Origin of the sequence: Stenotrophomonas sp. GD03680 (assembly GCF_029844625.1) — a bacterium.
Lineage (GTDB): Bacteria > Pseudomonadota > Gammaproteobacteria > Xanthomonadales > Xanthomonadaceae > Stenotrophomonas > Stenotrophomonas maltophilia_P.
In genome coordinates this window covers 342,322-444,182 of sequence record NZ_JAOCKC010000002.1, presented here as the reverse complement: position 1 = coordinate 444,182, position 101,861 = coordinate 342,322, and the positions used below count along the sequence as shown (strand labels likewise).

The window sequence follows — 101,861 nt, the reverse complement described above, 5'->3', positions numbered from 1 at the left end:
CGCCGCGCTGGTGGAGGAAGCCACCGCCGCTGCGCGGGCGATGGAGGAACAGGCCGCGCAGCTGGCCGATGCCGTGGCGATCTTCCGCCTCGACAACCAAGTGGCCGCCGCAGTGAAGGCGGTGGCCGCACGGGTGGAACCAACGGTGACCGCCAACACGGCACGCGCGCATGCGCCGGCCGCGCCGGTCCGCCGCGCCCACACTCCCCCCGTCGTCGCCAGCGACTGGCAGGAATTCTGAGAACCCGCGGTGGCTGCGGCCACCGCCCACGCCGATGGACACGTCCCCCGTGCATAGTCCCAGCCCCATCGTCACCGGTCCGCGCGAGTTCGAGTTCGCCGACCGCGATTTCCGCCGTGTCTGCGACCTGATCTACCAGCGGGTGGGCATCGCCCTCGCGCCCGCCAAGCGCGACATGGTCTATGGCCGCCTGTCGCGTCGCCTGCGCACACTCGGCATGCGCAGCTTCCAGCAGTACCTGGACCATCTGGAACAGGAGGGCGGTGACGAATGGCAGGCGTTCACCAACGCCCTGACCACCAACCTCACCTCCTTTTTCCGTGAGCCCCACCATTTCGACAAGCTGCGCGAGGAACTGCGGCAGCGCTCCGGCCACGCCCCGCTGCTGCTGTGGTCCTGCGCCGCGTCCACCGGCGAGGAACCCTACTCCATGGCGATCACCGCGTGCGAGGCGTTCGGCAGCCTGAAGCCGCCGGTCCGCATCATCGCCACCGATGTCGACACACAGGTCCTGGCCACCGCAGGCCGTGGCGTGTACGCCATCGACCGCGTCGCCAGCCTCGATCCGGAGCTCCGCCGACGGTATTTCCAGCGTGGCAGTGGCCCCAACGAGAGCCAGTGCCGGGTGCTGCCCGCACTGCGCGAACTGATCGAGTTCCGCCCGCTGAATCTTCTTGCCCCGCGCTACGACGTTGGCGGCCCGTTCGATGCGCTGTTCTGCCGCAACGTGATGATCTATTTCGACAAGCCGACCCAACGCGCCATCCTTGGCCGGCTGGTGCAGCATCTCACCGATGACGGGCTGCTCTACACCGGCCACTCGGAGAACTACCTGCACGCGGCCGATCTGATTCAGCCCTGTGGCCGCACCCTGTACCGCCGCGCGCAGGGGGCCGGGGCATGAACGCCTCGCTGCGCACCGACGAGGTGATGCGCTACCAGGACGCGCGCTTCCAGACCCTCGCCGCCAAGCTGTTGCCGACCCAGTACCTGGTGGTCGACGACACCACTGCGCTGACCACCACGCTGGGCTCCTGCGTGGCTGCCTGCCTGCGCGATCCGGTGCTGAAGATAGGCGGCATGAACCATTTCCTGCTGCCGGAAGGCAATGCCGGTGACGGCGCGCCTGCACGCTACGGCAGCTATGCGATGGAGCTTCTCATCAACGACATGCTCAAGCGCGGCGCGCACCGCAAGCGCCTGGAAGCCAAGGTGTTCGGCGGCGCCAACGTGCTCAAGGGTTTCACCAGCAATCCAGTAGGAACCCGCAACGCCGAGTTCGTGCGCCAGTACCTGCAGGCCGAGCACATTCCGATCATCGCCGAAGATCTGTGCGGCATCCATCCACGCAAGATCTGGTTCTTTGCCGATACCGGGCGCGTGGTCGTGCAGCGCCTGCCACATGCCCACGAAGCGGAAGTGGCCGCCACCGAATCGGCAGTGCGTGCCCGTCTGTCCAGGGCCCCGGTCACCGGTGGCGTGGAGCTGTTCGAATGACCCTGACCGGCAACGCCCCCTGCCGGGTCCTGATCGTGGACGACTCCGCCGTCGTGCGGCAGATGCTGACCGAAATCCTCTCCAGCGATCCGGCCATCGACGTGGTCGGCACCGCCGCCGATCCGCTGCTGGCACGCGAGAAGATCAAGCGCCTCGCCCCGGACGTGATCACCCTGGACGTAGAAATGCCGCGCATGGACGGGCTGGCCTTCCTGGAAAACCTGATGCGCCTGCATCCCTTGCCGGTGGTGATGATCTCTTCGCTGACCGAGCGCGGGGCCGACACGACCCTGCAGGCGCTGGCACTGGGTGCCGTGGATTTCGTTTCCAAGCCGAAGCTCGATGTGGCGCGCGGACTGCAGGGCTATGCCGAAGAAATCATCGGCAAGGTGAAGATGGCCGCACGCTCGCGGGTGCGGCCGCTGCTGCGGGCTGCGGCACCGAAACTCACCCTGGATGCGGCACCGGCATCGCGCCCGGTGGCACCACAGTTCCGCACCACCGACCGCCTGATTGCGATCGGTTCGTCAGCCGGTGGCACCGAAGCCCTGCGCGTGGTGCTGGAAGGCCTGCCCGCCGATGCACCAGCGGTGGTGATGACCCAGCACCTGCCGGCCAGCTTCAGCAGCGCCTTCGCCGAACGCCTGGACCGGCATTCGGCGATGGCCGTGCGCGAGGCCAGCGACGGCGAAGCCGTGCTGCCCGGCCATGCCTATCTGCCGCCGGGCGGCAGGCACCTGCGGATCATCCGCGATGGTGCGCGCTGGCGTTGCCGCGTCGATGACGGCCCAGCCGTGAACCGGCACAAGCCTGCGGTCGATGTGCTGTTCCGTTCGGTGGCCCAGAGTGCCGGGGGCAATGCCATCGGCGCCATTCTCACCGGCATGGGCGATGACGGCGCGCGCGGCCTGCTGGAAATGCGCCAGGCAGGCGCTCCGACGCTGGTGCAGGATGAAGCCACCAGTGTGGTCTGGGGCATGCCCGGCGCCGCGTTCAAGCTCGGCGCGGCCGAGGAACAGGTGCCGCTGGAACGGATCGCCGAGCGCCTGCTCGCCCTCGCCCGCGGGCAATAGCGACGAACGCACGCTCCGCACTGCATGAAAAAACCCCCGGCTTTCGCCGGGGGTTTTCGTTTCAACGCATCAGGCGGCGACCGTATTGGCCACGTCCTGGTACTCCTCGATCTGGTCGAAGTTCATGTAGCGGTAGATCTCGCTGCCGCTGGCGGCGATCACGCCGACGTCGGCCATGTACTCTTCCTTGGTCGGGATGCGGCCCAGACGCGAGCAGATCGCGGCCAGCTCGGCCGAACCCAGGTACACGTTGGTGTTGCGGCCCAGACGGTTCGGGAAGTTGCGGGTCGAGGTCGACATCGCGGTGGAGCCTTCGCGGATCTGGGCCTGGTTGCCCATGCACAGCGAGCAGCCCGGCATTTCCATGCGCGCGCCGGTCGCACCGAAGGTGCCGTAAACGCCTTCCTTGGTCAGCTCGGAGGCGTCCATCTTGGTCGGCGGGGCCACCCACAGACGGGTCGGCAGGTCGCGCTTGCCTTCCAGCAGCTTCGCGGCCGCACGGAAGTGGCCGATGTTGGTCATGCACGAACCGATGAACACTTCGTCGATCTTGGCGCCGGCCACTTCGGACAGGGTCTTCACGTCGTCCGGATCGTTCGGGCAGGCCACGATCGGCTCGTGGATGTCGGCCAGGTCGATCTCGATGACAGCAGCGTACTCGGCGTCCGCGTCCGGCTCCAGCAGCTGCGGGTTGGCCAGCCAGGCTTCCATCTTCTCGATGCGACGCTGCAGCGAACGCGGATCCTGGTAACCCTCGGCAATCATCCACTTCAGCAGGGTGATGTTGCTGGTCAGGTACTCGATGATCGGTTCCTTGTTCAGGCGCACCGAGCAACCGGCGGCCGAACGCTCGGCCGAGGCGTCGGAGAGCTCGAATGCCTGCTCGACCTTCAGCTCCGGCAGGCCTTCGATTTCCAGGATGCGGCCGGAGAAGATGTTCTTCTTGCCAGCCTTGGCAACCGTCAGCAGGCCCGACTTGATCGCGTACAGCGGAATCGCGTTGACCAGGTCACGCAGGGTCACGCCCGGCTGCATCTGGCCCTTGAAGCGCACCAGCACCGATTCCGGCATGTCCAGCGGCATCACGCCGGTGGCGGCGGCGAAGGCCACCAGGCCCGAGCCGGCCGGGAACGAAATGCCCACCGGGAAACGGGTGTGCGAGTCGCCGCCGGTGCCGACGGTGTCGGGCAGCAGCATGCGGTTGAGCCAGCTGTGGATCACGCCGTCGCCCGGACGCAGCGAGATGCCACCGCGGGTGGAGATGAACTCCGGCAGCGTGTGGTGGGTCTTCACGTCCACCGGCTTCGGGTACGCGGCGGTGTGGCAGAACGACTGCATGACCAGGTCGGCCGAGAAGCCCAGGCAGGCCAGATCCTTCAGCTCGTCACGGGTCATCGGACCGGTGGTGTCCTGCGAGCCCACCGAGGTCATCTTCGGTTCGCAGTAGGTACCCGGGCGCATGCCCTGGCCTTCCGGCAGACCGCAGGCGCGGCCGACCATCTTCTGTGCCAGCGAGAAGCCCTTGCCGGTGTCGGCCGGCTGCACCGGCAGGCGGAACAGGGTGGTCGGGGCCAGGCCCAGCGCTTCGCGCGCCTTGCCGGTCAGGCCACGGCCGACGATCAGCGGAATCCGGCCGCCGGCACGCACTTCGTCGAACAGCACTTCGGACTTCACTTCGAACTCGGCGATCACTTCGCCGTTCTTCAGTGCCTTGCCGTCATACGGACGCAGCTCGACAACGTCGCCGTGCTCCATCTTCGAGACATCCAGCTCGATCGGCAGCGCGCCGGCATCTTCCATGGTGTTGTAGAAGATCGGGGCAATCTTGCCGCCCAGGCACACGCCACCGGCGCGCTTGTTGGGGATGTAGGGGATGTCGTCGCCGGTCCACCACAGCACGCTGTTGGTCGCCGACTTGCGCGAAGAGCCGGTGCCGACCACGTCGCCGACGTAGGCCACCAGGTGACCCTTTTCCTTCAGCGACAGGATCTGCTGGATCGGACCGCGCTTGCCGTCTTCTTCCGGAGTGAACGGCGCGTCATCGCGCTTGTTCTTCAGCATCGCCAGGGCGTGCATCGGAATGTCAGGACGGGTGGTGGCGTCCGGCGCCGGCGACAGGTCGTCGGTGTTGGTTTCGCCCGGCACCTTGAACACGGTGATGGTCAGGCTCTCCGGCACCTCCGGCTTGCTGGTGAACCACTCGGCGTCGGCCCAGCTCTGCAGCACGGCCTGGGCATTGGCATTGCCGGCCTTGGCCTTGTCCTGCACGTCGTGGAACGCATCGAACACCAGCAGGGTGTTCTTCAGGCCGTCGGCGGCGATGGTGCCGACGCTGGCGTCGTCCAGCAGCTGCACCAGCGGGGCCACGTTGTAACCGCCCAGCATGGTGCCCAGCAGCTCGGTGGCGCGCTCGCGGCTGATCAGCGGATTCTGCTCGCTGCCCAGCGCGATCGCGGTCAGGTACGAGGCCTTGACCTTGGCGGCGTCGTCCACGCCGGCCGGCACACGGTGGGTCAGCAGGTCGAGCAGGAACTCGGCCTCGCCCGCCGGCGGGTTCTTCAACAGTTCAATGACGTCTGCCGTCTGCTGGGCGGTCAGCGGCAGCGGCGGGATGCCAAGCGCGGCGCGCTCGGCTACGTGGTGGCGATAGGCTTCCAACATGACAACTCCCGGGTAATGCGGTTATGGAACAGTGAAAGGAATGCAACGGGCTCAGGCGTGCGGCACGATCAGCTTCAGGCCCTTGAAGTAGTCGCGGTAAAACGTGTCGTTCCAGGTGATGAGCCCGTCGCACTGCAGCAGTGCATGGGCCCCCACCATGAAGTCGTCCAGGCTGCGGCGCTGGGTACCACGCTGGCGGTGGCGGCGATGCATCTCGCCGGCGCGCAATGCCGATTTGGCTTCCAGCGCGTTGAAGTGGACGCCCATCTCTTCCAGCGCTTCCAGCACCTCGGCCCCGCCGCGCAGGCTGGCGCAGACTTCGGCCAGGGTCGCCCCGCACACCACCACCTTGCCGCCGACCAGGCTCTGCCGCAGGCAGGCCTCGACGGCGTCGGCCTGCGGGCCATTGCTCAGCAGTTCGACCAGCACAGGGGAATCGACGGCGATCATCACGGCTTAGTCCTCGTCGCGCACCGCGCGTACGGCGGCGTCGGCGGAATCAAAGCCGTCCAGCGCGAACTTGCCGCGCGCCCGTGAAATCGCGTCGTCAACACTCTTGCGCAGAATGATGCGGCTGCCGTCCAGTTCGACCTTGAGCTGGGTGCCCTTGGTCAGGCCCAGGGCGTCACGCACAGCCTTGGGCAGGGTGATCTGACCGCGTTCGGCGACAGTGGCTTCCATGGGTAGGCCCTCTTCGGTATGTACGAATTATACATACTCAAGGCGTCATACCGCCAGCCGCCCCCCCCCCCTTACGGCAATGCCGGCACGTGGCCGGCATTGTCCGTTCAGCTTGATGCCTTCACTCAGAACGCAACCTGCAGCCGGGTATTGACCGTCGTGCCCTCGTCCTTGCCGCGCACCGCACCGGTGGGGTTGTCGGTCTGCCAGCGGATCACGTCGAGCATCACCCGGCTGTAGTCGTTGAGATACCAGTTGGCACCCACCGTCCACGCATGTCCGGTGCCGCCGGTCGGCAGTTCCGAGTAGTCCACATCTTCGTAGCGCGCACGCAGCTCCCATGCGCCCCGCCCGCCACGGGTGACCGGATCGGCCACCTTGACCCGGCCCCAGGTGCCGGTCTTGCCCGAGTACGCCGGGCTGGCCCCGCCAAGGAACCAGCCGGCGGAAACCGCCCAGGCCTGGTGATCGAGGTCGTAACGGCCACTGGCATCGGCGCCGCGCAGGTTGCGCGTGCCCCACTCGCCTGTGGCCCAGCCCTGGCCAAAGAAGCCCGCCGCTTCCACACCGTAGGCGGTGCTGCGATCGGTGCCGACCAGCGTGCCCGGTGTGATCTTGACCAGGTCGTTGAAGTGGCCGGCAATGGCGGAGCTGCGCAGCACGCCCGAGGAGCCTGCGGCGATCTCTTCGTGGAACGCCCACGCCCCCAGATGCACGGTCGCGGCCTTGCTGTCGATCGGGTTCCAGTGGACGCGGGTGGCCCAGGTCTGGCTGTCGTTGTTGTCGCCGGCATTGTTGAGGTCGTTGCCGGCCACTGACAGGCTGGCGTGCCAGCCCTTTCCGTACACGCGCTCGGTGAGGCCGACGCCGAACAGGCCCCGCTGCGGCAGCATCAGCGTGCCCACCACGTTGCGGTCCGGGAACGGCGTGTTGGAGGTGCTGCTGGAGCCATCGATGCCGCGGTCGTTGAGGCGGTTGCCCACGGTGAGGTCGGCAGGCAGGCCGAACAGCCTGTGGTCCACGGTGGCATACACCGACTTCCACGCCACCTCGTTGTCAGCGAAGTCGCCCTCCACCACCCAGCCGAGCGTGCCGTAGCGGCCCTCCGCGCCCAGGCGCACCGACCGGATCTCGGTACCGGAGATGTTGCGGTCGCTGCTGGACGAGCCGTCGGTGCTGGAGCCGTCCACGAACAGACGACCGCGCGGGCGGAAGATCACGTTGCCGTCAGCGCTGCTGAATTCCGGCGCGCCCTTCGACCACGACACCTTCGGCGCCTTGGACTGCTGGGTTTCCAACGCCGCAACACGGGTTTCCAGGGCAGGCGCAGGAGGGGCAGCCGCCGCGTTGCCGACGGTCGTACCGACGCCTTCCAGCGCATCCAGTCGCGACTGCAGTTGCTGGATCTGCTGCGCCTGCTGCTGCACCAGCGCGGCAAGTTCGGCCTGGCTCAGCGGGGCCGGTGGGGCTGTGGCGGCCTGTGCTCCGGCATGGCCGCTGGCCAGCAGCAGGCCAAGGGCGACCGTCAGCGCTGCACGCGGCAGCACGGGATGGCTATGCATGGTGTTCTCTCCAGCCAGCCGGCCCCCTGGCCTGGCGCTGGCCCGTTGCGATGATGCGGGGGAATTACGGAAGGGCGCGCCGCCGGATCATTCCAGCGGCGCGCCAGACAGGCTCAGCTGGTGGCCTGGGCCTGGGCGTTCGGACGCCAGGTGATGAGCTTGTTCTCGACCACGTCGAGCAGTGCATCGATGACCAGCACGAAGGCGGCCAGAATGATGATGCCGGCGAACACGCCCACGGCATTGAAGTTGCCTTCTGCCTGCGCGATCAGGTAACCCAGACCGGCCGAGGCACCCAGGTATTCGCCGATGATCGCGCCGACCACGGCAAAGCCCACCGAGGTGCGCAGCGAGGACAGGATCCAGCTCGCCGCCGCCGGGAAGTACACGTGACGCAGCAGGTCACTGCGGCTGGCGCCGAGAATGCGGGCATTGGCCAGCACCACCGGGTTCACTTCGCGCACGCCCTGCATGGCATTGAAGAACGTGGTGAAGAACACCAGCGTCACCGCCAGTGCCACCTTCGACCACAGACCCAGACCCAGCCACAGCACGAAGATCGGCGCCAGCACCACGCGCGGGATGGCATTGAAGCCCTTGATGAAGGGATCGAGGATGCGCGCCGAGCGCCGGCTCAGGCCCAGCCACACACCGCCTGCAACGCCCAGCCCGGTACCGATGAGGTAGCCCAGCGCGGTTTCGGTCAGGGTGATGTACACGTGCTGGTAGAACGAGGTATCCGACAACCAGTTCCACGCCTGCTGGGCGATGGCCGTGGGCGCGGGGAAGAAGAACGGGTCGATCCAGCCCAGCGCGATGCCGCCTTCCCAGCCACCGAACACGGCGATGACCAGTGCGATCTGGATGAAACGGTCAGTCCTGGCGTGCATAGCTCTTCTCCACTTCGCCGCGCAGGCAGGCCCAGATGTCGCGGTACAGGTCGGTAAAACGTTCGTCGAGCTTGATCTCGGCAACGTTGCGGGGGCGTTCCAGGTCCACATCGAAGCTGCGCACCACGCGGCTTGACGGACCCGAGGACAGCACCACCACGCGGTCGCCCAGCGCGATGGCCTCTTCCAGGTCGTGGGTGATCAGGATCACCGAGCGACGGTCTTCCTGCCACAGCCGCAGCAGTTCGTTCTGCATCAGATGGCGGGTGTGGATGTCCAATGCCGAGAACGGCTCGTCCATCAGGATCACCTTGGGCTCCACGATCAATGCCTGTGCCATCTGCACGCGCTTGCGCTGGCCGCCGGAGAGCTGGTGCGGATAGCGGTGCTCGAAGCCGGTCAGGCCGACCTTGGCCAACCAGGTGGTGACCTTCTGCCGGCGCTCGGCTTCATCGACGCCGCGGAACTTCAGGCCCAGTTCCACATTCTGGAAGGCGGTCTTCCACGGCAGCAGCGCGTCCTGCTGGAACAGGTAGCCGACGGACGCCTGCACGCCATTGACGGCGCGTCCGTCGATGCTCACGTCACCGGCGCTGGGCTTGAGCAGGCCCGCCACGGAATTGAGGATGGTGCTCTTGCCGCACCCGGTGGGACCGACGATGGCGAGGAACTCGCCATTACCGACCTGGATATCGACATCGCGCACGGCGGTGAAGTCACCGAAGGACATGGTCACCTTGTTGATGGCGACCATGGTCTGTGCGGGCTCCAGCTGCGGTGCGCCATTGAACTGGCGCACGGTGGCATTGAGGGCCATGGGTTATCTCCGCTTACGGTTGGGTTGCCTGCGTCGCGGCGCTGGCGCGCTCGACGAAGGCATTGGTGTAGGTCCGGGACAGGTCAATGTCCGCGTTGGCCACGTCCTTGTTGAACTCGCGCAGCACCTTCAACGGCGTTTCCAGGTCCGCGGGCGTGAAGTGGCCATCGGTGGTGAAGATGGCGCGGGCGTTCTCCACGGCGCGCGCGTAGGTGGCGCGGTCGCCGGAGACGTAGCTGTCCGGCAGCGCAGCGACGATGTCCTCGGCACTGTTGTCGGCGATGAACTTCAATGCCATCTGCTCGGCGCGGGCGATCTTCTCGGCTGCTTCGGGACGTGCTTCCAGGAAGCTGCGGTTGGCGTACATCACCGAGGTGGGATAGAGACCGCCGTACACCTGGCGTGCCCCCTCGTCGCTGCGCGCATCGATGATGATCCTGCCGACCTTGCGCTCGGTGATCAGGGTCGCGGCCGGATCGTAGTTGACCAGCAGGTCGATCTTGCCCTGCTCGAGCGCCGCCACCGCCGCCGCACCAGAACCCACGCCGATCAGCGAGATGCTGTCCACCGGGATGTCGTGCTGGGCCAGGAAGTGGCGCACGAAGAAGTCCGATGACGAACCCGGGGCGGTAATGCCGATCTTCTGGCCCTTGATGGTCTGCGGGCGCGCCGGATCGAAGCTGGCATCCTCGCGACCGGCCATCACCAGGCCCGAGTTGCGCGACAGCAGCACGAAGCCGACCACGTCCTTGTGCTTGGCCTGCATCTGGATGGTGTGGTCGTAGAAGCCGACCGCCACGTCGGTCGAGTTGGCGACCAGGGCCTGCAGCACCTTGGAGCCGCCCTGCGCGAAGTTCTCGGTCTTCACCTGCAGGCCGACGTCCTTGAAGTAGCCCTTGGCGTCGGCGATGAAGAACGGCAGGTTGTTGAGGTTGTAGGAACCGACGCTGATCCGCACCGGCGCATTGTCGCCGCCGGGCGCCGAGGCCCCGCTGGCATCGTCTTTGCCGCAACCGGACACGGCCAGGCTCGCCGCGCACAGCGCGGCCATGAAGAACTGCTTGTACATCATCCCTCCCAGGAGTGAAGCATCTGCGTTGTAGTGGCCTGGCCACGCGCATCTGCGCGGCCCCGACCGGTTTCAGGTCATGCCGCTGAGGTCCATTGGCGGGCTTCGGTGGAATGGGTTTCGGCAGTGGCAGGCGAAGTCGCGAACACGCGCCCTTCGAACAGGCGGCGCGCGGTACGGACCACGCTGGCAACGACCGGCGCATCGTCCGAGCTGCGGCTCAGGCCCACTTCCAGCAGGCCGCTCGGATGTTCGAGGGTAATGCTGCCCGGCATCGGCAGGCATCCGACGAAAGTGTTGGCCAGGGTGCCGGGCGTGACTGCGGCGGTGGCCAGACCGACCGCGCCGGTGATGGCAAGCGCGGTGTGGCATTGGTGGGGCATGAAGTAGCGCACCTGCAGGTCGCCGCCCTGCTGCGGTGCGGAAAGCAGCACTGGCTTGGGAATCACCTTGCTGCCCGCGTCTGCGATGCCCATGCGCGTACCCGCCTCGATGCGCATCGCTTCCAACCGCGCCAGCAGCGCATGATCCGCGTTCAGTTCCGCCGGCGAGGCGTCACCGCGGACACCCATATCGGCCGCGCGCACCATCATCATCGGCATCGCGCAATCCACCAGGCTGACGGCGATGCCGTCGATCATATCCTGCGGCCGCCCACTGGGCAGCAGCCGGCCGGTACGTGCACCGGCCGCATCTAGGAAGGCCAGGCGGACCGGCGCGGCAGCGCCAGGCGCGCCCGCGATACGCGTGTCGCCCCGGTAGGCCACCTGGCCGTTCGGGGTTTCCACCGTGGCCACGATCAGCTTGCCGGTGTTGACGTTGTGGATGCGCACTTCGGTGCGCGGGTGGCGCGCAGGAACCAGTCCGCGTTCGATCGCGAAGGGACCGACCGCCGCCAGCATGTTGCCGCAGTTGGGGGTGGTATCCACCACCCGCTGCTCGACACGGACCTGCGCGAACAGATAGTCGACATCGGCATCGGCGCGGCTGGCGGGGCTGACGATCGCCACCTTGCTGGTCAGCGCATTGCCACCGCCGATGCCATCGATCTGCAGCGGATGGCCCGAGCCCATCACCTCCAGCAGCAGCTGGTCGCGCAGGCCGGCGTCGGCCGGCAGGTCCGAGGCCAGGAAGAACGGCCCCTTGGACGTGCCGCCACGCATGAGGACGCAGGGGATACTGAGCAGATCGTTCGACATACGTGTGCTAGATTGATGCGTATAGGGGATGAATGACCCCTCTGTGATTCGATACTGGCATGAGCCGGATTGATCTGTGAATTGCTGATTTTTGGATGATTGATACCGTATGAGCATCAATTGCGAAATCCTCGATCTGCGCGCGTTCCTGCTCGTCGCCGAGACGCGCAGCTTCCATCGCGCCGCCGAAACCCTGCACGTCTCGCAGCCCGCGCTCAGCCGCCGGATCCAGAAGCTGGAGCAGGCCGTCGGCTCACCGCTGCTCGAACGCACCACCCGCAGCGTCAGCACCACCGCGGTCGGCGAGAACCTGCTGCCGCTGGTACGGCGCATGCTGGAGGAATTCGATGGTTCGCTGTTCTCGCTGCGCGGGCACGACGACACGCGCGGCGCCACGGTCACCATCGCCTGCCTGCCCACCGCGGCGTTCTACTTCCTGCCCAGTGTCATGGCACGCTTCCACGACGCGCATCCGCACGTCCGCTTCCGCATCCTCGACATTCCCGCCACCGAGGGGTTGCAGGCAGTGGAACGCGGCGAAGTGGAGTTCGGCATCAATTTCATGGGTGCCAACGATCCCAACCTGGATTTCGATGTACTGGCCGAGGACCCGTTCGTGCTGGCCTGCCGCCGCGATCATCCGCTGGCCCGCAAGCGCCGCGTGGAATGGGCCGATCTTGCCCAGCACCAGCTGATCACCGTGCATCGCACCAGTGGCAACCGGACCCTGCTCGATGGCGCCCTCGCCCGTGAGAACCTGAAGCTGAGCTGGCATTACGAAGTGACCCACCTGTCCACCTCCCTGGGCATGGTCGAGGCCGGGATCGGCGTGTCGGTGCTGCCGAAGATGGCTACCCCGGACGGCGACCATCCCATCCTGGTGACCCGGCCGATCGGCAATCCGGTGGTCTCGCGCACCATCGGCATCGTGCGCCGCCGTGGTGCCCTGCTCTCGCCCACGGCCGAACGCTTCCTGCAGATGCTGATGAGCCAGTGGCGGGGCAAGCCGTGACATCGGCACTACATACAGCCATGTAACCTTGCGTCCTGCGCCGAGGACGTTCCCGGCCGCGCCGGCTCCGCCATACTGGTGGGGATCCGGTGGCGGAGAGCCCCGGCATACGCAAGCAGGTCCGTCCATGCACGGGCCACTGCAAGCCATCCGCAAGAAGGAGTCATCCCGCATGAGCGATTCGTTCTCCACCCGCAGCCAGCTGGACGTCGGCGGCAAGACCTACGACTACTTCAGCCTGCCCACACTGGGCCAGCGCTTCGACATCTCCCACCTTCCCTACTCGATGAAGATCCTGCTGGAGAATCTGCTCCGGCACGAAGACGGCGGCGTCACCGTCGGCAAGGAGCACATCGAGGCCGTTGCCCGCTGGAGCCCGGCGGCCGAGCCGGACACCGAAATCGCCTTCATGCCCGCGCGCGTGGTCCTGCAGGACTTCACCGGCGTACCGTGTGTCGTCGATCTGGCCGCCATGCGCGATGCGGTGGTCAAGCTGGGCGGCAAGCCGGAACAGATCAACCCGCAGATCCCTTCGGAACTGGTGATCGACCATTCGGTACAGGTCGATGTGTTCGGCAAGCCGGACGCGCTCGATCTCAATGGCAAGATCGAATTCCAGCGCAACCAGGAACGCTACGGGTTCCTGCGCTGGGGCCAGAAGGCGTTCGACAACTTCAAGGTGGTGCCGCCCAACACCGGCATCGTCCACCAGGTGAACCTGGAGAACCTGGCCCGCGTGGTGATGACCGCGGACAAGGATGGCAGGGCCGTGGCCTACCCGGACACCGTGTTCGGTACCGACAGCCACACCACGATGATCAACGGCATCGGCGTGCTTGGCTGGGGCGTGGGCGGCATCGAAGCCGAAGCGGCCATGCTGGGCCAGCCGTCGTCGATGCTGATCCCGCAGGTGGTCGGCTTCAAGCTCACCGGCCGGCTGCCTGAGGGCGCCACCGCCACCGACCTGGTGCTGACCGTCACCCAGATGCTGCGCAAGCTGGGCGTGGTCGGCAAGTTCGTCGAATTCTATGGCGATGGCCTGCAGCACCTGCCACTGGCCGACCGCGCCACGATCGGCAACATGGCACCGGAATACGGCGCCACCTGCGGCATCTTCCCGATCGACGCCGAATCACTGAACTACCTGCGCCTGTCCGGTCGCAGCGAAGAACAGATCGAACTGGTCGAGGCCTACGCCAAGGCGCAGGGCCTGTGGCACGAACCGGACAGCCCCCATGCCCAGTACAGCACCACGCTGGAGCTGGACATGGGCACGGTGAAGCCGTCACTGGCCGGACCGAAGCGCCCGCAGGACCGCGTGCTGCTGGAAGACGTGCAGAAGAACTACCGCGAAGCCCTGGTCGGCCTGACCAGCAACCGCGACAAGCGCAGCGACGATGTGGCCTCCTTCCTCAACGAGGGCGGCGGCACCGCGGTCGGCAACGAACAGCTGGCCAAGGGCTTCGCCGACATCGAGATCGAAGGCCGGAAGGTCCGCCTGAAGGATGGCGCGGTGGTCATCGCCGCGATCACCTCCTGTACCAACACGTCCAACCCGGCGGTGATGATCGGTGCCGGCCTGCTGGCGCGCAACGCGGCGGCCAAGGGCCTGGATCGCAAGCCCTGGGTGAAGACTTCGCTGGGCCCAGGCTCGCGCGTGGTCACCGACTATCTGGAAAAGGCCGGGGTGCTGAAGGAGCTGGAGAAGATCGGCTTCTACGTGGTCGGCTACGGCTGCACCACCTGCATCGGCAACTCCGGCCCGCTGCCGACCGAGGTCAGTGCCGGCATCGCCGCCGGTGACCTGGTGGTGACCTCCGTGCTGTCGGGCAACCGTAATTTCGAAGGCCGCGTGCATCCCGAAGTGAAGATGAACTACCTGGCCAGCCCGCCACTGGTGGTCGCCTACGCCATCGCCGGCACCACCGACATCGATCTGACCACCCAGCCGCTGGGCACCGGCAGCGACGGCCAGCCGGTCTACCTGCGCGACATCTGGCCGAGCAACAAGGAAATCGGCGATGTCATCGCCGCCACCATCGGCCCGGAGATGTTCAAGCAGAACTACGCCGACGTGTTCAAGGGCGATACGCGCTGGAACACCATCGCCTCGCCGGACGGCAATCTGTACGAGTGGAGTGATGACTCCACCTACATCAAGAACCCGCCGTACTTCGATGGCATGACCATGCAGACCGGCAGCATCGACGACGTGCATGGCGCGCGCGTGATGGGTCTGTTCGGCGACTCGATCACCACCGACCATATCTCGCCGGCCGGCAACATCAAGAAGGATTCGCCCGCGGGGCGTTACCTGCAGGCCCGGGGCGTGCAGCCCGCCGACTTCAACAGCTACGGCAGCCGCCGCGGCAATGATGACGTGATGGTCCGCGGCACCTTCGCCAACATCCGCATCAAGAACCTGATGTTCGGCGGCGAGGAGGGTGGCAACACCCTGTACTACCCGGCCGGCGGTGGTCAGCCGGAGAAGCTGGCGATCTACGACGCGGCAATGAAGTACAAGGCCGACAAGGTGCCGCTGGTCGTGCTGGCCGGGAAGGAGTACGGCACCGGTTCGTCGCGCGACTGGGCCGCCAAGGGCACCCTGCTGCTGGGCGTGAAGGCGGTCATCGCCGAGAGCTTCGAACGCATCCACCGCTCCAACCTGGTCGGCATGGGCGTGCTGCCGCTGCAGTTCCGCAATGGTGAGAACGCGCAGTCGCTGGGGCTGGATGGCTCGGAAGTCATCGATATCACCGGCCTGGAAGACGGTGCCAGCAAGCGCGCCGCGGTCACCGCGACCCGGGCCGATGGCACGCAGAAGCGCTTCGAGGTGTCGGTGATGCTGCTGACACCGAAGGAAGTGGAATACTTCCGCCACGGCGGCCTGCTGCAGTACGTGCTGCGTCAGCTGGCTGCCCGCTGACCCGGCGCGCGGCATCCGGCAGGCGGAAGCCCGGCCCCGGCGTCACCGCCGGGGCGCTGCGGAGGCGCGCGAACCGGTGGTTCGCAACCGCGCCTCCTCGCCCACCACGGCGGCCTGCTGCAGTACGTGCTGCGTCAGCTGGCTGCCCACTGACCCGGCGCGCGGCATCCGGCGGGCGGAAGCCCGGCCCCGGCGTTACCGCCGGGGCCGAATCGCCCATGAATCATATTTTTGATATTTTTCACCATTCATGCAATTTGCATGAAACAGGCGTAAGGTGATCGCACAGGTCCCCTGGAGCACCGCCATGCTGCACGCCCCCGTCCGCTTCGACCCGATCAACGAGCTGACCCACACCACCGCCTCGTCGGTGAAGGAACATTGGCGCAAGGTCATGCAGGAAGTGCGCGACCAGCACATGGTGGTGGTCACCAATCACAACGAACCGCAGGCGGTGATCGTTTCCATCGAGCAGTACCGCGCGCTGCAGGCCAAGGTCGAAGCGCTGGAAAGCTCGCTGGAGGAACTGCGTGGGCAGGACCCGGCCCTGGCGGATCTGCGTGCCGGCTTCGACCAGCGCCTGGCGGTGCTGCAGCACGCCCAGGCCGGTGATGCCGCACGCGCGCTGCTGCGTCGCCCTGCCCGCCTGAAGGGCCAGGTCAAGGCGGGCACGGGCCACTGATGCCACGCCCGTTCCTGTATGTGCTTGCCGGCGTCAATGGCGCCGGCAAGAGTTCGGTGGGTGGCCACGTGCTGCGCGAAGCCGGCCTGGAATGGTTCAACCCCGATACGTTCGCCCGCGGGCTGCGCGAGCGGGCCGGCCTGGACGCCATGGAGGCCAATGCCGAAGCCTGGCAGGAGGGTGTCAACCGTATCCGCGACGCCCTGGATCACGCCCGCAACCATGCCTTCGAGACCACGCTGGGGGGCAACTCCATCACCGCCCTGCTGCGTGAGGCCAGCCGCACCCATGACGTGCTGATGTGGTTCTGTGGACTGTCCAGCCCGGAGCAGCACATCGCCCGGGTACGCGCACGGGTGCAGGCCGGTGGCCACCCCATTTCCGAAGTCGACATCCGCCGCCGCTGGCCGCTGGCGCAGCAGAACCTGATCGGGCTGATGCCGGTGCTGGGGCAGCTGCAGGTCTACGACAACAGCGCCGACGCCGCGCCGGGCGAGGCCGTGCCCGATCCACAGCTGCTGCTGCAGATGGAGGACGGCCACCTGCAATGGCCGGCCGCCGATGACCTGCAGCAGCTGCAGCGCACGCCCCCATGGGCGACAGCTCTGCTGGAAGCCGCCCTGCGCCTGTAATGCCAAGGGCCGGCAGTGCGCTCAGCGCCGCGGCGCGTCCGGATCGGTGCGCAATGCGCGCAGCAGGCCCAGCATGTAGAACGCCAGGGTGAACGAGAACGGTAGACCGCACAGGACCACGGCCGTCTGCATCGCGCTGAAGTTGCCCGCCAGCAGCAGGCCGATGCTGGCCACGGTGATGCCCACCGCCCAGAACACGCGCAGCCAGATCGGCGCATCGTGACCATCCTCCACCCCGTCGTCGACACGGCGGGTGCACAGGTTGGCGATCATCAGCGTGCCCGAATCGACCGGGGTCAGGAACAGTACGAAACCGATCACCACTGCGGCACCGGCTACATAGGGTGCGCCGGGCAGGTACTCCAGCAGCTTGAACAGGGTCATCGCTGCATCGTGCTGCGCCACCTGCCCCAGCACCGCCTGGCCATGGTTGAGCACCAGGTCGATGGCGGTGTTGCCGAAGATCGACAGCCACGCCAGCGTGAAGCCGAGCGGTATCAACAGCACGCCCATCACTACCTCGCGGATGGTGCGGCCGCGCGAGATGCGTGCCACGAACAGGCCCACGAACGGCGCCCAGGCGATCCACCACGCCCAGTAGAACAGCGTCCAGGAACCCATCCAGGCGCGGCCCTGCGGATCGTTGAGATACATGTCGAAGCTCTTGCGCACGAATGCGCCGAGATAGTCGCCCGTGTTCTGCACCAGGCCATCGAACAGATGCAGGGTCGGGCCGGTAACCAGCACGAACAGCAACAGCGCGCACAACAGGCGCACGTTGAGGTTGGACAGCCAGGCGATGCCCTTCTCGACCCCCGCCACTACGCCGATGGTGGCCACCACCATCATCACCAGCACGATCGCGACCAGCACCTGCGGTGTGTCCGGGATGTGGAACAGATAGACCAGGCCGGACTGCACCACCAGCGCACCGATGCCGAGATTGGTGACCATGGAGATCAGCGTGGCGAGAATGCCGAAGCCATCGACCATGTCGCCGATGCGGCCATGGATGCGCTCACCGAAGATCGGATACAGCGCCGAGCGCAATGCCAGCGGCAGGTTGCGGCGATAGGCGAAATAGCCCAGCGCCACCCCGACCAGCGCGTACAGCGCCCAGCCATGCAGGCCCCAGTGCAGGAAGGTCAGCACCATCGCCTCGCGCCCGGCCGCCACCGTGCCGCCCGGCTGGCCCGGCGGGTTGAGGAAATGGTCCAGCGGCTCATAGGCACCGTAGTACAGCAGTGCGATACCGATACCCGCCGAGAACAGCATCGACACCCACGCGACGTAGCCGAAGGCCGGCGATTCCTCGTTGTGGCCCAGGCGGATACGGCCATAGGGCGAGAACGCCAGCCACAGCACGAATCCCAGGCACAGCACGACCAGCAGCATGTACCACGCGCCGAACGCAGCCGAGACCTCGGCCTGCGCCCATTGCAGCCAGTGCTCGCTGGCATCGGGATAGAGGACGGTGAGCAGCCCGAGAATGCCGATCGACACCGAGGAGCTGAGGAAGACAAAGCGGTTCAAGCGCAGGGGCGAGCGCTTGGGGTGAGCCTGGGAAGACATGGGATCGTCTCATCAGTCCGAAGGAGCACATGGGCGGGGCCGGACCGGGAAACCGGGCCCATGGCGTGGGGCGCGAGCGCATCCTAGGGTTTATTGATTGAACGTTCAATCAATAAAAAGCATAATGATGGCCAACCCGACGCCTCGGGTCGCAATCCGTGGAGAGACAATGCCGAAGAAGGGCGTGGAGCCGGTCCGTCGCGAACAGTTGATCCGGGCCACTTTCCAGACCATCGACGAAATGGGCATGGCCGATGCCACCGTCGCCACCATCGCCAGAAAGGCCGGGCTGTCCAGCGGCATCGTCGCCCATTACTTCGGCGACAAGGACGGCCTGCTCAACGCTGCGATGCGGCAGATCCTGCGCGAACTGCGGGACGCGGTCGCCCGCTGCCGGGCCGGGGTCGGCGACGATCCCCGCGACCAGCTGCGCGCCATCGTCGATGGCAACTTCGATGACAGCCAGATCAATGGCACCGCGATGCGTGTCTGGCTCACCTTCTGGGCCGCGAGCATGCACCAGCCGGAACTGGCGCGCCTGCAGCATGCCAACGACCAGCGCCTGTTCTCCAACCTGTGCCACCAGTTCAACCGCGTGCTGCCACGCCCACAGGCACGCCTCGCCGCCCGCGGCCTGGCCGCGATGATCGATGGCCTCTGGCTGCGCGGCAGCCTGGTCGGCGGCGCCTTCGATGCTGACAAGGCCCGACGCATCGCCTACGGCTACATCGACTTCCAGTTGCAGGCCGACGCGCTATAAGCGCTTTCAGCTTCCCGCCCCCTTTCGAGGAGTACGCCCCATGACCACCCTGCCCGTCCAACAGCTCTACATCCATGGCCGCCGGGTCGATGCCACCAGCGGCAAGACCTTCGCCACGGTCAACCCCGCCACCGGTGAGGTCATCGCCGAGGTGCAGGTCGCCAGCCAGGCCGACGTCGAACGCGCCGTCGAAAGCGCCACCGAAGGCCAGAAGGCATGGGCGGCAATGACCGCCATGGAACGTTCGCGCATCCTGCGCCGCGCCGTGGAGATCCTGCGCGAGCGCAATGACGAACTGGCCCGCCTGGAAACGCTCGATACCGGCAAGGCGCTGGCGGAAACCACCACGGTGGACATCGTCACCGGCGCCGATGTGCTGGAGTATTACGCCGGCCTGGCGACCGCCATCGAAGGCATCCAGCTGCCGCTGCGCGAATCCAGCTTCTTCTACACCCGCCGTGAACCGCTGGGCGTGGTCGCCGGCATCGGTGCCTGGAACTACCCGATCCAGATCGCCCTGTGGAAGTCGGCGCCGGCGCTGGCCGCCGGCAATGCGATGGTGTTCAAGCCGTCCGAGGTCACGCCGCTGACCGCCATCCGGCTTGCCGAGATCTACACCGAAGCCGGCGTGCCGGCCGGCGTGTTCAATGTCGTGCAGGGCCCCGGTCGCGAAATCGGCAACTGGCTCACCGAACATCCGGTGATCGAGAAGATCTCCTTCACCGGCGGCGTGGCCACCGGCAAGAAGGTGATGGCTGCAGCCGCCTCCTCCTCGCTGAAGGAAGTGACCATGGAACTGGGCGGCAAATCGCCGCTGGTGATCTGCGATGACGCCGATCTCGACCGCGCCGCCGACATCGCGGTGATGGCCAATTTCTTCAGCTCCGGCCAGGTGTGCACCAATGGCACCCGCGTGTTTGTGCCGCGCGGCATGCTGGCCGCGTTCGAGGCCGCCGTGGTCGAGCGCGTCAAGCGCATCCGCATCGGCGATCCGATGGCCGCGGACACCAACTTCGGCCCGCTGACCAGCTTCCCGCACATGGAGAACGTGCTGCGCTACATCGAAAGCGGCAAGACCGAAGGCGCGCGCCTGCTGATCGGCGGCGGCCGTGCCACCGACGGCACGCTGGCCCAGGGCGCCTATGTGCTGCCGACCGTGTTCTCCGACTGCCGCGACGACATGACCATCGTCAAGGAAGAGATCTTCGGGCCGGTCATGAGCATCCTTGCCTATGACAGCGAAGATGAAGTGGTCCGCCGCGCCAACGACACCACCTTCGGCCTCGCCGCCGGCGTGGTCAGCAAGGACATCAGCCGCGCCCACCGCATCATCCATCGCCTGGAAGCCGGCATCTGCTGGATCAACACCTGGGGCGAATCGCCAGCCGAAATGCCGGTGGGTGGCTACAAGGAGTCCGGTGTCGGCCGCGAGAACGGCCTCTCGACCCTGGGCCACTACACCCGCATCAAGTCGGTGCAGGTCGAACTGGGCGACTACGCCAGCGTGTTCTGAGCCGCGCCCCTCGTCCGGCCACCGCGCCGATCCGACATTCCGCCGGGACGCCTGTTTGCAGCGTGTCCCGGCCTGAAGGAGAACAACCATGAGCACCCATAACGAGTACGACTACATCATCATCGGCGCCGGTTCGGCCGGCAACGTGCTGGCCACCCGCCTGACCGAAGATGCCGATGTGAGCGTACTGCTGCTGGAAGCGGGTGGCCCGGACTACCGGCTCGACTTCCGCACCCAGATGCCGGCGGCGCTGGCGTTTCCGCTGCAGGGCAAGCGCTACAACTGGGCCTACAAGACCGATCCAGAGCCCTTCATGAACAACCGCCGCATGGACTGCGGCCGTGGCAAAGGCCTGGGCGGTTCGTCGCTGATCAACGGCATGTGCTACATCCGCGGCAACGCGATGGACTACGACAACTGGGCGAGCATGCCCGGCCTGGACGACTGGACCTATCTGGACTGCCTGCCCTACTTCCGCAAGGCCGAGACCCGCGACATCGGCCCCAACGATTACCACGGGGGCGATGGCCCGCTGCGGGTGACCACCCCCAAGGCCGGCAACAACGAACTGTTCGCAGCCATGGTTGAAGCCGGCGTGCAGGCAGGCTATCCGCGCACCGATGACCTCAACGGCTACCAGCAGGAAGGCTTCGGGCCGATGGACCGCACGGTCACGCCGAAGGGCCGCCGCTCCAGCACCGCCCGCGGCTATCTGGATCTGGCCAGGCCGCGCCCGAACCTGACCATCGTCACCCACGCGCTGACCGACCGCATCCTGTTCTCCGGCAAGCGCGCGGTGGGCGTGCAGTGGCTGCGCAACGACCAGCCGCAGCGTGCCACTGCCCGCCGCGAGGTGTTGTTGTGCGGCGGCGCCATCGCCTCGCCACAGATCCTGCAGCACTCCGGCGTGGGCCCGGCCGATCTGCTGCGCAGCCTCGACATCGACCTGGTGCATCACCTGCCGGGCGTCGGCGCCAATCTGCAGGATCACCTGGAGATGTATCTCCAGTACGAATGCAAGAAGCCGGTCTCGCTGGCGCCGGCGCTGAAGCTGTACAACCAGCCGGCAATCGGCGCTGAATGGCTGTTCCTGGGCACCGGTATCGGCGCCAGCAACCAGTTCGAAGCCGGCGGCTTCATCCGCAGCGATGCCGAGTTCGACTGGCCCAACCTGCAGTATCACTTCCTGCCGGTGGCCATCAACTACAACGGGTCCAATCCGATCAAGGCACACAGCTTCCAGATGCATGTCGGCTCGATGCGCTCGCCCAGCCGGGGCCGCATCCATGTCCGCTCCAAGGATCCGCGCGAGCATCCGAGCATCCTGTTCAACTACATGTCGCACGACCAGGACTGGCGCGAGTTCCGCGCGGCGATCCGCATCACCCGCGAGATCTTCGCGCAGCCGGCACTGGCTCCATACAGCGGCCGCGAGATTTCGCCGGGCAGTGCACTGCAGACCGATGCGCAGATCGACGCGTTCGTCCGTGAGCATGCTGAAACGGCATACCACCCGTCCTGCTCCAACAAGATGGGCCACGCCGATGATCCGATGGCGGTGGTGGACGGCCAGGGCCGCGTGCATGGTCTGGAGGCCCTGCGCATCGTCGACGCCTCGATCATGCCGCAGGTGGTGACCGGCAATCTCAACGCGCCGACCATCATGATCGCCGAAAAGCTCGCCGACGTGATCCGCGGCCGTGCGCCGCTGCCCCGCAGCACCGCGCCCTATTACAAAGCCAACGGTGCGCCGGTACGCAGGCAGGGCTGAGCACCGCACGCGTCCTGAAACACCCGCCGGGCATGGCCCAGCGCTGCCAGCTCGGTGGCGCGGGGCCATGCCCGGCGGCATTTGACGCGATCGCACAGGCCGTCGCGCGATGCCCTCTTCGCGTTTCCCCTACGGCGGGGTATGCTGCAATGACCGGCCGCTGTCAGTACGCTCAGGGTCGGACCCAACAATCACGATTCCTGGAGGGGGAATATGAGTCTGGATCGTCCCTGGCTGCAGAGCTATCCGAAAGGCGTTCCCGCCGAGATCGACGTCAACGAGTTCCATTCGGTAGCCTCCGTCTTCGACGCCTCCGTCGCCAAGTACCGCGACCGCCCCGCCTACTCCAGTTTCGGCAAGGTCCTCACCTATGGCGAGACCGATGCGCTGGTTGACCAGTTCGCGGCCTACCTGCTGGGTGAGCTCAAGCTCAAGAAGGGCGACCGCGTCGCCCTGATGATGCCCAACTGCCTGCAGTACCCGGTCGCCACCTTCGGCGTGCTGCGTGCGGGCCTGACCGTGGTCAACGTCAACCCGCTGTATACCGCACGCGAACTCAAGCATCAGCTGGTCGACGCCGGCGCCTCGGTGCTGGTGGTGGTCGACAACTTCGGCGATACCGTCCAGCAGGTCATCGCCGACACGCCGGTCAGGCAGGTGGTCACCACCGGCCTGGGCGATCTGCTCGGCGCGAAGGGCGCGATCGTCAACTTCGTGCTGAAGTACGTCAAGAAGATGGTGCCCAACTATCACGTGAAGGGCGCCATCCGCTTCAAGCAGGCACTCAAGCTCGGCAGCCGCCACACCCTGCCCGAGGTCGAGATCGACCACGACGACGTGGCGTTCCTGCAGTACACCGGCGGCACCACCGGCGTGGCCAAGGGCGCGATGCTGACCAACCGCAACCTGATCGCCAACATGCAGCAGGCCTCGGCATGGCTGTCGACCTCCGGCATCGAGCCGGGCAAGGAAGTGATCATCACCGCGCTGCCGCTGTACCACATCTTCGCGTTGACCGCGAACGGTCTGGTCTTCATGAAGTTCGGCGGCTGCAATCATCTGATCACCAATCCGCGCGACATGAAGGGCTTCGTCAAGGAGCTCAAGGGCACGGGCTTCACCGCCATCACCGGCGTCAACACGCTGTTCAACGGTCTGCTCAATACGCCCGGTTTCGATGAGATCGATTTCTCGTCGGTGAAGTTCACCCTGGGCGGCGGCATGGCGGTGCAGCGCGCTGTGGCCGAGCGCTGGAAGAAGGTTACCGGGGTGACGTTGGTCGAGGCCTACGGCCTGACCGAAACCTCGCCGGCCGCCTGCATCAACCCGCTTACCCTGCCGGAGTACAACGGCTCCATCGGCCTGCCGATCCCGTCCACCGATGCGTGCATCAAGGACGACAACGGCAACATCCTGCCGCTGGGTGAGGTGGGCGAGCTGTGCATCAAGGGCCCGCAGGTGATGAAGGGCTACTGGCAGCGCCCCGAAGAGACCGCCCAGGCGATCGACAGCGACGGCTGGCTGCATACCGGCGACATGGCGAAGATGGATGAACGGGGTTTCTTCTACATCGTCGACCGCAAGAAGGACATGATCCTGGTGTCCGGCTTCAATGTGTATCCGAACGAAGTCGAAGACGTCATCGCGATGATGCCGGGCGTGCTGGAAGTGGCCGCGGTCGGCGTGCCGGACGAGAAGTCCGGCGAAGTGGTCAAGGTGGTGATCGTGAAGAAGGATCCGAACCTGACCGCCGAAATGGTCAAGGAGCATGCCCGGGCAAATCTGACCGGTTACAAGCACCCGCGCATCGTGGAGTTCCGCAAGGAACTGCCGAAGACCAATGTCGGCAAGATCCTCCGTCGCGAGCTGCGCGATACGCCCGCGCAGTAAGGGTTTCCACGGTTCGACGCAGATCAGGGCCCCGCCGGCGACGGCGGGGCCCTTTTCGTTGGCGGCCAGCGCGGGCGGCGGCCGCTTGCAGGCGGTTCACGAGCGGTGCATAGAATCACTCGCCACCGCACGTTCCGCCCACTCCCTCACATTCCATCTCTCCGTCCGCTCTGCGGTTGGCCGGACGGTCACTCGGAGAACACCCATGTCTGCAGTACGCCCCATCATCACCCGTCCGTCGCAGCACCCGACCCTGCGCATCACCGAGGAAACCGAACGGGATGTCTACTGGATCCACATGCATGCCAACCTGGTCAACCAGCCGGGCCGCCCGTGCTTTGCCTCACGCCTGGTAGACGACATCGTCGACTATCAGCGTGAACTGGGAGACCGTCTCAGTGCCGCCCACGTTCTCTCGCCTCACGTGGTCCTGGCCTCCGATAGTGACGTATTCAACCTGGGCGGCGACCTGGAACTGTTCTGCCGGCTGATCCGCGAGGGCGACCGTGCCCGCCTGCTCGACTATGCGCAGCGCTGCGTGCGCGGCGTGCATGCGTTCCACGCCGGGCTGGGCGCACGCGCCCACAGCATCGCGCTGGTCCAGGGCAATGCACTGGGCGGCGGCTTCGAGGCCGCGCTTAGCTGCCATACCATCGTCGCCGAAGAAGGCGTGCTGATGGGACTGCCGGAGGTGCTGTTCGACCTGTTCCCGGGCATGGGCGCCTACTCCTTCCTGTGCCAGCGGGTCAGCCCGCGGCTGGCCGAGAAGATCATGCTGGAGGGCAACCTCTTCACCGCCCGGCAGTTGAAGGACATGGGCCTGGTGGATGTCGTCGTGCCGGTGGGCGAAGGCGTTGCGGCGGTCGAACAGGTGATCCGGGACAGCCGGCGCATTCCGCACGCCTGGGCGGCGATGCGCGAAGTGAACGAGATCGCCACCATGGTGCCGCTGCACGAAATGATGCGCATCACCGAGATCTGGGTCGACACCGCCATGCAGCTGGGCGAGAAGTCGCTGCGGACCATGGACCGGCTGGTCCGCGCCCAGGCCCGCCGCAATGGCGAGGCGGGCTGACAGACCTCGCGGTCAGGAGGGCGTGCGTTCCCCGTCGTCGCGTTGCTGGATGCCTGCGACGCGGGACGCCAGCGCTTTCCTGCCGATGCGCAGTGCACCTACCAGGCTGGACAGGCGCATTGTCCACTCGGCCTTCAATTGCCAGTCGGCCATGCGCATCATCTCGCCACTGGCGGCAGCAACCTGGACCAGGCCCAGGTTGCTCGCCACGCCACGCAGGGCGTGGGCGTGTTCGCGGAAGTCCTCCCAGTCCAGCCGCTCGCCACAGGCCTGCATCTGCGCCATGCTCGCGTCCACATCGACCAGGCACTGGTCGATGAACTTGCGTTCGAAGCCATCGCCCATGCCCAGTGACGCCAGCTCGTCCAGCACGGCGGTGTCGAGTACGCCGTCACCGACCTCCATGGCCGGTACCGACTGGATGCCCGGCTCGGTACGCGTGTTGGCGGCCACATCGGCCAACACCTCCAGCAGACGCGTCGCGACGACCGGCTTGGCCAGGAATGCACGTGCACCTGCCTGCTCACAGCGCAGGATGGATTCCGGGGTGACATCGGCGCTGAGCACCATCACCGGCACATACGGCAGGCCACTGGCCTGCATCACCCGCAGCTGCTTGAGCAGGTCCAGGCCGCTCATGCCGGGCATGTGCAGATCAACGATGGCTGCGTCGTAATTGGCCTGCTCGAGAGCGTCGAGCACCTCGACCCCACCATTGACGCATGTGACCTTGTGGCCGGCCTTCTCCAGCAACCGCTGCAGCACCATGCGGTTGGCGGCATGGTCATCGGCAACCAGCACCCGCAGGCTGCGTACACGGGCCCGATGGCGCAGGAATGGATTGGAGAACGCAATGACGTTGCCGCCCTCCGGCAGCTCGCCCTGCACGTCCGGCGTCGGCGCCACGTCCAGCGCGATTTCCACCCAGAACACGCTGCCGCGCGGCGTGTTCGGCAGGTAACCGACCTGCCCGCCCATCGATTCGACCAGTCCCTTGGCGATCGCCGTACCCAGTCCGGTGCCTTCATGGCGGCGGGCGAGGCCGACGTCGGCCTGCTCGAAGGCGTTGAACAGGCGGCTGCGCAGGGCCACGGGTACGCCGATGCCGCTGTCGAGGATCTCGAAACGCAGCCGGGCACGCTCGCTGCCACGCTCGTCATGGCTGCTGACACGCAGATGGACGAAGCCACTGTCGGTGAACTTCACCGCGTTGCCCATCAGATTCAGCAGAATCTGCTGCAGATGGCCGGCGTCGCCGAACAACCGTGGCGGAACGTTGTCGTCCACGTCGACGCGATACTCCAATGACTTGGAACGCGTCTGCGGGGTGAGGATCAGGTTGATCGCCTGCAGCACGTCGGCCAGCGCGAACTCATGCCATTCCACCCGGACCTTGCCGGCCTCGATCGCCGAGATGTCCAGCACCTCCTCCACCAGCGCCAGCAGGCTGCGGGTGGACGCCTGGATGGTGCTGAGGCACTCGCGCTGCTCCTCATCCAGCCGCGTGGTGGCCAGCACTTCGGTCATGCCGGCCAGGCCGTTGAGCGGCGTACGGAATTCGTGGCTCATGTTCGCCAGGAAACGGCTCTTGGCTTCGTTGGCCTGGCGCGCTTCGGCCACCGCACGGGTCAAGGCATGCAGCAGCGAATCGAAGTACAGCGGAATCGCGCCCAGGCCCAGCAGCAGGCCCCAGCCGAGGTAGTCGTGGCTGCGCCAGTAGGGCGACAGCATCACGGTACACAGGAAAGCCAGGCACCCCATTGCGGTTGCCACCCGCAGGTAGGTGCTGCCGTAGCGCATGCCGTTGCCGATCGTGACCCACAGCATCACCGCGTACAGCGGAGCTGCCGGCTCACCCTGGATGGTCATGATCCAGGCCATGCAGGTGTAGTCGGTCAGCATGCCGATCACGCGGCGGACGTGTGACACCCCGGGATCGACCAGGATCGCCACCAGCAGGCCCGCCGAGATGGCCAGCTCGAAGGCGAGGATCAGCCACGTCGTGGTCAGCGTCTCGCCACCCGCGCTCAGGTAGCGCCAGCCGAGATAGCTGATGAACAGCGCGGTGATCACGATGCGGATCAGGTTCTGCGCGTGCTCGCTGTCCTCGCGTCCGGACAGCCGTTGCTTCACCCGGGCCAGCAGCGACCGGGCCGGGGAGGATTCAACGGCAGGAGTGTCCATGGGGGGATGTCGCATCCGTCGTCGCAACAGGGAGGAGCAGCACAGCGGAACCGCCACCAGGCCCAGCCACAGGGGCACGGCCAGGCTGGGGTTGTCACGCCAGTAGGGTGTCAACAGCACGGTGGTACCGAAGCTGACCAGGGCCATGGCGATCGCCACGCCCAGGTAGCGGTTGCCGAAGCGCAGGCCATTGCCCACCGTGACCCACATCACCACCGCATAGACCCAGGCCAGAGGCTCGCCCATCTGCACCATGCCGACCGTCATCAACCCATAGTCGGCGACCATGCCGACCACCCTGCGCGCATCGGAGCGCCCCGGCTTCCACAGCAACCAGGCGAACAGCAGCAGGGATATCGACAGCCCGGTCAGCACGGTCACGAGCACGCCCTGGTACTGCTCCAGGCGATGCATCCGGGCCCCGGACAGCAGTACGTAAACCAGGATCAGCGAGATCAGCGCGATCCGCACTATCACCTGCCCGTGCTCGGAGTCGGGCCGCTGCGACAGCCGGCGCTTCAGCCGTGCGAACAGGTCCTGCATCTCATCCACCCGGTCGCGTGGAGGCCGTCGAGTGCTGCGCGCAGATGTCCAGCAGTTGCTGGCGGCCCCGCAGCAGCGCATCCACGCAGCGGGGGTCGAACAGGCGGCCACGCTGGGCATACAGATAGGCCAGCGTTGCTTCCATCGTCCAGGCTTCCTTGTATGGACGCGGGGAAATCAGGGCGTCGAAGACATCGGCGACGGCAACGATGCGCGCTTCCAGTGGAATCGCTTCGCCTACCAGCCCATCGGGGTAACCACTGCCGTCGTAGCGTTCATGGTGGCGCAGCGCGATCAGCGCACCGACCTGGATGAAGCGGTTCTGGCTGCCGCTGAGCAGTTCATGGCCGATGCGCGGGTGACGGCGCATGATCGCCAGCTCCTCTTCATTGAGCTTGCCCTGCTTGAGCAGCACCGCATCCGGTATGGCGATCTTGCCCATGTCGTGCAGGGGCGCCGCCATCTCGATCAGCCGCACCTCGTCTTCCGGCAGGCCCAGCTGCTCGGCGATAAGCCCGGCCACGCGGGCCATCCGCTCCAGGTAGGCACTGGTGCCGGCGTCACGAAACTCGATCGCACGAGCCAATCGCGACAAGGTCTCGCGCTCCCGCTCCTCGACCTCGTGCATGCTGGCGAGCAGGCGCTGTTCCAGTGACAGCGCGCGCTGTTTCACGTTCTCGGTCTGCTGGCGCAGCTGCAGCAGGTTGTAGCAGCGCGCCCGCAGTTCGCGCGGGCGGATCGGCTTGACCAGGAAGTCGATCACGCCTGCCTCCAGCGCGGCCTGCCGGATCGGCTCGTCGCCCACCACGGTGATCAGGATCACGGGGATGTCGCGATGTTTGGGCAGGCGCCGGAAGCGGCGGGCGAATTCCAGGCCGTCCATTTCCGGCATGCGGTAGTCGAGCAGCAGCAGGTCGACCGGGTGCGATTCGCACCAGGCCAGCGCGGTCAGGGGATCGCCGAAGTCATGCACGCTCAGTTCCGGCGCGATGTCCTCGATGACGTGCCGCAGCATCGTCCGCGCGGAGGTCTGGTCATCGACGATGACGATGTTCAACGTGTACTCCGCCTGGTTTCTCGACCACGCTTGGTCATCAGCAGGCGTGGAAACGCTGCCGCTGCGCACGCTGGCACCCTGCATCGGACTGACTCCCGTGTCATGCGTCCCGGTTCATGATCGTGGTCACATTGTGAAGCGGGCTCTCCACATTGCGCTCTTCCCCGTCACCGATCAAGCCATAGCCGGCGTCAAGGTAGTGCAATTACGATACGCCGAGTGCCAGAGACGTCAATTGCGCCGTCCCGTTTCGGGACGGCGCGCACAAACGGGAGTCACAAAACCCCGGCTCAGTGCTCCGGACGCATGTACGGGAACAGCAGCACGTCGCGGATGGAGCTGCTGCCGGTCAGCAGCATCACCAGGCGGTCGACGCCGATGCCGAGGCCGCCGGTCGGCGCCATGCCGTACTCCAGCGCGCGGATGTAGTCGGCGTCGTAGTGCATGGCCTCGTCATCGCCCCCCTCCTTGGCGGCCACCTGGGCCTGGAAGCGCTGGGCCTGATCCTCCGGATCGTTCAGCTCGGAGAAGCCGTTGGCCAGCTCCTTGCCGTTCACGAACAGCTCGAAGCGATCGGTGTAGCCGGGGTCGTTGTCGTTGGCACGCGCCAGCGGCGAGACCTCCACCGGATGATCGGTGATGAAGGTGGGCTGGATCAGGGTGTGCTCGACGGTGGCTTCGAAGATCTCCAGCAGCAGCTTGCCCCAGCCGTAGGACGGCTTGACCTTGATCTTCAGGCGCTCGCAGTGCCGCAGCAGCGCTTCGCGGTCGGTGCAGTCGGCAGCGGAGATCTCCGGATTGTGGTGCCGCACGGCCTCGTCCATCCGCCAGCGGCGGAACGCCGGGCCGAGATCGATCTTCGCGCCGTCCCACTCCACTTCGGTAGTGCCGTTCACCGTCCTGGCCACGTCCCGGATCACGCCTTCGGTCAGGTCCATGATCTCGTTGTACGTGGCGTAGGCCTCGTACAGCTCCATCATGGTGAACTCCGGGTTGTGCCGGGTGCTGACGCCTTCATTGCGGAAATTGCGGTTGATTTCGTACACCCGCTCCAGGCCACCGACGGTCAGGCGCTTCAGGTACAACTCCGGCGCTACGCGCAGGTACAGGTCCAGGTCCAGCGCGTTGTGATGGGTGGTGAACGGTTTGGCCGCCGCACCGCCGGGGATGTAATGCATCATCGGCGTCTCGACTTCGAGGAAGTCGCGGTTGTCCAGCCACGCGCGCATGGCACGGATGATCTTCGAGCGCTTGATGAACACCGCGCGCGACTCCGGGGTCACGATCAGATCGACGTAACGCTGGCGGTAGCGCTGCTCGACGTCGGCCAGGCCATGCCACTTGTCCGGAAGCGGACGCAGCGACTTGGTCAGCAGTCGGATCGTTGCGGCCTTGACCGACAGTTCACCGGTGCGGGTACGGGTCAGGCCGCCCTCGACGGCGATGATGTCACCCACGTCCCAGCCCTTGAAAGCAGCGTAGTCATCGCCCAGGGCCGCGCCCTGCAGGAACAGCTGAATGCGGCCGGACTCGTCCTGGATCTGGGCGAAGCTGGCCTTGCCCATGATGCGCTTGGCCATCAGGCGTCCGGCCATGCGCACCTGGCGGCCATTGGCTTCCAGGGCCTCGGCGGTCCAGGTTTCGGCGTCGCTGTACTCGTCCTGCAGCTGGCCGGCGAAGTCCTCGCGACGGAAGTCGTTCGGGTACGCGATCCCCTGCCCGCGCAGCGCTTTGAGTTTCTCGCGGCGCTCGGCGATCAACTTGTTTTCGTCGACGGAAGGGGTTTCGGTAGCTTCGCTCATGGATCTGCGGGAATCGTGTAGTTGGGGGAGTCTTGCGCCCGGCACGGCCGGCTGCACAGCATAGCAAAACCACCCTGCCCCGGCCCTGGCCGGCGCCCACGGCCCGGTAGCGCCGGGCCATGCCCGGCGGTCAGTCGGCAGGAATCCCCGGGCGTGGCCCGGCGCTACCTCAGGCATTCCCGGGGAACGCCTGCCGCAGTTCATCCACCAGCACCCGCTCGTTCTCCGAATAGTCGATCGGCACCGACACCAGGTGCACCCCGCCTTCGTTGAACGCCGCCTCCAGCGTCGGGATGAACTGCTCGATGGCCGTCACTTCGTGGCCCTTGCAACCATAGGCCTCGGCGTACCTGACGAAGTCCGGATTGCCGAAGGTCATCCCATAGTCGGTGAAGCCATCCACCGCCTGCTTCCAGCGGATCATGCCGTAGGCACCATCGTTGAGGATCAGCACCACCAGGTTCAGCCCCAGCCGCCGCGCGGTTTCCAGCTCCTGGCTGTTCATCATGAAGCCGCCGTCGCCACACACCGCCAGCACCCGGCGCTGCGGGTACAGGATCGAGGCCATGATCGCCGAAGGCAGGCCCGCGCCCATCGTGGCAAGCGCATTGTCCAGAAGCAGCGTATTGGCTACCTGGGTGCGGTAATTGCGCGCGAACCATATCTTGTACATGCCGTTGTCCAGCGCCACGATGCCGTCGGGCGGCATCACCCGGCGCACGTCGTGGACCAGCCGCTGCGGGGTGAACCGGGCCTCTTCGGCGCGGTCGGCGAGATGGTCGAGGATGGTGGCCCGCAGCGGCAGCAGCGCATCGGCATGGGCCACCTGGCCTTCGATGCGGTCGGCCAGTTGGGTCAGCGAGCGGCCGATATCGCCGATCACCTCCACCTGCGGGAAGTAGACCTGCTCGACCGCCGCCTGCGAATAGCCGATGTGGATGACGGTCGGTCCGCCGGGCCGCATCACGAAAGGCGGCTTCTCGGTCACTTCATGGCCGATGGTGACGATCACGTCGGCCTGGTCGATGGCCATATGCACATAGTCGCGTTCGGTCAGCGCGGCAGTCCCCATGTACAGGCCTGATCCGCCCGCCACCGCACCCTTGCCCATCTGCGTGGTGAAGAAGGGAATGCCGGCACGCAGTACGAAGGCTGACAGCGCGTCGCTGGACTGCGGCCGTGACGCCGCGGAGGCGATCATCAGCAGCGGACGCTTCGCATTGCGGATGATCTGCGCGGCGCGATCGAGCGCCTCGGGACTGGCGATCGGTCGATCCACCGCATGCGTCGGGATCAATGCCACATCCTCGACTTCAGTGGCCGCGATGTCCTCCGGCAGTTCCAGCAGGACCGGGCCCGGACGTTCTTCCTGCGCGACACGGAATGCCTCGCGGACGATGGTCGGGATGGTGCGCGCCGATACGATCTGCCGCGCCTGCTTGGTCAGCGGCTTCATCGTGCTGACGATGTCGACGATCTGGAAGCGCGCCTGCTTGCTGGCGACGATGCCCTTCTGCCCGGTGATCATGATCACCGGCCATGCGCCCAGCAGCGCGTAGGCCGCACCGGTGGTGAAGTTGAGGGCACCCGGGCCGAGCGTGGCCAGGCACACGCCCGGCTTGCCGGTCAGGCGTCCATAGGTGGCCGCCATGAACACCGCCGCCTGCTCATGGCGGGTGATGACCAGCTCGATGCTGGAATGGCGCAGCGACTCGACGACATCGAGGTTTTCTTCGCCGGGAATACCGAAAATACGTTCGACGCCCTCGTTCTCGAGCGCCGCGACAAGCAGATCTGAACCCTTGGACATGGGAATGCCGTCCCTCTTCACTGGACTGGTGGTGGATCGTTACAGGAAGGATGCAAGCCGTGCGTCAACGACGGTCGAACCACACGGTCTGCGCGTTCACGAACTCGCGGATGCCGAAATGCGACAGCTCGCGGCCGAAGCCACTCTTCTTCACGCCACCGATCGGCACGCGCGGGTCGGACGCGGAGAAGCCGTTGACGAACACGCCGCCGGTCTGCAGCCTGCGTGCCAGCCGCATCGCGCGCTCGCGATCGCCGCTCCACAGGTTGCCGCTGAGGCCGAATTCGCTCTGGTTGGCCAGCTCCACCGCATGATCGGCATCGCGTGCGCGGCTGATCGAAGCCACCGGGCCGAAGGTCTCGGTATCGAACGCCTGCATGCCCGGCTCGACACCGGCCAACACCGTGGGGGCATAGAAGCTGCCCGGACGATCCAGCTGATGACCGCCGACCAGCAGCTGCGCACCGGCCTCTACCGATGCACGCACCTGCGCATCGAGCTGCTCGAGCAGGTCCTGCCGGGCCATGGGACCGATGCGGTTGCCCGGTTCACGGCCATCACCGACGGTCAGCGCCTGCACCTTCGCGCAGAACTGCGCCACGAAACGGTCGTACACGCCGTCCTCGACGATGATGCGCTTGCCGGCGATGCAGACCTGTCCGGTGTTCTGGAAGCGCGAGGCGAGTGCCGCATCCACCGCCGCGTCGAGGTCGGCATCGTCCAGCACGATGAAGGGGTCCGAGCCCCCCAGTTCCAGCACGACCTTCTTCAATGCCTGCCCGGCCTGCGCGGCAATGCTGCGGCCTGCGCCGACGCTGCCGGTCAGGGTGACAGCTGCGATGCGGTCATCGGCGATGGCACGACTGGTGCCCTCACGGCTGATGTTGGCGGCGATGAAGGTGCCTTCCGGCAGGCCCGCGTCGCGCCAGGCGGCATCGAGCAGATGGGCGGTACCGACGATGTTCTCGGCCGGCTTGAGCAGGAAACCATTGCCACCCATCAGGATCGGCACGGCTGCGCGCATCACCTGCCAGTACGGGAAATTCCACGGCATGATGCCCAGCACCACGCCCAGTGGCAGGTAGGACACGTAGGCCTTGTCATCGGGAACCAGCGTCGGCTCGTCGCGCAGATACTGTGCGCCGTTATCCGCATACCACTCGCAGAGCACCGCGCACTTCTCGATTTCGGCCAACGATTCGGCATGGACCTTGCCCATCTCGGCGGTGGCCAGCGCCGCAAGCGATTCGCGGTCGCGGCGCAGGACCGCGGCCATCGCACGCAGTACATCGGCGCGCTGCTCCAGCGACTGCGCGCTCCAGGCGGCAAAGCCGGCCTGGCCTCGATCGAGGATCACCTCCAGCTCGGTGTCGGTAACGAAGGGATGGCGGGCGATTTCCTGGCCGGTGGCCGGATCGAGGGAAATCGCAATGGCGGGGGCAGCGGACATGCAGGGCTCCTGTTGTCTCGGCAACGGGCCGATTGCCCGTCTCCTGTCAGGAATGTGGACCCGAAGCTGCCGCGCAACAAGGCGTCTGCTTATCCTGTGACCTGCACTTACCTGCCTGAATGGGTTGCTGGCAGAGCTGCGCCCTGCCCCCTACGCCACAGCCAAGCAACAGCAGAAGCTGGATTCCTGCGGGATGGCGGGGTGGGGCCGATGGCGGAAGACGTCGTGAACCCCTCCATGGGGGCTTGGCCGCGGCATCCATGCCGCGGACAAAGTTTCCCGCGATCTGTTGGAAGTACTCTCGGGGTCAGATCCGTTTTCCGCAGGAAAACGGATCTGACCCCGGAATTTCATTCGATATCTGAAAGATGTGCCGACCAAGGTCGACACCCACCCACAGCCGCGGGAAATTGTCAGAGGCGGGGCGGCGTCGGAATGCGGGGTGTCAGCCGCATGGATGCGGCTGCCAAGCCCCCATGGACGGGTTCACGGCGTCCCCGCACTTCGACGCCGCCCCGCCATCCCACGGAATGCACGCCGTTGCCGTTGCCGTGGCTTGAAGCCTCTGCGGGTGCAGGGCGCAGCCCTGCCGACCCACCTACTTTCGCGGCAGGTAGGTGACCAACGACAGGTCGTGCCGGCTCTCCGGCACCAGCGCCACGTACTGCAGGTCCAGCAACCCGCGCGTGGGGTGGTTCAGCTTCTTCGCCCCCTCGTCGAAGCGGCGCACATCATGCTCCGGCCACCACTGCCGGAACGTATCGCTGTGGGCAGCGATGTCCTCGGCCAGCGCCAGGAAAGGCGCCTTGTCCTGCGCCTGCGCCATCGCCGCGCGGAAGCCGGCCAGCAGGCCCCGGGCCATCTCCTCCCAGTTGAGGATCAACGTGCGATAAGGCGGATACAGGAACATCAGCCGCAGCGTGTTGCGCTCATGCGGCGCCAGCTGGCTGTAGTCGACGAACAGTTCGGCAATGGCCGGATTCCAGGCCAGGATGTCGAAACGGGTGTTGCGTACGTAGGCCGGGATCGGCTGCATCGCGTCCACCAGCTGGCGCAGGCCATCAGTCACGCTTTCATCTGGCGACTCCAGCGGAACGCCATAGCCGGACAGCGCGAACGCATATGCGCGCTCGTCATCGCTCATCCGCAACACCCGGGCCAGGCGCTCGAGCACTTCCGGCGACGCACGCACTTCACGTCCCTGCTCGATCCAGGTGTACCAGCTGACACTGACCCCCACCGCCAGCGCCACTTCCTCGCGCTTCAGGCCGGGGGTACGCCTGCGCCCGGCCGGCAGGCCCAGCGTGGCCGGGTCGACACGGGCGCGGCAGGCCTTGAGGAAACCGCCGAGCTCCCTGCGTTCACTCTCGCTGCGCATCATCGCCCTCCGTTGCGGAAGGCGATGATATCGGCGCAGGCGTGCGCATCAGGCATCGACGCGCTTGGACCCCACCGCCAGGCCTGCCTTCAGGCTGGCCTCGACGAACTCATCGAGGTCACCATCGAGCACCTTCTGCGTATCGGAACGCTCGATGCCCGTGCGCAGGTCCTTGATGCGGCTCTGATCGAGCACGTAATTGCGGATCTGGCTGCCCCAGCCGATGTCGGACTTGGTCGCTTCCACGGCATCCTTCTCCGCGTTGCGCTTCTGGATCTCGAGCTCGTAGAGCTTTGCGGCCAGCATCTTCATCGCGTTGTCGCGGTTCTGGTGCTGGCTGCGGCCGGTCTGGCACGCCACCACGATGTTGGTCGGAATGTGGGTGATACGCACCGCCGACTCGGTCTTGTTGACGTGCTGACCACCGGCGCCGGACGAACGGTAGACGTCGGTGCGCAGATCGGCCGGGTTGATGGTGATGTCGATGTTGTCGTCGATCTCCGGCGAAACGAACACCGAGGTGAAGCTGGTGTGGCGACGGTTGTCCGAGTCGAACGGCGACTTGCGCACCAGGCGGTGCACGCCGGTCTCGGTCTTCAGCCAGCCATAGGCATAGTCACCTTCCACGCGCAGGGTGGCCGACTTGATGCCCGCCACATCACCGCCGGAAACTTCCATCAGCTCGGTCTTCCAGCCACGCGATTCGCACCAGCGCAGGTACATGCGCAGCAGGATCTCGGCCCAGTCCTGGGCTTCGGTACCACCGGCACCGGCCTGGATGTCGACGAACGCAGCGGCATTGTCCATCTCGCCGGAGAACATGCGCTGGAACTCCAGCTTCTCGACGTGCGACTGGTGCTTGTCCAGATCGGCAACCACGGCCAGCGCGGTGTCCTCGTCCTGCTCGGACTCGGCCAGTTCCAGCAGCTCGGTCGCATCCTTCAGGCCATCGAGCACCGAGGCGATGCCGCCCACGGTCTTTTCCAGGCTGGATCGCTCGCGCCCCAGGTTCTGGGCGTACTCGGCGTTGTTCCAGACGTCGGGGTTTTCAAGCTCCCGCGTTACTTCTTCAAGACGCTCTTTCTTGGCGTCGTAGTCAAAGATACCCCCGAAGCGACAGCACGCGATCGGTCAGATCGGTGATGCGCTGGCGGACAGGATTCAGTTCGATCATGTCGGCGGTCGTGCGTTCAAAAAATGACTGCCAATGATAACGCAGGCGCCCGGCAGGCGGCGAGGCACCCCCAGCGGCCCGGCTGGCGGCTGGACACGGGGCGGGCTGAAGCCGGTAGACTTCCCGGCCGCCGCGGCAACAGGGGGACGCGCGGCCCATCCCAATCCAAGGAGCACCATTTCAATGAAGATCATGCGTTCCACCCTGTGCCTGGCCGCCTGCCTGCTGGCCGCCAATGCCTCGGCCATCGACCTGAAGGGCCTGACCAGCACCGGCCTGAAGGCCGGCAAGGCGCTGACCCTGTCCGACGCAGAGGTCTCGGCGGCCGCCGACCAGGCCTGCGCCTACATGGACAAGGAGAACCAGCTGGCACCCGCCAACGATCCCTATGCCCAGCGCCTGGCCAAGATCACCCAGGGGCTCGCCAACGAGGACGGCCTGAACCTGAACTTCAAGGTCTACCGGACCGCCGATGTCAACGCCTGGGCGATGGCCAACGGCTGCGTCCGCGTCTACACCGGCCTGATGCACATGGCCAGTGATGACGAGGTGCGTGGCGTGATCGGCCACGAAATCGGCCACGTGAAGCTGGGCCACAGCAAGACCAAGATGCGCACCGCGCTGCTCGCATCGGCCGGCCGCGAAGGCCTGGCAGCGTCGGGCAACGGCAACCTGACCCAGCTCAGCCAGGGCCAGCTCGGCGACCTCGCCGAGGGTTTCGTCAACGCCCAGTTCTCGCAGAAGGAAGAGAGCGCGGCGGACGAGTACGGCTACCAGTTCATGAAGCGCCACAACTATGATCCGGCAGCTCTGGCCAGCATGTTCCGCAAGCTGTCCAGCGAAGGCGGCCTGATGTCGTCGCACCCCGGCTCGGAAGCCCGCGCCGCGCGCATCGACGCGATGATCAAGAAGGACAGGAAGTAAGCACGAAGGGGGCGGGCGCTCCGCAGGTCCGCCCGCCCCTATCCTCCCGCCAGCGCCTGCCGCAGCAGCGGCAGCTGGCGCCTGCTGCAGGGAATCTTGGCCCCATCGGCCATGTGCAGCAGGGCCTCGCCGCCATCCAGCGGCTCGATGGAGCGCAGCTGCCCGCGGTTGATCAGCCAGCTGCGATGCGGCCGCAGGAACACCAGCGGATCCAGCCGCAGTTCCAGCACCGCCATGGTGATCCGCAGCGGATAGTCATGGCCGCGGACCCTCAGATTCACGTAGTTGCCAGCGGCCTGGGCGTACTCGACGTCCTCGGTGGCGACCAGGAATTCCTTGCCCAGCTTGCGCACCAGGAAGTGCTGCGGGCGCTCGACCGGCTCGACCGGCGGACCGACATCCGGCGCGGCCAGCAGGGATGCCTCACCCTGGCGGCGGCGACCGAACCAGCCGGCAAGGTGCTCCAGCGCCACGAACAACGCGAACGTGCGGACATCCTTCAGGTACTCGTAGGCAAAGCGCTGCAACCAGCCGTCATCGTCCTGGTAGTGATGGCCCAGTGAGGCGTACGCGAGGTGGCGGATCACCATCATCCCCACCACGTGCAGCAGCGACCACCCCACGCTGGCCAGCAGGTACAGCGGCAGCAGGCGCTTCCAGGTGTCGGCATGCAACGGCCAGCGCTGGCACCCCCACCACAGCAGCGGCAGGGTCAGCAGCACCGCTCCGGCACTGCTGAACTCCCAGACCAGGGGCTCCCACAGGGCCAGGGCGGTGCCGTGGCGCCCGGAATCCATCACTTCCACCAGCGCGTTCGTCACTGCGGTCGCCGACAGGATCGCGGCCCACACCAGCAGGCGACTTGACGTTCGCCAGCGCGGCAGTCTGCCCTGAGCCATTGCTGCATCCATCTCGTCGCGGTCCCTCAGCGTGCATCAAGGGAGCGAGCGTAGCCTCCCCGTTGATCCCGGCACGCCCGCCATTGGTCACTACCGCGGCACCGGTGGCCCCCTGCCGCTTACGCCTCCACCTTTGCGGACGCAGTCTGGCGTCACCTTCCTGCCGGTTGCGGCCATGACCCGACGCCATGACATCGACACGCTCCGCGTGCTCGCCTTCGCCCTGCTCATCCTTTACCACGCGGCCATGGCCTATGTGGATGGCTGGGGCTTCCATCTCAAGAGCGCCTACACGGCCGAGTGGCTGCAGTGGCCGATGATCGCTCTGAACCGCTGGCGCATGCCACTGCTGTTCGTGATCTCGGGTATCGCTCTGGGTCTCTCATTGCCGCGGCACGGGCGGCACCGGTTCGCACTGAAACGCAGCGGACGCCTGCTGCTGCCCCTGTTGTTCGGCATCGTCGCGATCGTCTCGCTGCAGGCCTACTGCGAAGCGGTGGACAAGGGCGATGTGACGCCAGGACTCGGCGCCTTCCTGTGGCGTTACTGGCAGTTCCGGCCGTGGCCGGGCGCACATTTCGACGGCGCAGCCTACGGCTTCACCTGGAATCACCTGTGGTATCTGGCGTACCTGGTGCCCTACACCCTGCTGGCCATCGCGCTGGCCGGTCCGATGCAGGCCCTGTGGGCGCGGCTGCCGTCATGGCGGCCCGATGACCGCCTGATCGCGATCGTCGGCCTGCTGCTGCCGGTGCTCTGGCTGGCCTGGGCCCTGCTGGTGGTGATGCCTGCGTGGCCGCCCACCCATGCGCTGCTGAACGACCTCTACGTGCATGCCGAATCCCTGCCCCTGTTCCTGGCCGGTTTCTGGGCCGCACGCTGGCAACGCGGCTGGGACCTGCTCGTGCGCGGCCGGCGCCTGACGTTGGCGCTGGCCTTGATCGGGCTGCTGGTCGAACTCGGCATCCGCGCCCTGGGCCGCATGCCCAACCTTGACCAGCTCGATCCATGGGTGCTGTCGCTGCCATGGGCGCAGACCGAGCGCGTCGGCCGGGCCCTGTACACCTGGTGCGCACTGCTGGCGATGTTCGGCTGGGCCCGCGTGCTGCTCGACCAGCCGTGGCGTGGCCTCGACTACTGCCGAGAGGCGGTCTTCAGCTGGTACATCCTGCACCAGACCGTGCTGATCGTCCTGCTCTACTGGCTGCGGCCCCTTCAGCTCGGCCCCTGGCTGGAACCGGCTCTGCTGGTTGCCGGCACCGTCGCCGGCTGCCTGCTGATCCACGAGCTGCTGATCCGTCGTGTCCGCTGGCTGCGCCCCCTGTTCGGCCTGCGCGCCCATCCGCCATCGCCTTCGGTGGCAGGCGCGGCGACGGCACCGTGACACCATCGCGTGGAGCCGGGTCATGCCCGGCTCCGACTCAAGCCTGCCCGAACTGAGCTCGGCGCTATCTGACCTCGAACTCGCCCACCAGCACCGTTTCGGCACGATCCTTCAACCGCATCGTCACCCTCTGGTCCTTCTGCTTCGGCGTGCCCCAATGGGTGGTCAGGTGCAGCATCAGGGTCGTGGCACCGGTCACCAGCTGCTGGCGACTGCCGAAATAATTGGCCTCCACCTTGTACCTGCCCGGCTTGGCATCACGCAGTGAGAACTGCTCGGGTCCATAGCCTCCGGTGAAGTCCTGTGACATCTGTCCTCCCTGGTAGGTCAGACGATTGCCGTAGTACGCGCGCTCGCCGTTCGGGTCGGTCACCCACAGGTCCATGTCGCTGTTGTCCGCATCCCACGACAGCACTACCCGCAGGTCCAGCGGCATCGGCTGCAGCAGGCGCGGGTCGATGGCCGAGGTATCAAGCCCTGGCGTGCTGCGTGCAACCAGTTGGGTCAGCTCGTCCAGCGCGATCAGTGCAATGCCGTTGAACCGGCTGTCCCAGGGCCGCGTCACCACCTGGTACAGCGGCGCCAGCGCCTGCTGTGGCCGGCCCGCCGCCGCCAGGGCCAGGCCGAGATCACGGAAGCTCTGCGGCTCCTCCTCGCCCATCGCCAACACCTGCTCGAACACCGGCACCGCCAGCATCGGTTCGTCGGCCTGCATCAGGCGGTAGCCGAGCACGCGCAGCAGATGGCGGTTGTCCAGGTCCATCTCGGCCAGGTTGGACAGCACGCGCAGGGCCAGATCCCGCTGCCCCTGCTCCAGCAACAGATCGGCCACGTCGAGAAAGAACGCACTGCTGTCGGCATGCGCGGCGCGCTCGGCCAGGTAGCGGTCGTACAGCTGCGAGGACGGCCCCTGGCGCAGGCGCCGGGCAATGGCCGAATCTGGCTGCCATGCGGCCAGTTGGATGCCGAGCGCACCGCTGTTCGCTGCGGCCTCTGGCGCTGCGGCAGCGCCGCTCCCCGTGCTCGCATCGCGTGCGGCTTCCTGTGCAGGTGCCGAGCGACGGGCGCGTGCACGCGACACCTGGACGTCGCGTTCCGCGGCCGCAAGCATCGGTGCGGGCGCGGGAGGTGCGGCCGCCAGCATCGCTACCGGCGCAGCGGCCGAAGCAGAGACGGCAACCCTGTCCAACGCCTTTCCCTGCAACTGCGGCGGCGTGTCTTTCGGCCAGCTGCGGCGCCACCACTCCCGGCGCTCCTGCCACTGTGCGGCGATGTCGTCCAGGCGACGGCGCTCGGCGGCGCTGCGGTCAGCGACCACGCGTGCAAAGCGGGCGTCGTACTCGGTCCGCAGCGCGCCGGCAGGCCGGATCGCGTAGCGCAGGTAATCGTCCAGCGTCTCCAGCACGATCAACGAGGTATCCGGACCGACCAGGCCGAACTGCTGCGACAGGCGCTGCATCGCCTCACGGTTGCCGCGACGGTCGGCGGCCAGCTGCTGCAGGCGCGCCTGCGCCCACAGGCCGGCCAGCAGTTCTCCATTGCCGCTCGTCTGTGTCGCGGGCAGCGCCAGCCATTGGCCGCCGACGCGGACCCGCATCGGCACGCCGTCCGCCGCCAGCCGCGAGTGCAGCCACAGCCAGCCCTGAGCTTCACTGCGACGATCGATCACCACGTCCTGTACACCGCGGCCCGCATCGACCTGCACGTCCAGCGGCGAAGACAGCAGTTCGCGTGCAGCGGCATCGACATCCGTCCCCAGGGCGATGAAGCGACCGCCATGTGATTCGCTCCAACCGCGCAGCCGAACGACATCGGTATGTGCGCCCGCACTGCTGACCGCGAACAGGCGCTGGTCGGCGGCGAGCGTCGGCAACACCTGCGGGCCGTAGGTCAACAGACCGTCGCTGACCAGCAGGTACTCCTTCACGGCTGCCTGCGGCTGCCACTGCGCCAGCGCGCTGGCGCCATCCGGGCGGACGGCCTGCAACGCCTGCCGCAATGCCGACCAGTCACCGCCGCGGATACGGAAGCGACGCACCGGCTCGGCCCGGTCACGCAGGACCGTCAACGCGACCGTGCCGTTTCCCAGCACAGCAAAGTAACGGTCCAGCAGTGCAAACTCCCGCGAACGGTCACGCCGGCCTGATGAGCCGGAGCCATCCCACAGCAGGCCGATATCGGTCGGCAGCGTACGCGGCGCGTTATCGACCGGCACCGGCAGCTGTGCCAGCAGATAGTGACCGTCCTGCCACGGTGCGACCTGTACCCGTGCCTGACGTGATGCCGGGAGCGTCCACTGCAGCTGCGCCGGCAACAGGGCGCCTCGGCCCTGCCAATGCAGTTGCCCCTCAGTGAAGCGGAACGGCCCTGCGCTCGTGGTCGCCGCATCCGGCGCCTGCAGGGTCAGCTCGACCGAGGCCGCGCCGGCGGCGAACTGCAACGGCAAGGTCCATTGCCAGCCGTGGGCGGCAAACGCCAGCGGTTCGCGCAGCACCAGCTGCACACGGCGGCTGCCGCCGGCGGGCAACGGGTAGACACGCAGGCGGAACTGATTGCCGGCGGTCTGCTCCAGCAGGCCCGGATCGACGCCGCGACGCGCGATGTCCTCGAACACCTGACGCCCCCGGTCCTTCGGCACGGGCACCGCCTCGCGCAACTGGCCATCGATATCCAGGGCGAAGCCGGTGATCTGCTGGCCATCAGCCAGCGGGAACTGCAGCTCGCCCTCCATGACCCGGCGGTTGGGGTTATGGAACTCCAACGTGACGCGGGTCTGGGCGATACCCGCCTGGACCTCCCCTTCGATCGAGGCCCGACGCAGCACGATGGGCTGCTCGGCGCCCGCGACCTGCAGCAACGGGACCGCACGAACCGGGCGGACGGCCGGACGGCCGTGGGTCTGGGCGGCCGTGGTGAAGGCACAGAGCAGCAGGGCCAGCAGGCACAGCACACGACGAAGGACGGGCGACATGGTACGTCTCCAGAGCGAGGACGAACTGTTCAACGCATGGCAGGCCGGATCGGGGTTGATCGGGTGATCGTCCGCGATGGCTCTGGAAGATATTGCTGCCGGACGCCACCCAGTGGTCGTCCGGATTCTGCTGCCCGAATGTCGCCTTACAGGACCGACATCTCAAACAAGGCCATCCTGGATCTGTTCCAGAACAATTGACCACCGTGACCCTTCCGTCAGTGCAGAGGCATCAAGCCTCCTCCACTCCGACACCAGCGTCCTGATCGCCCTACTGCGATCGAATCGCGGCTTTGCAGAGCGCTTGGGAATCTCACCCCGCTCGAATGCCTCCAGCCGGGCCTGCATCTCCGCCTGGGAGTAGACCATCGGACCGGAATCATCCGCCTTTGCCTGGGCCTGGAATGCCTCATACGCTTCGAGAAACCCAAGGAAGCTCGACAGGCGTCCATTCACGATCTGACGTCCGCCATCGCCCACGGCAAGTACCTCGCCACTCGCCGACAGGCACAGCAGCAGATCCTCGCCCCATGGCTCTCGCGCGATAGCCAGAAGTCCGGTGCCATCGATCTCGACCACGTGGGGCACTTCGAACTGAACAACAGGCACATCGCCCGGCAGCCGTGAAGGAAGCCCCAGGCGCAGCATCAGCTTACTCGTCGACGGTTCCAGCCCGAAATCTCGAAGGACCTGGGCACTCACCTCCAACGAACCCGAGCCATAAACGCGGGAGAATGCAGTTTCAGTCACGCATGAACCTCATGCAGTTTCAGCGGGCACGGATCGACGCCGCGACGAGCGATTTCCCCGAACACCTGGCTTCCGCGGTCCCCGGGGCACCGGTACCGCCTCGCACAACCCGCCGGATGGTGCGCAGCGGCACCGATCCACCTGGCTCAGCAAACCGGCACCGCACATGCAATGTGGCTAGGTCGTCGCCCCAATGGTGCGCTTCTGAAGCGATTCGATCTTTGCCTGTATTTTCTTCAGACCCACCTTTCCGCAACCCACGAGCGTCAACTCACGAAGCGCGGAAAGATCATTGATGACCTCGATGTTGGCAATCTTCTTGCAGTACTGGATATCCAGTTTCCTGAGCTGCTCGAGCCCCACCAGTGCACGGATGTCTGTCAGCGAACTCAGATTCTTCAGCCATACCGACGTCAACGCGGCAAGTGTCTCGATGCCATCGAGGCTTTTCAGCTTCGTGCCACCCAACAGTCCCAGGCGTTCGAGGCCACCAGCCGATGCAGACAGGATGTTGAAGATCTCACCATCCACGGGGACATTCAGAATGTTCAGTTCTTCCAGAGGCAGGGCCAGGGCCTGCCTGAGATTCTTCAATGACCTGTCTGGATAGAGCGAAAGTACTTTCAACGCGGGGAAGCTTGATGTGTCGAAACGCACCGGCACGTCGACATACAGCGTCCTCAGATTGGGTAGCACAACGCCCGGCCAGGCCAACGTCCCCGTGCCAAGATGGATGCTCAATGCCCCGATGCTCTCAGGCAGAAGCCCCTCCTCGAGTCCATCCATGATCGACGGTGCGATCGATCCCGGCCCGATGCTGAGCGTCTTGAGACCCCGCATTTCCCTGAGGATCTCCGGAAGCGCTTCGAGCTTGTCGCCGGGAGGTGACCAGAGGTGAACCTGCTCGATCCGGGCGAGCCTCTCAGTGTTGAAAGGGGCGTTGAAGAACACCAGCTCAGCACCCGGAGTCGGGAATGCTGCTTCGTGTCTGCCATGCATCAGAACAACTTTCTGCACGCGCTTTCCGATCTGGCCGATGCCCACGTGCTGCAGCCGCGTCTGCGCGCCAGCGGATGCTGCCGGTGCGCACCCGGCAACTAGCGCCCAAAGAATAGTTCGTCGTACTGGCCATTCATCGCCGCAGTGAGAAATTCGTCGAATGTCTCGGCAAGCCTAGTAACACTTTCAAACTCGGGCTCAACGCCGTGCACAACCGCCCCAGAGCTCCGGCCCAGCCCAACGAATTGATAGTCTCCGTCGACCGCCATAAAAATCGGCAAATACTCTGCCCAGAACTTTCGAACATCCTCGCCATCAGCATCCGTCATTGCAGCGTCAATGCTCATCTTCTCAAACTCATCCCAGGAGAACGCGCCATCCGAGACACCCGCAAACTCCTCGATTGAGACGAACCACCGTGACTCATCCTTGTTCGAGAGCGATGTGAAATTCGAAAGAAACTCCAAGTAAAAGGCCGGAACATCTGCATTTATCGAATCATCGATAACAGGTGGCGATCCATCACCACCATCCCTACCAACCAAAATCCAGCCCTTTCCCACAAGAAAATCCAGGAAATTCGAATACAGAATATTCATATCAGCTCCTACACTGCGCCTTTATCACATTTATTATTCTTCTCTGCAATCCAGTTGCAGCACTATGATTCGGATTCTTAATCTTTCTCGTTTCATTCGTAATCGTTAGTACCTGCCCCTCTGGCCCACCCAGCGCCAAGCCGTGAGGATGATGGCCACCGGATTCTCCAGGTTTAGCGCGAATAACGTCCACTTCCGATTTCGGCCGATAGAACACGGGCGTACTATCCGGGTCGATGCCCTGCCACTCAGGCGCGCTCTTGAATTTATCCCTAGCCTCCTGCAATAGATCTGGGTAATCCTTCAACCACTCAGCAAGTGTTTTTGTTACATAGAGCCCCAGCGCATCAAACCAGCGAAACGGATTCCTTGCATATCCATATATGTTTACTCCACCAGCAATAGAAATTGGATCCTCTGAAACATACGAACCCGCGTGCGGATCGTAATAGCGATATCTATTGTAGTGGAGGCCGGTTTCAAGGTCCGCGTACTGCCCTTGGAATCTGATGAAGTTGTGAACCCCGTCATCGAAGCGTTCCTCATGCAACTTGCCCCAACCATCATACGAGCCTGACCAGCCGCACCTCCCGTCGCGACAAAGCAGCCGGATGGGCCGTCCATTAGGATCAACTTGATAGACCCATACCTCCTTGCCCGGTTGGTTTTCCTTGACCTTGGCACCTGAAGATCCCAGCTCGCCCACTAGGCTTGAAACGGGATCGGCAAATGCCGCTTCACTGTGAAGCGGCTCGGGTGGCTTTTCACCGCGCTCGACCACCTCGGCGGCAATGATTAACCCACTTGAGCCCAATGATGCTCCACCGCCCAACAAACCGATACCGCGTTTACTGGCCCCAACTGTGGAACTCACTGGTATTGAAGCACGATTACGATGTAGCAGAGCATCTGCGCCGCTCGCTGCGGGAGTTGGAGCACTGCTAGTTGCGCTTACGCCCCTGCTGGAGCGCTCTACAACCAACGCCAACGGCACAAACGTACCCGGGTAGTACACATACTCCCGCACCCGCTCATGCAGCCTCTCCAGCTGCCGCTGCCGACGCCGTACCTCGACCAGGCTGCCCACATTCCCCACCCACACCGGCGCCGCCTCTTCGGCGTCATTGGCCTGCTGCACTTCGCCCAGCAACGCATCACCATCCCAGAAGAACCACGTCGTCTGCGTCGGGTTGCGCTTGAACACCCGCCGCCCCAGCGGGTCATAGCCGTAGTACGTTGACTGCCCGTTGCGGCGGCTCTCCGCCAACCGATGGTTGGCATCCCAGATCAGCGTCAGGTCATCCGGCGCATCCCCTTGCGGTGCGCCCTTGCGCACCAGATCACCCGCCCGGTCAAACACGTAGTGCACGCCCTGATAGGTGCCTTCGCGCGTCCAGGTGGTCAGGTCGTCGTCGTCGCCGCCTACCACCTTGCGCGCCTGCACCTGCTTCACTTCGGTGCGCAGCCGGTCGCCGGCCGGATCGTTGAAGTAGCGCTCGACCCTTCCCTTCGGGTCGATATGCTGCAGCAGGCGCCCGATCGCGTCGTAGCGGTACTCATCGACGCCCTGTGCGCTGTCGCTACGTTTGGTCAGGTTGCCACTGCGGTCGTAGTCGTAACGCGTCTCGAACAACGGGGCGGCATCTTTCAACACCGACTGTGAGGTCAGCAGGTTGCGGCTGTCGTAGGTGAACTCGCGTTGCAATTGCGGGCTCAGCTGCTCGCGCGTGGTGCGGCCCAGCGCGTCGCGCTCCATCGAGATCGGCGGCTCGTCATTGATGGCCACCGATACGGTCTGGTCGCGCAAGTCGTAGCCGAACGCTAACCGATTGCCGGCAGCGGTCTCGCGCAGTACGCGGTTGCCTACTTCATCATAGGCATAGCCGACGCGGAACCCGTCCTGCAGTTCCTCCAGCAATTGCCCCAGCGGGTCATACCGGCGCTTCACTGTACGCACCGGATTGCGCAGCTCGACAATCTGGCCCTGCACGTCGTAGACAAAGTGTTCCTGTACCTGCTGTCCAGGATGGCGTACATCCGGCAGCGTCTTGCGGGTGATGCGCCCGAGCTTGTCGGTAGTGAAGGCGATCCGCTGGCCCAGCGGATCCACGGTGGCGGTCAGTCGTCCGGCCGCGTCATAGGTATAGCGCCGCGACTGCCCCCAGTAGTCCACTTCCTCGACGATGCGGCCCAGCGCGTCGCGCACCAGCTGATAGGTTTCGCCGCGCTGGTTGATGACCGCGATGAGCTGCTCTTCGGTGTCGTAGCGGTACTCCACGCTGTGCCCATCGGCCTGCAGGCGCTTGCTGATCTGTCCGATGCCCACGTACTGCAGTCGCGTCTGCGCGCCCGCTTCGTCGGTATAGCGCAGCAGCTGATCTTCGGCATCATACTCGCAACGCACACCGTTGCCGTCGGGGCCAGCGGTGGCCAGTAGGCGTCCCTTGGCGTCGTACTCGTAGCGGCTGACCTGCCCCAGCGGGTCGACCTGGCGCAGCAGGTTGCCGAGTGGATCATGCTCAAACCGGCTCTGATGGCCCAGCGCATCGATAACCGCGGCCACCAGTCCATGACGGTCATAGCGCAGTTGCGTGACCGCGTGCCGTGCGTTGGTCTGCGCCTGCAACTGGCCCTGTGCGTCGTAGTCGAAGCGGGTGGTTGCACCCAATGGATCGGTCTGGCTGACCAGCAGGCCCTGGCCATTGTAGGCCTGCTGCCAGTCGACACCATCCGGCGTACGCAACGACACCATGTGGTCGTCCAGGTCGTACTCCATCTGGATCGACGTGCCATCGGCGCGGGTCAGGCAGACCAGGTTGCCATGCGCATCATAGGCAAACGCCGTTCTCAGTCCTTCCGGATCGGTCACCGCCACGGTGCGCCCGAAATCGTCGTACTCGAACAGCGTCACGCCATCGAGCGGATCGATCTCGCACAGCGGCAGCTGGTTCTCGTCGAACTTGACCACGCTCAGGTGCCCCAGCGAGTCGGTTACCCGGGTCTCGCGCAGCAGCGCGTCGTACTCGAAGTGATAGTCGTACAGGCCGCCGTCGCCCCACGAGTGCACCACCCTGCCCTGCGCGTCGAATGCGTAATGGAACGACAGGCCAACACGGTCGGTGTGCCGCACCATGCGGTGCTGTTCGTAGGCGAAGGTGCGCGGAGCTCCAAGCGCATCCACCGCTGCCAGCAGGTCACCCTCGCCGCTGTAGCGATAGCTCACCAGCGGATGCACCAGGCCGGTGGCCGGGTCATGCAGCGCCATGCGGTCGATGCGACCGTGCCGGGCCTCCACTTCGATGAAGCGGCCCTGCAGGTCACCGATACCGCTCTCGACGATGCGCACCAGATGGCCGTCGCGACGCTCGAAGCGCCAGTGGTTGCCATGCGCATCCTCGATGCGCTCGATCGGCCAGGACTGCGGGCCCGGCAGCGCGCTGACACCTGCAGGCAGCTCGCCACCGAACACGTACTGCAGGCCGTTCTTGAAGCGCACCCGCCACTGCCCGCGCCGCCTCAGCAGGCGCGCGCCATCGACGAAATCGAGAATCGCCCCAGCCTCTCCCTCAGCGGGCGGCAGCTCGGGGAAGAACGCGACCTGGTCGGGGCCGGACAGCCAGACGCTGCCATCGGCCAGCAGCTCCAGGCGGATGTCTGCCGGCGTCTGCCAGCCCGCGCCGCACAGACCCGGCGCGTCCGCGTGGCGCGAGCCGTAGCTGCGTTGCCAAGTGAGCGGCAAGCGGCCCGGTACATCGAAATCCTGGTGGTTGACCACCACGCTGCCATCACGGATATCCACCGGCTCGGCGCGAAGCACCTTGCACTTCAGGAAACCCGAGGGCAGGTTTCCCCACTTGCCCCGCCGCCAATTGGCAAAGGCATCCATCTTCTTGCGGAAGAACGCACTCTTGCGCAGCTTGCCCAGGCCTGCGAACGCCGCGCGGAACGCGAGCGCGGTCCATGACACCGTCGGTGGTCCTCCCACCTTGACGCTGGTGGGAATGGCCACGTTCAGGCCGGTCGGCAGTGACATCGCCCGAAGTGGCTTCTTCGGCTTCTTCACCCGGAACGGGTTGATCATGCCGGCCAGATTGCAGTCCAGCACCGGCATCGCCAGCCGCGAGAACGGCTCGCCATCGGCCGACACGGTACGACTGCCCATGAAGATCTCTTCGCCGTCGAACTGCGGCCCCATCGGTGCCGCCAACGGCGGCCCCCACACACCGAGCGGGATGTGGATGTCCAGGCCGCCGGTACCGGCGGTGCCACGATGCACGCCGTTGACCTTGATGGTCGAACCGATGAACGGGATGTAGTCGAACGGATCGAGCACCAGGCCGATGTGCGGCGTCGGCAGCGGGCACGGCGGCACCGCATACATGTGGATGTCGATACCCAGCTGCGGATCGAAATGCTTGGCGGCGATGCTCACGGCAACACTCCCTGTTGCGTTACAAGGCGCGGAACAACGCGCGCAGGAACGCCTTTACTTCGTCACGGTACTCGGCGCTGATCCAGGTCACGACGATGATGCCAAGCACGATGGCCACCAGCATCACCACGGTCTTGTTCGACTTCATGCAACAGCCACTCCTGTAACGGCGGGCCCTGCAGCCGCCGCCACGGGCGACTGCAGCAGGCCACTGGGATCGGGCAGCGGCTGCATCGCCGGGGGCTCGCTCCACACCGGAATCTCGTGGTCGAGCGGGTGTTCGATCGCCGGCAGGCCGTTCCAGCCCGGGTCGAGGAAATCACGGCCGACGGCCACGATCTTGCGGAAGAATTCGTCACCGCCCTGGATCAGCCGCTCGCGTTCCTGCTGCGCACGATGAAAGCCGCGCTCCAGCGCGGCATCGAGCTCGGCGTCGATGGCATCCAGCGCCGGACGCGGAGGACGCGGGCCGAGTGCGCGCCCCTGCGCGTCCGCCTTCTCCAGCAGGCCGGTGCTGGCCTGCAGGTAGTCAGTGGCGACCTGCCGCAGTTGTTCGCAGCGTCGTGCGTCCTGAAGCTGCAGCAGATCCCACAGTGCCTGGGGCAGCGTCGTCGCCTTGCGGTCGGCCGGCGCCAGCGGCTTGGCGATGCGGATCGCCTCCAGCAGCTGCGTGCGCGCCGCCTCTCGCTGGCCCGCCTGCACGTGACACCAGCCCGCCATGCGCTGGCCCTCCAGTGCGAACATGGGGTGCGGAATGCTGGCTGCGGAAGCGGATGCCTGCAGGTAGGTCTGTGCCGCACGCTCGGGTTGCTTGGCCGCCAACCAGCAGCCCGCTTCACCGAACCAGCTCTGCATCACCAGTTCCGGCGCGGCAGGATTGCCGCTGGCACGTGCACCTTCGGCGGCGCTGCGTGCCTGCCGGTAGCTGTTGATCGCCTGGCTGTGATCGCCATGTTTCAGCCAGGCACCAGCCACCATCATCTGCACCACCGACTGCTGGTCCTGCCAGCCATGCCGCTGCGCCAGGCCCTGCGCGCGTCCGGCGCGGGCCACCACCTGCGACGGACTGCCTCGCTCCAGCAGCAGCATCAGGTCCGCCAGCAGCTGCCGGTACAGCACTTCCGGACCGCGACCACCGGATTGCGCGGCGGTATCCCGGGCAATCGCAAACATGTCGACCGGTGCGGTGACCACCCGTGCGGTCCTGGCATGACGCTCCAGCAGCGGCTGCCAGCGCGGGTCCTCTTCGGTATCCACCAGCACCAGTCGCAGGCGCTCTCCCGGCGCAGCGGCCAGCGCCGCATCCAGCCAGCGCTCGAAGCCTTCACCGGGCACGCAACGCTCCGGTTCCAGCACGGCAGCCAGCAGGCGCAGATGCTCGCCGTGATGGTCGACGAAACTCTCCAGCACATCGACCACACCCTGCGCGCTGTCCGGATGCGCCTCGCTCGGGCCACGCCAGCCCAATGGCACCTGCTGCGCGCGCAGATCGTCCTGGCTGGCCAGATAACGGTCGAGCAGATCCTGCTTGACCTGCCGGCTGTAACGGAAGCCCAGCTCATAGGCGGTATCGATGCGCAGGAAGCAGTCCGGCGTATCACGCCCTGCGTCGTTGCGCTGCATCTCGAAGAACGCGGCCAGCAGGCGGCTGGCGGCAGCCGGCAGACGCCATACCAACAGGCGCCTGCTGCTGTCGGCGCTGGCCTCCAGCCAGGCGTCGCGCAATGCGTTCAGGCCGCGCAGCATGGGGGTGTCCTGCATGGTGTATCTCCCGTGCTGTTCAGCAGTTGAGCTTGATCTCGCTGCCGTTGACTGACACACCGCCTGCGTCGATGACCACTTCCGAGCCACCGGCGGTGATCTTGATGGCGCTGTCGGTGATCTCGATGACAGAGCCACCGACCTTGGTGGACAGCTTGACCGCCGACTCCAGGCTCATCGCGCCGTCCGAGCCCTGGCTGTGCGTACCGGTCACGTCCTGGCTGAAATTGCCGGTGACATCGATCACCCGTTCGCCGACATTGCTGTCGTCGACCTTGCCCTGCACGCTGCGCTTGTCATGACCGGTAATGGTCACCTCCCGCGCGGCATTCAGCGTCTCCGTCACCAGTCCGCCAACCGTGCGACTGGAGGTCGAGGTGACGGTCTCGGTCCACGTGCCGGTGCGCTGGCTGGTGAAGTTGCCGGTCAGGGTGGTCTTGAAGTCGCCGGTGATGGTTTCGGTATAGCCGGCTGCGGAGATCGTCTTGGTTTCGCCTGCTTCGTACTTCTCGGTCACCGCGCCGGTCACATTGGTGGTGCGGGTGCCGGTAACGCCGAGCGTATCGGTGCCGGTGACCGTGATGCCACGGTTGCCGCCGACGCTGATGTCCTGGTTGGCGCCGACGTCCATTCGATGGTTGACCGACACCGATGTGGACTTGTTGTTCTTGACGCTGGCGTTCTGGTCGTTGAGCACGGTGGTGACCATGTCACGCTGCGCCCGCATGTTCAGCAGCTCGCCACCGGCGCCATCATGCATGGTGATCTCATTCCAGCCCGCGCCCTTGACCGTCTTCGACTTGAGGCCGCTCACCTCCATGCCGAACGGCGGCATGTTGTCCTCGTTGTAGACACGACCGGTGATGATGGGGCGGTCCGGGTCGCCATCGAGGAAATCGACGATCACCTCCTGGCCCACGCGCGGCGGCGACACGCCACCCATGTCGGCGCCTGCCCACGGACTCGCACTGCGGATCCAGCACGAGGCATTCTCGCGGCGATCCAGCTGGCGGTCCCAATGGAACTGCACTTTCACCCGGCCGTAGCGGTCGGCATGCAGCTCCTCCCCCGGCGGACCAACCACGGTGGCGGTCTGCGGACCCGGCATGCGCGGCCACGGCGTCCGCCGCAGCGGCCTGTAGGGGATGCGACGGCGCAGCACCTCGGCCTGCACTTCGACACTCGGGGCTTCAGCGCTGCCGAAATCGGCAGCGAAATTGTTGTGGCCTTCCCGCTGCACGCTCACCACGAAGAAGCTGCGGTCGGTATCGTCACGTCCGATGAAATCCGGGTGCCGCTCCAGTTCGAAGCAGGCGCCGGCGTCGAGCTCACCGGCGTTGCCCGCGCACTCGAACAGCTTGGTCGGCCAAGCCACTTCCTCGTTGCGCACCGCCGCCAGCGCCTGGCCAATGCGGCTGTTGGTGAAACGCGCCGCACCGTCGTAGCGGTACTGCTCGAGCGGCGGCAGCAGGCCCAGCGGCACCTGGTTGCCCTGGTTGCCATCCAGCGTCTGGCCCGGCTGCTTGAAGTCGAAACTGCGCAGGGTCTGCACGCTGGGCCCGACGCGTCGGCGTGCACCCCAGCGGTGCAGACCGGTGCTGGCCAGCGTGCCCTGGTCGGACACGAACGCGATGGGCTGCGGTTCGCCGTGCGCGGTGCTCAGCGTTGAATCGTCGCTGATCACCATCGTATGGCCCTCTTCGTCATGGACGAAGCTGTAGTACAGGCCGGCATCTTCCAGCAGGCGACTGACGAAGGCGAAATCGGACTCGTTGTACTGCACGCAGTACGGCAGCGGCGGCAGCTTGCCGGCATTGAGGTCGTAGCGGAACTTCGCCAGCTGTGCGTAGCCCTGGAACACCTCCTCGATGATCTGCAGCACGTTGCGGTCCTGGAAGATCCGGCAGTTGCAGGTGTAATCGAGGAAGGCGAACCAGGGCGCGAGCTCGGTCCGGTAGGCACTGAACTGGGCCTGTTGGCCGGTACTGGCGAACTCGCGAACGTAGCCGTGCACGCTGCGGTTGCCGAATTCATCACCCAGCTGCAGGCGCAGCGGCTGCCCGACCAGCTGTTTCAGTTCCAGCCGCGGCTGGACCGACAGCAGTTCGATACGGTAGGCGAACGGGCTGGACACCGCCTCGCTGCCCTCGAAACGCTTGACCAGGAAAGTGTCCGGATCCAGAGTGGTTTCGACGCGGATCAGGCGTCGGTCCTGGTGCAGGCGCTGCAGTGCGGCGCCGGGAAGCAGTGATTCGGCGTACATCGGGCGTTCCGTCGTCCCATGTTGGTCGTGGCCCGACTTTGCCACCGGCAGGTGACATGCGCCAGCTTTTTGACGCTTTTGCCTCTGGATAAAGAGATGAATTCATTAAGGAAATTCAAGGAACTGCGAATTTCCTCACATTTCCTTCCCCGCGACCCCGTCGCCAACGCTGGCCCCGGCGGGAGTGCGCGAACGCTGCCTCACGCCGGCAGGCAATGCTCGACAATCAGCTGGATGGCGCTACCACCGCGATAGTCGTCGCAGGCCAGCCGGTAGGCCAGATGCACATGGCGGCTCGGCGCATTGCCGTGCCAGCCGCCAAAATGGATCGCGTTGATCGTGCCAGGCACGCCAGGCAGGCGCAGTTCCAGCTTGAGGTGGCGTTCCTTCAGCACGCGCCAGTTGGCCACCTCGAAATGGCCATCGAACAGCGGCTCCGGGAAGCCCTGCCCCCAAGGACCGGCCAGGCGCAGCGCATCGGCATGGCGATGGTCGAGCTCGTCCGCTGCCAGTTCGCCGTCGCTGAGCACCTGCTGTTGAAGTGCCGCTGGGTCGAGCATCTCCAGCACGACGGCAACGAAGGCCGCCTTGAAGGCGTCGACATGATCGAGCCGCAGGCTGAGGCCGGCCGCCATGGCGTGACCGCCGAAGCGCTCGATCAGGCCGGGATGTCGTGAATCGACCAATGCCAGCGCGTCACGGATATGCAGGCCCGGAATCGAACGCGCGGAGCCGCGCAGGGTGTCGGCACCGGGCTCGGCCGGCGCGAAGGCGATCACCGGCCGGTGCAGGCGATCCTTCATCTTCGAGGCCACCAGACCGACCACGCCCGGATGCCACTCGGCATCGAACAGGCATGCCGCCACCGGCCGCTGCCCGGCCATGTCCAGCACAACTCGGGTCAGCGCCTGCTCGGCATCGTCGGTCATCGACTGCTGCACGGCGCGGCGTTCCGCATTGATCTGCTCCAGCGTCTGCGCGATCTCCCGCGCCTGCCGCGGGTCCTCGGTCAGCAGCAGCGCGATGCCCAGCGCCATGTCTTCCAGCCGACCGGCGGCATTCAGGCGTGGGCCCAGGGCGAAGCCGATGTCGGTCGCGGTCAGCCGCGCCGCGTCGCGCCCACTGGCTTCGATCAGCGCCTTCAGGCCGACACAGCCCTGCCCCGAACGCAATCTGCGCAAGCCCGCACTGACCAGTGCGCGGTTGTTCGGATCCAGTGCCACCAGGTCGGCGACGGTGCCGACCGCCACCAGGTCCAGCAGCGTGGTCAGGTCCGGGCCCTTGCCATCGGCGAACACGCCGGCCTCGCGCATCCGCCGGCGCAGCGCCATCAGCACGTAGAAGATCACGCCGACACCGGCCAGCGACTTGCTGGGAAATGCGTCGCCATCCAGGTTCGGATCGACGATCACGTCGGCCGCAGGCAACTGCGGGCCCGGCAGATGATGGTCGGTGACCAGCACCTGCCAGCCACGCGCCTTTGCGGCCGCGACTCCGGCATGGCATGCAATGCCGTGGTCGACGGTGACCAGCAGGTCCGGCTTCAGCGCGGCCAGTTCCTCCACCAGCGAGGGCGACAGTCCATAGCCGTGCACCATCCGGTTGGGCACCGCATGGAAGACATGCTGTGCGCCGAGCATGCGCAGGCCGCGCACGCCGACCGCACAGGCGGTAGCGCCATCACAGTCGAAATCGCCGACCACCAGGATGCGCTTGTCATTGGCGATGGCCTCGACCAGCAGGTCGACCGCAGCGTCGATGCCGGTCAGCAGTTCGGGGGCATGCAGATTGCCCAGCTTCGGCAGCGCCAGTTCCGGCGTCCCCGCGCCACGGCTGGCATAGAGACGTGCGAGCAGTGGCAGCGTTCCCTCCGGCCATGCAGCCGGCGTAGCTGCCTCACGGCGTCGGATTGTCGGCGTATCGGAAGACGGCAGCGCTGGATCGGCGGCAAGGGACATCGGCATCGCCGGTTACGAAAGACAGAAGGATGATACCGCGCGTGGGAGAGGCTGGCGGGATTGCGCCCGGCACCTGCGGTAGTGCCGGCCGCTGGCGGCAACCCCGGCAAACATCGGGGTCAGAGCCGTTCTCCGATGGAAAACGGATCCGACCCCCGCTCGACCGAGTCCCCGGTCAGTCGTGCAGCTGGCGCGGCTTCTTCCAGAACTGCCAGCGCTGGCCGCGGTCCAGCTGGAACTGCAGGCCGTCCTCGAAATCGAGCACCAGCCGCTGCAGTTCGCCACGCTTCAACGCGGCCAGCAGCGGGCGGATCGCCTCGTTGCCCAACTGCTGCAGCGAACGCAGCTGGCGCAGGTCAACCAGCGCATCGACAGCCTGCGCACCATCCACCGCCACGCCAGCGGCCTGCGCCAGGCTCTGCAGCAGCGCATCGCGGCTGCGCACCTGCGCATGCACCGTGCTGACCGACACCGGCATCACGCCACCGCCCCAGAACCACAGCGAATTGATCGGCTGCTGGCCCTGCGCGGCGCGCTGCTGGTTCCAGGAGTGGTTGTGCAGCAGCACCTGCGCCTCGGTCATCAGCGCCCGCCAGCGGCGGCCGCCCTCGCCTTCCGGCAGGTGCGAGAACAGGTCATCGCCGAGCACCTCGTCGGGACCGTCGAACGCCGGCAGTGCGGTATCGATCGGCAGCCGCAGATACCAGCGCGACGGATCAGGCGCGTCGAGCACGAAGCCGGCCTCGGCGAACAACGGCTGCAGCACCGGCAGCAGGGCGAGGCTGTCTGCCAGGGTTGGTCGCAGGGTTTCGCCGTAGGCCATCATCCGCGCGCCATGCATGTCCGGCACCATGCAGGCCGGATCGGCGCGCAGCCAGCTGGCACCGGCCGCATCGCCCACGTCACGCTGGCGGGTCAGCGCGGCCACCGGCCAGTGCGGCGCGGCGACCGTGAAATGGCGCATCAGCTGCGCCCGTTCACCCGGCTCGACCTGCACCGTAGTGGCACGGCCGAGCGCACGTGCCACATCGTCCGGCAGCGCAGCCGCGGCAAAGCGGCTGCGTGCGGGCAACAGCAGGGTCGCCGTCGCCACGTGCTCAGTCCACGTAGCTGACGCTGACGATCTCGTACTCGCGCTGCCCAGCCGGGGCGTCGATCACGATCGAATCGCCTTCCAGCTTGCCGATCATCGCGCGCGCCACCGGCGAGGAAATCGCGATCAACCCCAGCTTGATATCCGCTTCGAGGTCACCCACGATCTGGTACTTCTTCTCTTCGTCGGTTTCCACGTCGGCCAGGGTCACGCTGGCGCCGAACACCACCTTGGAGCCGGCATTGAGCTTGCTCACGTCGATGATCTCGGCGTGCGACAGCTCGCCTTCCAGCTGCTTGATGCGGCCTTCGATGAAGCCCTGTTCCTCGCGCGCGGCGTGGTACTCGGCATTCTCCTTCAGGTCGCCATGCTCACGCGCTTCGGCGATCGCGGCGATCACCTTCGGCCGCTTGACCGACTTCAGGTGATCCAGTTCGTCGCGCAGCTTCTGCGCGCCCTTCATCGTGATGGGGGCTCTCATGCATTCAACTCCTTGTGCAGCTCCTGCAGCGACCAGACGGGGCCGGTGCCGCGGAATTCCAGTGAATCCACCAGCGCCTTGGCGCCGGCAATGGTGGTCGAGTAGGTGACGCGGTGCTGCAGCGCCTCGCGACGGATCGAGAACGAGTCGTTGATCGCCGAGCGACCTTCGGTCGTGTTGACGATGTAGACGATCTCGCCGTTCTTGATCGAATCGACGATGTGCGGACGACCCTCGACCACCTTGTTGATGATCTCGCACTGCATGCCATGCTGCTGCAGCCAGGCGGCGGTGCCACGGGTGGCCACCAGGCTGTAGCCGCGCGCCAGCAGCGCCTTGGCGACCGGCAGCACGCGCTTCTTGTCCGGGTCGCGCACCGACACGAAGGCCTTGCCGATCGGCGGGGCCTTGATGCCGCCGGCTTCCTGCGCGCGTGCGAAGGCGGCGTTGAAGCTGCGACCGACGCCCATCACCTCGCCGGTGGACCGCATTTCCGGCCCGAGGATCGGGTCGACGCCCTGGAACTTGGCGAACGGGAAGATCGCTTCCTTCACCGAGTAGTAGTCCGGCACGATCTCTTCGGTCGCGCCCTGCTCGGCCAGGGTCTTGCCGGCCATGCAGCGTGCGGCGATCTTGGCCAGCGGCATGCCGGTGGCCTTGGACACGAACGGCACCGTGCGCGAGGCACGCGGGTTCACTTCAAGCAGGTAGACGGTGTCGTCGCCCTCGTCGCTGGTCTGGATCGCGAACTGGGTGTTCATCAGGCCAACCACGTTCAGCGCCTTGGCCAGCTCCACCACCTGGCGACGCAGCTCGGCCTGGGTCTCGGCCGACAGCGAGTACGGTGGCAGCGAGCACGAGGAGTCGCCCGAGTGCACGCCGGCTTCTTCGATGTGCTCCATCACGCCACCGATCAGCACGTTGCCATCCTTGTCGGCGATGATGTCGACATCGCACTCGACAGCGTTGTCGAGGAAGCGGTCCAGCAGCACCGGCGAATCGTTGGACACCTTCACCGCATCACGCACGTAGCGGGCCAGATCGGCTTCGCCGTACACGATCTCCATCGCACGGCCACCGAGCACGTAGCTCGGACGCACCACCAGCGGGTAGCCGATCTCGCGGGCCAGCAGCAGGGCTTCCTGGTCGTTGCGGGCGATACGGTTCGGCGGCTGCTTCAGGCCCAGCTTGTCCACCAGCTGCTGGAAACGCTCGCGGTCCTCGGCCAGGTCGATGGAGTCCGGGCTGGTACCGATCACCGGCACGCCATTGGCTTCCAGCGCGCGCGCCAGCTTCAGCGGCGTCTGCCCGCCGTACTGCACGATCACGCCCTTCGGCTGTTCCAGCTCGACGATCTCCAGCACGTCTTCCAGCGTCAGCGGCTCGAAGTACAGGCGGTCGGAGGTGTCGTAGTCGGTCGAAACGGTTTCCGGGTTGCAGTTGACCATGATGGTTTCATAGCCATCCTCGCGCAGCGCCAGCGCCGCATGCACGCAGCAGTAGTCGAACTCGATGCCCTGGCCGATGCGGTTCGGACCGCCGCCCAGGATCATGATCTTGTCGCGGTTGCTCGGCGCGGCCTCGCACTCGTCCTCGTAGGTCGAATACAGGTAGGCGGTGCCGGTGGCGAACTCGGCAGCACAGGAGTCCACACGCTTGTAGACCGGGCGCACCTTGTGGGCACGACGCAGTGCGCGGATGGCCGCTTCGTTGGTGCCGGTCAGCTGGGCCAGGCGGGCGTCGGAGAAACCGGCACGCTTGAGCTTGCGCAGACGCGCAGCGTCGAGCGCGTCGATGCCGTCGGCAGCCACTTCGCCTTCGGCAGCGATGATTTCCTCGATCTGGTCCAGGAACCAGTGGTCGATGAACGACAGCGCATGGATCTCTTCCACGCTCATGCCGGCGCGGAACGCGTCGGCCACGTAGAACAGGCGCTCCGGACCCGGTGCCTTCAGCTCGCGGCGCAGGGTCTGCAGGTCTTCCTCGTTGGCCAGGTCCAGGCCGGTCGGGTCGAAGCCGACCTTGCCGGTTTCCAGGCCGCGCAGCGCCTTCTGTACCGATTCCTGGAAGGTGCGGCCCATCGCCATGACTTCGCCCACCGACTTCATCTGGGTGGTCAGGCGTGCATCGGCGGCCGGGAACTTCTCGAAGGCGAAGCGCGGGATCTTGGTGACCACGTAGTCGATGGACGGCTCGAACGACGCCGGGGTCAGGCCACCGGTGATCTCGTTCTTCAGTTCGTCCAGGGTGTAGCCCACGGCCAGCTTGGCGGCCACCTTCGCGATCGGGAAGCCGGTGGCCTTGGAGGCCAGCGCCGAGGAGCGCGACACGCGCGGATTCATCTCGATGACGACCACGCGGCCGGTCTTCGGGTTGATGCCGAACTGCACGTTGGAGCCGCCGGTATCGACGCCGATCTTGCGCAGCACGGCGATGGAGGCATCGCGCAGGCGCTGGTATTCCTTGTCGGTCAGGGTCTGCGCCGGGGCCACGGTGATCGAGTCACCGGTGTGCACGCCCATCGGATCGAGATTCTCGATCGAGCACACGATGATGCAGTTGTCGGCGGTGTCACGCACCACCTCCATCTCGAATTCCTTCCAGCCCAGCACCGACTCTTCCACCAGCACTTCGGTGGTCGGCGACAGTTCCAGGCCGCGGCTGACGATTTCCACCAGCTCTTCGCGGTTGTAGGCGATACCACCGCCACTGCCGCCCAGGGTGAAGCTCGGACGGATGATGGTCGGGTAGCCGACGCGGGTCTGGATCTCCAGCGCTTCGTCCAGCGTGTGAGCGACGGCGGCGGTCGGGCACTCCAGGCCGATCTCGCCCATCGCCACGCGGAACAGCTCGCGGTCTTCGGCCATGCGGATCGCTTCGCGCTTGGCACCGATCAGCTCGACGTTGTACTTCTCCAGCACGCCGTTGTCGGCCAGGTCCAGCGCGCAGTTCAGCGCGGTCTGTCCCCCCATGGTCGGCAGCAGCGCGTCGGGCTTCTCCTTGGCGATGATCTTCTCGACCGTCTGCCAGTTGATCGGCTCGATGTAGACGGCGTCGGCCATCTCCGGGTCGGTCATGATCGTGGCCGGGTTGCTGTTGACCAGCACCACGCGGTAACCCTCGTCGCGCAGGGCCTTGCAGGCCTGGGCGCCGGAGTAGTCGAACTCGCAGGCCTGGCCGATGACGATCGGGCCGGCACCGATGATGAGGATGGTCTTTAGGTCAGTGCGCTTGGGCATTTTCTTCTCTAAGTCAGTACAGCGTGACAAGGGGGAGTGATCGCACGCTGTCGATCAGGAGTCTCGATCCGCAGCGCCGCGCCGGGAGGCAGCAGCAATGCGGGGGCTTACGGTCCATCGCGGTGCCACCGGTCGCCGGTGGCCTGCGGATCACGCCTTGGCCTGTTCCATCAGGGTCACGAAACGGTCGAACAGCGGACCGACGTCGTGCGGGCCCGGCGACGCTTCCGGATGGCCCTGGAAGGAGAACGCCGGCACATCGGTGCGTGCGATGCCCTGGTTGGTGCCATCGAACAGCGACCGGTGGGTCACGCGCAACGTCGCCGGCAGGGTGGCTTCATCGACCGCGAAACCATGGTTCTGCGAGGTGATCATCACCCGGCCACTGTCCAGGTCCTGCACCGGATGGTTCGCACCATGGTGGCCATGGCCCATCTTGACGGTCTGCGCGCCCGAGGCCAGGCCCAGCAGCTGGTGGCCCAGGCAGATGCCGAAGGTCGGAATCTTCACGTCGATGAAGGTCTTGATCGCGGCGATCGCGTAATCGCACGGCTCCGGGTCACCCGGGCCATTGGACAGGAAGACACCGTCGGGCTTCAGCGCCAGCACTTCAGCCGCCGGGGTCTGCGCCGGCACCACGGTCACTTCGCAGCCGCGTTCGGCCAGCATGCGCAGGATGTTGGTCTTCACGCCGAAATCGTAGGCCACGACCTTGAAGCGGGCCGGCACGCTGACGAAGGCGTTGGCATCCAGGTCCAGCTGGCCCTCGGTCCAGACATAGGTCTTCTCGGTAGTGACGACCTTGGCCAGATCCATGCCCTTCAGGCCCGGGAACTTGCGGGCGGCTTCCAGCGCCTTCTCAACATCGATGTCACCTGCCATCAGCGCACCGTTCTGGGCGCCGTTCTCGCGCAGGATGCGGGTGAGCTTGCGGGTATCGATGCCAGCGATGGCCACCACGCCACGCTGGATCAGCCAGTCCTGCAGCGACACCTGGCTGCGCCAGTTGCTGGGGCGGCGCGGCACATCGCGCACGATCAGGCCGGCCGACCACACCTTGGAGGCTTCGTCGTCCTGGTCGGTCATGCCGGTGTTGCCAATATGCGGATAGGTCAGCGTGACCATCTGCCGGGCGTAGGACGGATCGGTCAGCACTTCCTGGTAACCGGTCATGGCGGTGTTGAACACCACTTCACCGACGGACAGGCCGGGCGCGCCTACGGATTCGCCCTCGAATACGGTGCCGTCTTCGAGGACGAGGATTGCGGCTTGGGTCACGGAAATCTCACTTTGGCTACCGAGGGGGTGCCGAAGTCACGCCTGTGCTTCACGGAAATCCGGTTGCAAAAAAGCGCGGACGTACGGTTCAGGACCGGTCCGGCTTTGGTGATTCGGCGAGTGCGAATTGTAGCGCTGCCGGAGCGCTCGCGCCAGCGGTTGAATCGTTTCATGAACAGGCGACTGCGTATTCATTTCAATACGCCCGCGTGTGCAAAGCGCGATGGCCGGGGTCGGATCCCTTTTCATGCGGGAAAAGGGCTCTGACCCCAATCGCGGCGAGGGGTCAGATCCCTTTCCGTGGGAAAGGGATCCGACCCCGTGAATCAGCCCGCCGGGGTGTCCAGCAGGTCGCGCACCCGGTAGCTCCCGGGCGCCCGCCCCTGCAGCTGGCGGGCGGCAAACAGCGCACCGCGGGCGAAGATGTCGCGGTTGGTCGCCCGGTGGACCAGTTCGATGCGCTCGCCCAGGCCGGTGAACTGCACCAGATGCTCACCCACTATATCGCCGGCCCGCAGGCTGGCGTACTGCGGATCCGCCCCACCCCGTTGCGCGGCCGCGCCCAGGGTCAGTGCCGTTCCCGAGGGCGCATCCTTCTTCTGCGTATGGTGCGATTCCACGATGTCGCAGTCCCAGCCCGACAGGGCCTGCGCAGCGCGCTCGACCAGCTCGTCCAGCACCGCGACACCGAGGCTGAAGTTCGAAGCCCACACCAGCGGAATGCGCGCCGCGGCGGCGTCCAGCGCCTGGCGCTGCGCACTGGAGATGCCGGTGGTACCCGATACCAGGCCTGCGCCGCGTTCAACGCACAGGGCCAGCATCGCATCGAAGCCTTCCGGCAGGCTGAAGTCGATGGCCACATCGAATGCCGGCGCCCCTGCCAGCTCGCTGGCGGCAAAGAACGGCACTCCGTCGACCACCCGCTGGGCCGGCGCGCGGCCGGTCACCGCCGCCACGATCTGCAGGGTTTCGGGATGATCGGCGGCCAGCCGCAGCAGGGCCTGGCCCATGCGCCCGGAAGCGCCGTGAATGAGCAATCGCAGGGGAGTCTGGTTCATGCCCCGCAGGCTAGCGGCAGCATGCCCGGTCCGGCAAGCATCATCGCTGCTACGCTGCAGGACTCTTCATGCAATGGACCGCATTTCCCATGCAGATCAGCGAACAGCTGGTACTGGTCACCGGCGCTGGCCGCGGCCTTGGCCAGCATATCGCCCGCGCATTCGCCGCGCAGGGTGCCCGGGTCATCATCAACTACCACCGCAGCGAGGCGGCCGCACGTGCATTGGCGGTGGAGCTGGGCGGGCAGGCACTCGCGCTCCGCGCCGACGTCACCGACCGGGGCCAGATCGAGGCACTCCTGCAGCAGGCGCTGGCGCATTTCGGCCAGGGCGTGACCACCGTGGTCAACAACGCATTGGCCGATTTCTCCTTCAATGGTGATGCGCGCGACGGCGCCGCCGACATTGGCTGGCCGGCGTTCCAGGCGCAGTTCGAAGGCAGCGTGCGCGGCGCGCTCAACACCGTGCAGGCCGCCCTGCCCGGCATGCAGGCGCGCGGTTTCGGCCGCATCATCAACATCGGCACCAATCTGTTCCAGAACCCGGTGGTGCCCTATCACGACTACACGGCCGCCAAAGCCGCCCTGCTTTCGCTGACCCGCACCCTGGCCGGCGACCTGGGGCCGCAGGGCATCACCGTCAACATGCTGTCCGGCGGCCTGCTGCGCAGCACCGATGCCAGCGCGGCGACACCGCAGGCGGTGTTCGATTACATCGCCGCCAACACGCCACTGCGCAGCGTGACCACGCCGGCCGAGTTCGCCGACGCCGCGCTGTTCTTCGCCAGCCCCTGGGCGCGCGCGGTCACCGGCCAGAATCTGGTGGTGGACGGTGGGCTGGTGCGGGATTGACGCTTCGGCGAGCGCAGCAGCCCCCGCTCTCTCCCGCCATCGTCAGTGCTGCTTCGGCGGCGTCGGCCCGCAGCTGTCGCAGCCACCACAGGCACCGCCGCCGCTACTGACAGGCGGCGCGATCCTGCGGCCCAGCGCCTGCAGCCAGCCGGCGCGGCCGGGCTTGAGCAGCGCCAGCGCCAAGGCGCCGCGCATCCTGCGCACGCTGCCGGGGAACTGCTTTTTCAGTACGACCCACGCGCTGACCAGCACGGCCAGCGCAACGAGCAGGTACTGGAGCAGCAGTCCTGCGTCCATCAGCCGCCTCCCAGCGCCACGGTCACCTGGTAGGTGATCAGCGCTGCAACGTAGGCCGCTGCGAACAGGTAGAACGCCGCGAAACCCATCTTCTTCCACGAGTTGGTCTCACGCTTGATGGTGGCCAGCGTGGAGATGCACATCGGCGCATAGATGAACCACACCAGCAGCGACAGGCCCGTGGCCAGCGACCAGCCATCGGCCACCACCGGCGTGAGCGCCGAGATCGCCGCATCGTCGTCGGCCGCGGACAGCGCGTACACCGTCGCCAGCGAGGAAACCGCCACTTCACGCGCGGCCAGGCCCGGAATCAGTGCGATGCAGATCTGCCAGTTGAAACCCAGCGGGGCGAAAACCGCGGTCATCGCATGGCCGATGCGGCCGGCGTAGCTGTAATCGATGGCCGGCAGCGTGGCGTCGGCGGGCGCACCGGGGAACGACAGCAGGAACCACAGCAGCACGGTCAACGCCAGGATGATGCCGCCCACGCGCCGCAGGAAGATCATGCCGCGCTCATACAGGCCGACTGCCAGATCACGCGGATGCGGAATACGGTACGAGGGCAGCTCCAGCATCAGCGGATGCTCGCTCTTGTCGCGGCGCCACTTCTTCATGACCCACGACATCGCCAGCGCGCTGAGGATGCCGGCCACGTACAGTCCGAACAGCACCAGGCCCTGCTGGTTGAAGATGCCGACCTTGCCATCGGGAATGAAGGCGGCGATCAGGAGGGCATACACCGGCAGGCGGGCCGAACAGGTCATCAGCGGCGCCACCAGGATCGTCGCCAGCCGGTCGCGTGGATCCTGGATGCTGCGGGTGGCCATGATGCCCGGCACCGCGCAGGCGAAGCTGGACAGCAGCGGGATGAACGAACGCCCCGACAGGCCGGCCGCGGCCATCAGCCGATCGAGCAGGAACGCTGCACGTGGCAGGTAGCCGGACTCTTCCAGCGCGAGGATGAACGCGAACAGGATCAGGATCTGCGGCAGGAACACCACCACGCCTCCCAGGCCGGCGATGATGCCGTCGGTGAGCAGACTGGTCAGCGGCCCCTCCGGCAGCGCGCCACCGACCACCTCGCCCAGCCAGCCGAAGCCGGCCTCGATGCCATCCATCAGCGGTGTCGCCCAGGCGAACACCGCCTGGAAGATCAGGAACATCACCACGACCAGCGTCACCAGTCCGAACACCGGATGCAGCAGCCAGCGGTCAAGCGTGTCGTCGATCTTCGCGGTGCGTGCCGGCATGCGCACGGCCACCGCCAGGATGTCGCGTACCCGGGCGTGGTAGTCGATGCCGTCCTCGGCCGGCGGTACCGGCGCATCCAGGTGCGGCACCATGCGGTCCAGGCGCTCGACCAGCGCACGCGCACCCTGCTTGCGTACCGCCACGGTCTCGACCACCGGCACGCCCAGCTCGCGCTCCAGCGCTGCCACGTCCAGCTGGATGCCACGGCGCTCGGCCGCATCCACCATGTTCAGCGCCACCACCATCGGTTTGCCCAACTCGCGCAGTTCCAGTGCGAAGCGCAGGTGCAGGCGCAGGTTGGTGGCATCGATCACGCACAACAGTACGTCCGGCGCGGCCTCGCCCGGATAGAAGCCGCGGCACAGGTCGCGGGTGATCGCCTCGTCCAGGCTCGCCGGGTGCAGGCTGTACGCACCCGGCAGGTCAAGCACGGCGAACTCGCGGCCGGAGGGTGCGCGCAGGCGTCCTTCCTTGCGCTCGACGGTCACGCCGGTGTAATTGGCGACCTTCTGCCGGCTGCCGGTCAGCTGGTTGAACAGGGCGGTCTTGCCGCTGTTCGGGTTACCGACCAGCGCGATGCGCAGGGGGGCGGCAGTGGCGGATGCGGTCATGCACGTCTTTCCTGGCTGGCAGCGTCGATCACGACGCGCTTGGCTTCACTGATACGCAGTGCGAAACGGGTGAACCCGACCTGCACCAGCAACGGCTCTCCCCCCAGTGGGCCCTTGGCCACCAGGCGGACCTCCTCGCCCTTGACGAAGCCCAGCTCGCGCAGGCGGCGGGCAATGGCATCGTTGGCATGCAGGTCCTGCACGGAGTCGACCACGGCCGAGGTATGCAGGGGCAGTTCGGACAGCGTCATCTAGCCTGTTCTCTGCTGGATGTAAATGGTTCTCGATTCTAACATTCCCGCGTCGCGTCATGGCCCATGACCAATGGCCCGCTATGATCCATACAGGTATGGAGTGACCCTGGAATCCCATGAACGATGCTTTGCAGATCGAGCGCAGTGGCGCCGTCCTCACCCTCTGGCTGAACCGGCCGGAGCTGCACAACGCCTTCGATGCCGGCCTGATCGCCCGGCTGACCGCCGCGCTGGAGGCGGCCGGGCGGGAAGACGCGGTGCGCGCGGTGGTGGTGGCCGGCCACGGCGCATCCTTCTCGGCCGGTGCCGACCTGCAGTGGATGCGGGGCATGGCCGCTGCCAGCGAGGCTGACAACCGCGAGGATTCGCTGGCCCTGGCGCGCCTGATGCGCACCCTGGACGAACTGCCCAAGCCGACCCTGGCCCGGGTCCACGGTGCCGCCTTCGGCGGGGGTGTCGGCCTGGTCGCCTGCTGCGACATCGCCATCGCCAGCACCAGCGCCCGGTTCGGCCTGACCGAAAGCCGCCTTGGCCTGCTGCCGGCCGTGATCTCACCGTACGTGATCGAGGCGATCGGGCCGCGTCAGGCCCGCCGCTGGTTCGCGACCGGCGAGCACTTCGACGCCGACACCGCGCTGCGCATCGGCCTGGTGCACCAGCTGGTGGAACCGGAGCGGCTGGACGAGGCGGTGCAGCGCCAGCTGGCCCTGCTCGACAAGGCCGGCCCGATCGCCTCAGCGTCGGCCAAGCGCCTGGTCCGGCAGGTCCGTGACAGCCATGACCGCGATGCGCTCGACCGCGACAATGCCGCCCTGATCGCGCGCCTGCGGGTCTCGGCCGAGGGTCAGGAAGGCCTGGGCGCCTTCCTCGACAAGCGCGCCCCCCATTGGGTCACGGAGGCCTGAACATGCTCGATCATCTTGGTTTGACCAGCGCCGACCTGGCGCGCAGCAGGGCGTTCTTCAGCCAGGCACTGGCCCCACTGCAGATCGGCGTGGTGATGGAAGTCACCGCGGAGCAGACCGGCACCCATGACCAGGTCGGCTTCGGCCGCGATGGCAAGCCGTTCTTCTGGATCGGCAATGGCGGCAGCGTCAGCCATGGCGTGCACGTCGCCTTCGCCTGTACCGGCCGCGCGCAGGTGGACGCGTTCCATGCCGCCGCCCTGGCCGCCGGAGGACGCGACAATGGCGCTCCCGGCGTGCGTCCCTGGTATCACCCGAACTACTACGCCGCCTTCGTGCTCGACCCGGACGGCAACAACATCGAGGCTGTCTGCCAGCGCCCCGCTGCGGAGACGGAGGCATGAGCGACTACGTCCGCATCGTCGAGGTCGGCCCGCGGGACGGCCTGCAGAACGAAAAGCAACCGGTCTCTACGGCCGACAAGATCGAGCTGATCAACCGCCTGTCGGCCACCGGCCTGCGCAGCATCGAAGCGACCAGTTTCGTCAGCCCGAAGTGGGTGCCGCAGCTGGCGGATGCCGCTGAGGTCTATGCCGGCATCCAGCGCCGGCCCGGCATCCACTATCCAGTGCTGGTACCGAATGAACAGGGCTACGAGCGGGCGCTCGCGGTCGGCGTGGAGGAAGTGGCGGTGTTCACGGCCGCCTCCGAGGCGTTCAACCGCACCAACACCAACGCCGGCATCGACGAGTCGCTGGCCCGCTTCGAGCCGATCCTGCGCCGCGCCGCCGCCGATGGCGTACGGGTGCGCGGCTATGTCTCCACCGTGCTGGGGTGTCCCTACCAGGGCGAGGTCCCCCTGGCCGATGTGGTGCGGGTGGCGCGCGCCCTGCACCAGATGGGCTGCTATGAGATCTCGCTGGGCGACACGATCGGCGTCGGCACGCCGCGCAAGGCGCGGGCGATGCTGCAGGCAGTCGCCGCGGAGATCCCGATGAGCGCGCTGGCCGTGCACTTCCATGACACCTACGGGCAGGCCATTGCCAACATCGCCACCTGCCTGGAAGAAGGCGTGCGCGTGGTCGACAGCGCCGTCTCCGGCGCGGGCGGCTGCCCTTACGCGAAAGGCGCCAGCGGCAACGTCGCCAGCGAGGACGTGGTCTATCTGCTGCAGGGCCTTGGCCTGGACAGCGGGGTGGACCTGCCGGCGCTGGCGGAAACCGGTCGTTGGCTGGCCGGCCTGCTCGGGCGTGCGACCGCCAGCCGCACCGGCCAGGCCCTCGCGGCCGTCTGATCCATCAGGGCGCGTCGCCCGGGCTCCGGGCGGCGCGGTGCACAACGGCAGCGGTCGTGGCTTCCGTTAGAATCGGCGGTTCTCGAACCTGCAGGACCGTGCAATGCAGCTGTCTTCCGTACGTGCCGTGATCACCGGCGGCGTTTCCGGCCTTGGCCTGGCCGTGGCCGAGCACCTCGTCGCCCAAGGCGGCAAGGTGGCCCTGTTCGACCTCAACGACGACAAAGGCAGCGCCGCCGTCGCCGCGCTGGGTGCCGACAACGCCCGCTATTTCAACGTCAACGTCAGTGATGAAGCTGCCGTGGCGGCGGCCATCGACCAGGCCCACGATTTCCTCGGCGGTCTCAACGTGGCGATGAACTGCGCCGGCATCCTCGGCGCGGGCCGTGTGCTCGGCAAGGAAGGCCCGATGCCGCTGGCCGACTTCCAGGGCACGGTGATGGTCAACCTGGTCGGCAGCTTCAACGTGGCCAAGGCCGCCGCCAACCGCATGCAGCACAACGAGGCCGGCGACGATGGCGAACGCGGTGTCATCATCAACACCGCCAGCATCGCCGCCTATGAGGGCCAGATCGGCCAGGCCGCGTACGCCGCCAGCAAGGGCGGTGTGGTGTCGATGACGCTGCCGATGGCCCGCGAGCTCTCGCGCTTCGGCATCCGCGTCAACACCATCGCCCCGGGCGTGTTCTGGACACCGATGGTCGATGGCATGCCTGAAGCCGTACAGCAGTCGCTTGCCGCCTCGATCCCGTTCCCGTCGCGGCTGGGCAAGCCGGAGGATTTCGCCAGCCTGGTCGGCTTCATCCTCGGCAACACCTACCTCAATGGCGAGACCATCCGCCTGGACGGCGCTACCCGCCTCGCTCCGAAGTGATTCCCCCGGGCGCCGGGACGGCGTCCACCCCCAACGACCCAGATCACCATGAAAGCCAACGACATCAAGAAGGGCAACGTCGTCGAGTACAACAACGGCGTCTACCAGATCCGCGACATCGAGCGCAGCTCCCCGCAGGGCCGGGGTGGCAACGTCCGCTTCCGCTTCATCATGTACAGCGTGCCGGGCGGCAACAAGCTCGATGCCAGCTTCGATGCCGACGACAATCTGGTCGAGGTCGAACTGCTGCGCCGCCAGTCCACCTATTCGTACAAGGATGGCGATGCGTTCGTCTTCCTCGATGACGAGGACTACACCCCCTACACCCTGGATGCGGACGTCATCGGCGACGACGCCGGCTACATCACCGATGGCCTGACCGGCATCTACGTGCAGGTGATCGACGAGCAGCCGGTGGCCATCCAGTTGCCGGCCTCGGTGGTGCTGGAAGTGATCGAGACCCCGCCGGAACTGAAGGGCGGCACCGCCACCAAGCGTCCGAAACCGGCCAAGCTCAATACCGGTATCGAGATCATGGTGCCGGAGTACATCGTCAATGGCGAACGCGTGCTGGTGAACACTGCCACCGGCGAGTTCGCAGGCCGCGCGGACTGAGCTGACCGCACGCGCCTGGCAGAGCCGAGCCCCGCTCGGCTCTGCCGACCAACTTACGGCTGCCTGGCGCCGAAATTGCCACACCCATGGTACTGGCGCGTGCCGACGGTCAGCATCGCCTTCGCCTCGAACGGCTCGCCGCTCATGTCGTCCGTGCACGTCGTGCGCTGGAAGGTGAGCTTGATGTCGGTACCGTCCGCAGCCTTGCCACTCCACCCGTCCGCCCCCTGGTTGGGCGCGCCCACGTCGAAGTGCCGCTGGCCATAATCGACCTGCACCTGCAGGCCGGGCGTGTCACCGTCGACCACCGCCAGCCAGCCCGGTTCGTTGCCGGTCGCCCTGAACGCGGCAGCACCGGCACGGCCGTCGCCTTCCGTGGTCTCCACCGCGCGGCACTCGCGGTCCACTTCGCCCTTCAGGCTGAGCAGCCCGTCGTCGTGGCCCTTCGTCCAGAAACTGTTGCCCTGCCCGTCGCCGTACTTCGCCCCCGAAGCAGCACGCTCGGAGGTCATGGCGAACGTGCGATCCCCGATCACCACGGTGGCTGCGTCCTCGCCGTTGAACGTCGTACGCACGGCCAGATCGCCACACTGATAGGCCGTCTGGCTGGCGGTCGAGTTCGTGGACAGCGGCTGCGGCTCCGGCGGCGCCGGGTCAGCCGTGCCACCTGCTGCGGCAGGCGGCGTCGATGGCTGGCAGGCCGCCAGCACCAGGGCCAGCGAAGCCGTCGACAGACTGGAAACTACACGCATGACTCGACTCCTTGTCGACCGTACTGAAGATGACCACCCTATCATCCGGCGATGAGCCGGCGCTGAAACCGATGTGATCGTGTTCACGCCGCGAGCACCGTCATCGACAGCAGCTGCGCGCCCTCCCCGCCGGAACTACAGGCCCAGACCCGCAACAGACGCACCCGCAATGCCTGCTCCTGCCCGTGCCGGACGACCACCATCTGCACCGGGCTGGACAGCAGCGCCAGCCGACCGCACAGCAGGGTGTCCACCGCCTGCAGATGCAGCGCCCGCACCTGCAGGTGCCCGCCCAACCAGTCATCCAGCCAGGGCAGATCAAACAGACGCCCGCCATCGCCATCCATCATGAACATCGCCGGCGACAACAGCAGCGACAGTGCCTGCCGATCACCCTCGATCAGGGCCTGGCACAGGCGCCGTTCCAGCGCCTTCAGCTGCACGTCGTGCAGCGTTTGACCGTTATCCGTTCCCATCCACAGATCCTTCCGGCAGTGGCCGGCGCCTGCGCAGGCGCCGCGCGATCCGTTGCCGCCCCCCCTGCACCACCACATAGAACACCGGCACGAAGAACACCGCGAGCACGGTCGCGCTGACCATGCCACCGAACACACCGGTACCGATTGCCTGCTGTGTTTCCTTCGAGGCACCCTGCGCCACCATCAAAGGCACCACGCCGAGCGCGAACGCCAGCGACGTCATCACGATGGGCCGCAGGCGCAGGCGCGCTGCCTCCACGGCCGCTTCCACCAGCCCGCGTCCCTGCTGCTGCAGCTGTCGCGCGAACTCGACGATCAGGATCGCGTTCTTCGCCGACAGGCCGATCACCGTGATCATGCCGACCTTGAAGAAAACGTCGTTGGGCATGCCCCGCAGCAGCACCGCCGCTACGGCTCCCAGCAGGCCCAGCGGCACCACCAGCATCACCGCCATTGGTATGGACCAGCTCTCGTACAGCGCCGCCAGGACCAGGAACACCACCAGCATCGACAGCAGCAGCAACCACGGGGCCTGCGCGCCGGACTCGCGCTCCTGCAGCGACTGACTGGTCCACTGCAGTGCGAAGCCCGCCGGCAGCTGCCGGGCCAGGCGCTCCATCTCGTCCATCGCCTGCCCGGTGGAAACGCCCGACGCGGGCGCGCCGGACAGATTCAATGCCGGGAAGCCGAGATAGCGCTGCAGCTGCAGGGGCGCTTCCGTCCACTGCGGATCGACCAGCTCCGACAGCGCCACCATGCCCCCTTCGCTGTTGCGGACATACAGCTTGAGCACGTCGCCCAGCTCCATCCGGTACGGCGCATCGGCCTGGACGATGACCTGCTGCAGCCGTCCCTTGTTCGGAAAGTCGTTGACGTATTGCGAGCCCATTGCCGCCGACAGCGTTCCGCTGATCTCGCTGAACGCCACGCCCATCGCCTCGGCCTTGGCGCGATCGAGGTCAAGCCGGACGCTGGTACCTGCGGGCATTCCATCGGCATGCACATCGGACAGCAGTGTGCTGGCCTGGGCCAGCTGCAGCAGCTGCTGGAGGGCAGCGCGCAGCTCGGCCTGGGTCTGCCCGGTCCGCGCCTGCAGCGCCAGCGAGAAGCCTGACGAGCGGCCGAGGCTGTCGATGGCCGGCGGCATCACGCTCATGACTTCGCCCTCGACCAGCGTCGACATCGCCTTCCGTACCGCCTCCACCTCGCCGGCAGCCGTCGCACCGGCACGCTCCCCCCAATCCTTCAGCATCGTGTAGGCCAGTGCAGCACTCGGCCCCGAGCCGGAGAAGCTGTACCCGAGGATCGACTGGTTGGATGCAACGCCGGGGCGCGAGGCCACGTGACGTTCGTACGCTTCAACGACGGCAAGCGTGCGCTCGGTGGTCGCCTCGGCCGGCAGCTGGATCGAGGTCATGAAGTACCCCTGGTCCTCCTCCGGCAGGAATGCCCCGGGCAACCCGTTCAGGCCCAGCAGAAGCGCTGCCACCAGTGCGACGAACACCCCCATCACGCGCCCGCTTCGCTGCAGCACAGCGGCCACGCCACGCTGGTAGCGGCCGGTCATCCGCTCGAAGCCGCGGTTGAAGGCGCCGAACAGTCCACTGCGGCCATGATGCCCGCGTGTACTTCCGCGCAGCAGCGTGGCGCACAGTGCAGGCGTGAGGCTGAGCGCCAGCAGTGCGGAGAACAGGATCGATACCGACATCGCGACGGTGAACTGACGGTAGATCGCGCCTACCGAACCACTGGCGAACGCCATCGGAATGAACACCGCGGTCAGTACCAGGGTGATGCCGATCACCGCGCCGGTCAGTTCGCGCATTGCCTTGATCGTCGCCTCGCGGGGTGGCAACCCCTCCTCGGCCATGATCCGTTCCACGCCTTCGACCACCACGATCGCATCATCGACGATGATGCCGATCGCCAGCACCATGCCGAACATGGTGAGGACGTTGATCGAGAACCCCAGCGCCAGCATCGCCGCGAACGTACCCAGCAGCGCAATCGGCGCGACCATGGCAGGTATCAGCGTATAGCGCCAGTTCTGCAGGAACAGGTACATCACCGCGAACACCAGCAGCATGGCCTCCAGCAGTGTCTGCACTACTTTGCGGATCGAGATGCTGACGAAGGGTGCGGTATCAAACGGAATGCTCGCCTCGACACCACGCGGCAGCAGCGGCGCCAGCTCGGCCATCCTTTCGCGCACCGCTGCCGCAGTGCGTACGGCGTTCGCTCCGGGCCGCAGCTGGACGCCCGCCGCCGTCGCAGGCTGACCATCCTCTCGGGTACCCCAGGCGTAGCTCTGCGCCCCCAGTTCGACCCGGGCGACGTCACCCAGCAGTACCCGCGAGCCATCCGCCCGCGCACGCAGCACGATCGAAGCGAACTGCGCGGGCGTGGACAGCTGGCCATCGGCGGTCAGCGGCACGGTCAGGCGCTGGCCGGGCAGACCGGGGGAGTCGCCGATGCGACCCGGTGCGATCTCCAGGTTCTGCTGCTCGATGGCGCTGGCAACGTCACCGATGGTCAGGCCGTACCCGGTCAGCCGCGTGGGATCGAGCCAGACGCGCATCGCCTGCTCCGCGCCGAACAGCTGCACGCGCCCGACACCGTCGATGCGGCGCAGTTCCTCGATGATGTTGCGCGCCATGAAGTCACCCAGCGCGGCCTCGCTGACGCTGGCATCCGGCGAACGCAGGCCGACCAGCATCAGGAAACCGGAATCGGCCGCCTCCACGTACAGCCCGTTCTGGCGCACGCTGCGCGGCAACCGCGGCTCGATCGCCTTGATCCGGTTCTGCACATCGACCTGGGCCAGTTCGGGGTTGGTTCCCGGCTGGAAGGTCGCCGTGATCGACGCCTCCCCGGAGGTATCCACCGACGATTCGAAGTACAGCAGGTGCTTGACGCTGGACAGTTCGCGCTCGATCAGCGCGACCACCGCATCGTTCAATGTCTGCGGGCTTGCGCCTGGATAGCTCGCATAGATGCTGACACTGGGCGGAGCGACTGCCGGGTAACGCTCCACGGCCAACCGCGGAATCGCCAGGACACCGGCAAGGATGATGAAGATCGCCAGCACCCAGGCGAACACCGGGCGATCGATGAAGAAACGTGCCATGTTGGATTTTCCTGGATCGGCCGGGTCCTGGCGGACTCAGCCCTGACGACCTGACGGTGCAGCCCCGGCAATGGCGACGGGCCGTGACCAGTCGTGCATCTGGACCACCACGCCCTCCTGCAGGCGCTCCTGGCCTTCGACGACCACCTTCTCGCCCGCCTTCAGGCCATTCCGGACCAGCCACTGCCGATCCACGCTGCCATCGATCTCCAGCGTGCGGATCACCGCCTTGCCGTCACTGCCGACCACCCAGGCGTAGGCCTGACCACCGGCACTGCGCAGTACGGCCTGCTGCGGCAGAACCAGCGCACTGGACGGAGCACCGCGCGGCACTCTTGCCCGTACGTACATTCCGGGCAGCAGCTGGCGCTGCGGGTTGTTCACCAGGATGCGCAGCATCACATCGCCCGTACGCGCATCGACGCTGATGCCGGAGAACAGCAGCTCGCCACGTTCCGACAACGGCCGGCCCGCCGGGCCGATGATCGCCACCGACGACTGTCCACCGCTCGCGGCGCTGCGCTGCAGCGACTCCAGCTGGGACGCAGGCTGGCGAACATCCACGTAGACCTGGTCGATCTGCTGCACCACCGCCATCGGCTCGGCATCGGCCACGCCGACCAGCGCTCCCTCGGTCACCCATGCCTGATCGATGCGTCCGCTGATCGGCGCGCTGACCGTCGCATAGCGCAGGTCCAGCTGGCGGCGGGCAAGAATCGCCCGGGCTTCATTCACCGCGGCGCGCGCCTGCTCGTACTCGGCGCTGGCGTCGTCGCGATGCTGCTGGCTGACGGCCTGCGCCGCCGCCAGGGCGTGCAGCCGCTGCGACTGCACACGGCTGCGGGCAAGCGCCGCCTCGCTGCGCTGCAGGGCCGCCAGCGCCGAATCGACGTCCGCACGGAAGGCCGCCGGATCGATCTGGAACAACGCCTGCCCGGCGGTGACTTCGGCCCCCTGCTCGAACAGGCGACGCTGCACGATGCCGCCGACCTGCGCACGGATCTGTGCGGTACGCACGGCCGTCACGCGGCCCGGCAGCTCATCGTCGCGCTGCACGACCTGTGGGCCGACGGTGACCACACTCACGCGCGGTGCGGGTTCGGGGCTGGCTTCGGGCGAGGAACAGGCCGTCATGGCCAAGGCGAGGACCGCGATCAACGCGGCCGGGGTCCTGAAGGTTCTCATTGCTGTGCACAATGCCGCGGGCGCGGCGGATAGGTCATGAAGCGCGCAGTCTGCGCGGCGATGATGGGGTTTCGATGGAGGAAGTGTGGAGATACGATGGAGGCAAGCACCTTATGGCCTGATCCACGCATGCACGCCTCCACTGCCCTCGCCGCCCTGGTCCTGATCGTGGAGGACGAGGCCGAGATCGCCGACATCCTCACTGCCTATCTTGAACGTGAGGGCCTGCGCACCCTGCGCGCCGGCGACGGCCACAGTGCACTGGACCTGCACCGCAACATGCGTCCGGACCTGGTCCTGCTGGATGTACAACTACCGCGGCTGGACGGATGGAGCGTGCTGAGCCAGCTGCGCCAGCGCGGGGAAACGCCGGTGATCATGCTGACCGCGCTCGACCAGGACCTGGACAAGCTGACCGCGCTGCGCATGGGTGCCGACGACTACGTGGTCAAGCCGTTCAACCCGGCCGAGGTGGCTGCGCGCGTGCGCGCGGTGCTGCGGCGGACGCTCAGATCCTCACGCGTGGATGCACCGGCGGCACTGCGCATCGGGCAGCTGCTGATCGATCCGGCAACCCATGCCGTGCATGTGGAAGGCGATGGCTACAGCCATGAAGTCCTGCTGACGCTGACCGAGTTCAAGCTGCTGCACTGCATGGCTCTGGCACCGACCCGCATCTTCAGCCGCAGCGAACTGATGCATGAATGCCTGCCTGAGAGTGAAGCGCTGGAGCGCACGGTCGACAGCCATGTCAGCAAGCTGCGCCGCAAGCTGGACGACGTGGGCATGGTCAACATCCCGGCCAGCGTGCGCGGCGTCGGTTACCGCCTGATGGCCGACCGCTGATGCGCCGGTCCGGGCTCAGCCGGCACATCGTCGTCTCGATGTCGCTGATGGTGATCGGCGTCATCGTGATGATGATCCTCTCGTCCTGGCTGCTGTATGCGGTGCTGGTCGAGTTTTCGCCGGCCAGTACGGTCGAGCCGGAAAGCTGGCTGCCCACCGGTCCCGAACTGGCCTGGATGGTCGGTGTCATCCTGACCGGGCTGGCCCTTGCGATCGCCGCATCGTTCCGCCTCGCCCACCGTATCCTGTCCCCGTTGAATTCGCTGGTCGACAGCGTGCGCGCGCTGGCCAGCGGCGACCTGGGCGCACGTGCCAGCGCCGACGGCAACTCTCCCGGCGAGGTCGCCGCGCTGGTCGACGACTTCAACGCGATGGCGCGCCGCCTGCAGCACATGGAAAGCGAACGGATGATGTGGCACGCCGCCATCGCCCACGAACTGCGCACGCCGGTCACCATCCTGCGCGGTCGCCTGCAGGGCCTGGCCGAAGGCGTGTTCCACCCCGACGAATCGCAGTTCCGCAGCCTGCTGGCGCAGGTGGAAGGGCTGTCGCGGCTGATCGAGGATCTGCGCGTGCTGAGCCTGGCGGACAACGCCCGGCTGGACGTGCGCCGCGCCCGCACCGATGTGGTGGCGGAGGTGCACTCGGTGATGACCCTGGTCGATCCCCAGTTCCGCGCGGCCGGCTTCGTGCTGGAACTGGAGACCAGCCGCGAGGAGCACAACGCCCACTGCGATCCGACCCGCCTGCGGCAGGCGCTTCTTGCGTTGCTGGAGAACGCACGCCGCTACGCCAGCCCGGGCCGGGTGCGGATCGCCGTGCATGACACCCCGGGGCACGTGCAGGTTGCCATCGAGGATGAGGGCCCCGGCATCGATCCGGCACTGCACGCGGACATCTTCAGCCCCTTCATGCGCGCCGACGGTTCACGTTCGCGCCAGGGTGGTGGCAGCGGCCTGGGCCTGGCCGTGGTCAAGGCCATCGCCGATGCACATGGCGGAAAGGTCTACTGCGCGCCCGGTGGCAGCGGCGGCAGCCGCTTCGTCATCGAACTGCCGCGTCAGTAGGCGTCGCCTGCCGTCGCAGGCGCTCACCCAGCACCGCCAGGTTCGCGTCGATGTCATCGAGTTCCCCCCGCTGCGACGCCGGCAGCTGCTGTCGCAGCTGCATGCGCAGGGTCCGCCATGCCGGCACCGCCTGGGCGCTGGCCAGCGCAACGCGGTCGGCCAGCAGTACCTGTTCCTCGGGCAGCGGCAAGCCGTAGCCGCCGTCCGCCAGCAGCTCCCCGGGACGCAGCCACTGCCCGCTCAGGTCCAGCAGTTCACGCAGACTGCGTGCCTCAGCGCTCTCCGGCGCCGCCAGCAGACGGCGCTTCAGCACATCACGCGCGCGCAGCTCCGCGCGTCGCTGCGCGGCCTGTTCCAGCAGCAGCAGGCCAGCACTTGCGCGCAGATCACCCTGCAGCAGCCAGGGGCCGCGCTCGCGCGCGGGCAGATTCAGCCATGCGCGCACGTCGCGCGCCGGCAAGGCGAGCTGGGTGGCAGCCACGGAAAAAAGCTGCTGGTAATGATCACGCGCGGAGGCGAAGTAATACCCCTGGGCCTGCGCACCCGCCCGATCCGCCAGGACCTGGTCGTCCAGAACATGCAGCCGTGCCAGCCGACGCCGCAGTCCCCGCGGGGTGAGCTGGGCGAGCCCGGCCTGGCCGAGCCGGGGCACGCCGGCCTGCAGCAGTTTCGCAGTCTCCACCGCGCAGTTGTTGCTGACGAAGTAGTAGCGTCCGTCATAGGTCCAATGCACCTGCGCGGTGCGTTCCAGCAGGCTGGCGATTTCTTCGCGCTGCAGGCGCAGGGGCAGCGACTGCAGGCCACGCAGCTCGACCTTGGTGTATTCATCCACCACCTGCTGCAGCGGCAGCACGAACAAGCGCGACGGATAGTCGCCGGTCAGGCCACGCCAGTTGGAAATCTGCACATCACCCACGAACGCGCGGAAGGACAGTACGCGGTGATGTTCGAGATCCAGTCGGCACGCCGGTCCCGGCGTCCGGCCCGGCCGGCAGATGACCAGCCGCAGCATGCTGTGGCCCCAGCGGCTCATCGGCTGCCGGCTGCCTTCAGCGAACAGGTAGTCCACCGCATAGACGCGCGCGGGATCCAGCTGCAGCAACGAGGCTGCCCCCTCCTCCGCTTCGGCCTGCAGCAATGGGAGGGTTGCCTCACAGTGCGGGCGTGGCAGCGATGGCGGCGTGCCGAAATGCGCCCGGTACCACTGCGCCAGGGCTGGACGGCGGCAGGCGAACGCACCATCGAGCACGAAATGCTCGGCATTCACTGCCAGGTACTCGGCCGCATCCGTCAGCTCGTAGGGATCCGGGCTGCGGTCACGGAAATCATTGTCACCGCGGCCCAGATGCCACGGCCTGCGCTGCCAGCCGGACAGATCGCGCCAGCGCGCGCTGCGCGACCAGCCTGCACCGTTGCGGTCGGCAACGTGGGCCAGTTCGTGCACCAGCGCGCTGCGTCGCGCGCGGCGGGCGCCGGGCACCTCCTCATCCAGCAGGTCGCGACGCAGCGACACGCGTCCGCCAAAGGCCCGACCGTGCACATCGGCCGGCAGGGCCTCACTCCAGCGCACCTGCACCTGCGGCGGCAACGCGCGCAGCAGCCCCTCGGGCAGCAGCGACTGCACGTCGGCCAGGGTCTGCCGGGCCAGCCGTTGTTGTGTTGGGTCCAGGCCTGCGGGGTCCAGCTGCAGGCGGTCGGTCGCATGCGCCACCGGTATCGCCAGCCACGCCAATGCGATACCCCATCCTGCATGCAGGGCACGCTTGGACAGCGCCGGGTCGCGGCCGGCATCTGCTGCTGCCCGCGTACGCAAGACGTTCAGCCGTGCATCGGCCGGCGCCACGGCAAGCGAAACCGCGGGCGGCATGCGGCCCGGATCAACGCGCCAGCAGGGCGCGCGCCAGTTCCAGATCGCTCTGCTGCTGCGCGGCAGCGTCCTGCTCGCGCAGATGGACCAGCGCGGCCTGCAGGCGCGCGCCACGGATCTGGCCGTCGCTGGCGACAAAGGCCGCGGCATCATCGCGCGCAGCGCGCACGACCTTGTCGTCACCCGAGCTGCTGCCCGACGAGCCGGACGATGCACCGGTTGCCGAACCGGCCGAGGTGCCGGCGAAGCTGGAAGCGAAGCCGGCCAGCGGCAGGGACAGCAGGGCAATCAGCAGGAACGGTCGGATCATCGGTCGCAGGCCGGTTGAAGGAATGGGTGGAGCGTAACGGGTGCGTGAAGGGTTTGCCCAGATCAGGCGTCGAACAGCTTGCCCGGGTTCAGCCGCCCTTCGGGATCGAACGCACGCTTGACCGCCTTCATCAACGCGATTTCCGCCGGCCCGCGCGTGCTGTCCAGATAACCCTTCTTGACCAGGCCGATCCCGTGTTCGGCCGAAATGCTGCCATCGAAACGCGCCAGCACCTGCGCCAGCAGCTTGGTCACCTGCTCGCACTGGGCAAGGAACTCGGCGTCGCTGGTGTCGTCCGGCTTCAGCACGTTGATGTGCAGGTTGCCGTCGCCGATATGGCCGAACCAGACCACATCGAAGTGTGGATAAGCCTGGCCGATCAGCGCCTGGGTCTCGGCCAGGAATGCCGGCATCGCCGAGATACGCACCGAGACGTCATTCTTGTAGGGCTTGTAGCGCGCCAGTGATTCGGTGATGCCCTCCCGCAGGCGCCACAGCTGGGCCGCCTGTGCGTCGCTGGCGCTGATCACGCCGTCGCTGACCCAGCCGTTGCCCATGCAGTCCTCGAAGGCCGCCATGGCCGCGGCTTCCTGTGCCTCGTCATTGGCAGCGAACTCGGTCACGACATAGTACGGATGCACTTCGTCGAACGGCGCCTGCGCACCATGTGCCAGCACGTGTTCCAGCGCCCGGTCGGTGAAGAACTCGAACGCCTGCAGCTGCAGGCGCGCACGGAAGGCGGCGAATACCTGCATCAGCACCTCGAAGCTGGGCAACGCCAGCAGCATCACGTTGCTGGCCGGCGGGGGATCGGTCAGCTTCACCGTCGCCTCGACGATCACGCCCAGCGTGCCTTCTGAACCGATCAGCAGCTGGCGGAAGTCGTAGCCGCTGGAGTTCTTGATCAGGCCCTTGTTCAATTCCAGCAGTTCGCCGCTGGCAGTGACCACCTTCAATCCGGCGATCCATTCACGGGTGTTGCCGTACCGGATCACGCGGATGCCGCCGGCATTGGTGGCGATGTTGCCGCCGATCGAACACGATCCGCGCGCGGCGAAGTCGACCGGATAGATCAATCCATGCTCCAGCGCGGCGTTGTGCAGCGCTTCGAGCGGCATGCCGGCCTGTACCACCAGGGTCCGGTCGACCGCGTCGTACGCCAGGGCCTTGTTCATCCGTTCCAGGCTCAGCACCAGTTCGCCGTGGGCGGCTACCGCGCCGCCGGACAGCCCGGTACGGCCGCCGGAGGGCACGACCGCAACCGCTTCGGCCGCGCTCCAGCGCATCACCGCCTGCACCTCCTCGACCGTGGCCGGCAGCGCGATCGCCAGCGGCGCCGGCGTCCAGCGCCGGGTCCAGTCGCGACCGTAATGCTCCAGGTCGGATGGGTCGGTCTTCAGCTTCAGGCCGGGACAGGCCTGCAGCAGCGAGGCAATGCGGGAATCGGTCATGTCGGTCCAGCGCGGTGCGTGACGAACGGGCAAGCGTGCCAGTGGCACGCGCCAGCGTCCAGCCCCGCAGTGCCGCACCGATAGCTACGGATGCAACCAATTGCGCACTGCACCATGGGCGGTCCGATCTGGCATAGTGGTCAGCCCCTGTCCCACTGGCCGTGTTGCCCCATGTCGCCGAAGAAGACCTCGTTCCCGAAGCAGGATATCCGCGTGCTGTTGCTGGAGGGGGTCAGCCAGACCGCCGTGGAGGTATTCAGCGCCGCCGGCTACAGCCAGATCGAGGCGCACACCAAGGCGCTGCCCGAGGACGAACTGAAGGCGCGCATCGCCGAGGCGCATATCGTCGGCATCCGTTCGCGCACCCAGCTCAGCGCCGAGGTGCTGGCCGAGGCCAAGCGCCTGATCGCGGTGGGCTGCTTCTGCATCGGCACCAACCAGGTCGATCTGGACGCGGCCGAGCTGGCCGGCATCCCGGTGTTCAACGCGCCCTATTCCAACACCCGCAGCGTGGCCGAACTGGTGATCGCCGAGGCGATCATGCTGACCCGTGGCATCCCGCAGAAGAACGCTGAATGCCACCGCGGCGGCTGGTCGAAGTCCGCCAGCGGCAGCCATGAGGTACGGGGCAAGACGCTGGGCATCATCGGCTACGGCCACATCGGCACCCAGGTCGGCGTGCTGGCCGAATCGCTGGGCATGCAGGTGATCTTCCACGACGTGGAAACCAAGCTGGCGCTGGGCAATGCGCGTGCCGCGGCCAGCCTGGACGACCTGCTGGCACGTGCCGACATCGTTACCCTGCACGTGCCGGAGACCCCGGCCACGCAGTGGATGATCGGCAGCACCGAGCTGGCGAAGATGCGCAAGGGCGCGCACCTGATCAATGCGGCGCGCGGCACCGTGGTCGACATCGATGCGCTGGACGCAGCACTGGCCAGCGGCCATGTCGGTGGGGCTGCACTGGATGTGTTCCCGGTGGAGCCGAAGGGCAACGGCGACATCTTCGAATCACCACTGACCCGCCACGACAACGTGATCCTGACCCCGCATGTCGGCGGCAGCACGCTGGAAGCGCAGGACAACATCGGCGTGGAAGTCGCCGCCAAGCTGGTGCGCTACAGCGACAACGGCAGCACCCTGTCGGCGGTCAACTTCCCGGAAGTGACCCTGCCCGAACACGAAGACAGCCTGCGCCTGCTGCACATCCACCAGAACGTGCCGGGCGTGCTGTCCAAGGTCAACGAGATCTTCTCGCGCCACAACGTCAACATCGACGGCCAGTTCCTGCGCACGGACCCGAAGGTGGGTTACGTGGTGATCGACATCACCGCCAGCGAGGAGCAGGCCGCCGCGGTGCGCGAAGAACTGGCGGCCATTCCGGGCACGTTGCGCACCCGCATCCTGTATTGATTGAAGGTTCGCCGGGCACGGCCCGGCGCTACCCACGCGATCACGGTAGCGCCGGGCGATGCCCGGCGCCCCGCGCATGAGGTGGACGTCCCCGTCAGCGCGCCAACCACCGGCGCGCCATGCGCTGCATCGATTCGTCCGATTCCGGATCGGCCGCGACTTCGGTCACCGGCCGCCAGGCCAGGTCCAGCGATTCCTCGCTGAGCACGAAGTCCTCGCCCCCCAGCGCCCGGATCACGAAGCGCACGTCGTAGTGCCAATGCCCCGGCACCTCCCCGCGTTCAGGGATCCAATGCTTGTCCAGGTCGAAGATCGCCGGATCGTCCAGCACCAGCCCGGACAGCCCCGACTCCTCCTCTGCCTCCTTCAGCGCCACCCGGGCCAGGTCGCGGTCGCCGTCGGCGTGGCCGCCCAGCTGCAGCCAGCGCTGCAGCTTGCGGTGGTGGGTCAGCAGCAGGCGCTGGCCATCGGCGCTGACCAGCCAGCAGCTGGCGGTGAAGTGGCCGGCCAACCGCTCGCGCCGGAACGGATCTTCCGGATCGTCCAGCAATGTGCCGAATTCGGCAGCCAGGGCGTCGTGGGCGGGTTCGAGGCGCGCATGGTCCCGCAGCAGACTGCGCAGGCGATCATCAAGCGCGGCAAGGGTTTCGGCGGTGTGGCTCATGAATGGGGGTGGTTCGGAAAAATACTGTTCATTATCGCCGCTCATTGTTGCGATTGCGCTTGTGCGTTGGCTTCAGCTTTGGCTAAGGTACAGCGGGCCGTTCGCGCGGCCTTCACCATTCAGGGCTGCCGGCAACGTATCGACGGCCCCCAAACCGATCATTAGGGAAGTACTGCATGCTGAAAGCTCTGTTGAGGGTCAAGCCGGTGCAACCGGCCGGGCACGTCGATGCCGGCGAACCCATCGAAGGCAGCCTGGACGGCGAAGCCACGCTGAAACGGACCCTCACGGCGAAACACCTGATCCTGCTTGGCGTAGGGGCGGTGATCGGTGCAGGCATCTTCGTACTGACCGGTCAGGCCGCGGCCAACCACGCCGGCCCGGCAGTGATGCTCTCGTTCGTCTTCGCCGGCATCGCCTGCGCACTCGCCGGCCTGTGCTACGCCGAGTTCGCCGCGATGATGCCGGTATCGGGCAGCGCCTACTCCTACTCCTACGCCACGCTCGGCGAGGGCATGGCCTGGTTCATCGGCTGGTGCCTGGTACTGGAGTACCTGTTCGCCTCGGCCTCGGTTGCGGTGGGCTGGTCGGCCTACCTGATCAGTTTCATCACCACCACGCTGCACATGCCGTTCCCTGACGCACTCAGTGCGGCACCGATCGCATGGACCGGCAGCGAGTTCATCTCTTCCGGCAAGCTGTTCAACCTGCCGGCGGTCCTGATCGTCGCTGCGGTCTCGGGCCTGCTGTATGTCGGCGTGACCCAGTCGGCCTTCGTCAACGCCATCATCGTGGCCATCAAGGTCACCGTGATCTGCCTGTTCATCGGCTTCGGCGCCGCCCACATCGATCCGGCCAACTGGCAGCCCTTCATTCCGGAGAACACCGGCGTATCCGGCGAGTTCGGCTGGAGCGGCGTGTTCCGTGCCGCCACCATCGTGTTCTTCGCCTATATCGGCTTCGACGCGGTTTCCACCGCAGCCGGCGAAACCAAGGACCCGCAGCGCAACATGCCGATCGGCCTGCTCGGGTCGCTGGCCGTGTGCACCCTCGTCTACATCATCGTCTGCGCCGTGCTGACCGGCATGATGCCGTATCACCTGCTGGGCACCGACAAGCCCGTGGCCACCGCGCTGGAGCCCTATGCCAGCCTGTCCTGGCTGAAGACCGCAGTCGAGATCGGCGCCATCGCCGGCCTGTCCTCGGTGGTGCTGGTGATGATGATGGGCCAGACTCGCATCGCCTACACGATCTCCCGCGACGGCCTGCTGCCGAAGTTCTTCGGCAAGGTCCATGCCCGCTTCCGCACCCCGTACTGGGCCACGATCGTGGTCGGTGTGATCGCTGCGGCACTGGCCGGCCTGATGCCGCTGAACGTGCTGGGCGAACTGGTCTCGATGGGTACCCTGCTGGCGTTCGCGACCGTATGCATCGGCGTGCTGGTTCTGCGCTATACCCGTCCGGAGCTGCATCGTCCGTTCCGCGTGCCGGTGGTGTGGATCATCTGCCCGCTGGGCGCGGCGGCCTGCCTGTTCCTGTTCTGGCAGGCCTTCGTGGTGCACTGGCATCTGTTCGTCGGCTGGACCGTGCTGGGCCTGCTGATCTACTTCGGCTACGGCATGCGCAACAGCAAGCTGGCCAAGTCCGCCTGAACCTGCGGGCCGGCCCTGCGCCGGCCCGTCTGCTCCTGCCAGTGTTTCCGCCCGCGCGCCCCCCCGGCGCGCATCGACAAGATCCCCACACATGTTCAAGCAACTCTGGGCCACCAAGCACCCGCATGCCGCCCATGAAGACGCCAATGGCCTGAGCCTGCGCCGCCACCTCGGACCCTGGGGGTTGACCGCCCTGGGCATCGGCGCAGTGATCGGCGGCGGCATCTTCGTCATCACCGGGCAGGCCGCAGCCAACCATGCAGGCCCGGCCATCATGCTCTCCTTCGTGCTGGCCGCCATCTGCTGCGCGTTCTGCGCCATGGCCTACGCCGAGTTCGCCTCGATGGTGCCGGTCTCGGGCAGCGCCTATACCTATACCTATGCCACCTTCGGCGAGCTCTCGGCCTGGTTCATCGGCTGGATGCTGGTGCTGGAGTACGGCGTGTCCGCCTCGGCAGTGGCGGTCAGCTGGACCGGCTACTTCCTGAGCCTGCTCAGTCACTTCGACATCCACCTGCCGGCCGCACTGGTGAGCGCACCGCTGGACGGGCAGCTGCGCCCGACCGGCGCGATCGCCAACCTGCCGGCGGCCATCCTGGTGCTGCTGCTGACCTGGCTGTGCTACGTGGGCATCAGCAAGTCCTCGGCCATGAACATGGCCATGGTGGTGCTCAAGACCGGCCTGATCGTGCTGGTGATCGTGGTTGGCTGGAAGTACGTCGATCCTGCCAACTGGACCCCGTTCATTCCGGAGAACCAGGGGCCCGGCAAGTACGGCATGGAGGGCGTGCTGCGTGGCGCTGCCATGGTGTTCTTCGCCTATATCGGTTTCGAGGCGGTCTCGGTGGCGGCCCAGGAGTCACACCGTCCGCAGCGCGACATGCCGATCGGCATGATGCTCTCGCTGGTGGTCTGCACGGTGCTGTACATCGCCATGGCGGCCGTCATGACCGGCCTGGTGCCGTACACCCTGCTCGGCACCGATGAGCCGGTGGTCACCGCCGTCGCGGCGCATCCCCAGTTGGGCTGGCTGCGGGTGGTGGTGGAAATCGGGGCACTGGTCGGCCTTTCTTCGGTCATACTGGTGATGGTGATCGCGCAGCCGCGCATCTTCATGATCATGGGTCGCGATGGCCTGCTGCCGCCCGTGTTCACCCGGATCCATCCGAAGTACCGCACTCCGCATATCAATACGGTCATCACCGGAATCGGCATCGCCCTGCTGGCTGCGCTGTTCCCGCTGGACGTGCTCGGCGAACTGACCTCGATGGGCACGCTGATCGCCTTCGCGGCGGTGTGTGCGGGCGTGCTGATCCTGCGCCGCACCCAACCGGACCTGCCGCGCCCGTTCCGCATGCCGATGGCGTGGCTGATCTGCAGCCTGGGCGTGCTCAGCTGCCTGGCGCTGCTGTCGGCGATGACCATGCACAACTGGATGCTGATGGGCGTGTGGACGTTCTTCGGGTTCGTGATCTATTTCTGCTACGGCTTCCGGCACAGCCGCCTGCGGGTGAAGTAAGGGGTTCTGCATTGCAGGGCCTGCGGCCCTGCACCCGCCTTTGAAGCCGGAGCAACGGCAACAGCAACAGCGGGGCCGAGGGTTTGGCGGGACGGGTTGGGTTCGCGGGGGACGCCGTGAATCCATCCCTGGAGGCTTGGCCGCGGCATCCATGCCGCGGACACCCCCGCGAACCCAACCCGCCCCACCTCCGACAGTCTCCTGGCGCGTCTGGTTGGTCCACGTCATGCGTGGATGAATTCGTCCAGGGAATGAATTTTCGTAGGTCGATGAATCCTCTGTAGAGCGGAGCCATGCTCCGCTCCGAGCAAGCGCAGCGAAGCGACCCGCTTTTCGCTTTTCCTTCTTCACTCCGTGGCTGACGCGCACGGAACCTGTCCGTGGCCGGGCGGGTGGGTTGTGCAGGGGACGCCGTAAACCCATCCTTGGGGGCTTGGCCGCGGCATCCCTGCCGCGGACACCCCTGCACAGCCCACCCGCCCGGCCAAAGCAAGAAATCCCGCCCGGCGAGACAGCCACGAGGGGCTCAGCCGTTGGCCGAATCCAGTAAAATCGCCCGCATGAACGCCGCCCCCCTCCCCTACGACACCGCGCGCCTGAGCGAGCTCGCCCAGCTGCTGATCGACAACGTCCGCGAACTGGCCCAGGCCGGCTGGACCCCGGCCACCAGCAGCAACTTCTCCCATCGCCTCGACGACCGCCATGCGGCAATCACCGTCTCCGGCAAGGACAAGGGGCGGCTGATCGAGGACGACATCATGGTCGTGGACTTCGATGGCCAGGCCGTCGGCCGTCCCCTGCGCCCGTCCGCCGAGACGCTGCTGCACACGCAGCTGTACCGGCGTTTCCCGGAAGTCGGCTGCGTCCTGCACACGCATTCGCCGGTGCAGACCGTCGCCTCGCGCCTGTATGCACCGCAGGGGCACATCCGCCTGGAAGGCTATGAGCTGCTGAAAGCCTTTGCCGGCAACAGCACGCACGAGATGGCCATCGACGTTCCGGTGTTCGCCAACACCCAGGACATGAACGTGCTGTCGGCCCAGGTCGAGGATCTGCTGGACCGCCAGACGCTGTGGGGCTACCTGATCGATGGCCACGGCCTGTACGCCTGGGGCCGCGACATGGCCGAAGCGCGCCGCCACCTTGAGGCATTCGAGTTCCTGCTGCACTGCGAACTGGAACTGCGCAGGCTGCGTGGCTGAGCAGATTCCAAACCGCAATCTGCGCCCGCCCGCCACCCTGCTACCCTGTCCTCCCCCCGAGACGTTCAAGCTGCCGCCATGAGCCGACTGCGCATCTACGACGACACCCGCCCCGAATCCCCGCTGCTGGACAGCCAGGACGGCGCCATCATCGCTGCCGAGCTGCAGAAGATCGGCGTGACCTTCGAGCGCTGGCAGGCCACCGCACCGGTCGCGCCGGGCGCCAGCCAGGACGAGGTGTTCGCCGCTTACCGCGCCGACATCGATCGCCTGGTCGCTGAACGGGGCTTCAAGAGCGTGGATGTGGCGTCGATCGCGCCGGACAATCCCAACCGCGCCGAGCTGCGCAGGAAGTTCCTCGACGAGCACTTCCACAAGGAAGACGAAGTGCGCTTCTTCGTTGCCGGCTCGGGGCTGTTCACCCTGCACGTGGGTGACAAGGTCTACGAGATCGAATGCGTGAAGGATGACCTGATCGCCGTGCCCGATGGCACCACGCACTGGTTCGACATGGGCGAGGAGCCGAGTTTCGTGGCCATCCGCTTCTTCACCGAGCCGGATGGCTGGGTCGGCCACTTCACCGGCACCGACATCGCGCAGAAATTCCCCCGTTACGTTCCGACCCAGGCATCCTGATCCATGCAGCCCCGCGTCATCCTGACCGACATCGAAGGCACCACCAGCAGCATCTCGTTCGTCAAGAACGTGCTGTTCCCCTATGCGCGCCAGGCCCTGCCCGGCTTCGTGGCCGAGCATGGCCAGCGACCGGACGTGCGCCGCTGGCTGGACACGGTGGCCAGCGAAATCGGCGGCGCCTGCCAGGACAGCCTGGTCGCCGAGACCCTGCAGGGCTGGATCGACCAGGACCGCAAGCACACGGCGCTGAAGGCGCTGCAGGGCCTGATCTGGGACGCCGGCTATCGCCGTGGCGACTACACCGCGCACGTCTATCCGGAAGTGGCGCCGGTGCTGAAGGGATGGCATGCCTCGGGCCTGCCGCTGTACGTCTACTCCTCCGGTTCGGTGCCGGCGCAGAAGCTGTTTTTCGGTTTCAGCGACGCGGGCGATCTCAGCCCGCTGGTGTCAGGCTGGTTCGACACCGAGATCGGCGGCAAGCGTGAGGCCGACAGTTACCGCCGCATCGTCCAGTCCATCGGCGTGCCGGCAGGCGAGATCCTGTTCCTGTCCGACGTGGTGGAAGAGCTTGATGCCGCGCGCGAGGCCGGTCTGCAGACCCGCCTGCTGGATCGTCTGGACGACTACCCGATGCCGCGCGTCGGCGACGCCGCCCACGGTCACGAGCGGGTCGAGAACTTCCAGCAGATCCAGCTGTAACACGATCCCTTTCTGGTCGCTGCCAACCCGGGTTGGCACCGGCCCAGGCCAGGTACCGCCGACGGCGCAGCCTCAACGATCGTTGAGGCTGCGCACCTCCAGCGCCTCGCGCAGCGTGGCCAGATCCACCGGGCCGCGCACGCTGATGTCGCGGCTCTCGCCCGGCAGCAGATCGAGCAGGTTGTCCTCCAGTTGCACCTCCAGGGCACCGAAGTCCACCCGTGCCGCGCGCACGAATGCCCTGCTCTGCAGCCGCAGCCGGTAGTGGTCCCCCTCGACATCCAGCGTGGCCCTGAGCGCCTGGCGGGGCAGTACCTGATCCTTGGCCTCGACGAATCCCACGACCTGACGTGCAGTCGTCTTCCCTCCATGCAGCACCTCGAACACGGCAATCGTGCGCTTCGGATCGGCACCCGCCAGCAGTTCGGCATCACTGAAATCGCCGACCGCCGTCACGCCCGCGGCCGCCAGGGTCACCGCCTGCTCGCGACGACGTAGCACTTTGCCGTCGACATCCATCACCCGCAGCCGCCAGCGCGCCTCACCGGCGTCGCCATCGTTGAGCAGACGCACGCGTGTCGTGCCCTCGTCACGCAGCGCCGCCACGGCAACGGGAGCGAAGAAGCGCCGCGCCTGGTAGTGCAGCGCCTTCCAGCGCCCGAAGTAGTCCACACTCGACCAGGACGCACCCGGCCATACGTCATTGAGCTGCCAGTAGAGCGAGCCCATCGTGTAGGGGCGTGAGGCGCGATGGTGCAGCGCTGCCAGAGCGATGCCATCGGCCTGCATCACCTGGCTGAGATACACGAAGTCCCCGAAATCCTTCGGCGTACCGTAACCCCGCTCGATATAGTGCAGCAGACGGCTGTTGCCCTCGCCCGCCATGAATTTCTGGTGCGCGCGAATCACCGGGCTGTCGATCCGCTGCTCGGCGCGGGTTGCGATCTGGTCCACCGTAGCCACGGCCGGCCACGCCTGCAGGCCGTACTCGGACATGAAGCGCGGCGTCTCGCGCAGATAGGCCTGCACCGGCAACGCCGGATTGCCCCACACCTGCCAGTAGTGCTTGTCGCCACGGGTGGAGTCGTTGGCCTTCTCGTCGAGGTCGTTGCTGGGCGAACTGGACCAGTACGGCACCCCCAGCCCTTCTTCACGGACCACCGCACGCAGGTCATTGCCGAACAGGTCCACATAGCCCTGCCAGACCTTTGCGGCGAAGACCGGATCTGCGGCCTTCAGGTCGCGGCCATGGCCCCAGTCCTTCCACGCGGTTTCCTCTTCGTTGTTGCCACACCACAACACGATGCTGGGGTGATGGCGCAGGCGGCGCACGTTGTCGCGCGCTTCGGCAACCACGCTGGCGCGGAATGCCGGGTCGTAGCCGGGCTGCATGCCGCCGCCGAACATGAAGTCCTGCCAGACCAGCAGGCCCAGTTCATCGGCAATATCGAAGAACACATCGTTTTCGTAGTAGCCGCCGCCCCAGTTGCGCAGCATGTTCATGTTGGCGTCGCGCGCGGCGGTCAGCACCTGGCGCACGCGCGCGGGATCCACGTGGGCCGGGAACGCGTCGAAGGGAATCACGTTCGCACCCTTGGCGAAGACCGGCACGCCGTTGATCACGAATGCGAAGCCCTGGCCGCCATCAGCGTCCTTGTCGCGGCGCAGTTCGACCGTGCGCAGGCCGATGCGCTGCTCGCGCGCGAGCGACCCGCTATCGCCGCTGTCCAGGCGGACCGCCACCACGTAGCGATCCTGTGCCCCGTAGCCGACCGGCCACCAGCGGCGCGGCTGGGCAAGCGCCACAGGCAGCTCCACCGTATTCGCTCCCGGGGCCACTGCAACGTGCCGCTGCACCCGCGCGACACTGCGCATCTCCGGATCGAACACCTCCACATCGACGGCCGCGGTACCCGCGGCAGCGTCCTGTTCCACCTGCAGCACTACCGCAAGCTTCGCCTGCTGCGCGTCCAGCATCTCGGTGCGTACGGCCACATCGCCGAGGCGGCGCTCCCCCCAGGACTCCAGGTCGATGCCACGCCAGACCCCGGCGGTGACATAGCGCGGACCCCAGTCCCAGCCGAAATGGTAGGCCGGCTTGCGCGCGAAATTACCGACCATCGCATCCTTCGGCTCGTCACCGTAGGGCGAAGGATAATTGCCAGCAATCCTGTTCGTCATCGCCTGGACAGCGGGCAGCAGCGTGCGGATCGGCGAACGGAACACGATCTGCAGCGTGTTGCCCGTCGCCTTCAGGCGGCCGTCCACGCGCACGCGCCAGCTGCGGTGAGCGTTGTCGGCGCGCAGCAGCGGCCTGCCGTTGAGGGTGACTTCCGCGTACGTATCCAGACCGTCAAAGCGCAGTTCCGCGTTCGGCCTGGCCAGGGTCGCGGCGTCCACATCGAAGCGTGCACGGTACTCCCATGCAGCCAGGCCGATCCACTGCAGCTCGGCCTCGGCGGCGCCGACGTAAGGATCACGGATCAGTTCATGCGCCAGCAGGTCGGTGTGGATGCTGCCCGGCACCTGCGCGCTGCGCCATTGCTGCAGGCCGGGATGCGCCGCGCCCTGCGCGTCGCCCGGCAGCATGCGGAACTCCCAGCTTGCCTGTAACGGAGCGGCCGCTGCCGGGAATACGAGAGTGGCAATCCACAACAGGGCCAGAGAGGCGAATGGGCAAACGGCACGGAAAGGGCGATGCACGGGCGGGACTCCTGTTGTGTCCGCCGGGCATGGCCCGGCGCTACCGATCATGCTTCGCCGGGCATGGCCCGGCGCTGCCGGTCATGCTCAACGCACGACGTTCAGCACTTCGTAGCAGGCACCCATGGTGTGGTAATCCACCTTGCCTGCGGGGCTCTTTTCATCGCTGTACTTGCGGTTGTCTGCATCGAGGATGCGGAACCAGGCGCCGTAGCGGTGATCGACGAAGTGCTCCCAGGAATAGGCCCAGATGCGGTCGTACCACTGCCAGTAGCGGTCATCACCGGTGCGCGCAGCCATCAGCGCAGCGGTTGCCAGGGTTTCGGCCTGTACCCAGAAGTACTTGTCGTCGTCGCAGACGAAGCTGTCGCCGCCGATCGGCGCGCCGTCCATGCCCGGCTGCCGCCGTGACTCCGGCGCGAAACCGTAGTACAGGCCACCACGGGCCTCGTCCCAGCTGCGCTCCACGGCCACGTCGAACAGATGACGCGCCGTCGGCACCAGCCAGTCGGCCTGCACGTGCCGATCCAGGATCAGCAGCAGTTTGGCCCACTCCGTCTGGTGGCCCGGCTGGAAGCCCCAGGGACGGAACAGATGCTTGGGGTCGTCCAGGTTGTAGTTCCAGTCGATCTCCCAGTTGGAATCGTAGTGCTCCCATACCAGGCCACCGGCCTTGGCTGCCTGTCGACGGGTCATGTTGTCGGCCAGCTGCAGGGCACGTTCCACATAGCGCTGTTCGCCACTGGCCTCGAACGCAGCCAGCATGGCCTCGCACATGTGCATGTTGGCGTTCTGTCCACGGTAACCGGTGAAGTTCCACTGGCCGTCCGCCTCGTCCCGGTACAGACCGTGCTGCGGCTCCCAGAAGCGCGCCTCCAGCAGCTGCCAGGTCTCATCCATCCACGCGCGGGCCTGCTCGATGCCGGCCTTCAACGCGCAGCTGTAGGCCAGCAGGACGAACGCCACGCCGTAGCAGTGATTCATGTCGTCCTCGACCTGGCCATCGCGCAGGGTCCAGGCATAGCCACCGGTGGCCGGATTGCGGTGCACCTCACGCAGATAGCGCACGCCATGCTCGACGGCCTCGCGGTACTCGGCCTTGCCGAACTCGCGATAGGCCATCGCGTAGTTGAAGACGAAACGGGTGCTGCTTACCAGATGGCGATGGCTGGCATCGTAGACGCTGCCGTCGTCACGGAAATAATGGAAGAAACCACCGGCCGGATCGATGCAGCGCGGATGATAGAACGCCAGGGTATCGGCGATATGCGCGCGCAGGAACGCGGGCGAACGGAAGTCGGGCGAGGTGCTCATGCGGTAATGTCCTGTGCCTGCAGCAGCTGCTGCACTTCGTCGAGCGAGGGCATCGCGGCGAACGCGCCCTTGCGGGTAACGGCCAGCGCGCCGACCGCGGCACCGAAGCGCAGCGTGGCGTCGATGGCCTGCGGGTCCCGGCAGAACGCGCTGAATCCCGCGCCTGCGCCACCCCGCTCCAGCAGTCCCACCAGCACGCCTCCCACGAAGGCATCACCGGCTGCGGTGGTATCGACAGCGGCGACCTGGAAGCTGCTCACCGTGCCCTGCGCCTGGCGGGTGTACCAGCGCAGCGTTGCCGCACCATCGGTCACGATCACCCAGCGAGCCTGCGCCGCCAGCAGCCGCTGCAGCACCGCGTCCTCGCCGCCGTCGCCCAGGGGCGCCGCCAGGTAGTCCAGTTCTTCGCGCGACAGCTTGACCAGGTCCGCGCGTTCGAGCGCCTGCCACAGGCGCGGCGACGGATCGACATCGGCCGGCCACAGCGCCGGCCGCAGGTTGAGGTCGAGACTGACCACAGCCCCGGCAGCGCGCGCGCGCTCCATGCCCGCGAAGGTTGCGTCCGCGATGGCCGCCTCGGTCAGGCTGTTGGAGCAGACGTGGAAGCACTGCGCACTGTCGAAGCAGGCGGCCTGGAAATCACTGTCGCGGAACAGCAGATCGGCCGCCGGCGGACGGTAGAAGCTGAAGCTGCGCTCCCCCTCTGCATCGAGAGCGACGAACGCCAGCGCGGTCTTGGCGGCATCGGTGCGGACGATGTAGTCGGTACCGACACCGTGCTCGGCCAGGCTTTCGGCCAGGAAGTCGCCGAACATGTCGCGGCCCAGCATGCCGACGAACTGCGTCTTCGCGCCCAGCCGCGCGGCAGCCACCGCGACGTTGGCCGGTGCCCCGCCGGCGTATTGCAGGAACGCGCGCGGCGTGTCCGCATTGGCCGGCGGCTGCGCCAGTAGATCGATCAAAATTTCGCCGAAGCAGACAATCGCACCCATTCCGGACTCAGCCTCCCTGCGTTGCGGAGGCCGGCGTACGTGCGCCGACCAGTCCGTAGAAAATGATGTAGACGTAGCACAGCAGCGGCAGGATGAAGCTGGCCTGCACCCCGATGTGGTCGGCCAGCACGCCCTGCAGGTACGGCACCACGGCGCCGCCGACGATGGCCATGATCAGCAGGCTCGAGCCCTTGTTGGTCAGCGGCCCCAGGCGCTCGATGCTGAGCGCGAAGATGGTGGGGAACATGATCGAGTTGAACAGGCCGATCGCCACCACCGAGTACAGCGCGACACTGCCGGCGCTGGCCATGGTCAGCGCCAGCAGGCCGACGTTGACCAGTGCGAAGATCGCCAGCAGGCGGCTCGGCGAGAAGCGTGCCAGCAGCGCCGAGCCGGCAAAGCGGCCGACCATCGCCATCGTCCAGTAGGCGGAAACGTAGTGTGTGGCCTCCTGCTCGCTGAATCCGCCGATGTCGGGCATCGACAGGTAGTTCACCAGGAAGCTGCCGATCGACACTTCCGCACCGACATAGAAGAAGATGCCAAGCACGCCCAGCAGCAGATGACGCTGGCGCAGCGCATCCAGATAGCTGTGGTGATGCCCCTGGTCGGCCTGTTCGGTCGCATCGCTCAGCGCCGGCAGGCGGAACAGGAACACGAACAGCGCCAGCAGCACCAGCGCCACCGCGAGGCCCACATACGGGCCCTGCACGGCCTGCGCCTCGGCAGCACGATAGGCCAGCTGTTCGGCGGCCGGCATCGCCGCCATTTCATCGGCGCTCTTGACCGTATTGGAAAGAATCAGCATGCCGCCGAAGATCGGCGCGATCGCCGTACCCAGCGAGTTCAACGCCTGCGCCAGGGTCAGCCGGCTGGAGCTGGTCTGCTCCGGGCCCAGCAGCGCCACATAGGGATTGGCCGCCACCTGCAGCACGGTGATGCCGGTGGCGAGCACGAACAATGCACCCAGGAAGGCGCCGTAGATCCGCAGTTCGGCCGCCGGCCAGAAGCCCAGCGCACCCACACCTGCAATCAGCAGGCCGGCCACGATGCCCTTCTTGTAGCCGAGAGCCGCGACCAGGCGGCCAGCGGGCAGCGACATCAGGAAGTACGTACCGAAGAAGGTGAACTGCACCAGCATCGCCCGCGCGTAGTTCAGCTCGAACACCGCCTTCAGGTGTGGAATCAGGATGTCGTTGAGGCAGGTCAGGAAGCCCCACATGAAGAAGATGGTGGTCACCACGGCCAGGGCCTTGCCGTTGGTGACGGCCGGTGCGTTGCCCGGGGAACCCGACGGACGGGGCGTTGCTGAGATCGGCATGCGGAACGCGCCTCGTTGCGCGGAATCGTTGTTGCGTGGAAGGAGTAACGGCAGTGAAATCAGGTCGGCCGGGCGGCACTGCTTTCGCGGATCCGCAGCTGCACCGGAGCCACCGTGCGCCGTGGCGGCGCATCCGGTTCGTCCAGGCGCTGCAGCAGCAGTGCCGCCGCCTGCCGGCCACGCTCGCGCGGGTCGGCGGTCAGCGTCGTCAACGGTGGCACCGCCACCGAAGCCTCGGAAATATCGTCGAAGCCGGTGACAGCGAAATCGCCGCCCGGCCGGATGCCGCGCGAGTTCAGGCCCAGCATCAGCCCCAGCGCGACGGTGTCGTTGTAACAGACCGCTGCGCTCGGCCGATGGCCATCGGCGAACAGTTCGTCGGTGCGTGCAGCCGCCTCCAGCCGGTTCGGCGCCGATTCGATCATCCAGCCGGGTGGCAGCGACAGTCCAGCCTCAGCCAGCGCCTGCTGGAAGCCGGCACGGCGCTGGTGGCAGGAACTGGACGCCGCGTGGCCGCCGAAGAAGGCGATATGGCGATGGCCGCGCTCGATCAGGTGGCGGGTGGCCAGATAGGCCCCATGCTGGTTGTCCAGCGTCAGGAAGTCCCAATCGGCCCCGTCCAGCTCACGGTTGAACAGCAGGACGTTGGCATTGGCTCCCAGTGCCTGGCGCAGCTGCGTGGCATCGCTGCCTTCGGCCGGCGACAGGATCAGCCCCGCCGGGGTGTGTTCCATCAGCGTGGACAGCACCGCCTGCTGGCGTTCCGGCGATTCGCCGGTGCTGCCCAGCAGGGTCACGTAGCCACGCCCACCCAGCGCCTCGTCGACGCCGGAGGCGAATTCGGCGAAGAATGGATTGGACAGGTCGTTGATCACCAGTGCGATGCTGGAGGACGTGCGCCGCCGCAGGTTGGCTGCTGCGCGGTTGTAGACATAGCGCTGGCGCCGCAGCTCGGCCTCGACCTTGGCCCGGGTATCGACGTTGACCAGCGGGCTGCCGCGCAGCACCAGCGACACGGTCGCCCGCGATACGCCGATGGCGCGCGCGATGTCGGTCACCGTCACTGCCTTGCCGGCGCGTTTGCTGGAAGTGCTGCTGCCGTTGTCGTTCATCGTATTCCCGGGCTCCGCTGAGGGCTCAAGCCTAATGGATCGCGGCCGTCTCGTGCCGTGCCGTTCGCTGGGTCGCCGCGAACGGCACAGCCCCGATCAACGCAGCTGGCTGCCAGGTGCCGCGCACCAGGACACCGGCAGATCCTTCACCGCCGTGCCCCACCCCTGGGTCGGCGCCTGCGCGTCGAGGGCGAAGTGCAGGCGCGGGCCCTGCTGCAGGCGCTCCCAGTCCAGCCAGACCGGGGCATGCGCCTGGCCATCGACCTGCACGCCCTGCACGTACTGCAGGCGGCGGCCGTCCGCCCCCGCGGCATTGATGCGCAGGGTGCGGCCATTGCCCATGTCGACCTCGACCCGGGCAAAGCGCGGCGTATGCAGCAGGAACTGGCCACTGCCCGGTACTGCCGGGTACATGCCGATCGCACTGAACAGGTACCACGCCGACATCGTTCCAAGATCGTCGTTGCCGGTCACGCCATTGGGCGCATTGGTGAACAGCTGCTGCGCGGCCCGCACCACCGCGGCGGTCTTCCACGGCTGGCCGATCAGGGTGTAGAGCCACGGCGCGTGCAGATCGGGTTCGTTGTTCGGGTTGTAGCGGAACTGGTTGTAGTAGCTGTAGGGTCCGACCACCCATTCGCGCCGCGCGGCATTGAGCGGGTCGGCCTGCAGTGCATCCATCGCGAAGAAGGCATCGAGCCGGCGCCCGGCCTGCTCACGACCGTCCATCGCCTCGACCAGCCCCGGCATGTCCTGCTGCGCCAGCCACTGGTACTGCCACGCGGTGCCTTCATGGAAGCCGTGGTGGGAACGTGGGCTGTAGTGCCCGTCGGCCGGGGTGTACCACTGCCCGTCCTCGGTGCGAGGCCGCGGGAAGCCGCTGAAGCCGGTCTCGGCGTCGCGGACCTGCGGGTCCCACACCTTGCGCCAGTTGCGGCCGCGCTCTCGCAGCGTCGCCGCATCCCGGGCGTGACCCAGGCCATCGGCCATCTGCGAAAGCGCGCAGTCGGCCAGTGCATATTCCAGAGTGGCCGAGCCGCCGTGATGCGGATCGACGTCCATGCCCTTGGACGGGAACGCACGGTCGTAGACCACGTAGCCCTTGTCCAGATAGGTCGGATTGCCCGACCGGCCCGCATGACGGGAATTCAACGGCGGGGTGCCGAACGCATTGCGGCGCAGCGCATCCCACGCCTGCGATTCACGGCCCTTGAACGCACCGAAACGCCACAGGTCGACCATGAACGGGGTCACCGGATCGCCGGTCATGATGTTCGTCTCAAAGTTGGCGTAACCCCAGCGTGGCAGCCAGCCCCCCTGCTCGTCGATCGCCAGCAGCGTGCGGCCGATGTCACGCGCCACATCGGGGCGGGTCAGCGCCAGCCATTGGTTCTGCGCACGGTAGGTATCCCACAGCGAGAAGTACTCGTAGTAGGTCCAGCCATCCGCGCGATGGATGCCATCGTCGTAGCCGCGGTAGCGGCCGTCGGCATCGCTGCCGGTCAGCGGCTGCAGCAGCGCGTGGTAGGCGGCGCTGTAGAACACCGTGCGGTCATCAGCACTGCCGCCCTGCACGCGCACCCGGCCCAGCTCCTCGCGCCACGCCTGCTGCGACAGCGCGCGCATGCGGTCGAAGCCCATCAGCGCTCCGCCCTGCATGCCCTCGGTGCGCAGGTTGGTGCGCGCGCCTTCGGCATCGACATGCGAAATCGCGCTCACCGCCGTGACCGACTGCCCCTTGGCCAGGTCGAAGCTCAACCAGGCACCGTTCGGCTTCTGCTCGCCTTCCATGCTGTGGCGCGCCCCCGGCAGGCCACCGGCCTCGCCCCAGGTCCCATGCGCCTTGAACGGGCGATCGAACTCGATGCGGAACCACGTCGTGTACTGGTGGCCACCGCAGAAACTCTTGGTGACCAGCTTGCCCTCGACCACGCGGTCGCCGACCACGTCGATCACGCTGCCGATCACCGAATGGCGTTCATTCGCCTGGCCGACATTCACCAGCACGTGGCCATCGCCGCTTCGCTGGCTGAAGGTGTAGCGCTCGGCGGCGGCACGGGTGCGCGCGGTCGCCTCGGCATCGACGCCACCGTAGCTGGTCAGGCGCACCTTGTAGTAGCCGGCCTGGCCGATTTCGCCGTCATGCGTGTACGACGCGGCATAGGTCTTGTGGTTGAAGCTCTTGGCGTCGGCGGTGTCGAAATCGCCACCGGGACCGATGCTGCCGGTCACGGGCAGGACCGAGACCTGGCCGCCCTGCTCCCAGCACCCGGCACCGGACAGGAAGGAGTGGCCGAAGCCACGGATCTTCTCGTCGTCGTAGCGCCACCCCGAATAGTGGCTGCCGATGGGGCTGACCTGGATCAGGCCGAAGGGTGCCGAGGCGCCCGGGAACGTGTTGCCATCGTCCTTGCTGCCGATGAAGGTGTTCACCTCGCGCTCGAGTGCGGCCGGGGCGGCCTGCAGCAGCACCGGCGACATCGCCAGTGCGAGCAGCCAGGCCAATCGCGTCAACGGGCGCGGCGTCGAGGGGACAGCGGGAGCGGACGGCACTGGGCGCATGTCGGGTTCCTGTGGTCGATGGTGCGGTGGCAGACGGCTGGAGCCTGCAACGCCTTCCGCTGAGCGCTGCCTGCAGGCAGCCTGCTCCCCGTGGAATGGCGCGAGACCCGCGCAACCGTGAATTTAGATCGATTCAAGTAGAGCATGGCGATTCGCGCCAATGCATTCTGCGCCGCAGCATACGTCCCGCCGCGCGGCCTCTTGGCCGGCCTGCCGGGGAATCGCGCGAGAAAACGTTTCCAGCCGATTCAGAAAAACGTCATGCCCCCGCCACGGCAATACCATATTGCGCAGCAGCATGCGCCGACGGGCAACCCATGCTAAAAAACGCCCGCCCATCGCTTAGATCGATCCAAGACGACGTTGCGGTGGCCGGGAGTTTGGGGAAGCAGCGACAGGACGGGCCGGCACAGACACAGGATGCAGTTGCAACTGCGTAGCGACCGCACCGGCATCACCACAGATTAGATCGATTCAAGTCATCCGCACCACGTCACACGTCACCGGATCAATCCAGGAGAGAGGGAGAGATGGGAATGAGTCACTCAATACGCATGCATGGCCAGGACGCGCTGTCGCTGGCCATCGCGCTGGCATTGGCCGCCGCCGTCCTGCCGGCGGGCGCCGCCGCGCAGCAGGCCACCACCGGCACGCCCGACGCCACCACGCTGGACAGCGTCCAGGTCACCGGCTACCGCTACGCCATCGAAAAGAGCCTTGAGCAGAAGCGCGACGCCAACGCCGTGGTCGAAGTAATCACGGCCGAAGACGTCGGCAAGTTCCCCGACAAGAACGTGGCCGACGCGCTGCAGCGCGTACCGGGCGTGGTCATCACCCGCGACGGCGGCGAAGGCAAGACGGTCAGCGTGCGCGGCCTCGCTGCAGACCTTACGCTGACCCAGTTGAACGGCAACTACGTCGCCACCTCCGAGACCAACGACGAGGCGACCCGCTCTTTCAACTACACCCTTCTGCCGTCCAACATGCTGTCCAGCGCCGAGCTGTTCAAATCGCCGGAAGCGCGCATCGATGAAGGCGGCATCGGCGGCACGGTCATCCTGCACACCCGGCGCCCTCTGGACATGGAGTCCAACTCGGGCTTCGTCACCCTCGAAGGCACCTCGTCGGATACCAGTCACGACATCGATCCGCAGGCCTCCGCACTGTACTCGTGGCACAGCAAGGACGAGCGTTTCGGCGTGCTGGTCGGCGTGACCCAGCAGAAGCGCACCAGCCGCACCATGGAAGTCACCACCGAGAACTATCAGTGGTACGGCACCGATACCGATGCGCGCGACGTGCATGGCAACCCCATGCTGCAGGACGGCATCGAGTACTGGTGGGGCAACTCCGGCTTCAACAACCAGAACGGTCGCAACTACACCGACTTCTTCATGCCGACCTCGGTCAATTTCGCGGTGAAGGAGGAAACGCGCGAGCGCAAGGGCGGGCAGCTGACCTTCCAGTTCAAGCCGGTCGACAACGTGACCATGACGGCCAACTACTTCCGCTTCGAGCTGGAGGGCAACTACGCCCAGCACATGCTGAAGGTGCCGGAGTGGAGCATGGCCCGCTTCAATGGTGACGGCAACTGGGCCGGCGGCCGCATGCTCAACGGGCTGGACTTCGATCCCAGCGGCACCGTCGTCACCGGCGCGCAGTTCGAGAAGCTGGCCGGCAAGACCTATTACTGCAATGAAGCCGAGGCCGAAGCGGCCGGGCTCGAGCCGGGGGGCTGGGGCCCCGATGACTGCACCATTCCGACCCCGCAGCTCACCGGCGGCTACAGCCGCGAAAAGGCGCTCTCGCAGACCGCCGACCTCAGCATCGACTGGGACATCAGCCCGCTGTGGAAGGCGTCGTTCACCGGCGGCCGTACCTGGTCCGAAGGCGGTCCCTCGATGAACTTCCGCATGTCGGCCAAACCGCGTCGGCAGACCAATGGCGTGTGGGAATCGTCCAGCAGCACCTCCTGGGACCTGACCGGCACGCCGTCGGGCACCTTCGCTCCCGACCTGCAGCAGCAGCTCATGGCCGGCATCGCCGAGATCGACACCGGTTCGACCGACTCGTCCTGGAAGCAGACCGAGATCAAGCAGAACTATTTCCAGGCCGATGTCACCAAGCTGTTCGAATCCGGCTGGCTGGACTCGATCCAGTTCGGTGCCAAGTATCGTGACGGCACGGTGCACCGCAACACCGGCAATACCTACTGGGTGTGCCAGGGCCGAGACCCGTCGGACTACGACAACAACCGCTACCAGAGCGGCTGCGACCCTACGGCCAATATCGCCCAGCCCGGCTTCTTCCTGTCCAACCCGATCAGCAACATCCCCGGCGGCTTCAATACCAACGTGTTCCCGGGCATCAACTATCCGGCCTACATCGATTACCTGAACAAGACCTACGGCGGTTCGCACAACCGTGTCGAGGACGACTTCATCTACAACGTCAACGAGAAGATCTACTCGGGCTACTTCCAGGCCAACTTCCGCACCGAGCGGGTGCGCGGCAACGTGGGCGTGCGCGTGGTGCGCACCAAGCAGCTGGCGCAGTCCACCGATTCGATCGAGCGTTTCGACGACTACTTCCTCGACAACGCCGCAGGCGCACCGATGGCGTGCTCCGACCCGGCCGCGGCGGCCTACCCGAACTACAGCTGCGAGAGCGGTTTCGTGCGCCTGCCGTACAACCTGGCACAGAGCAAGAGTTTCGAGCTGCTGGGCGTGGACCGCACCTACACCGACGTCCTGCCGAGCTTCAACATCGCCTGGGACATCACCGATACCCTGCTGCTGCGCGGTGCCGCCTCGAAGGTCATCGCACGCCCCGGCTACACCGAGATCGGCGCTCCGGGCAGCCTGCGCTACTACAGCGAGGAGTACGTCAATGACCGCCGCGTGGCCGGCGGTGCACCGACCCCGGGCTGGACCGGCGACGGCAGCAACAAGCAGCTTGAACCCTTTGAGGCCACCCAGTTCGACCTCGGCCTGGAGTGGTACTTCCAGCCTGGCGCGGTGGCCGGC

The 101,861-nt window shown here is 66.5% G+C and carries 77 protein-coding genes and 1 pseudogene (1 of these 78 running past the window's edge); 30 read left to right on the top strand and 48 right to left on the bottom strand.

Annotated elements, in window-relative coordinates:
• From N5J29_RS04345 to N5J29_RS04330, 4 genes and pseudogenes are all read left to right on the top strand, one after another.
• Positions 1-241, top strand: a pseudogene (locus N5J29_RS04345) (chemotaxis protein); the annotation flags it as partial.
• 34 nt (positions 242-275) lie between these two features.
• Positions 276-1,145: a CheR family methyltransferase gene (locus N5J29_RS04340; protein WP_164152595.1), complete on the top strand. Its 870-nt coding sequence runs from the start codon at positions 276-278 to the stop codon at positions 1,143-1,145.
• A complete protein-coding gene (gene cheD / locus N5J29_RS04335; protein WP_053519995.1) occupies positions 1,142-1,738 on the top strand; it encodes a chemoreceptor glutamine deamidase CheD in 597 nt (198 codons plus the stop codon). Before N5J29_RS04340 ends, cheD begins: the two co-directional genes overlap by 4 nt.
• Positions 1,735-2,811, top strand: coding sequence for a chemotaxis response regulator protein-glutamate methylesterase (locus N5J29_RS04330; RefSeq protein WP_111186102.1), 1,077 nt, complete (start codon positions 1,735-1,737; stop codon positions 2,809-2,811). Before cheD ends, N5J29_RS04330 begins: the two co-directional genes overlap by 4 nt.
• A 69-nt stretch (positions 2,812-2,880) precedes the next feature.
• Here the strand turns inward: N5J29_RS04330 and acnB are convergent, their stop codons facing one another.
• From acnB to N5J29_RS04290, 8 genes are all read right to left on the bottom strand, one after another.
• The gene (gene acnB / locus N5J29_RS04325) at positions 2,881-5,472 is read right to left on the bottom strand and encodes a bifunctional aconitate hydratase 2/2-methylisocitrate dehydratase (RefSeq protein WP_164152597.1); all 2,592 of its coding nucleotides are present in this window, start codon (positions 5,470-5,472) and stop codon (positions 2,881-2,883) included.
• A gap of 51 nt (positions 5,473-5,523) precedes the next feature.
• Entirely contained in the window at positions 5,524-5,922 is a 399-nt protein-coding gene (locus tag N5J29_RS04320) for a type II toxin-antitoxin system VapC family toxin (RefSeq protein ID WP_053519993.1), read from the bottom strand.
• Between the two features lie 6 nt (positions 5,923-5,928).
• Positions 5,929-6,153, bottom strand: coding sequence for an AbrB/MazE/SpoVT family DNA-binding domain-containing protein (locus N5J29_RS04315; protein ID WP_053519992.1), 225 nt, complete (start codon positions 6,151-6,153; stop codon positions 5,929-5,931).
• 125 nt (positions 6,154-6,278) lie between these two features.
• Positions 6,279-7,715, bottom strand: coding sequence for a porin (locus N5J29_RS04310; protein WP_164152599.1), 1,437 nt, complete (start codon positions 7,713-7,715; stop codon positions 6,279-6,281).
• A gap of 113 nt (positions 7,716-7,828) precedes the next feature.
• Positions 7,829-8,605, bottom strand: a complete 777-nt coding sequence (locus tag N5J29_RS04305; protein ID WP_053519990.1) for an ABC transporter permease — start codon at positions 8,603-8,605, stop codon at positions 7,829-7,831.
• Complete coding sequence (locus N5J29_RS04300) at positions 8,589-9,422, bottom strand: ABC transporter ATP-binding protein (protein WP_164152601.1); 834 nt, start codon at positions 9,420-9,422, stop codon at positions 8,589-8,591. The genes N5J29_RS04305 and N5J29_RS04300 overlap by 17 nt, the downstream gene beginning before the upstream one ends.
• 13 nt (positions 9,423-9,435) lie before the next feature.
• On the bottom strand, positions 9,436-10,491 hold the full coding sequence (locus N5J29_RS04295) for an ABC transporter substrate-binding protein (protein WP_053519997.1): 1,056 nt from the start codon (positions 10,489-10,491) through the stop codon (positions 9,436-9,438).
• 77 nt (positions 10,492-10,568) lie between these two features.
• The gene (locus N5J29_RS04290) at positions 10,569-11,690 is read right to left on the bottom strand and encodes a 4-oxalomesaconate tautomerase (RefSeq protein WP_164152603.1); all 1,122 of its coding nucleotides are present in this window, start codon (positions 11,688-11,690) and stop codon (positions 10,569-10,571) included.
• A 109-nt stretch (positions 11,691-11,799) separates the two neighbouring features.
• Between N5J29_RS04290 and N5J29_RS04285 the strand changes: the two genes are divergently transcribed.
• The 4 genes from N5J29_RS04285 to N5J29_RS04270 all read left to right on the top strand — a co-directional run bounded on the left by N5J29_RS04285 (position 11,800) and on the right by N5J29_RS04270 (position 16,942).
• Positions 11,800-12,702 (top strand): LysR family transcriptional regulator, encoded by a 903-nt coding sequence (locus N5J29_RS04285; RefSeq protein ID WP_053519987.1) that lies wholly within the window; start codon positions 11,800-11,802, stop codon positions 12,700-12,702.
• A gap of 172 nt (positions 12,703-12,874) precedes the next feature.
• Complete coding sequence (acnA, locus tag N5J29_RS04280) at positions 12,875-15,628, top strand: aconitate hydratase AcnA (protein WP_193396855.1); 2,754 nt, start codon at positions 12,875-12,877, stop codon at positions 15,626-15,628.
• Between the two features lie 307 nt (positions 15,629-15,935).
• Positions 15,936-16,310: a type II toxin-antitoxin system Phd/YefM family antitoxin gene (locus tag N5J29_RS04275; protein ID WP_053520391.1), complete on the top strand. Its 375-nt coding sequence runs from the start codon at positions 15,936-15,938 to the stop codon at positions 16,308-16,310.
• Positions 16,310-16,942, top strand: a complete 633-nt coding sequence (locus N5J29_RS04270) for an AAA family ATPase (RefSeq protein ID WP_164152607.1) — start codon at positions 16,310-16,312, stop codon at positions 16,940-16,942. Before N5J29_RS04275 ends, N5J29_RS04270 begins: the two co-directional genes overlap by 1 nt.
• Before the next feature lie 21 nt (positions 16,943-16,963).
• Here the strand turns inward: N5J29_RS04270 and N5J29_RS04265 are convergent, their stop codons facing one another.
• Positions 16,964-18,514, bottom strand: a complete 1,551-nt coding sequence (locus N5J29_RS04265; protein WP_111186107.1) for a BCCT family transporter — start codon at positions 18,512-18,514, stop codon at positions 16,964-16,966.
• A 169-nt stretch (positions 18,515-18,683) separates the two neighbouring features.
• Here N5J29_RS04265 and betI point away from each other — a divergent pair, with 169 nt between their 5' ends.
• The 5 genes from betI to N5J29_RS04240 all read left to right on the top strand — a co-directional run bounded on the left by betI (position 18,684) and on the right by N5J29_RS04240 (position 25,523).
• Positions 18,684-19,274, top strand: coding sequence for a transcriptional regulator BetI (gene betI, locus N5J29_RS04260; protein ID WP_053520388.1), 591 nt, complete (start codon positions 18,684-18,686; stop codon positions 19,272-19,274).
• A gap of 40 nt (positions 19,275-19,314) precedes the next feature.
• Positions 19,315-20,787 (top strand): betaine-aldehyde dehydrogenase, encoded by a 1,473-nt coding sequence (gene betB / locus N5J29_RS04255; RefSeq protein WP_053520387.1) that lies wholly within the window; start codon positions 19,315-19,317, stop codon positions 20,785-20,787.
• Between the two features lie 88 nt (positions 20,788-20,875).
• Positions 20,876-22,558 carry a choline dehydrogenase gene (betA, locus tag N5J29_RS04250; protein WP_164152608.1) on the top strand — a complete coding sequence of 561 codons (1,683 nt, stop codon included), beginning with the start codon at positions 20,876-20,878 and terminating at the stop codon, positions 22,556-22,558.
• Between the two features lie 213 nt (positions 22,559-22,771).
• On the top strand, positions 22,772-24,448 hold the full coding sequence (locus N5J29_RS04245; protein ID WP_164152610.1) for a long-chain fatty acid--CoA ligase: 1,677 nt from the start codon (positions 22,772-22,774) through the stop codon (positions 24,446-24,448).
• Positions 24,449-24,653: 205 nt separating this feature from the next.
• Positions 24,654-25,523 carry a crotonase/enoyl-CoA hydratase family protein gene (locus N5J29_RS04240; RefSeq protein WP_053520223.1) on the top strand — a complete coding sequence of 290 codons (870 nt, stop codon included), beginning with the start codon at positions 24,654-24,656 and terminating at the stop codon, positions 25,521-25,523.
• 12 nt (positions 25,524-25,535) lie between these two features.
• Here N5J29_RS04240 and N5J29_RS04235 read toward each other — a convergent pair whose 3' ends face one another.
• From N5J29_RS04235 to prfB, 7 genes are all read right to left on the bottom strand, one after another.
• On the bottom strand, positions 25,536-28,250 hold the full coding sequence (locus tag N5J29_RS04235; protein ID WP_080375356.1) for a response regulator: 2,715 nt from the start codon (positions 28,248-28,250) through the stop codon (positions 25,536-25,538).
• 1 nt (position 28,251) lies between these two features.
• The gene (locus N5J29_RS04230) at positions 28,252-29,391 is read right to left on the bottom strand and encodes a two-component system response regulator (protein ID WP_053520222.1); all 1,140 of its coding nucleotides are present in this window, start codon (positions 29,389-29,391) and stop codon (positions 28,252-28,254) included.
• Between the two features lie 206 nt (positions 29,392-29,597).
• Entirely contained in the window at positions 29,598-31,109 is a 1,512-nt protein-coding gene (gene lysS / locus N5J29_RS04225) for a lysine--tRNA ligase (protein ID WP_053520221.1), read from the bottom strand.
• Positions 31,110-31,278: 169 nt separating this feature from the next.
• Positions 31,279-32,919, bottom strand: a complete 1,641-nt coding sequence (locus tag N5J29_RS04220; protein ID WP_164152612.1) for an acetolactate synthase large subunit — start codon at positions 32,917-32,919, stop codon at positions 31,279-31,281.
• Between the two features lie 64 nt (positions 32,920-32,983).
• Complete coding sequence (locus N5J29_RS04215; protein WP_164152614.1) at positions 32,984-34,369, bottom strand: NAD-dependent succinate-semialdehyde dehydrogenase; 1,386 nt, start codon at positions 34,367-34,369, stop codon at positions 32,984-32,986.
• Positions 34,370-34,967: 598 nt separating this feature from the next.
• Complete coding sequence (locus tag N5J29_RS04210) at positions 34,968-35,750, bottom strand: helix-turn-helix transcriptional regulator (protein WP_053519318.1); 783 nt, start codon at positions 35,748-35,750, stop codon at positions 34,968-34,970.
• 45 nt (positions 35,751-35,795) lie between these two features.
• A protein-coding gene (prfB, locus tag N5J29_RS04205) for a peptide chain release factor 2 (protein WP_111186457.1) occupies positions 35,796-36,921 on the bottom strand; the annotation gives its coding sequence in 2 pieces (ribosomal slippage) (positions 35,796-36,845 and positions 36,847-36,921; 1,125 coding nt in all).
• Positions 36,922-37,104: 183 nt separating this feature from the next.
• Between prfB and N5J29_RS04200 the strand changes: the two genes are divergently transcribed.
• Positions 37,105-37,845 (top strand): M48 family metallopeptidase, encoded by a 741-nt coding sequence (locus tag N5J29_RS04200; protein ID WP_164152616.1) that lies wholly within the window; start codon positions 37,105-37,107, stop codon positions 37,843-37,845.
• 38 nt (positions 37,846-37,883) lie between these two features.
• On the opposite strand, the gene N5J29_RS04195 is transcribed toward N5J29_RS04200, so the two are convergent.
• Entirely contained in the window at positions 37,884-38,744 is an 861-nt protein-coding gene (locus N5J29_RS04195; RefSeq protein WP_164152618.1) for a LytTR family DNA-binding domain-containing protein, read from the bottom strand.
• 175 nt (positions 38,745-38,919) lie between these two features.
• Here N5J29_RS04195 and N5J29_RS04190 point away from each other — a divergent pair, with 175 nt between their 5' ends.
• Positions 38,920-40,128, top strand: a complete 1,209-nt coding sequence (locus N5J29_RS04190; RefSeq protein ID WP_164152619.1) for an acyltransferase family protein — start codon at positions 38,920-38,922, stop codon at positions 40,126-40,128.
• Between the two features lie 64 nt (positions 40,129-40,192).
• Here the strand turns inward: N5J29_RS04190 and N5J29_RS04185 are convergent, their stop codons facing one another.
• From N5J29_RS04185 to dapB, 14 genes are all read right to left on the bottom strand, one after another.
• Entirely contained in the window at positions 40,193-43,099 is a 2,907-nt protein-coding gene (locus tag N5J29_RS04185; RefSeq protein WP_164152621.1) for a VIT domain-containing protein, read from the bottom strand.
• A 162-nt stretch (positions 43,100-43,261) separates the two neighbouring features.
• The gene (locus N5J29_RS04180) at positions 43,262-43,849 is read right to left on the bottom strand and encodes an SUKH-4 family immunity protein (RefSeq protein WP_111186461.1); all 588 of its coding nucleotides are present in this window, start codon (positions 43,847-43,849) and stop codon (positions 43,262-43,264) included.
• Between the two features lie 177 nt (positions 43,850-44,026).
• A complete protein-coding gene (locus N5J29_RS04175) occupies positions 44,027-44,893 on the bottom strand; it encodes a leucine-rich repeat domain-containing protein (protein ID WP_164152623.1) in 867 nt (288 codons plus the stop codon).
• Between the two features lie 53 nt (positions 44,894-44,946).
• A complete protein-coding gene (locus N5J29_RS04170) occupies positions 44,947-45,447 on the bottom strand; it encodes an SMI1/KNR4 family protein (protein ID WP_053519334.1) in 501 nt (166 codons plus the stop codon).
• Position 45,448: 1 nt separating this feature from the next.
• Positions 45,449-49,879: an RHS repeat-associated core domain-containing protein gene (locus tag N5J29_RS04165; protein ID WP_164152625.1), complete on the bottom strand. Its 4,431-nt coding sequence runs from the start codon at positions 49,877-49,879 to the stop codon at positions 45,449-45,451.
• Between the two features lie 19 nt (positions 49,880-49,898).
• On the bottom strand, positions 49,899-50,027 hold the full coding sequence (locus N5J29_RS04160; RefSeq protein ID WP_006441023.1) for a hypothetical protein: 129 nt from the start codon (positions 50,025-50,027) through the stop codon (positions 49,899-49,901).
• Positions 50,024-51,640 carry a hypothetical protein gene (locus N5J29_RS04155; RefSeq protein WP_164152628.1) on the bottom strand — a complete coding sequence of 539 codons (1,617 nt, stop codon included), beginning with the start codon at positions 51,638-51,640 and terminating at the stop codon, positions 50,024-50,026. Before N5J29_RS04155 ends, N5J29_RS04160 begins: the two co-directional genes overlap by 4 nt.
• A gap of 19 nt (positions 51,641-51,659) precedes the next feature.
• Positions 51,660-53,903, bottom strand: a complete 2,244-nt coding sequence (gene tssI, locus N5J29_RS04150) for a type VI secretion system tip protein TssI/VgrG (protein WP_164152630.1) — start codon at positions 53,901-53,903, stop codon at positions 51,660-51,662.
• Positions 53,904-54,103: 200 nt separating this feature from the next.
• Entirely contained in the window at positions 54,104-55,861 is a 1,758-nt protein-coding gene (gene recJ / locus N5J29_RS04145; protein ID WP_164152632.1) for a single-stranded-DNA-specific exonuclease RecJ, read from the bottom strand.
• 175 nt (positions 55,862-56,036) lie between these two features.
• Positions 56,037-56,954: a phosphoglycerate mutase gene (locus N5J29_RS04140; RefSeq protein WP_164152634.1), complete on the bottom strand. Its 918-nt coding sequence runs from the start codon at positions 56,952-56,954 to the stop codon at positions 56,037-56,039.
• Positions 56,955-56,958: 4 nt separating this feature from the next.
• Positions 56,959-57,423: a transcription elongation factor GreA gene (gene greA / locus N5J29_RS04135; protein ID WP_026347191.1), complete on the bottom strand. Its 465-nt coding sequence runs from the start codon at positions 57,421-57,423 to the stop codon at positions 56,959-56,961.
• A gap of 8 nt (positions 57,424-57,431) precedes the next feature.
• A complete protein-coding gene (gene carB, locus N5J29_RS04130; protein ID WP_065182678.1) occupies positions 57,432-60,674 on the bottom strand; it encodes a carbamoyl-phosphate synthase large subunit in 3,243 nt (1,080 codons plus the stop codon).
• 150 nt (positions 60,675-60,824) lie between these two features.
• A complete protein-coding gene (carA, locus tag N5J29_RS04125) occupies positions 60,825-61,952 on the bottom strand; it encodes a glutamine-hydrolyzing carbamoyl-phosphate synthase small subunit (RefSeq protein WP_053519346.1) in 1,128 nt (375 codons plus the stop codon).
• A 326-nt stretch (positions 61,953-62,278) separates the two neighbouring features.
• Positions 62,279-63,010: a 4-hydroxy-tetrahydrodipicolinate reductase gene (gene dapB / locus N5J29_RS04120; protein ID WP_128988716.1), complete on the bottom strand. Its 732-nt coding sequence runs from the start codon at positions 63,008-63,010 to the stop codon at positions 62,279-62,281.
• Positions 63,011-63,099: 89 nt separating this feature from the next.
• Here dapB and N5J29_RS04115 point away from each other — a divergent pair, with 89 nt between their 5' ends.
• On the top strand, positions 63,100-63,861 hold the full coding sequence (locus tag N5J29_RS04115; protein WP_065175606.1) for a 3-oxoacyl-ACP reductase: 762 nt from the start codon (positions 63,100-63,102) through the stop codon (positions 63,859-63,861).
• A 42-nt stretch (positions 63,862-63,903) separates the two neighbouring features.
• Here N5J29_RS04115 and N5J29_RS04110 read toward each other — a convergent pair whose 3' ends face one another.
• The 3 genes from N5J29_RS04110 to N5J29_RS04100 are packed head-to-tail and all read right to left on the bottom strand — an operon-like array spanning position 63,904 to position 66,271.
• Complete coding sequence (locus tag N5J29_RS04110; protein WP_164152635.1) at positions 63,904-64,158, bottom strand: DUF6587 family protein; 255 nt, start codon at positions 64,156-64,158, stop codon at positions 63,904-63,906.
• A complete protein-coding gene (gene feoB / locus N5J29_RS04105) occupies positions 64,158-66,020 on the bottom strand; it encodes a ferrous iron transport protein B (protein WP_053519515.1) in 1,863 nt (620 codons plus the stop codon). The genes N5J29_RS04110 and feoB overlap by 1 nt, the downstream gene beginning before the upstream one ends.
• Entirely contained in the window at positions 66,017-66,271 is a 255-nt protein-coding gene (locus N5J29_RS04100) for a FeoA family protein (protein ID WP_053519514.1), read from the bottom strand. The genes feoB and N5J29_RS04100 overlap by 4 nt, the downstream gene beginning before the upstream one ends.
• Positions 66,272-66,390: 119 nt before the next feature.
• Here N5J29_RS04100 and N5J29_RS04095 point away from each other — a divergent pair, with 119 nt between their 5' ends.
• The 5 genes from N5J29_RS04095 (at position 66,391) to yeiP (ending at position 69,962) form a co-directional block, all read left to right on the top strand.
• Positions 66,391-67,179, top strand: a complete 789-nt coding sequence (locus N5J29_RS04095; RefSeq protein WP_053519513.1) for an enoyl-CoA hydratase/isomerase family protein — start codon at positions 66,391-66,393, stop codon at positions 67,177-67,179.
• 2 nt (positions 67,180-67,181) lie between these two features.
• Positions 67,182-67,583, top strand: coding sequence for a VOC family protein (locus tag N5J29_RS04090; protein ID WP_053519512.1), 402 nt, complete (start codon positions 67,182-67,184; stop codon positions 67,581-67,583).
• Entirely contained in the window at positions 67,580-68,473 is an 894-nt protein-coding gene (locus N5J29_RS04085) for a hydroxymethylglutaryl-CoA lyase (protein ID WP_053519511.1), read from the top strand. The genes N5J29_RS04090 and N5J29_RS04085 overlap by 4 nt, the downstream gene beginning before the upstream one ends.
• A 103-nt stretch (positions 68,474-68,576) precedes the next feature.
• On the top strand, positions 68,577-69,347 hold the full coding sequence (locus N5J29_RS04080; RefSeq protein WP_164152638.1) for an SDR family NAD(P)-dependent oxidoreductase: 771 nt from the start codon (positions 68,577-68,579) through the stop codon (positions 69,345-69,347).
• A gap of 48 nt (positions 69,348-69,395) precedes the next feature.
• Complete coding sequence (yeiP, locus tag N5J29_RS04075) at positions 69,396-69,962, top strand: elongation factor P-like protein YeiP (RefSeq protein ID WP_005409468.1); 567 nt, start codon at positions 69,396-69,398, stop codon at positions 69,960-69,962.
• Positions 69,963-70,015: 53 nt separating this feature from the next.
• Here the strand turns inward: yeiP and N5J29_RS04070 are convergent, their stop codons facing one another.
• From N5J29_RS04070 to N5J29_RS04055, 4 genes are all read right to left on the bottom strand, one after another.
• Entirely contained in the window at positions 70,016-70,714 is a 699-nt protein-coding gene (locus N5J29_RS04070) for an MliC family protein (protein ID WP_164152640.1), read from the bottom strand.
• 83 nt (positions 70,715-70,797) lie between these two features.
• Entirely contained in the window at positions 70,798-71,190 is a 393-nt protein-coding gene (locus N5J29_RS04065) for a nuclear transport factor 2 family protein (RefSeq protein ID WP_053519508.1), read from the bottom strand.
• Positions 71,177-74,320: a multidrug efflux RND transporter permease subunit gene (locus N5J29_RS04060; protein ID WP_164152642.1), complete on the bottom strand. Its 3,144-nt coding sequence runs from the start codon at positions 74,318-74,320 to the stop codon at positions 71,177-71,179. The genes N5J29_RS04065 and N5J29_RS04060 overlap by 14 nt, the downstream gene beginning before the upstream one ends.
• A 36-nt stretch (positions 74,321-74,356) precedes the next feature.
• Positions 74,357-75,505: an efflux RND transporter periplasmic adaptor subunit gene (locus N5J29_RS04055; protein WP_111186469.1), complete on the bottom strand. Its 1,149-nt coding sequence runs from the start codon at positions 75,503-75,505 to the stop codon at positions 74,357-74,359.
• 129 nt (positions 75,506-75,634) lie between these two features.
• Between N5J29_RS04055 and N5J29_RS04050 the strand changes: the two genes are divergently transcribed.
• Together N5J29_RS04050 and N5J29_RS04045 are read left to right on the top strand one after the other, a co-directional pair.
• Positions 75,635-76,351 (top strand): response regulator, encoded by a 717-nt coding sequence (locus N5J29_RS04050; protein ID WP_180876004.1) that lies wholly within the window; start codon positions 75,635-75,637, stop codon positions 76,349-76,351.
• A complete protein-coding gene (locus tag N5J29_RS04045; protein WP_053519504.1) occupies positions 76,351-77,418 on the top strand; it encodes an ATP-binding protein in 1,068 nt (355 codons plus the stop codon). The genes N5J29_RS04050 and N5J29_RS04045 overlap by 1 nt, the downstream gene beginning before the upstream one ends.
• Here the strand turns inward: N5J29_RS04045 and N5J29_RS04040 are convergent.
• The 3 genes from N5J29_RS04040 to N5J29_RS04030 form a co-directional block, all read right to left on the bottom strand.
• A complete protein-coding gene (locus tag N5J29_RS04040) occupies positions 77,396-79,150 on the bottom strand; it encodes a DUF4105 domain-containing protein (protein WP_239519810.1) in 1,755 nt (584 codons plus the stop codon). The genes N5J29_RS04045 and N5J29_RS04040 overlap by 23 nt on opposite strands.
• Before the next feature lie 145 nt (positions 79,151-79,295).
• Positions 79,296-79,595 carry a DUF2388 domain-containing protein gene (locus tag N5J29_RS04035; protein ID WP_053519503.1) on the bottom strand — a complete coding sequence of 100 codons (300 nt, stop codon included), beginning with the start codon at positions 79,593-79,595 and terminating at the stop codon, positions 79,296-79,298.
• 62 nt (positions 79,596-79,657) lie between these two features.
• The gene (locus N5J29_RS04030) at positions 79,658-81,046 is read right to left on the bottom strand and encodes an FAD-binding oxidoreductase (protein ID WP_053519502.1); all 1,389 of its coding nucleotides are present in this window, start codon (positions 81,044-81,046) and stop codon (positions 79,658-79,660) included.
• 171 nt (positions 81,047-81,217) lie between these two features.
• On the opposite strand from N5J29_RS04030, the gene serA reads away from it, so the two are divergent.
• Positions 81,218-82,459, top strand: a complete 1,242-nt coding sequence (gene serA / locus N5J29_RS04025) for a phosphoglycerate dehydrogenase (RefSeq protein ID WP_053519501.1) — start codon at positions 81,218-81,220, stop codon at positions 82,457-82,459.
• Positions 82,460-82,553: 94 nt separating this feature from the next.
• Here serA and N5J29_RS04020 read toward each other — a convergent pair whose 3' ends face one another.
• Positions 82,554-83,168 (bottom strand): NUDIX hydrolase, encoded by a 615-nt coding sequence (locus tag N5J29_RS04020; RefSeq protein ID WP_080375326.1) that lies wholly within the window; start codon positions 83,166-83,168, stop codon positions 82,554-82,556.
• Positions 83,169-83,299: 131 nt separating this feature from the next.
• Here N5J29_RS04020 and N5J29_RS04015 point away from each other — a divergent pair, with 131 nt between their 5' ends.
• The 5 genes from N5J29_RS04015 (at position 83,300) to mtnC (ending at position 88,831) form a co-directional block, all read left to right on the top strand.
• Positions 83,300-84,775, top strand: a complete 1,476-nt coding sequence (locus N5J29_RS04015) for an amino acid permease (protein ID WP_053519499.1) — start codon at positions 83,300-83,302, stop codon at positions 84,773-84,775.
• 91 nt (positions 84,776-84,866) lie between these two features.
• Positions 84,867-86,294 carry an amino acid permease gene (locus N5J29_RS04010; protein ID WP_279924097.1) on the top strand — a complete coding sequence of 476 codons (1,428 nt, stop codon included), beginning with the start codon at positions 84,867-84,869 and terminating at the stop codon, positions 86,292-86,294.
• Between the two features lie 560 nt (positions 86,295-86,854).
• The gene (locus N5J29_RS04005) at positions 86,855-87,496 is read left to right on the top strand and encodes a methylthioribulose 1-phosphate dehydratase (RefSeq protein ID WP_053516701.1); all 642 of its coding nucleotides are present in this window, start codon (positions 86,855-86,857) and stop codon (positions 87,494-87,496) included.
• A 78-nt stretch (positions 87,497-87,574) separates the two neighbouring features.
• Positions 87,575-88,132 (top strand): acireductone dioxygenase, encoded by a 558-nt coding sequence (locus tag N5J29_RS04000; protein WP_053516703.1) that lies wholly within the window; start codon positions 87,575-87,577, stop codon positions 88,130-88,132.
• Between the two features lie 3 nt (positions 88,133-88,135).
• Positions 88,136-88,831, top strand: a complete 696-nt coding sequence (mtnC, locus tag N5J29_RS03995) for an acireductone synthase (RefSeq protein WP_164152277.1) — start codon at positions 88,136-88,138, stop codon at positions 88,829-88,831.
• A 72-nt stretch (positions 88,832-88,903) separates the two neighbouring features.
• Here the strand turns inward: mtnC and N5J29_RS03990 are convergent, their stop codons facing one another.
• The 6 genes from N5J29_RS03990 to N5J29_RS03965 all read right to left on the bottom strand — a co-directional run bounded on the left by N5J29_RS03990 (position 88,904) and on the right by N5J29_RS03965 (position 98,754).
• Entirely contained in the window at positions 88,904-91,420 is a 2,517-nt protein-coding gene (locus tag N5J29_RS03990; protein WP_239519796.1) for a glycoside hydrolase family 2 protein, read from the bottom strand.
• A gap of 201 nt (positions 91,421-91,621) precedes the next feature.
• The gene (locus N5J29_RS03985) at positions 91,622-92,848 is read right to left on the bottom strand and encodes an AGE family epimerase/isomerase (RefSeq protein ID WP_065182689.1); all 1,227 of its coding nucleotides are present in this window, start codon (positions 92,846-92,848) and stop codon (positions 91,622-91,624) included.
• Positions 92,845-93,840, bottom strand: a complete 996-nt coding sequence (locus tag N5J29_RS03980) for a carbohydrate kinase (protein WP_164152282.1) — start codon at positions 93,838-93,840, stop codon at positions 92,845-92,847. Before N5J29_RS03980 ends, N5J29_RS03985 begins: the two co-directional genes overlap by 4 nt.
• Positions 93,841-93,847: 7 nt before the next feature.
• Positions 93,848-95,161, bottom strand: coding sequence for an L-fucose:H+ symporter permease (fucP, locus tag N5J29_RS03975; protein ID WP_053516708.1), 1,314 nt, complete (start codon positions 95,159-95,161; stop codon positions 93,848-93,850).
• 59 nt (positions 95,162-95,220) lie between these two features.
• Complete coding sequence (locus N5J29_RS03970; RefSeq protein ID WP_053516709.1) at positions 95,221-96,273, bottom strand: LacI family DNA-binding transcriptional regulator; 1,053 nt, start codon at positions 96,271-96,273, stop codon at positions 95,221-95,223.
• A gap of 96 nt (positions 96,274-96,369) precedes the next feature.
• Positions 96,370-98,754, bottom strand: a complete 2,385-nt coding sequence (locus tag N5J29_RS03965; protein WP_239519800.1) for a GH92 family glycosyl hydrolase — start codon at positions 98,752-98,754, stop codon at positions 96,370-96,372.
• Positions 98,755-99,365: 611 nt separating this feature from the next.
• Between N5J29_RS03965 and N5J29_RS03960 the strand changes: the two genes are divergently transcribed.
• Positions 99,366-101,861, top strand: the 5' portion of a protein-coding gene (locus N5J29_RS03960) for a TonB-dependent receptor (protein ID WP_164152286.1). It continues 579 nt past the right edge of the window; only the first 2,496 of its 3,075 coding nucleotides appear in the window; it begins with the start codon at positions 99,366-99,368; its stop codon lies off the right edge, out of view.

Excerpts from the sequence above, each read along its gene's own strand:
- N5J29_RS04340 (WP_164152595.1), top strand. The coding sequence starts at position 276 with ATGGACACGTCCCCCGTGCATAGTCCCAGCCCCATCGTCACCGGTCCG.
- cheD (WP_053519995.1), top strand. The coding sequence starts at position 1,142 with ATGAACGCCTCGCTGCGCACCGACGAGGTGATGCGCTACCAGGACGCG.
- N5J29_RS04330 (WP_111186102.1), top strand. The coding sequence starts at position 1,735 with ATGACCCTGACCGGCAACGCCCCCTGCCGGGTCCTGATCGTGGACGAC.
- acnB (WP_164152597.1), bottom strand. The coding sequence starts at position 5,472 with ATGTTGGAAGCCTATCGCCACCACGTAGCCGAGCGCGCCGCGCTTGGC.
- N5J29_RS04320 (WP_053519993.1), bottom strand. The coding sequence starts at position 5,922 with ATGATCGCCGTCGATTCCCCTGTGCTGGTCGAACTGCTGAGCAATGGC.
- N5J29_RS04315 (WP_053519992.1), bottom strand. The coding sequence starts at position 6,153 with ATGGAAGCCACTGTCGCCGAACGCGGTCAGATCACCCTGCCCAAGGCT.
- N5J29_RS04310 (WP_164152599.1), bottom strand. The coding sequence starts at position 7,715 with ATGCATAGCCATCCCGTGCTGCCGCGTGCAGCGCTGACGGTCGCCCTT.
- N5J29_RS04305 (WP_053519990.1), bottom strand. The coding sequence starts at position 8,605 with ATGCACGCCAGGACTGACCGTTTCATCCAGATCGCACTGGTCATCGCC.
- N5J29_RS04300 (WP_164152601.1), bottom strand. The coding sequence starts at position 9,422 with ATGGCCCTCAATGCCACCGTGCGCCAGTTCAATGGCGCACCGCAGCTG.
- N5J29_RS04295 (WP_053519997.1), bottom strand. The coding sequence starts at position 10,491 with ATGTACAAGCAGTTCTTCATGGCCGCGCTGTGCGCGGCGAGCCTGGCC.
- N5J29_RS04290 (WP_164152603.1), bottom strand. The coding sequence starts at position 11,690 with ATGTCGAACGATCTGCTCAGTATCCCCTGCGTCCTCATGCGTGGCGGC.
- N5J29_RS04285 (WP_053519987.1), top strand. The coding sequence starts at position 11,800 with ATGAGCATCAATTGCGAAATCCTCGATCTGCGCGCGTTCCTGCTCGTC.
- acnA (WP_193396855.1), top strand. The coding sequence starts at position 12,875 with ATGAGCGATTCGTTCTCCACCCGCAGCCAGCTGGACGTCGGCGGCAAG.
- N5J29_RS04275 (WP_053520391.1), top strand. The coding sequence starts at position 15,936 with ATGCTGCACGCCCCCGTCCGCTTCGACCCGATCAACGAGCTGACCCAC.
- N5J29_RS04270 (WP_164152607.1), top strand. The coding sequence starts at position 16,310 with ATGCCACGCCCGTTCCTGTATGTGCTTGCCGGCGTCAATGGCGCCGGC.
- N5J29_RS04265 (WP_111186107.1), bottom strand. The coding sequence starts at position 18,514 with ATGTCTTCCCAGGCTCACCCCAAGCGCTCGCCCCTGCGCTTGAACCGC.
- betI (WP_053520388.1), top strand. The coding sequence starts at position 18,684 with ATGCCGAAGAAGGGCGTGGAGCCGGTCCGTCGCGAACAGTTGATCCGG.
- betB (WP_053520387.1), top strand. The coding sequence starts at position 19,315 with ATGACCACCCTGCCCGTCCAACAGCTCTACATCCATGGCCGCCGGGTC.
- betA (WP_164152608.1), top strand. The coding sequence starts at position 20,876 with ATGAGCACCCATAACGAGTACGACTACATCATCATCGGCGCCGGTTCG.
- N5J29_RS04245 (WP_164152610.1), top strand. The coding sequence starts at position 22,772 with ATGAGTCTGGATCGTCCCTGGCTGCAGAGCTATCCGAAAGGCGTTCCC.
- N5J29_RS04240 (WP_053520223.1), top strand. The coding sequence starts at position 24,654 with ATGTCTGCAGTACGCCCCATCATCACCCGTCCGTCGCAGCACCCGACC.
- N5J29_RS04235 (WP_080375356.1), bottom strand. The coding sequence starts at position 28,250 with ATGCAGGACCTGTTCGCACGGCTGAAGCGCCGGCTGTCGCAGCGGCCC.
- N5J29_RS04230 (WP_053520222.1), bottom strand. The coding sequence starts at position 29,391 with ATGCAGGGTGCCAGCGTGCGCAGCGGCAGCGTTTCCACGCCTGCTGAT.
- lysS (WP_053520221.1), bottom strand. The coding sequence starts at position 31,109 with ATGAGCGAAGCTACCGAAACCCCTTCCGTCGACGAAAACAAGTTGATC.
- N5J29_RS04220 (WP_164152612.1), bottom strand. The coding sequence starts at position 32,919 with ATGTCCAAGGGTTCAGATCTGCTTGTCGCGGCGCTCGAGAACGAGGGC.
- N5J29_RS04215 (WP_164152614.1), bottom strand. The coding sequence starts at position 34,369 with ATGTCCGCTGCCCCCGCCATTGCGATTTCCCTCGATCCGGCCACCGGC.
- N5J29_RS04210 (WP_053519318.1), bottom strand. The coding sequence starts at position 35,750 with ATGATGCGCAGCGAGAGTGAACGCAGGGAGCTCGGCGGTTTCCTCAAG.
- N5J29_RS04200 (WP_164152616.1), top strand. The coding sequence starts at position 37,105 with ATGAAGATCATGCGTTCCACCCTGTGCCTGGCCGCCTGCCTGCTGGCC.
- N5J29_RS04195 (WP_164152618.1), bottom strand. The coding sequence starts at position 38,744 with ATGGCTCAGGGCAGACTGCCGCGCTGGCGAACGTCAAGTCGCCTGCTG.
- N5J29_RS04190 (WP_164152619.1), top strand. The coding sequence starts at position 38,920 with ATGACCCGACGCCATGACATCGACACGCTCCGCGTGCTCGCCTTCGCC.
- N5J29_RS04185 (WP_164152621.1), bottom strand. The coding sequence starts at position 43,099 with ATGTCGCCCGTCCTTCGTCGTGTGCTGTGCCTGCTGGCCCTGCTGCTC.
- N5J29_RS04170 (WP_053519334.1), bottom strand. The coding sequence starts at position 45,447 with ATGAATATTCTGTATTCGAATTTCCTGGATTTTCTTGTGGGAAAGGGC.
- N5J29_RS04160 (WP_006441023.1), bottom strand. The coding sequence starts at position 50,027 with ATGAAGTCGAACAAGACCGTGGTGATGCTGGTGGCCATCGTGCTTGGC.
- N5J29_RS04155 (WP_164152628.1), bottom strand. The coding sequence starts at position 51,640 with ATGCAGGACACCCCCATGCTGCGCGGCCTGAACGCATTGCGCGACGCC.
- tssI (WP_164152630.1), bottom strand. The coding sequence starts at position 53,903 with ATGTACGCCGAATCACTGCTTCCCGGCGCCGCACTGCAGCGCCTGCAC.
- recJ (WP_164152632.1), bottom strand. The coding sequence starts at position 55,861 with ATGTCCCTTGCCGCCGATCCAGCGCTGCCGTCTTCCGATACGCCGACA.
- carB (WP_065182678.1), bottom strand. The coding sequence starts at position 60,674 with ATGCCCAAGCGCACTGACCTAAAGACCATCCTCATCATCGGTGCCGGC.
- dapB (WP_128988716.1), bottom strand. The coding sequence starts at position 63,010 with ATGAACCAGACTCCCCTGCGATTGCTCATTCACGGCGCTTCCGGGCGC.
- N5J29_RS04115 (WP_065175606.1), top strand. The coding sequence starts at position 63,100 with ATGCAGATCAGCGAACAGCTGGTACTGGTCACCGGCGCTGGCCGCGGC.
- N5J29_RS04110 (WP_164152635.1), bottom strand. The coding sequence starts at position 64,158 with ATGGACGCAGGACTGCTGCTCCAGTACCTGCTCGTTGCGCTGGCCGTG.
- feoB (WP_053519515.1), bottom strand. The coding sequence starts at position 66,020 with ATGACCGCATCCGCCACTGCCGCCCCCCTGCGCATCGCGCTGGTCGGT.
- N5J29_RS04100 (WP_053519514.1), bottom strand. The coding sequence starts at position 66,271 with ATGACGCTGTCCGAACTGCCCCTGCATACCTCGGCCGTGGTCGACTCC.
- N5J29_RS04095 (WP_053519513.1), top strand. The coding sequence starts at position 66,391 with ATGAACGATGCTTTGCAGATCGAGCGCAGTGGCGCCGTCCTCACCCTC.
- N5J29_RS04090 (WP_053519512.1), top strand. The coding sequence starts at position 67,182 with ATGCTCGATCATCTTGGTTTGACCAGCGCCGACCTGGCGCGCAGCAGG.
- N5J29_RS04085 (WP_053519511.1), top strand. The coding sequence starts at position 67,580 with ATGAGCGACTACGTCCGCATCGTCGAGGTCGGCCCGCGGGACGGCCTG.
- N5J29_RS04080 (WP_164152638.1), top strand. The coding sequence starts at position 68,577 with ATGCAGCTGTCTTCCGTACGTGCCGTGATCACCGGCGGCGTTTCCGGC.
- yeiP (WP_005409468.1), top strand. The coding sequence starts at position 69,396 with ATGAAAGCCAACGACATCAAGAAGGGCAACGTCGTCGAGTACAACAAC.
- N5J29_RS04070 (WP_164152640.1), bottom strand. The coding sequence starts at position 70,714 with ATGCGTGTAGTTTCCAGTCTGTCGACGGCTTCGCTGGCCCTGGTGCTG.
- N5J29_RS04065 (WP_053519508.1), bottom strand. The coding sequence starts at position 71,190 with ATGGGAACGGATAACGGTCAAACGCTGCACGACGTGCAGCTGAAGGCG.
- N5J29_RS04060 (WP_164152642.1), bottom strand. The coding sequence starts at position 74,320 with ATGGCACGTTTCTTCATCGATCGCCCGGTGTTCGCCTGGGTGCTGGCG.
- N5J29_RS04055 (WP_111186469.1), bottom strand. The coding sequence starts at position 75,505 with ATGAGAACCTTCAGGACCCCGGCCGCGTTGATCGCGGTCCTCGCCTTG.
- N5J29_RS04050 (WP_180876004.1), top strand. The coding sequence starts at position 75,635 with ATGCACGCCTCCACTGCCCTCGCCGCCCTGGTCCTGATCGTGGAGGAC.
- N5J29_RS04045 (WP_053519504.1), top strand. The coding sequence starts at position 76,351 with ATGCGCCGGTCCGGGCTCAGCCGGCACATCGTCGTCTCGATGTCGCTG.
- N5J29_RS04035 (WP_053519503.1), bottom strand. The coding sequence starts at position 79,595 with ATGATCCGACCGTTCCTGCTGATTGCCCTGCTGTCCCTGCCGCTGGCC.
- N5J29_RS04030 (WP_053519502.1), bottom strand. The coding sequence starts at position 81,046 with ATGACCGATTCCCGCATTGCCTCGCTGCTGCAGGCCTGTCCCGGCCTG.
- serA (WP_053519501.1), top strand. The coding sequence starts at position 81,218 with ATGTCGCCGAAGAAGACCTCGTTCCCGAAGCAGGATATCCGCGTGCTG.
- N5J29_RS04020 (WP_080375326.1), bottom strand. The coding sequence starts at position 83,168 with ATGAGCGGCGATAATGAACAGTATTTTTCCGAACCACCCCCATTCATG.
- N5J29_RS04015 (WP_053519499.1), top strand. The coding sequence starts at position 83,300 with ATGCTGAAAGCTCTGTTGAGGGTCAAGCCGGTGCAACCGGCCGGGCAC.
- N5J29_RS04010 (WP_279924097.1), top strand. The coding sequence starts at position 84,867 with ATGTTCAAGCAACTCTGGGCCACCAAGCACCCGCATGCCGCCCATGAA.
- N5J29_RS04005 (WP_053516701.1), top strand. The coding sequence starts at position 86,855 with ATGAACGCCGCCCCCCTCCCCTACGACACCGCGCGCCTGAGCGAGCTC.
- N5J29_RS04000 (WP_053516703.1), top strand. The coding sequence starts at position 87,575 with ATGAGCCGACTGCGCATCTACGACGACACCCGCCCCGAATCCCCGCTG.
- mtnC (WP_164152277.1), top strand. The coding sequence starts at position 88,136 with ATGCAGCCCCGCGTCATCCTGACCGACATCGAAGGCACCACCAGCAGC.
- N5J29_RS03990 (WP_239519796.1), bottom strand. The coding sequence starts at position 91,420 with ATGCTGCCGGGCGACGCGCAGGGCGCGGCGCATCCCGGCCTGCAGCAA.
- N5J29_RS03985 (WP_065182689.1), bottom strand. The coding sequence starts at position 92,848 with ATGAGCACCTCGCCCGACTTCCGTTCGCCCGCGTTCCTGCGCGCGCAT.
- N5J29_RS03980 (WP_164152282.1), bottom strand. The coding sequence starts at position 93,840 with ATGGGTGCGATTGTCTGCTTCGGCGAAATTTTGATCGATCTACTGGCG.
- fucP (WP_053516708.1), bottom strand. The coding sequence starts at position 95,161 with ATGCCGATCTCAGCAACGCCCCGTCCGTCGGGTTCCCCGGGCAACGCA.
- N5J29_RS03970 (WP_053516709.1), bottom strand. The coding sequence starts at position 96,273 with ATGAACGACAACGGCAGCAGCACTTCCAGCAAACGCGCCGGCAAGGCA.
- N5J29_RS03965 (WP_239519800.1), bottom strand. The coding sequence starts at position 98,754 with ATGTCGCCGGTGCTGCTGCAGGCCGCCCCGGCCGCACTCGAGCGCGAG.